Source organism: Pseudomonas sp. 2FE (assembly GCF_005503735.1).
In the GTDB taxonomy this organism is placed as follows: domain Bacteria; phylum Pseudomonadota; class Gammaproteobacteria; order Pseudomonadales; family Pseudomonadaceae; genus Aquipseudomonas.
Window position 1 is genome coordinate 1 of the sequence record NZ_SCMO01000010.1, and the last position, 111,080, is coordinate 111,080.

Consider the following 111,080-nt stretch of genomic DNA (forward strand, 5'->3'; position numbering starts at 1 on the left):
TGCTCCAGCGCATCGAGCACAAAGTCGGTACGGGCTGAGCTGGACACGCGCCAGCCAACGATACGCCGGACGAATACGTCGATGACAAAGGCCACATAGACGAAGCCCTGCCAAGTGCTGACGTAGGTGAAATCCGAAACCCAGAGCGCGTTTGGCCGCTCGGCGCGGAACTGGCGGTTGACCTTATCCAGCGGGCACGCTTTGGCCTTGTCGCTGATCGTAGTCTTGACCGGCTTGCCGCGTACGACACCTTGCAGACCCAGTCGCCGCATCAGCCGCTCCACCGTGCAGCGGGCCGCCACTACGCCTTCGCGCTTGAGCTGCCGCCAGACCTTGCGCACGCCATAGACCTGGAAGTTCTCCTCCCAGACCCGCTGGATATGCCCGCTCAGCACCTCGTCACGCTGTGCTCGCGGGGAACGCCGCTCCGGGGCAGCCCGGCACAGAGCATGGGTGTAGTAGGTCGATGGAGCGATCGGCAGTACCCGGCAGATCGGCTCGACTCCATAAACCGCACGATGCTCGTCGATGAACGCCTTCATGGCTTGAAGCGGCGGTCGAGCTCCGCCTGGGCAAAATACGCGGACGCCTTGCGCAAGATTTCGTTGGCCTGGCGCAGCTCACGCACCTCACGTTCCAGTGCCTTGATCCGCTCGCGTTCGCTGCTGGTCTGACCTTCGCGCTTGCCACTGTCGCGTTCGGCCTGGCGCACCCAGCGGCGCAGCGTTTCGGCTGTACAACCAATCTTGGCGGCAATTGAGCAGATCGCCGCCCACTCCGAGTCATGCCCGTCTTGATGCTCCAGCACCAAACGAACCGCTCGCTCGCGGACTTCCGGGGAATACTTCGTTGCTGTCTTCATGGCTCCATCCTCTCAAGAGTTGGAGCCTCCGGGAAAGCCGGGGCGGTTCAGAGGGTAAGTGCCCTGGCTATCGGAGTTGAAATGCCTCAGATGATCGCGTAAGCGAAGCTCGCCAATTATGTCCTGCCAGGTGAAGCCTGAAAGGCAACGGCAGCGAGGAATCATCTCCGCCGAGTCGGAAAACACAACCCCAGGCATCGGGCCGGGAGAGTCACAAGTCCGATGACCTCAACTGCTCCAACCGCCCGGTGCGGACCCGCATGCCGGGTGGTGTGGGAGGGGCGCAGCTTCGGCTGCCCCCTATCCCGATTTTCGCTCGGGTTTAGTTCTGCGCGAGCTTCTGTTCGTATTGCTGCAACAGTTGCTTGGCGTGCGCCACTTCCAGCGCTTCCATGGCATTGATCGGTTTGATCGTCACGGCGCGCTTGAGATGCTCGACGGCCTTCTGCTCCTCATTCTCGCCATACAGGTAACTCAACGCATTGGCGTATTCGTAGTGACCGATCGGCAGGTTGTCGGACTCTTTGAAGGAGCGGGCGAAGTAGGTTTCCATTTTGTCCGCGCTGACTCCGTAGGTCATGTTCCCCACCAGTTTGCCGACCTTGCGGATCACCCCGGCTTCATAGCCGCCATACAGGGCGAGGGCGAAGGGTTGTTGCGGCTGCTTGGCCAGCAGGGCATCCAGCTCCTTGGGGATCTGACTGGTGTAGCCGCGTTTCAGCACCACCGCAACCGACAACTCTTCGCCCAGGCGCGCCTTGGCATAGACGCGGCCGAACAGGGCAACAGTGTCGGCCTGGACCAGGCTGCCGGCCTGGTCGGTGTAGTCGATCACTTCTTCCAGCAGGCGGTGTTTTTCCTCCTGGTTCGCTACCAGGAACATGGCGTACACCACCTGGGCGAACATCGCCGGGATTTGTCCGCCGCCGCCGAGCGCCAGGCCCTGTTTTTTGGCTTCGGCAAAATCGCCGCGAAACATCAGGCGCCAAACCTCTTGCAGCTTGCTGGCATAAAGCTCGGCCTCTTCCGGTTTGCCGGTGAAGCCGGTGTTGCCAGTTGCGCTCAGCTCCAGTGCTTGCGGATAGGTGGCGGCCATGCTCGCCACCCAGGCGGCGTCCGGGAACGGATAGTCGGCCCCAAAACCACGGGTCAGCTGTGGCCAGGCTTGGCGCAGTTTGTCGCCCGAGTAGTCGAAGGCGCTTTGCTCGTAGGGGAAGGGTTGCCAGTTGTCGTCCGCCACAGCGCTGAGGCTGCAGACGGCGAGGAGGGCAAGTAGATAGCGGCGCATGGCGATGACCTGTTTTTGTTAGAGGTTCCCGCAAGGGGTGCGCCGATCATAGGTCGCAGCGGCTGGCGACCCACCCCATCCTAGGAATGGCTGTCCTTGTGCTGGAACTGCCGGCGGTATTGGTTGGGCGACAGTTCCGTGTGCTGGCGGAACAGCCGGGCAAAGAAGCTGGCGTCGTCGTAGCCGACCTCGTAACTGATGGTCTTGATGCTCTTGCGGGTGGCGCTCAGCAGGCCCTTGGCTGTTTCGATCCGTAACCGTTGCAGGTAATGCAGGGGTTTGTCGCCCGTGGCGGCCTGGAAGCGCCGCATAAAGTTGCGAATGCTCATGCCGTGCTCGCGCGCGACATCCTCGAAGCGAAACTTGGCGGCGAAGTGTTCTTCCAGCCACTGCTGGATGTGCAGGATGGTCACGTCCTGGTGCAGCTTCTGGCCGCCGAAGCCGATCCGCCCAGGCGTGTAGTTGCGTTGCACTTCATACAGGATGTCGCGGGCTACGGCCTGGGCGACGCTGGCGCCGCAGAAGCGCTCGATCAAATAGATGTACAGGTCGCAGGCGGAGGTGGTGCCGCCGGCGCAGTACAGGTTGTCGGCATCGGACAGGTGCTTTTCCTGATTCAGCAGCACCTTGGGGAAGCGCTCGGCGAATTCGCGGAAGAAGCGCCAGTAGGTGGTCGCTTCCTTGCCGTCGAGCAAGCCGGCCTGGGCGATCCAGAATACGCCCATGGCTTCGCCGCAGAGCACGCTGCCGGCGGCGTGTTGACTGCGTAGCCAGCTCAGGACTTGCGGATGGCGGCTGCAGAGCGCATCAAAGTCGCCCCAGTAGGCGGGGAGGATGATCACATCGGCCGGCTCCAGCGCGCCATCCACGGGCAGGATGACATCGCTGAAGCTGCGTACCGGCTGGCCGTCGGGGCTGACCAGTTGAATCTCGAACGCAGGTGTCAGGCCCTGCCCCTGTTGCCTGCCGTAGCGCAGGCTGGCCATGTGGAAGAAGTCTTTAGCCTGCATCAAGGTGGAGGCGAACACGCCTTCAGTGGCGAGAATGCTGACTCGTTTCAGGGGGGCGGACTGCGCGGTAAGCATGGGTTGTTGTTCTTATCAGGGGAAAGTGGTCAATGGCTGGCTGGATCGTCTTATTTTTTGTCGCATGTGTCCAGTGCGTCCGGGCGTTTGACTGTCCTACAGTCTGGACCTGCCAATCCTGGCGTTAGACGTCTCCTCGCAGGTGCAATCATGATCCCAAGAACCCTGTTCAGCTCTGACCATGAGCTCTTTCGCGACAGCGTGCGTAAGTTCCTTGAGCAGGAGGCGGTGCCTTTCCATCATCAGTGGGAAAAGGATGGGCATATCGACCGTCAGCTGTGGAATAAGGCCGGTGAGGCCGGAATGCTCTGCTCGCATATTCCCGAGGAGTACGGCGGCATAGGCGCGGATTTTCTCTATAGCGCGGTGGTGATCGAAGAAATCAGTCGTCTGGGGCTGAGCGGCATCGGTTTCTCCCTGCACTCGGACATCGTCGCGCCGTACATCCTGCATTACGGCTCCGAAGAGCTGAAGCATAAGTACCTGCCGAAGCTGGTTTCCGGCGAGATGGTCACGGCCATCGCCATGACCGAGCCGGGGGCGGGCTCTGACCTGCAAGGCGTGAAGACCACTGCCGTACTGGATGGTGATGAGTATGTGATCAATGGCTCGAAGACCTTTATCACCAATGGCTATCTGGCCGATCTGGTGATTGTGGTCGCCAAGACCGATCCCAAGGCCGGCGCCAAGGGCACCAGTCTGTTCCTGGTGGAGGCGGGGACTCCGGGCTTCGCCAAGGGCAAGCGCTTGGAAAAGGTCGGCATGAAGGCGCAGGACACCTCCGAGTTGTTCTTCCAGGATGTGCGGGTGCCGAAGGCGAATCTGTTGGGTCAGGCGGGCATGGGCTTCGCTTATCTGATGCAGGAGCTGCCGCAGGAACGTTTGACCGTGGCGCTCGGCGCCCTGGCCTCGGCCGAGGCCGCGTTGCAGTGGACGCTGGACTACACCCGTGAGCGTAAAGCCTTCGGCAAGGCCATCGGTGACTTCCAGAATACCCGTTTCAAGCTGGCGGAGATCGCCACCGAGGTGCAGATCGGGCGGGTTTTCGTCGATCGCTGCCTCGAGCAGCACCTGCAAGCTAAGCTCGACGTACCGACCGCTGCGATGTGCAAATACTGGACAACCGATCTGCAGTGCAAGGTCTTGGATGAGTGTGTGCAGTTGCACGGTGGCTACGGCTATATGTGGGAATATCCGGTGGCGCGAGCCTGGGCGGATGCGCGGGTGCAGCGGATCTATGCCGGCACTAACGAGATCATGAAGGAAATCATCGCGCGCTCGTTGTAAGGCGCGCATAGGAAAAAGCCAGGCTTCGGCCTGGCTGTTTTACTCACCCCAGGTCTTGCTGCTCAGGCACAAAGCGCTAACTTTCAGGTCGGTACGACCGAGCTTACGAAACTCCATAAATATCGCCTCGCGCAAAAATGGCATCGAATCAGGTTGAAATTTTCCGCGCAATCGGCATAATTCCGCAGCTGTTTTCGGCGGGGGATGCCTAGCCTGCCGAACTGGCCGTACGGACGTGATGACCCGAGCCCCCGATAGCGTCCGTCTCTGGCTGTCTTTGACTTGTCAAAGCACGCACTATTAAGTAAGATCCGCCGTCTCATTTCAGGGCGGCCCCTGAGGCTATTAAAGAATGAAAACTTTTACTGCTAAACCGGAAACTGTTAAGCGCGACTGGTTTGTCGTCGACGCTGCAGGTCAGACTCTGGGTCGTCTGGCCACAGAAATCGCTAGCCGTCTGCGTGGCAAGCATAAAGCCGAATACACCCCGCACGTTGATACCGGCGACTACATCGTCGTTATCAATGCCGAGCAGGTGCGTGTGACCGGTGCTAAGACCACTGACAAAATGTACTACTCTCACTCCGGTTTCCCGGGTGGCATCAAGTCGATCAACTTCGAAAAGCTGATCGCCAAGGCGCCTGAGCGTGTGCTCGAGACCGCGGTCAAGGGCATGCTGCCGAAGAACCCGCTGGGTCGCGACATGTACCGTAAGTTGAAAGTGTACAAGGGTGCCGTGCACCCACACACTGCTCAGCAGCCCCAAGAACTGAAGTTTTAACGGAATAGTTCATTATGTCGGCGACTCAAAATTACGGCACTGGCCGTCGCAAGACTGCAACCGCTCGCGTTTTCCTGCGTGCAGGTACTGGCAAGATCTCGATCAACAACCGCACCCTGGAAAACTTCTTCGGTCGCGAAACTGCCCGCATGGTAGTTCGCCAGCCGCTGGAGCTGACTGAGACTGTCGAGAAGTTCGACATCTACGTCACCGTTCTCGGTGGTGGTGTTAGCGGTCAAGCTGGTGCAATCCGCCACGGCATCACTCGTGCCCTGATGGACTACGACGAAGCTCTGCGTCCTGCTCTGCGTAAGGCTGGCTTCGTGACTCGCGATGCCCGTGAAGTTGAGCGTAAGAAAGTCGGTCTGCGTAAAGCGCGTAAGCGTCCGCAGTACTCGAAGCGTTAATTCGCTCCTGCGTTCAAAAGCGCCCAGTTTCCTTTCGGAGCTGGGCGTTTTTTATGGGCGCTGGTTAGCGTTGCGACAACTTGCCGCACCGGTAAATGCCGCGCCCGACAAGGCTTTCAGCCATTTTGTATCCAGTAATTGCCTTGTCAGAAATGGGGCTTTTCTTTACCATTTGGCAAATTTTTTGCGCGGCTTGATTTTTACTTAGTAGATGCCTGAATAACAGGCCACAAAGCTGATGGGAGACGACTGAATGAGCAATGACGGCGTGAATGCAGGCCGACGTCGCTTCCTGGTAGCGGCCACTTCCGTGGTGGGTGCTGCAGGAGCGGTGGGTGCTGCGGTCCCGTTCGTGGGGTCATGGTTCCCGAGTGCCAAGGCCAAGGCCGCAGGGGCGGCGGTGAAGGTGAATGTCGGCAAGATTGAGCCTGGCCAGCAGATGATTGCTGAGTGGCGTGGTCAGCCGGTGTTTATCGTGCGCCGTACCGAGGAAATCCTCGGTAACCTGGTCAAGATCGAGGGGACCCTGGCCGATCCGGAATCCAAGGCATCGACTCAGCCCACCTACGTGGACCCTGAGGTGCGCTCGATCAAGCCGGAAATCTTGGTGCTGGTTGGTATCTGCACGCACTTGGGCTGCTCCCCATCCTTCCGCCCGGAAGTGGCGCCAGTCGATCTCGGCGCTGAGTGGGTGGGTGGTTATTTCTGCCCTTGCCACGGTTCGCGTTACGATCTCGCCGGTCGCGTCTACAAGTCGCAGCCTGCCCCCTTGAATCTGCCAGTGCCGCCGCACTCATATGAGTCGGACGAGGTCATTGTCATCGGTGTGGACCAGGAGAAAGCCTGATGAGCAAATTCATGGAGTGGGTTGATGCGCGCTTTCCCGCCACCAAGATGTGGGAAGACCATCTAAGCAAGTACTACGCACCGAAGAACTTTAACTTCTTTTACTTCTTTGGTTCCTTGGCTCTGTTGGTGCTGGTCAATCAGATCGTCACAGGCATCTGGCTGACCATGAGCTACACCCCCTCGGCGGAAGAGGCGTTTGCCTCCGTCGAATACATCATGCGTGATGTGGAGTACGGTTGGATCCTGCGTCTGCTGCACTCGACCGGCGCTTCGGCGTTCTTCATCGTGGTTTATCTGCACATGTTCCGTGGTCTGCTCTACGGTTCCTATCAGAAGCCGCGTGAGCTGGTCTGGATCTTCGGCATGCTGATCTACCTGGCGTTGATGGCTGAAGCCTTCATGGGTTATCTGCTGCCTTGGGGGCAGATGTCCTACTGGGGTGCCCAGGTAATCATCTCTCTGTTCGGTGCGATCCCGGTGATCGGTGCTGATCTGACTCAGTGGATCCGTGGTGACTACCTGATTTCGGGGATCACGCTGAACCGCTTCTTTGCGCTGCATGTGATAGCGCTGCCGATCGTGGTGCTTGGTCTGGTGGTATTGCACATCCTGGCGCTGCACGAAGTGGGTTCGAACAACCCCGATGGTGTGGATATCAAGAAGCACAAGGATGCCAATGGTGTGCCGCTGGACGGTATTGCGTTCCATCCGTACTACACCGTGAAAGATATCGTCGGCGTGGTGGTATTCCTGTTCATCTTCTGCGCGATCGTGTTCTTCTTCCCGGAAATGGGCGGTTATTTCCTCGAGAAGCCCAACTTTGAAGTGGCTAACGCCTTCAAGACTCCTGAACATATCGCGCCGGTTTGGTACTTCACGCCGTTCTACGCAATTCTGCGGGCGATCCCGGACAAGCTGATGGGTGTAATTGCCATGGGCGCCGCTATCGCAGTGCTGTTCGTGTTGCCGTGGCTCGACCGTAGTCCGGTCAAGTCCATGCGTTACAAGGGCTGGCTGAGCAAGATCTGGTTGCTGGTGTTCTGTGTCTCCTTCGTGATTCTCGGTGTGCTGGGTGTTCTGGCGCCGACTCCGGGGCGGACGCTGCTGTCGCAGGTGTGTACGTTCCTGTACTTCGCGTATTTCATCCTGATGCCGTTCTACACCAAGCTTGAGAAGACCAAACCGGTTCCGGAAAGGGTGACTGGCTGATGAAAAAGCTATTTGCTGCACTGATTTTCGCTGTATTGCCGGCCATTGCCTTTGCCAACACTGGTGGTGGTCACGCGCTGGATGAGGTCGATATCGACCTGACCGATAAGGCTGCCCTGCAGGATGGTGCGCGGACTTTCGCCAACTACTGCATGGGTTGCCATAGCGCCAAGTTTCAGCGTTACGAGCGGGTCGCCGATGATCTGGGGATTCCGCACGAGCTGATGCTGAGCAACCTGGTGTTCACCGGCGCCAAGATCGGCGACCTGATGAAGATCGGCATGCAGCCGGCCGATGCCAAGAGCTGGTTCGGCGCTGCGCCGCCCGACCTGACCCTGGTGGCTCGTGTGCGTGGTACCGACTGGCTGTACACTTATCTGCGCAACTTCTATGAAGACCCGGCGCGGCCCTGGGGTGTGAACAACAAGGTGTTCCCCAACGTTGGCATGCCTAACGTGTTGGTTGGCCTGCAGGGTCGCCAGGTGGTTGGTTGCAAGCAAGTGCAAGTGATCGATGAGGGTAAGAAACAGTACGACCCGTTGACCGGTACGCCGATTACTCATGAAGCCTGCGATCAACTGACTGTACTGCCGAAGACCGGCAAGCTGAATGAGGCCGAGTTCGACGAGAAGGTTAAGAACCTGGTGACCTTTCTGGAATACTCGGCCAATCCGGTGAAGCTGCAAAGCCAGCGCATCGGTACCTATGTGCTGCTCTATCTGGCCTTCTTCTTCGTGTTTGCCTATCTGCTCAAGCGCGAATTCTGGAAGGACGTGCATTAATAAGCTGTATTCCCGCTGTTGACGTGCGCGCCCGCTTTGGGCGCGCACGTCTTTCTGCTTCTGATAACTTTAACAAGCGAGGAGGACCGCCATGGGCGTGACCAATCGGTTGGCCTGTTACTCCGACCCCGCCGACCACTATTCCCATCGCGTACGTATCGTGCTCGCCGAGAAGGGTGTAAGCGCCGAGATCATCAATGTCGAGCAGGGCCGCACACCGGCCAAGCTGATAGAGGTGAACCCCTACGGCAGCGTACCAACCCTGGTCGATCGTGATCTGGCGTTGTATGAATCGACTGTGGTGATGGAATATCTGGACGAACGCTATCCGCACCCACCCTTGTTGCCGGTCTATCCGGTGGCGCGGGCGAATAGCCGGCTGCTGATTCATCGTATCCAGCGTGACTGGTGTGCGCTGGTGGACCTGATTCTTGATCCGCGCAGCAAGGAGCCGGCCCGGGTTCAGGCGCGCAAGGAGTTGCGCGAAAGCCTGACAGGGGTATCGCCGCTGTTCGCCGACAAGGCATTCTTCCTCAGTGATGAGCTGAGTTTGGTAGATTGCTGCCTGTTGCCGATCCTCTGGCGTTTACCGAAATTGGGGATCGAGTTGCCGAAGCCGGCCAAGCCGCTACTGGATTACATGGAGCGTCAGTTTGCCCGCGAGGCCTTCCAGGTCAGTCTGTCTGGTGCCGAGCGCGATATGCGCTAAAGCTGAAGGAGCTTTCGATGAACTCCAGTCGTCCTTATCTGATTCGTGCGCTTTACGAATGGATTGTTGATAACGATTGCACGCCGCATCTGTTGGTCAATGCCGAGTATCCCAACGTGCAGGTGCCGCAGGGCTTTGCCAGCGACGGCCAGATAGTGCTGAACGTCTCGCCGGGTGCCGTGCGCCATCTGCATATGGATAACGAAGCGGTGAGCTTCGAGGGGCGTTTCGGTGGGGTGGCGCATACCTTGTATATCCCCGCAGCGGCTGTGCTGGCGATCTATGCTCGCGAAAACGGCCAAGGCATGGTCTTCGACCTGGAGCCGCCGGTGGTGGATGAAGAACCTGACTCCGGGCCGGACGATGAGGGGCCGTCCGGTGGCGAGCCGCCCAGACCGAGTGGGCGACCCAGTCTGAAAGTGGTCAAGTGAAATAAAAAAGGCGATCCAGTGGATCGCCTTTTTGCGGCTTGCGGGTTGCTCAGTTGGTGTACTCGAACAGTTTCACGACCTTCTGCACGCCAGACACGCTCTGCACCACGCTGGTGGCACTGGCGGCTTCCATGCGGGTCACCAGGCCGAGCAGGTAGACGATGCCATTTTCGGTGATCACCTTGATGCGTGAGCTGGGCACGGCGTTGTCGGCGAGCATCTGCGCCTTGATCTTGGTGGTCAGCAGGCTGTCGTTGCTGCGCGCTAGAACCGACGTCGGTGGCAGAACCTGCAGCTCATTGTGCACCTTGCGCACGCCTTGTACCGCACGTGCGGCCTGTTCGGCGCGATCCTTCAGCTCACTGCGCGGCGTCTGACCGGCGAGCAGGATGATGCCGTTATAGCTGCTGACCACGATGTGCGAGCTCGGGCTGCTGAGATCGGCGTGGGCGCGGGAAATGCTGTTGCTGACATCAGGGCCGACGAATTGGTCGTCGATCTTGTTGCCTACGCTGCGGCTACCGCAGCCGCCGAGGGCGAGGCTCAATGCCAGGGCGATTAGGATCAGCGGGGAACGGGTCATTCTTCACTCCCAAACAGTTGGCTATCAATCAGGTCGCAGAGGCAGTGAATGGCCAGCAGGTGGACTTCCTGAATGCGTGCGGTGACTTTCGACGGTACGCGGATTTCCACGTCTTCTGGCAGCAGCAGCGAGGCCATGCCGCCGCCGTCGCGGCCGGTAAGGGCGACCACGACCATCTCGCGGTCGTGGGCCGCCTGGATGGCCTGGATCACGTTGGCCGAGTTGCCGCTGGTGGAGATCGCCAGCAGCACATCGCCCGGTTGACCGAGGGCGCGGATTTGCTTGGAGAACACCTCGTTGTAGCTGTAGTCGTTGGCGATCGAGGTGATGGTCGAGCTGTCGGTGGTCAGGGCTATCGCCGGCAGGCTCGGGCGCTCGCGCTCAAAGCGATTGAGCAGTTCGGAGGAGAAGTGTTGGGCGTCGCCGGCCGAGCCGCCGTTGCCGCAGGAAAGGATCTTGCCCTCGTTGAGCAGGGCGTGGACCATCGCCAGGCTGCCTTGCTCAATGAATGGTACTAGCACTTCCATGGCGTGCTGTTTGGTCTCGATACTGGCCTGGAAAAGCTGGCGGATACGGGATTGCATGTCCATCAGGTATGACCTTCAGTGTGGCTGCTGATCAGGTGGCTTCAGGCTTGTATCCGAGGCCACCGGCTGCAAGGGTGTATCGCTCGGCAAGCGCAGACCGGGGTCTGGGGTTTCGCCGAAGCTGAGTTCGGGTTTTGCTCTGCGCGGATCGGGCGTCTGTGCTGACCGGGCCTGCAGTTCTCTTATCGTGTCAGGCTGAATTGCGCTGGGCTTGCTCAGGTGTCAAAGGCGTTCTGGATCCAGTTCAGTCGTGCCGCTGGGTTGCCGTCGACACCGATGGCTACGACATCAAAACGGCAGGGATGTTTAGCCCAGCGCGACTCTTGTTGCAGAAAGTGTTCTGCGGCGGCGGCGAGTTTCCCGCGCTTGCGCGCATCGACGCTCTCCAGTGCGCCGCCCCAGGCGGCATGCCGCCGGTAGCGGACTTCGACGAATACTACTGTATCGCCGTCGAGCATGACCAGATCGAGCTCGCCGCGCCGGCACAGCCAATTCTGCGCCAGCAGGCGCAGTCCGTGTTGCTCCAGGTGCTGGCGGGCCAGGACTTCGGCCGCCCGGCCGCTGGTTTGACGACTGCTGTTATCGATCAATTGACGCTGTCGGGGAGGCGCTGGACCTGGCCGTCGCGGAACTCGGCCCAAGGGAGCTGGCGTTCGATGCGTTGTGTCGGGTTCAGGCTGAGGCTACCGGAGAGACCGTCGACACGGCTGTCTGGCAGGGCTTTGAGCTGGCTCAGGCGAGGTGCCAGGCGATAGGCGTCGACGCCCATGGCATAGAGCCGACCCAGGCTGCCGGCAGCCTGTGGCCATTGAGCGCTGACTTGTTGGCGCAGCGGATCATTGGCGTCGAGTAGCCAGGGCGTTTCGCAAAAGCGAATGCCGTTGAGGTCGAGGTACTGCGTCGGATTGCTGCCGCCGGTAAACAGGTGAGAGGTGGCATAGACCGGCACATCACCGGCGTATTGGAAGGCTAGGGTTGGTTTGATCTGCTGCGCTTGCTGCGGCGTGGCGGCGAGGAAGATGAAATCGACGTCTTGACGGCGTGCCGGTTGCGCGGCAATCGCTACGCCGAGAGTGCTTTGCAGGCGTTTGGCGCGGGCTTCGCTTTGGCGTAGCTGGAACAGATCGGCAATCTGCTGGGCCAGCTCGACGGGCTGATCGACGTGCTCCGCGGCGATCAGGCTGCCACCGGCGGATTGCCAGCTTTGGCGGAAGGCGCCGAGTACGCGGTCGCCCCATTCACCGCGCGGTACTAGCGCCACTGCGCGGCGCATGCCATCGGCCCAGGCGCGGCGGGCTGCTTCGCGAGCCTCGTCTTCGGCCGCGAGACCGAACTGGAACAATTGCGCTGGGCCTTCCTGGCCGGCTTCGCTGTAGTTCAGGGCGAGGGTGGTCATTGGCAGTTGCTCGCGCTCGCTGAGCTGTTTGACCAGCGGCTTCTCCAGCGGGCCGACCACCAGTTGCACGCCGGAGGCTTGGGCTTGGCGGTAGAAGTCGTCCAGCGAAGTCAGCTGCGAGCTGTCGTACAGTTCGATGGCGGGAGGGTTTTGGCCGGCTTGCTGGGCTTGGTAGTGGGCGGCGAGGAAGCCGTCGCGGAGGGCGCGAGCGACCGAGGCCAGTTGGCCTTCCTGTGGCAGCAGCAGGGCGATCTTGGTTAGCGGCTGGCTGGCCAGCTCTTTAAGTTTGCTCAGGGGTAGCGGCAGTTGCTGGGCTGCTGGGTGTTGCGGATTCTGTTGGCGCCAGGTGTCGATGGCGGCCTGCTGCTGTTCCAGGGTGCCTGCGCTCTTCGAGATCCGCGCCAGTTGCAGCCAGCCAGTCAGGTCGGCATCGCCGCTGTCTTGCAATTGCTCGAGTGGCAGTGCCGCGACCAGTGCCCAGATGGCTTCATGGTTGGCATTGGCGGCTTCGCCGCTGAGCAGTGGTGCGATATAGATCCGTTCGCGAGCTGCCGCCAGCGTCTGGCCATCGGCCTCAAGGGCGCGGGCGCGAACCAGCTGGGTGCGCGCCTGCTGTTCCACTGGTAGCTCGCTCAGACGCCCCAGGCTCGGGTGGTTGAGCGCTTGCAGTGCGGACTTGGGCTTGTTGCGTGCGAGTGCCAGTTCGGCGGCCAAGGTGTTGGCGAAAATCTGTTGGGCAGGTTTCAAGCTATCCAACGGCACCTGTTCAAGGATGCGCGCGGCGTGCCCCAGATCCTTCTGGTTATAGGCCAGGTCGGCTGCGGCTAAACGCAGCAGAGCGGCTTGCTCTGGCTGGCTTTCAGTGGCCTGTTGCAGCAACTGCTCAATACTGGCTTCAGGGGTGCGTGGCAGTTCGCCAAGGCTGGACGAGGGCGAGCTGGCACAGGCAGCCAGCAGGCCGGCGAGGCAGAGGGCGGAGAGCGGTCGCAGGCAGGCGATCATGTAAGCGTTCCTGATACTTGATCAAATGAAGGGCGAATTGTACCCAAGCCCCGCCGGGGGCGCGATGTTGATGGTGTGAATCGGGCTACAATGCGCGCTTTATGTGATTCTTGAGGTGTGCGTTGTGACCGCTCCTGGTGCTCTGAATTCCGCTACTGGCATTCTTTATGTGGTGGCCACGCCCATAGGCAATCTGGATGACATCAGTGCACGGGCGCTCAAGGTGCTGCGGGGCGTGGCGCTGATTGCCGCCGAGGACACGCGTCACTCGATCCGTTTGCTCCAGCATTTCGGCATTGCCACGCCGCTGGCGGCCTGTCATGAGCATAACGAGCGCGACGAAGGTGGGCGCTTCCTGGCTCGCTTGCAGGCGGGTGAGGATGTTGCGCTGATTTCCGATGCCGGTACGCCGCTGATTTCCGATCCTGGCTACCATCTGGTTCGCCAAGTGCGGGCGGCGGGCATTGCCATTGTGCCAGTGCCGGGGCCTTGTGCGCTCATCGCGGCGCTGTCGGCGGCAGGTTTGCCATCGGATCGTTTTATCTTCGAAGGTTTTTTGCCGGCGAAGGCGGTGGGGCGGCGCGCCCGGCTCGAGTTGCTGAAAGAGGAGTCGCGCACGCTGATTTTCTACGAGGCGCCGCATCGAATACTGGAGTGCCTGGAAGATCTGCAGGCGGTCTTTGGTGGTGAGCGCATGGCCGTGTTGGCGCGCGAGCTGACCAAGACCTTCGAGACCTTGAAGGGCCTGCCGTTGGCACAGTTGCACGCCTGGGTGGCGGCCGACAGCAATCAGCAGCGTGGCGAGTGCGTGGTGCTGGTGGCGGGCTGGCAGGCACCGGAAGGTGACGAGGCCTTGAGTGCGGAGTCCTTGCGAGTGCTCGAGCTATTGCTCCAGGAGATGCCGCTGAAACGTGCGGCGGCACTGGCGGCGGAGATCACCGGGGTGCGCAAAAATCTGCTCTATCAGGTGGCACTGGAACGGCAAAAAACCTCTGAGTAGGTTCGGATTTTCGCAATATGGGAATGTGATTTGCTTCTCAAAAGACGTTTGAGCTTGTTCTCATGCCTGCCTGCCGCTACCCTAGGCGGCGGAGAGTCGATCGGACAGTCGCTGTCCCATTTCGTTCCGCGTTCTTTATGTGCGCTGCTCGAAGTGGGAGGGAGGAAAGTCCGGGCTCCATAGGGCGGAGTGCCAGGTAACGCCTGGGAGGCGTGAGCCTACGGAAAGTGCCACAGAAAATAACCGCCTAAGCGCTTCGGCGCCGGTAAGGGTGAAAAGGTGCGGTAAGAGCGCACCGCACGTCTGGTAACAGTGCGTGGCTAGGTAAACCCCACTCGGAGCAAGACCAAATAGGGATCCATTGGCGTGGCCCGCGCTGGATCCGGGTAGGTTGCTAAAGGCGTCCAGTGATGGCCGTCGTAGAGGAATGACTGTCCTCGACAGAACCCGGCTTACAGATCGACTCTCCACCTTTTCTTCTCTCCGCTTTACCTCCCGCAGCGCATTTCTAATACCGAAAAAATCTTACTCTTAACAAACTACTTTAAGTTTGAAGTTCAGCTTCTTGAGTTGGTTAAGTTTCGTCCTCAAAAAGGTCTCGCAAAGCCTCGCTAAACCCCCTCCTGAGTTCGCTAAATTGCCGTCCTATAAGGATTTTTCCCGCTTGGCGCGCCTTGACGGTGGGGTGGCCGCATTCCTATAGTGTGCAATAAGTGGCATGAAGTGGCATGAAGTGGGTTTTTTAGGCATGGACAGCCGATCAAAGTGGGGGAGCGCAACCTTGTTTCGCGGAGCTAACGCCATATCTCTCGACGCCAAAGGGCGACTCGCGATGCCAAGTCGGTATCGGGACGAGCTCGTTTCGCGTTCGAATGGCCAGCTCATCGTCACCATCGATGCTATCGATCCTTGCTTGTGCGTTTACCCGCTGTCCGAGTGGGAGCTGATTGAAGCGAAGCTCCGTGAACTGCCCTCTCTGCGTGAAGAAACCCGTCGCCTGCAACGCCTGCTGATCGGCAATGCCGTGGATCTGGAGTTGGACGCTAGTGGTCGCTTCCTGGTGCCGCCGCGCCTGCGTGAATACGCCAAGCTGGACAAGCGTGCGATGCTGGTCGGCCAACTGAATAAATTCCAATTGTGGGACGAGGACGCCTGGAACGCTGTTGCTGATGCGGATCTGGCGGCCATTAAACAACCCGGCGGTCTGCCGGACGAACTGCGTGATTTGATCCTATGACTAGCGGCTTCCGCCACATCACCGTATTGCTTGACGAAGCCGTTGAGGCTCTGGCCGTGCGCGCGGATGGCTGCTACCTGGACGGCACCTTCGGGCGCGGCGGGCACAGTCGGTTGATCCTCGAAAAACTTGGCCCGGATGGGCATCTACTCGGTTTCGATAAAGATCCACAGGCGATCGCGACTGGGGAAGCACTGGCGGCCGAAGACGGCCGCTTTGTCGTTGTGCAGCGCAGTTTTGCCGAGCTGGGCGAGGAGGTTGCGGCGCGTAATATGCTCGGCCGAGTGGCGGGGGTGCTGCTGGATTTAGGCGTCTCCTCGCCGCAGTTGGATGATGCTGAGCGCGGCTTTAGTTTCCTCAATGACGGCCCGCTGGATATGCGCATGGATCCGACTCGCGGCATTAGTGCGGCTGACTTTATCGCCAGCGCTTCCGCGGAAGAGATCGCCCGGGTCTTCAAGGAATATGGCGAAGAGCGTTTTGCCAAGCGCATGGCTCGCGCCGTCGTGGAGCGTCGGGAAGTTCAGCGTTTCGAGCGCACGGCCGACCTGGCCGAGGTGCTCAAGGTCGCTAATCCGGCTTGGGAAAAGGGCAAGAATCCGGCGACCCGTGCTTTCCAGGGCCTGCGCATCCATGTGAATAATGAGCTGGGCGACCTCGAGCGTGGTCTGGATGCCGCGTTGGAGGCCCTGGAGGTCGGTGGGCGGCTGGTAGTGATCAGCTTCCATTCACTGGAAGACCGCATCGTTAAGCTGTTTATGCGGCGTCATGTTAAAGGCGAGGCGGACAATCTACCGCGTGATCTGCCGGTTCGTTTCGCTGCCTTCGAGCCGCGGATCAAGGTGCTTGGCAAGCCGCAATTCGCTTCTGAGGCCGAGTTGAAGGCCAACCCGCGTGCGCGCAGTGCGGTCATGCGTGTGGCGGAGAAGCTGCGGTGAGTCGCGCCTTCGCCAAGCCCTTGCCGGGCGGCAGCCTGCTGATGCTGGCGCTGTTTGTCGGCGTGCTGGTTTCGGCGATTGCCGTGTCCTACAGCGCGCACTGGAATCGCCAACTGCTCAATGCGCTCTATGCCGAGCTCAGCGTGCGCGATAAGGCGCAGGCTGAGTGGGGCCGCCTGATTCTCGAGCAAAGTACCTGGACTGCGCATAGCCGCATCGAGACCCTGGCCAGCGAGCAGCTGGAAATGCGCATTCCTGAGCCGGCCGAAGTGCGCATGGTGGCGCCATGATGAAGCTCGAAGGCGCGCTTTATCCCTGGCGGTTTCGCGTGGTGCTGGCCTTGCTCGCGGCGATGGTGGGGGCGATCGCCTGGCGGATCATTGATCTGCATGTGGTCGATCATGACTTTCTTAAGGGCCAGGGTGATGCGCGTAGCGTGCGGCATGTGCCGATTCCGGCGCACCGCGGCTTGATTACCGATCGCAACGGTGAGCCTCTGGCGGTCAGCACTCCGGTCACCACCTTGTGGGCAAATGGCAAAGAACTGCAAGCCGCGCGTGATCGTTGGCCGGCCTTGGCGGCGGCGCTTGGCCAGGAGCCGAAAGCCTTCGCTCAGCGTCTGGAGCAGAGCACCGGGCGCGAGTTCATGTATCTGGTGCGCGGCTTGACGCCCGAGCAAGGTCAGGTCGTGCTCGACCTCAAGGTGCCGGGTGTCTACGCCATCGAAGAGTTCCGCCGTTTCTACCCGGCCGGTGAAGTGGCCGCGCATGTGGTGGGCTTTACCGACGTGGATGACAAGGGCCGCGAAGGCGTCGAGCTGGCTTTCGAAGACTGGCTGGCAGGTGTGCCGGGTAAGCGGCAGGTGTTGAAAGACCGTCGCGGCCGGCTGATCAAGGATGTGCAGGTCACGCAGAACGCCAAGGCGGGCAAGGCGCTGGCGCTGTCGATTGACCTGCGCTTGCAGTATCTGGCACACCGTGAACTGCGCAACGCCATGATCGAGTTCGGTTCCAAGGCGGCCAGCTTGGTGATGGTCGATGTGAAGACCGGCGAAGTGTTGGCCATGGTGAATCAGCCGGCTTACAACCCGAATAACCGCCGCAACCTGCAACCGGCGGCGATGCGAAATCGGGCGCTGATCGATGTGTTCGAGCCCGGTTCGACGGTCAAACCGTTTACCGTGGCGATGGGTCTGGCCTCGGGTAAATACCGGCCGGATACCGTGATGGATACCCGGCCCGGCTATATGCAGGTTGGCCGCAAAACCATTCGCGACACGCATAACTACGGCGTGCTGGATGTGACCGGGGTGATCAAGAAGTCCAGCAACGTCGGGGTCGCGCGAATCGCCCTGGATGTCGGTGGCGAAAGTCTTTACGCGACCTTGCAGCAGGTCGGCCTGGGGCAGGACACGGGCCTCGGTTTTCCCGGTGAGCGGGTCGGTAACCTGCCGAACTTCCGCGTCTGGAAGCCACTGGAAACCTCGATCATGGCCTTCGGCTATGGCCTGTCCGTGACTGCCGGGCAGTTGGCGCATGCCTACACCGTGCTCGGTAACTATGGTGGCAGCATTCCACTGTCGCTGGTCCGTCAAGACCGTGCGCCGCAGCCGGTGCAGGTGATTGACCAGACCATCAGCCGCGAAGTGCTGCAAATGCTGCGTACCGTGGTCGACGAAGACGGCGGTACGGCTTCGCGTGCACGGGTTCCTGGGTATCAGGTCGGCGGCAAGACCGGCACCGTGCACAAAACGTTGCCCGGCGGCGGCTATGCGCCTAACCAGTACCGCTCGGTTTTCGCCGGCTTGGCGCCGATCTCCAACCCACGGATTGCCATGGTGGTGGTGATCGACGAGCCGAGTAAAGTCGGTTACTACGGCGGTCTGGTCGCCGCGCCGGTGTTTGCCAAAGTCATGGCCGGCGCCCTGCGTCTGATGAACGTCGTTCCCGATAATTTGCCGCCGCCGGTCGTACCTCAGACGGCTGTGGCAAGCGCTGGTAAAGGAGGGCGGATCTGATGCCCATGCCGCTCAATCAGTTGTTGCCCGAGGCGGAAAGCTCGGTGCTGATCCGCGAACTGACCCTGGATAGCCGCAAGGTGCGTCCGGGCGATCTGTTCCTCGCCGTGCCGGGTGGCCAGCAGGATGGCCGTGTGCATATCGGCGACGCCATCGCGCGTGGCGCCGCCGCCGTGGCCTATGAAGCCGAAGGCGCAGCGGTGATGACGGCCAGCAGTGCGCAGTTGATTCCATTGAAGAACCTGGCGGGGCAGTTGTCGGCCATTGCCGGGCGTTTCTACGGTGAACCGAGCCGCGCCCTGCATCTGGTCGGCGTCACCGGTACCAACGGCAAGACCAGTGTCAGCCAGTTGCTCGCCCAGGCGCTGGATCACTTCGGCGAGCGCTGCGGGATTGTCGGCACCCTCGGGACGGGCTTTCACAATGCCCTGGAACAGGGTCGCCATACCACGCCGGACCCGATAGGCGTGCAGGCGGTGCTGGCCAACCTGAAGCAGGCCGGCGCACGAGCGGTGGCGATGGAAGTGTCCTCCCACGGGATGGATCAAGGCCGCGTCGCGGCCCTGGCGTTCGATGTGGCGGTGTTCACCAATTTGTCGCGCGACCACCTGGATTACCACGGTTCGATGGCGGCCTATGGTGCGGCCAAGGCCGAGCTGTTCGGTTGGCCAGGTCTGCGTTGCCGGGTGCTGAACCTGGATGATGCCTTTGGCCGCCAACTGGCTGCCGAGCTGCAGGAATCCCGGTTGATCACCTACAGCCTGGAAGACGCCAGCGCTTACCTGTATTGCAGTGAAGCGCACTTCGATGATCACGGCGTACGCGCCAAGCTGGTCACGCCTAAAGGTGAGGGCAGCCTGCGCAGCTCACTGCTCGGGCGTTTCAACTTGAGCAATCTGTTGGCGGTAGTCGGCGCCTTGCTTGGGATGGATTACCCGCTGGACGAAATTCTCAAAGTCCTGCCAGCGCTGCAAGGCCCTGCTGGGCGTATGCAGCGTCTAGGTGGCGGCAAGCAGCCGTTGGTCGTGGTCGATTACGCGCACACCCCTGATGCGCTGGAGAAAGTCCTCGAAGCCCTGCGCCCACATACTCAGGGCCGTCTGCTCTGCCTGTTCGGCTGCGGCGGCGACCGTGACCGCGGCAAGCGTCCACTGATGGCTGAGGTGGTCGAACGTTTGGCCGACGCTGTGTTGGTCACCGATGACAACCCGCGCGGTGAGGCTCCTGAGCAGATCTTCGCCGATATCCGTGCGGGCCTGACGGCACCGGAGAAGGTCCGTTTCGTCTACGGTCGCGGCCAGGCCATCGCCCAGTTGATCGCCAGTGCCGAGGCTGCGGACGTGGTCGTCCTGGCCGGCAAAGGGCATGAGGACTATCAAGAAATCCAGGGTGAGCGGCAGCCGTTCTCCGATCTGGACGAGGCCGGCAAAGCCTTGGCGGCGTGGGAGGTGGCGCATGCTTAAAGCTCTGCGTTTGAGTGAAATCGCTGCCCCCTTGAGGGGGCGCCTGGTCGGTGCGGACGGGCTGTTCAATGCGGTGAACACCGATAGCCGCGCGATTCAACCGGGTCAGCTGTTTATTGCCTTGACCGGCCCGCGTTTCGACGGCCACTCGTATTTGCATGAAGTGGCGGAGAAAGGCGCCGTGGCGGCTCTGGTCGAGCGTGAAGTCGCCGGTGCGCCGTTGCCGCAACTGGTCGTGCACGACAGCCGTCAGGCGCTGGGGCAACTCGCCGCCTTGAATCGCCAGGCCTACCTCGGCCCGCTGGCCGCAATCACCGGTTCCAGCGGCAAAACTACGGTCAAGGAAATGCTCGCCAGTATCCTGCGTGCGGGCATCGCCGGGCACGGTGGCCCGGTACTGGCGACCCGTGGCAACCTGAACAACGACCTTGGCGTGCCGCTGACCTTGCTGGAATTGGCGCCGGAGCATGTCGGCGCAGTGATTGAACTGGGGGCTTCGCGCATCGGTGAGATCGCCTACACCGTCAACCTGGCTCGGCCGCAAGTGGCAGTCATCACCAACGCCGGCACCGCCCATGTCGGCGAGTTTGGCGGACCGGAGAAGATCGTTCAGGCCAAGGGTGAGATCCTCGAAGGGCTCCCTGCAACAGGGGTCGCGGTACTCAATCTGGACGATAAAGCCTTCGCGACCTGGCAGTCGCGCGCCAAGGCCCGCAAGGTGCTGAGTTTCGCGCTGGATAACCCCAAGGCGGATTTCCGTGCCGGCGAGCTGAGCCGTGACGCCCGCGGTTGCCAGGCGTTTAGCCTGCATAGCCCAGCCGGTAGCGCGCGGATTCAACTCAATCTGCTCGGCGTGCATAACGTCGCCAATGCACTGGCCGCCGCCGGCGCGGCTTTCGCCCTGGGCGTGCCGCTGGTCGGTATAGTCGCCGGGCTGGAAAGCGTGCAACCGGTCAAAGGCCGCGCCGTAGCGCAGCTGGCGACGAACGGCGTGCGCGTCATCGATGACAGCTACAACGCCAACCCGACCTCCATGTGTGCGGCCGTTGATATACTCGCCGGCTTTTCCGGGCGCACCGTTCTGGTCCTCGGGGATATCGGTGAGCTGGGCGACTGGGCCGAGCAGGGGCACCGCGACGTTGGCGCCTATGCCGCCGACAAGGTTAGCGCCCTGTATGCCGTGGGCCCGCTGATGGCGCATGCCGTCGCGGCGTTCGGCGCCGGCGGTCGCCATTTCGCCGATCAGGCCAGCCTGATCGCGGCGCTGGGGGCCGAACAGGGCACCACCACCATTCTAATTAAGGGTTCGCGCAGCGCGGCGATGGAAAAAGTCGTCGCAGCCTTGTGCGGTACCAGCGAGGGGAGTCACTAAATGCTGCTGCTGCTGGCGGAGTATCTGCAACAGTTCTACAAGGGCTTCGCGGTCTTTCAATACCTGACCCTGCGCGGGATCTTGGGCGTGCTCACCGCGCTGTCGCTGTCGCTGTGGCTGGGGCCGTGGATGATTCGCACCCTGCAGATTCGCCAGATCGGTCAGTCGGTTCGTAACGACGGCCCGCAATCGCACCTGTCGAAATCCGGTACGCCGACCATGGGCGGCGCGCTGATTCTCTCGGCCATCGCCATCAGCACTTTGCTCTGGGCGGATCTGTCCAATCGGTATGTCTGGGTTGTGCTGATCGTTACGCTGCTGTTCGGTGGCATCGGCTGGGTCGACGATTACCGCAAGGTGATCGAGAAGAACTCGAAAGGTCTGCCAAGCCGCTGGAAATACTTTTGGCAGTCGGTGTTCGGTCTGGGCGCTGCGCTCTTCCTTTATATGACTGCGCCGAGCACGGTGGAAACCACCTTGATCCTGCCGGTCCTGAAGGATGTCAGCATTCCGCTGGGCATTGGCTTCGTGGTCCTGACCTACTTCGTCATCGTCGGCTCGAGCAACGCGGTCAACCTGACCGACGGTCTCGACGGCCTGGCCATCATGCCCACGGTGATGGTCGGCGGCGCGCTGGGGATCTTCTGCTACCTGTCGGGTAACGTGAAGTTCGCCGAATACCTGTTGATTCCCTACGTGCCGGGCTCTGGCGAGCTGATCGTGTTCTGCGCCGCGCTGGTCGGTGCCGGCCTTGGTTTCCTCTGGTTCAACACCTACCCGGCCCAAGTCTTTATGGGCGACGTCGGCGCCTTGGCCCTTGGCGCCGCGCTGGGCACCATCGCGGTGATCGTCCGTCAGGAAATCGTGCTGTTCATCATGGGCGGGGTGTTCGTGATGGAAACCCTCTCGGTGGTGATCCAGGTCGCCTCCTTCAAGTTGACCGGCAAGCGGGTGTTTCGCATGGCGCCGATTCATCACCACTTTGAACTGAAAGGCTGGCCGGAGCCGCGCGTCATCGTGCGCTTCTGGATCATCACCGTGATTCTGGTGTTGATCGGTCTAGCCACGCTGAAACTGCGTTAAGGACGAGGAGCCCATGACCCTGATCGCTTCTGACCACTTCCGCATCGTTGTCGGCCTCGGCAAGAGCGGCATGTCGCTGGTGCGCTTCCTCGCGCGTCAGGGCGTCCGCTTTGCTGTCGCCGACACGCGCGAGAACCCGCCGGAGCTGGCCACGATTCGTGCGCAGTTTCCGCAGGTTGAAGTGCGTTGTGGCGAGCTGGATGTGGACTTCCTCTGCCGTGCCGACGAACTCTACGTCAGCCCTGGCCTGGCGCTGGCCACCCCGGCGCTGCAACAGGCGGCTGTGCGCGGCGTGAAGTTGTTGGGCGATATCGAACTGTTCGCCCGCCACGCCAAGGCGCCGATCATTGCCATCACCGGCTCCAACGCCAAGAGCACGGTGACCACCCTGGTCGGTGAGATGGCGGCAGCCGCCGGTAAGAAGGTCGCCGTCGGCGGCAACCTCGGCACCCCGGCGCTGGAGCTGTTACAGGATGACGTCGAGCTGTACGTGCTCGAGCTGTCGAGCTTCCAGCTGGAAACCACCGAGCAACTGAATGCCGAAGTGGCCACCGTGCTGAATATCAGCGAAGACCATATGGATCGTTACAGCGGTCTGCCGGCCTATCACCAGGCCAAGCACCGGATCTTCCGCGGCGCCCGGCAAGTGGTGGTGAACCGTCAGGACGGCCTGTCGCGGCCGTTGATCGGTGAGCAAGTGCCGTGCTGGACTTTTGGCCTGAACAAGCCGGACTTCAAGGGTTTCGGCCTGCTCGAGGAGGGCGGTGAGAAGCATCTGGCCTTCCAATTCGAGACGCTAATGCCGGTACGCGAACTGAAAGTCCGTGGCGCACATAACCAGGCCAACGCTTTGGCCGCCTTGGCGCTGGGTCATGCGGTCGGCCTGCCGTTCGCGCCGATGCTGCAGGCACTGCGCGCCTTCAGCGGCCTGGCGCACCGCTGCCAATGGCTGCGTGAGCGGGCCGGGGTGAGCTATTACGACGACTCCAAGGCCACCAACGTCGGCGCCGCGCTGGCGGCCATCGAAGGTCTGGGGGCGGATATCGCCGGCAAACTGGTGCTGGTGGCCGGTGGCGACGGCAAGGGTGCCGACTTCTCGGCCCTGCGTGCGCCGGTCGGCAAGCATTGCCGCGCGGTCTTGCTGCTCGGGCGGGATGCGCAGTTGCTCGCACAGGCCCTGGGTGGTGAAGACGGGCACGATGGCGTGCCGCTGATTCACGTGAAAACCCTCGAGGAGGCGGTGCGCAAAGCCGCCGAGCTGGCTCAGGACGGCGATGCCGTGCTGTTGTCACCAGCCTGCGCCAGCCTGGATATGTTCAAGAATTTCGAAGAGCGCGGGCGCCTGTTTGCCCAAGCGGTGGAGGCGCTCTCCTGATGCTTACGACACTGCTAGGCATCCTGCGTCCTTACCCATCGCCGCTGTTTAGCCGGCGCGGCATCGACCTGGACTTTCCGCTGCTGGCGGGCTGCCTGGCACTGCTCGGCCTGGGGTTGGTGATGATCACCTCGGCGTCCTCGGAAGTAGCGGCCGTGCAATCCGGCAATCCGCTGTACCACATGATCCGCCACCTGATTTATATCCTGATCGGCATTGGCGCGGCGGGCGTGATGCTGATAATTCCGCTGTCCACCTGGCAGCGCATGGGTTGGTTGTTGTTGGTCGCTGCCTTCGGCTTGCTGGTGCTGGTGCTGGTGCCGGGCATCGGCCGCGAAGTGAACGGCTCGATGCGCTGGATCGGTTTCGGCGCCTTTAACGTGCAGCCTTCGGAAATCGCCAAGGTCTTCGTGGTGCTCTACCTGGCCGGCTATCTGGTGCGCCGACAGGAGGAAGTCCGCGAGAGCTGGGCCGGCTTCTTCAAGCCCTTCGTCGTGCTGCTGCCGATGGCCGGCCTGCTGCTGCTGGAGCCGGACTTCGGTGCCACCGTGGTGATGATGGGGGCCGCCGCCGCCATGCTGTTCCTCGGTGGTGTCGGCCTGTTCCGTTTTGCCTTGATGGTCGGGCTGGCGGTCGGCGCCGTGGTGGTGTTGGTGCAGACTCAGGAGTACCGCCTGCAACGCCTGATCACCTTCACCGACCCCTGGGCCGACCAGTTTGGTTCCGGTTATCAGTTGACTCAGGCGCTGATCGCCTTCGGCCGCGGCGAATGGCTGGGGGTGGGGCTGGGCAATAGCATCCAGAAGCAGTTCTACCTGCCGGAAGCCCACACCGACTTCGTGTTCGCGGTGCTGGCGGAAGAACTGGGCCTGGTCGGCGCACTGGCCACCGTTGGCCTGTTCGTCTTCGTCAGCGTGCGGGCCTTGTATATCGGGCTGTGGGCGGAGAAGGCCAAGCAGTTCTTCGCCGCCTATGTCGCCTACGGTCTGGCGTTCCTCTGGATTGGTCAGTTCTTGATCAATATCGGGGTGAACGTCGGCCTGTTGCCGACCAAGGGCCTGACCTTGCCGTTCCTCAGTTATGGCGGTAGCTCGTTGGTGATCTGTTGTGCCTGTCTTGGCTTGCTGCTGCGCATCGAGTGGGAGCGGCGCACGGTGCTGGGCAGTGAGGATATCGACTTCGTCGAGAGTGACTTCGCCGAAGACCTCCCCAAGAAAAAGAGCCAGCTCGAGGAGGTCGTCCATGGCCGCTAATATTCTGATCATGGCCGGTGGCACCGGTGGGCACGTGTTCCCGGCGCTGGCCTGCGCCCGTGAGTTTCAGGCGCGCGGCTACAACGTGCATTGGCTGGGCACTCCACGGGGTATCGAAAACGAGCTGGTGCCGCAGGCCGGCCTGCCGCTGCATCTGATCAACGTCGCTGGGCTGCGTGGCAAAGGCCTGCTGGCGCTGCTGAAAGCGCCGTTCAGTCTGGTCCTGGCCTTGTTCCAGGCGCGCAGGATCGTGCGTAAGTTGCGCCCGGTGTGCGTGCTTGGGATGGGCGGTTACGTCACCGGCCCGGGCGGGCTGGCGGCGAAACTGGCCGGCGTGCCGTTGATCATCCACGAGCAGAACGCGGTGGCCGGGACGGCCAACCGCAGCCTGGTGCGTTTCGCGACCCGCGTCTGCGAGGCCTTCCCGAATACGTTTGGCGCCTCGGCCAAACGCCGTACCACCGGCAACCCGGTGCGCGAAGAGCTGTTCCTGGAAACTCCACGGCCCGCTTTGCACAACCGCAAGCTGCGCCTGCTGATCCTCGGCGGCAGCCTCGGCGCCGAGCCGCTGAACAAGCTGCTGCCGGAGGCCTTGGGTGAAGTGCCGGCCGAGTTGCGTCCGGAGGTGGTCCATCAGGCCGGCAAGCAACACGCCGAGGTGACGGCCGATCGTTACCGCGCCGAAGGCGTGCAGGCTCACGTCGCCCCCTTTATCCAAGACATGGCCGGCGCTTATGCCTGGGCCGACCTGGTGGTATGCCGCGCCGGCGCGCTGACCATCAGTGAACTGGCTGCTGCCGGGCTGCCGTCGATATTGGTGCCATTGCCGCACGCCATCGACGATCACCAGACCCGCAATGCCGACTATCTGGCGCGGGAAGGCGCTGCCTTCCTGCTGCCGCAAGCGACGACCGGTGCCGCCGATTTGGCCGAGCGCCTGACCGAGGTTTTGATGCATCCCGAACGACTGATCTATATGGCGAGCACCGCCCGCCGCCTGTCCAAACCCGACGCCACCCGTACGGTGGTGGAGATTTGCCTGGAGGTGGCCCGTGGTTGAGAGCCAAAAAGCCTTCCCGCAACCGGAAATGCGCCGTATCCGCCGTATTCACTTCGTCGGCATCGGTGGCGCCGGCATGTGCGGCATTGCCGAGGTGTTGCTGAACCTCGGTTATCAAGTCTCCGGTTCCGACCTCAAGAACTCGGCGGTGACCGAGCGCCTGGAGAATTTCGGCGCGCAAATCTTCATCGGCCACCGTGCCGAGAACGCCGAGCAGGCCGATGTGCTGGTGGTGTCCAGCGCGGTGAATACCTCCAACCCGGAAGTCGCGACTGCCCTGGAGCGCCGTATCCCGGTGGTGCCGCGGGCGGAAATGCTGGCCGAGCTGATGCGCTATCGCCACGGCATCGCCGTTGCCGGTACTCACGGCAAGACCACCACCACCAGTCTGATCGCCTCGGTGTTCGCCGCCGCTGGTCTGGATCCGACTTTCGTGATCGGCGGGCGTCTGAATGCCGCGGGCACCAACGCTCAGCTTGGCACCAGCCGCTATCTGGTGGCGGAGGCCGATGAGAGCGACGCGAGCTTCCTGCACCTGCAGCCGATGGTCGCCGTGGTCACCAACATCGACATGGACCACATGAGCACCTACGAAGGGGACTTCAACAAACTGAAGAAAACCTTCGTCGAGTTCCTCCATAACCTGCCGTTCTACGGCTTAGCCGTGGTCTGTGTGGATGATCCGGTGGTGCGTGAAATTCTGCCGCTGATCGGCCGCCCAACTATGACCTATGGCACCAGCGAAGACGCCGACGTGCGTGCCATCAATATCCGCCAGGACGGCATGCTCACCTACTTCACCGTGCTGCGTGCCGGGCGCGAACCGTTGGCTGTCTCGGTGAACATGCCGGGCAACCACAACGTCCTGAACGCCCTGGCCACCATCGCCATCGCCACCGATGAAGGCATTGCCGACGACGCCATAGTCCAGGGCCTGTCGGGTTTCCAAGGGGTCGGTCGGCGCTTCCAGGTCTACGGCGAACTGTCGGTCGACGGCGGCAGCGTGATGTTGGTCGACGATTACGGCCATCACCCGCGCGAAGTCGCCGCGGTGATCAAGGCGGTGCGTGGCGGTTGGCCGGAGCGGCGTCTGGTGATGGTGTACCAGCCCCACCGTTTCAGCCGCACCCGTGACCTGTATGAGGATTTCGTCCAGGTGTTGGCCGATGCCAACGTCCTGCTGCTGATGGAGGTCTACCCGGCCGGCGAAGAGCCGATCCCCGGGGCGGACAGCCGGCACCTGTGCCACAGCATTCGCCAGCGGGGCCAGCTCGACCCGATCTATATCGAGCGCGGCACCGAGCTGGCGCCGCTGGTTAAACCGCTGCTGCGCGCTGGCGACATCCTGCTGTGCCAGGGCGCGGGTGATATCGGCGGTTTGGCCCCGCAACTGTTGCAAAGCCCGTTGTTTGCGGGTGGTGAATTCGGTGGTGCCGGTGCGTCGGCCGCCGCGAGGACGTCCAAATGAGCCGCGAATTGAAATCCAACCTAGCCCCACAGGCCTTTGGCCGCGTCGCCGTGCTGTTCGGCGGCAAGAGCGCCGAGCGTGCGGTGTCGCTGAAGTCCGGCAATGCCGTGCTGGACGCGCTGTTGAGTGCCGGTGTGGATGCCTTCGGGATCGACGTTGGGGATGATTTCCTGCACCGCCTGGTCGGCGAGAAGATCGACCGTGCCTTTATCGTGCTGCATGGCCGGGGCGGCGAAGACGGCAGCATGCAGGGCCTGCTCGAATGCCTGGAAATTCCCTACACCGGTAGCGGCGTGCTGGCTTCGGCGCTGGCGATGGACAAGCTGCGGACCAAGCAGGTCTGGCAAAGCCTCGGGCTGTCGACGCCGCGGCATGCGGTGTTGGCGAGCGCGGATGACTGCCGGTCGGCGGCTATGGAGCTGGGCTTCCCCTTGATCGTCAAACCGGCCCATGAAGGTTCCAGCATCGGCATGGCCAAGGTGAACAGCGTCGACGAATTGATTGTCGCCTGGCAGGCCGCCAGCACTTACGACTCCCAGGTCTTGGTCGAACAGTGGATTCAGGGCCCCGAGTACACCATCGCCGTGCTGCGCGGCGAAGTGCTGCCGCCGATTGGCCTGGGCACGCCGCACAGCTTTTACGACTACGAGGCCAAGTACCTGGCCTCGGATACCCAGTACCGCATTCCCTGCGGCCTGGATGCGGCGAAAGAACAGGAGCTGAAAAAGCTGACCGCGCGCGCCTGTGAAGCCGTGGGTGTCCAGGGCTGGGCGCGTGCGGACGTGATGCAGGACGCCGCCGGCAAGTTCTGGCTGCTGGAAGTGAACACCGTACCGGGCATGACCGATCACAGCCTGGTGCCTATGGCCGCTCGCGCCGCCGGCCTGGATTTCCAGCAGTTGGTGCTGGCGATTCTGGCCGACAGCGTTGAGGCGCGAGGTTAAGACCATGCACGGCGCCACGCTCCGTCATCAGCAACCCGTTACCGGCCGCGTCTCACCGCGCAAGCCGGCGCCGCGGGGTGCCAGCCGGATGGTGGCCAAGGAGCCGCTGTCGGTGCGCCTGCCGAAGCCGAACTTTGCCCTGCTCAAGCGTGTGTTCTGGCCGCTGCTGCTGTTGGTGCTGGGCTTCGCTACTTACCAGTTGGCGCAGCGTTTGTTGCCCTATGCCGACCGGCCGATCACCAAGATCAATGTCGACGGCGAGCTCAGCTACATCAGCCAGCAAGCCGTGCAGCAACGTATCGCCCCCTATGTGGCGGCGAGTTTCTTTACCGTCGACCTCGCCGGCATGCGTGCGGAGCTGGAGCAAATGCCCTGGATCGCCCATGCCGAAGTGCGTCGGGTCTGGCCGGATCGCGTGTCCATCCGCCTGGAAGAACAACTGCCGGTGGCCCGTTGGGGCGACGCGGCCTTGCTGAACAACCAGGGCCAGGCGTTTACCCCGCGCGAGCTGGCGAATTACGAAAATCTGCCGCAGCTGGTGGGTCCACAGCGTGCCCAGGAACAGGTGATGCAGCAATACCAAGTGCTGAGCCAGATGCTGCGGCCGCTGGGTTTCTCCGTGGCCCGCCTGGAGTTGCGTGAGCGTGGCAGTTGGTTCCTTTCCACCGGCGTGAACAGCACCGGACAAAGCCTTGAGCTGCTGCTGGGGCGTGATCATTTGCTCGAGAAGATGCGCCGTTTCGTCGCCATCTACGAAAAGAACTTGAAAGAACAGATCGCCAATATTTCGCGCGTCGACCTGCGTTACGCCAACGGCTTGGCCGTGGCGTGGCGTGAGCCGGTAGCGCCCGCGACGGGCAAAACCGTCGCCGTGCAGTGAATCAGGAGAAGGCAAGCAACATGGCAAACGTGCAGAGCGGCAAGATGATCGTCGGCCTCGATATCGGCACCTCCAAGGTGGTGGCGCTGGTGGGCGAGGTTACGGCTGACGGCCAGCTGGAAATCGTTGGCATCGGTACCCACCCCTCGCGCGGCCTGAAGAAGGGCGTGGTGGTGAACATCGAGTCCACCGTGCAATCCATTCAGCGCGCGGTAGAAGAAGCGCAAATGATGGCCGGTTGCCGGATTCACTCGGCCTTCGTCGGCGTGGCCGGTAATCACATCCGCAGCCTGAACTCCCACGGCATAGTCGCCATCCGTGACCGCGAAGTCAGCCAGGCGGACCTTGAGCGCGTGCTGGACGCCGCTCAAGCCGTGGCGATTCCGGCGGATCAGCGGGTGCTGCACACCCTGGCGCAGGATTACGTGATCGATAACCAGGAAGGCGTGCGTGAGCCGCTAGGCATGTCGGGCGTGCGCCTGGAAGCCAAGGTGCACGTGGTCACTTGTGCGGTGAATGCGGCGCAGAACATCGAGAAGTGTGTGCGTCGCTGTGGCCTGGAAATCGACGACATCATCCTCGAGCAGCTGGCATCCGCCTATGCGGTGTTGACCGATGACGAGAAGGAGCTGGGTGTCTGCCTGGTGGATATCGGCGGCGGGACCACCGACATCGCGATCTTCACTGAAGGCGCCATCCGTCACACGGCGGTGATTCCGATCGCCGGTGATCAGGTCACCAACGATATCGCCATGGCCCTGCGCACGCCGACCCAATATGCCGAAGAGATCAAGATTCGGTATGCTTGCGCCCTAGCCAAGCTGGCCGGCGCAGGCGAGACCATCAAGGTCCCCAGCGTCGGCGATCGTCCGCCGCGGGACCTGTCCCGCCAGTCGCTGGCCGAGGTGGTGGAGCCGCGTTATGACGAGCTCTTCACCCTGGTGCAAGCTGAGCTGCGGCGCAGTGGCTACGAGGACCTGATCCCGGCCGGGATCGTCCTCACCGGCGGCACAGCGAAGATGGAGGGAGCCGTCGAGCTGGCCGAAGAGATCTTTCATATGCCGGTGCGCTTAGGCGTACCGAACAGCGTCAAGGGACTGGCCGATGTCGTACGTAACCCCATCTATTCCACAGGCGTGGGCCTGCTGCTGTATGGGCTGCAAAAGCAGTCCGACGGCATCTCCCTGTCTGGCATTAGCGGCAGTTATAGCGATGAACCCAAGACACCTGTACTGGAACGGTTGAAGCGCTGGGTTCAGGGCAATTTTTGATGTTAAACCGCGTGTGCAGTAGGCGTTACAACTAGAAAGCAAAGGAGAGGGGACCATGTTTGAGCTCGTAGACAACATCCCGCAGAGTGCAGTTATCAAAGTAATAGGCGTGGGTGGCGGTGGGGGTAATGCCGTCAACCACATGGCCAAAAACAACATTGAAGGCGTTGAGTTCATCTGCGCCAACACCGATGCACAGGCATTGAAAAATGTCGGTGCGCGTACCGTCCTGCAACTGGGCACGGGCGTGACCAAGGGCTTGGGCGCCGGCGCCAACCCGGAAGTCGGCCGTCAGGCGGCGCTGGAAGACCGTGAGCGCATCGCCGAAGTGCTGCAAGGCTGCGACATGGTCTTCATCACCACCGGCATGGGCGGCGGTACCGGTACCGGCGCGGCGCCGATCATCGCCGAAGTAGCCAAGGAAATGGGCATCCTCACCGTCGCGGTGGTGACCCGTCCATTCCCGTTCGAAGGCCGCAAGCGCATGCTGATCGCCGAAGAAGGCATCCGGGCGCTGTCCTTGAGCGTCGACTCGTTGATCACCATTCCCAACGAGAAGCTGCTGACCATCCTCGGTAAAGACGCCAGCCTGCTGTCTGCCTTCGCCAAGGCTGACGATGTACTGGCTGGAGCCGTGCGCGGCATCTCCGACATCATCAAACGTCCCGGCATGATCAACGTCGACTTCGCCGACGTGAAAACCGTGATGAGCGAAATGGGCATGGCGATGATGGGCACAGGCTGCGCCAGTGGCCCGAACCGGGCTCGTGAAGCGACTGAAGCGGCCATCCGCAACCCGCTGCTGGAAGATGTGAATCTGCAGGGCGCGCGTGGCATCTTGGTCAATATCACCGCCGGTCCTGACCTGTCCCTGGGTGAGTACTCCGACGTCGGTAACATCATCGAGCAGTTCGCCTCCGAGCACGCCACCGTGAAAGTGGGGACCGTGATCGATCCGGACATGCGCGATGAGCTGCACGTGACCGTAGTCGCCACAGGTCTGGGCGCGAAAATCGAGAAGCCGGTCAAGGTCATCGATAACACCGTGCAACCGGCGGCTGTCGCGGCGGCTGCATCGCGTCAGGAGCAGCCTGCGGTCAACTACCGTGATCTGGATCGCCCGACCGTGATGCGCAATCAGGCTCACGCTGGTGCGGCCACCGCGGCCAAGCTGAACCCGCAAGACGACCTGGATTATTTGGACATCCCGGCCTTCCTGCGTCGTCAGGCTGATTAATGAAATGTATCAGGAGTATTGGGGTGATTGGTGTTCAGCAAAGGCCGGTTCTGCTATCATCGCCGGCCATTGTTGAAAACAATTCGCAACTAGTGCTATAGCGGCCAAAGCCATGATCAGACAACGCACCCTGAAGAACATCATCCGCGCCACTGGCGTCGGCCTGCATTCCGGGGAAAAGGTTTACCTGACCCTGAAGCCGGCACCGGTGGATGCCGGTATCGTGTTTCGTCGTACCGACTTGGATCCTGTCGTAGAAATTCGCGCGCGGGCTGAAAATGTCGGTGAAACCACCATGTCGACCACGTTGATCAATGGTGATGTCAAGGTGGACACCGTGGAGCACCTGCTTTCGGCCATGGCTGGCCTGGGCATCGATAACGCCTACGTCGAGCTCTCCGCGTCCGAAGTGCCGATCATGGATGGCAGTGCTGGGCCCTTCGTATTTCTGATTCAATCCGCAGGCCTGCAGGAGCAGGAATCGGCCAAGAAGTTCATCCGCATCAAGCGCGAAGTGACAGTGGAAGAGGGCGACAAGCGCGCCACCTTCCTGCCCTTCGACGGCTTCAAGGTGAGCTTCGAGATCGATTTCGATCATCCGGTTTTCCGCAATCGCACCCAGAGTGCCACGGTGGACTTCTCCAGCACCTCCTTCGTCAAAGAAGTGAGCCGTGCGCGGACCTTCGGCTTCATGAGTGACATCGAGCACCTGCGTTCGCAGAACCTGGCGCTCGGCGGCAGCGTAGAAAACGCCATCGTGGTCGATGAGTTTCGCGTGCTTAACGAAGACGGCCTGCGTTACGAGGACGAGTTCGTTAAACACAAAATCCTCGATGCCATCGGTGATCTCTATCTGCTGGGTAACAGCCTGATTGGCGAGTTCCGAGGCTTCAAGTCGGGCCATGCGCTGAACAATCGTCTACTGCGCACCTTGATCGAGCAGCAGGATGCTTGGGAAGTGGTGACCTTCGACGACGTGAAGAGTGCGCCGATCTCGTACATGCGGCCGGTTGCGGCCGGCTAAGCAAGACTCTCTCTTTTGCTGTTTTTAGAGGCCACCCCAGGGTGGCCTTTTTCTGTCTGTGATTTCTGCGCGGTAGCGCCCTTTAGCGCGGCGCTACTTGCGGTCTTTGGCGTGGCTGGCCAGGCGCTCCAGGGCCGCGCGCAAGTTCGGGTCGCTGATGCCGTCGGCGGTAGCCTGGAGGCTGGCGGCGGCGCTTTGCGATAACTCAATAATGTGACCGCTACTGTGCCTTGCGGCGGTGGGCGGTTGCACCTTAAAGAGGATCTTCGTTAAGTTCGTGAACTCGGCGAAGGCTTGTAGTTGGCGTTGCAGACGGCGTTGTTGATAGCGCAAACGGGTGGCCCAGTGGCCATCGGTGACTATCAATAGTAGGCAGCCCTCGCGCCATGATGCCACGTGGCAGTGTTCGCGGGCGGCGGGTTGCAGTTGGCTGTCGAGTAAGCGCTGTAGCTGAGCGAGGCGTTGGGCCTGGTTGAAAAGTGCTTGCAGGGGCTTCGCCTCACGCAGCAGCGCGGCGGGAGCTCGGGCCGGTAAAGGACGAAAAGCCATGGCGGGACGCCTGAGGTTGCAAAGTCGCCATGGTAGCAGAAAGGTCGCTGCCCCCAGCGTTCTGTGAATGACGCCTGTTGGCGTGGCGGATTCGGCTCGGTCACACGCCAGGGCTTGATTTTGGCGGTGCGGGCTCCATATAGAAAAGCGGGGGAAAGCTCAGCCGTTGCCGCTACAGGCCGAGGCGGGCGTCAGTTGACCTACACGCTCCAGCGTGTGTCAGCGCTGCTCTGCGGTCGGCGAGTCGACTGTGCAGTCAGTCTAAAGCCACAATGTCGCGGGTGCTGGCACACTGAAATAACGCTACTTTCCTCGCCAACGTTTCCGGGTAGAATGCCCGCTTCGCAAGCAGCCATGAGGGCTGCGCGGGCGACTCACGGGGCCGCCCTCCATCCATACGTGTGGAAGATCCTGTCGATATGTTTGCGCCTTTGTTGAAAAAGCTCTTTGGAAGCAAGAACGAGCGCGAGGTGAAGCGCATGCTCAAGACGGTGCAAGCCGTTAGTGCGTTTGAGGAGCAGATGCTGGCTCTCTCGGATGAGCAGCTGCGCGCCAAGACCGAAGAGTTCAAGGCCCGTCTGGGCAAAGGCGAAGCCCTCGATCAACTGCTGCCGGAAGCCTTCGCTGTGGCCCGTGAGGCCGGTAAGCGGGTGATGGGCATGCGTCACTTCGATGTGCAGCTGATCGGTGGCGCGACCTTGCACGAAGGCCAAATCGCCGAGATGCGCACCGGTGAGGGTAAGACCCTGGTGGCGACCCTGGCGGTCTACCTGAATGCGCTGTCCGGCAAGGGCGTGCACGTGGTCACGGTGAACGACTACCTGGCCCGCCGCGACGCCAACTGGATGCGTCCGCTGTATGAATTCCTCGGGCTCTCCGTGGGGATTGTCAGCCCGTTCCAGCCGCCGGAGGAGAAGCGTGCGGCCTACGCCGCCGACATCACCTACGGCACCAACAACGAATATGGTTTCGACTACCTGCGCGACAACATGGCGTTCAGCCTGGACGAGAAATTCCAGCGCGGACTGAACTTCGCCGTGATCGACGAAGTTGACTCCATCTTGATCGACGAAGCCCGTACGCCGCTGATCATTTCCGGGCAGGCGGAAGACAGCTCCAAGCTCTACATGCAGATGAACCAACTGATTCCTCGCCTCAAGCAGCACATCGAGGAAGAAGAAGGTGTAGTCACTCAGGAAGGCCATTACACGGTCGATGAGAAGACCCGCCAGGTCGAGCTGAACGAGCAGGGTCACCAGTTCATCGAGGACATGCTGACCCAGACGGGGCTGCTGGCCGAAGGTGAGAGCCTGTATTCCGCGCACAACCTGGGTCTGCTGACCCACGTTTATGCCGGCCTGCGCGCGCACAAGCTGTTCCATCGCAATGTCGAATACATAGTGCAGAACGATCAGGTCTTGCTGGTCGACGAGCACACTGGCCGGACTATGCCGGGTCGCCGTCTCTCCGAGGGGCTGCACCAGGCGATCGAAGCCAAAGAAGGTCTGAATATTCAGGCGGAGAGCCAGACGCTGGCCTCGACCACCTTCCAGAACTACTTCCGCCTCTACAACAAGCTGTCCGGCATGACCGGTACGGCCGATACCGAGGCGTTCGAGTTCCAGCAGATCTACGGCCTGCCCGTGGTGGTGATTCCGCCGAACAAGCCGTTGGCGCGTAAGGACTTCAACGACCTGGTCTACCTGACCCAGGACGAGAAGTACGCGGCGATCATCGCCGATATCAAAGAGAGCCAGGCGATAGGGCGTCCGGTGTTGGTGGGCACGGCCTCGATCGAAACCTCGGAGTACGTCTCCCAGTTGCTGGCCAAGGAAGGCATCGAGCACAAGGTGCTCAACGCCAAATTCCACGAGAAAGAAGCCGAGATCATCGCCCAGGCCGGTCGCCCAGGCGGGCTGACCATCGCCACCAACATGGCCGGTCGCGGTACCGACATCCTCCTGGGCGGCAACTGGGAAGTCGAAGTGGCGGCTCTGGACAATCCGACGCCTGAGCAGGTCGCGCAAATCAAGGCCGACTGGCACAAGCGTCACCAGCTGGTGGTCGAATCCGGTGGCCTGCATGTGATCGCGTCCGAGCGGCATGAGTCGCGGCGTATCGACAACCAGTTGCGTGGTCGTTCCGGTCGTCAAGGCGACCCGGGCTCCAGTCGCTTCTACTTGTCGCTGGAAGACAACTTGATGCGCATCTTCGCCTCGGACCGGGTGAAGAACTTCATGAAGGCCCTGGGCATGCAGGCCGGTGAGGCGATCGAGCACCGCATGGTGAGCAACGCCATCGAGAAGGCGCAGCGCAAAGTCGAAGGGCGCAACTTCGACATGCGTAAGCAACTGCTCGAGTTCGACGACGTGGCGAACGAGCAGCGTAAAGTGATCTATCACATGCGCAACAGCTTGCTGGCCGCCGACGACATTGGCGAAACCATCGCCGACTTCCGTCTGGAAGTGCTGGATAACACCATCAGTCAGTACATTGCGCCGCAATCGCTGCCGGAGCAGTGGAACGTGGCCGGCTTGGAAGCCGCGCTGTTCAGCGATTTCAGCAGCAAACTGCCGATTCAGCAGTGGCTCGACGACGATGCCCACCTGTACGAAGAGCCGCTGCGCGAGAAGATCCTCGCCGCCCTGCTCGCGGCCTACCATGAGAAGGAAGACCTGGCTAGCGCCGAAGCGCTGCGCACCTTCGAGAAGCAGATTCTGTTGCGGGTAGTGGACGACCTGTGGAAAGACCACCTGTCGACCATGGATCACCTGCGTTACGGTATTCACCTGCGCGGTTATGCGCAGAAGAATCCGAAGCAGGAGTACAAGCGCGAGTCCTTCACCCTGTTCCAGCAACTGCTCGATTCGATCAAGCGCGACACCATTCGCGTGCTGTCCCACGTGCAGGTGCGGCGCGAAGATCCGGCCGAAGAAGAGGCGCGCCTGCGTCACGAAGCGGAGCAACTGGCGCAGCGTATGCAGTTCCAGCACGCCGAAGTCTCAGGCTTGGCGCAGCCGCTGGAGCGGGCCGAAGCCGAAGGCGAAATGGCCGTGGCAACGCTGGCGCCGGTGCGCAATGAACAGAAAATCGGGCGCAACGAGCTGTGCTACTGCGGCTCGGGCAAGAAGTACAAGCATTGCCATGGGCAAATCAGCTAATCGATGTAGGCTGGGTAGAACGTAGTGAAACCCAGCTCGTCAGTGGTAATGCGCTGGGTTTCGCGGTGCTCTACCCAGCCTACCGACGCCGCGACCGGCCTAGCCGCTCGCGGCGTTTTTGGCTAAATGTGCACTGTACCGCTGCGGTGCAGTTTTAAACCCTACTGCTTATGACAAGGAGCTCACTCCATGCCTGTTGGTCTTGGCCCTCTGCCTACCCTGCACCCGGTTCCCGGTTTTGAACTCGGCATCGCCTCTGCCGGCATCAAGCGCGCAGGGCGCAAGGATGTGGTGGTCATGCGCTGTGCCGAAGGCTCTAGCGTGGCTGGCGTGTTCACCCTTAACGCGTTTTGTGCGGCGCCGGTGATTCTGGCCAAGAAGCGCGTGCTCGGCCCGGTCCGTTACCTGCTGACCAACACCGGCAACGCCAATGCCGGCACCGGCGAGCCAGGCCTGCTCGCCGCGACGCGTACCTGCGCCAAGCTGGCGGCGTTGGCGGGCGTGACTGAGAGCGCGGTACTGCCGTTCTCGACCGGGGTTATCGGCGAGCCGCTGCCGGTGGAGAAGATCGAGGGCGCGCTGGCGGCGGCCTTGGCCGACCTGTCGGCAGACAACTGGGCGGCGGCCGCCAGTGGCATAATGACCACCGACACCCTGCCCAAAGGCGCCAGCCGCCAGTTCATGCACGATGGCGTCACCGTCACCGTCACCGGCATCAGCAAAGGCGCCGGGATGATCAAGCCGAATATGGCGACCATGCTCGGCTACATCGCCACCGACGCCAAGGTCGCCCAGGGCGTGCTGCAGGATCTGCTGCGCGATGCGGCGAATAAATCCTTCAACCGCATCACCATCGACGGCGATACCTCGACCAACGATTGCTGCATCCTGGTCGCTACCGGCCAAGCGCAGCTGCCGGAAGTGACGCAAGCCAGCGGCGCGTTGTTCGCCGAACTGAAGCAGGCGGTGCTGGAGGTGTCCATGGAGCTGGCCCAGGCCATAGTGCGTGATGGCGAGGGCGCGACCAAGTTCGTCACCGTGCAGGCGAATGGCGGCGCGACCCATCAAGAGTGCCTGGACGTCGCCTATGCCGTGGCCCACTCGCCGCTGATCAAGACCGCGCTGTTCGCCTCCGACCCGAACTGGGGGCGGATCCTCGCGGCGGTTGGCCGCGCCGGTGTGGCGCAGCTGGATGTGAGCAAGATCGACGTGTTTCTCGGCGAGGTCTGCATCGCCAGCCGCGGTTGCCGCGCCGCCAGCTACACCGAAGAACAGGGCGCGGCGGTGATGGCCGAGGCGGAAATTGGTATCCGCATCGAGCTGGGACGTGGCACGTGCAGCGAGACGATCTGGACCACCGACTTGTCCCACGAATATGTGAGAATCAACGCGGAGTACCGTTCCTGAGCCCGCCTATTCCCGCTTTTCATCCCAGGATAAAAAATAGGAATTTGCCTTTTGCCTTCGGCGCCTCTTATGGTCCCCTCCAGGTTGTTTGGAATCTGACGAACTAAGGAGAGGCGTATGTCTTTGACTCTGGTAATTGGCGACAAAACCTATTCCTCCTGGTCGCTGCGCGCCGCCCTGGCACTGGAGCTGACCGGCGCGCCCTATGACGAGGTGCTGGTGCACCTCGACCGCCCGGATACCCGTGCGCGCATTCTCGAACACTCGCCGACCGGCAAGGTGCCGCTACTGAAGACCGAAGAAGGCCCGATCTGGGACTCCTTGGCGATTGGCGAGTACCTCTCTGAGCGCTTTCCCGAGGCCCACCTGTGGCCACGTGGGCAGTACGCGCGGGCGGTGGCGCGGGCCGTGTGCGCGGAGATGCACAGTGGCTTCGGCGCCCTGCGCACGCACATGCCGATGAACCTCAAGCGCGCTCGCCCGCTGGAGCCGCTGCCGGCCGAGGTGCAGGCGGATATCGAGCGGGTCTGTACGTTGTGGGCCCAGTGCCGTGCCGATTTCGGTCAGGACGGGCCTTTCCTGTTTGGTCACGCCAGCTTGGCGGATGCCTTCTTCGCGCCGGTGGCCACGCGCTTGCGCAGTTATCAGGTCGCCCTACCGGCTACGGCGGCGGCTTATGTGGAAACCATTTACCAGTGGTCGGCCTTCCAGGGCTGGTACCAGGCAGCACTTAAGGAAAGCGCGGCGTGAAACGAGTACAGGTAGCGGCGGCAGTGATCCGTGGCGTGGATGGGCGGGTACTGCTGGCCCGCCGCCCGGAGGATAAGCACCAGGGCGGTCTGTGGGAGTTTCCCGGCGGCAAGGTGGAAGAGGGCGAGTCGGTGTCGGCGGCGCTGCAGCGCGAATTGGCCGAGGAGCTGGGTATCCAGGTAAGCGCCGCGCGGCCGCTGATTCAGGTGCAGCACGACTATGCGGATAAGCATGTGTTGCTGGACGTCTGGGAGGTCTCGGCCTTCAGCGGCGAGCCCCATGGCGCCGAGGGCCAGCCGCTGGCTTGGGTCAGCGCTAAACAGTTGGCGGACTATGAGTTTCCGGCGGCTAACCGGCCGATAGTGGCCGCCGCGCGCCTGCCCGAGCACTACCTGATCACCCCGGAGAACCTGGAGCCACAGGCACTGCTGCGGGGGCTGAAAGCCGCTCTGGACAGCGGGATTCGGCTGGTGCAGCTGCGCGCGCCGACTATGTACGACCCGCAGTACCGCGATCTGGCGGTGGACGTCGTGGGACTGTGTGCCGGGCGCGCGCAACTGATGCTGAAAGGGCCGTTGGAGTGGTTGGGGGATTTCCCCGCGGCCGGCTGGCACCTGACCGCGACCCAGCTGCGCCAGCTGGTCAGCGGTGGTCGGCCGTTCCCGTCGGAGCGCTGGCTCGCGGCGTCCTGCCACAACGCCGAAGAGTTGGCGCTGGCGGCGCAGATGGGCGTGGATTTCGTCACCCTGTCACCCGTGCAAGCTACCCAGACCCATCCCGAGGCGCAGCCGCTGGGGTGGGACAAGGCCGCCGAGCTGATCGCCGGTTTCAATCAGCCGGTCTACCTGCTCGGCGGTGTCGGTGCGACCGAGACTGAGCGTGCCTGGCAGATCGGCGCGCAAGGGGTGGCGGGCATCCGCGCGTTCTGGCCGCAAGTCGAATAAGCCGGTGATTGGCCGGGCAGCTACTGCCGGCCAAACCAGTCGCAGTCAGGTGTTTTCCGGCTTCGGCGCGGCCTGCCAGAGCACTTCCTTGATCTGCATGCGCTTGGCAATCAGGCGGGCGGCGACGAACAGCAGGTCGGACAGACGGTTGATGTAAGCCAGCTCGACTCCAGTCAGGGGTTCCACCGCGTTCAGCCGCTGGCAGCGGCGCTCGGCGCTGCGCGCCAGGCTGCGGCAGACATGGGCCTGCGCGACCAACTGCGAGCCGCCCGGCAGGATGAAGTTTTCCAGCGGCCCCAGCTCCTCGTTCCAGCGGTCGATGGCCGCTTCCAGGCGCTGCACCTCGGCCGAGTCCAGGGCCTGATAGACCGGCATCGCCAGCTCGCCGCCAAGGTCGAACAGGCGGTGCTGGCAGGGCGCCAAGACCTCGATCAGCTCGCTGAGTCCTGGCCATATGCCTTCCTGCTCGGCCAAGCCTGCGAGTAGCAGGCCCAGGTGGCTATTGAGCGTATCCACCTCGCCCATGGCCTCCACCCGTGGGTGATCCTTGGGTACCCGGCGGCCGTCGGCCAGGCCGGTTTCACCGGCATCGCCGGTGCGGGTGTAAATCTTCGAGAGTCGGTGACCCATGATTAAAAGTTGTCCTGGGTAGGTGGCAGCGGCAGGCGCAAGGTGAAGCAGGTGCCCTGGCCGAACGTGGAGTGCACTTCCATCTGCCCTTTGTGGTTGTTGGTGATGATGAAGTAGGAGACCGACAGCCCCAACCCCGTGCCCTGGCCAATCTCCTTGGTGGTGAAGAACGGCTCGAAGATGCGCTTGCGCACCTGCTCGGGCATGCCGATGCCGTTGTCTTCGACCTGAATTTCCACCCAGGGGGGCGTCAGGCGGGTGCGCAAGGTGATGCGTCCGGGTTCCAGGGGCTCTGCGCCTGGCTTGGCTTCGCGTTGATGGATCGCCTGGGCGGCATTTTTCAACAGGTTGAGCAGCACTTGTTCCAGTTCGTTGGCGATGCCGGGCACCGGGCCGATCTGCGGATCGAACTCACGCAGGATGCTCAGGCCCTTGAAGTCGAAGCCTTCGGTCAGGTCGAAGTCATTGCCGGCGATGTCCACCGCCTGGTCGAGCAGTGCCGGCAACTGGCAGGGGGCGAGTTGGCGATTGCTCATGCGGCTGAAGCTGAGCATGTGGCTGACGATTTTTGCCGCCCGCGAGCCGGCTTGCTGGATTCCATCCAGTAGTTGTGGCACTTCACGGCCTTGCAGGTAGCGATTGACCGTCTCCAGTGAGACGCCCACGGCCTCGGCTTGTTCGAGATTCTTCGCTAGCTCGGCAGACAAGCGCCGGCGAATGTTCTGCACGTTGTGCAAGATGGCGCCCAGCGGGTTGTTGATCTCGTGGGCCATGCCGGCGGCCAAGCCGCCGACCGAGAGCATCTTCTCGGACTGCACCATCATCTCTTCCAGCGAAAGGCGCTGGGTGATGTCGTCGATGCGGATCACCACGCCGCGGCCGGCGCCGCCCATCAGCGGATAAAAAGTCAGGGCGTAATGCCGTGGCGCGTCATCCTTGAGCCAGGTCACGCGCTCGATTTTCTCCACCTTGTGCCGTTCGGCGGTCTGTTTGAGCTGTTGCAGGAACGGCTTGAGGGGTGGAAAAGCCAGGAATACCGGCTGGTTCAGGGCCGCCTCCAGCCGGGTGCCGGAAAGCGCGCTGGCTTCCTGGTTCCATTGGGTGACGTAGAGCTGTTCGTCGAGGGCGATCAGGGCCGAGGGCATCGAGTCGATGATGCTGTTCAGGTAGTTCTGAAAGCCCGTGAGCTTCTTTTCGATCTTGCTGCGCACCTGCACCTCCAGCTCCAGCTTGCGGTTGGAGTGGCGGGTTTCCTCGGCCAGGCTCTGGGCTTGGTCGGAGGCCATTTGCGCATCGTCGCGGGCGCGCTTGAGCTGCTGCTCGCGCGCCTCGATGCGTGACAGCATGGTGTTGAAGGCCTCTGCCAGTCGGCCAATTTCGTCCTGATTGCCGCGGGCGGCGCGCAGGGCGTAGTTCTCTTCGCGGGTGACCTGGCGCGACAACTCTTCCAGTTTGCGAATCGGCCGAGTCACCATGCGGCGGATTTGCCGGGCCACCAAGGTCCAGAGCAACACGCTGAAGGCGAGAATCACCAGGCTGGCGGTCAAGGTGCCGGTGTAGAAGGCGCCGGGCAACTCGCTGGAGGCGACCAGCAGCAGGTGGCCAGGCGCTTTGCCGGGCTGGGGCAGTGCGATCAGTTGGTTGGCGCGAAACTCACCGTAGCGCCAGCTGTCCAGCTGTTCGAGGCTCTGCGGCAGCTGCAGTTTCTCGCCGCGTTCCAGCTGTGCCAGGCGCTGTCCGGTGCTGTCGTAGAGCACGGCCGCGCGTAGCGGCGCGTAGCCGTTCAGGCGTTGTAGCAGGGCCTCGGCGGCGGTTGGCGAGCTGAGCGCTTCATGGCTCAGGGTTGGGCTGGCGATCAGGCGGCCGAGGGTCTGCAGGGCTTGCGGCGCCATGTTTTCCTGGGAGATCCAGTAGGCGGCGCTGATAAAGGCCAGGTTGGCCACCAGCAGGACGGTGGTCAACAACGCCAGCAGCGCGGCCAGGAGTTTGCGGCCAACCGGGAGGTTTTCAAGGCGCTTGCGCAGGGTCATGAGCAGGTTGATCGCGGCTGACGGAGGAGCTGGCAGGGTAGCGCGGGCTTTACTGGGTGGGCAATCCGCGTGCGTTTAGATGACTGACCAGGCGCTGATGCAGGGCATTCAGGTGCGGCAGCTCGCGTTGATGCCGGCGGGCCACGGCGCAGGCGTGCCCGAGTAGGAAACTGATCTCGGTGCGCCGGCCTTGGGCGACGTCCTGGTGCATCGACGAGTAGTTGGCGGCGGTGGCCTTGATCACCCGCTCGACTTCTTCCGCTAGCTGCTCGGCGGCCGCGGGCTGACCGCAGAGGCTCAGCAGCTCGCCCAGTTCGGCGCAGAGGGTCGCAACTTCCGCCGGGTGCTCGAGCAGGCCGCCGTTGCGGCAGTCGTAGAGCACCGTCAGCGGGTTGATCGCGCAGTTCAGCGCCAGCTTGCGCCACAGGCGGGTGAGGATGTCGGCGGTCCATTGGTGAGGAATGCCAGTGTTGCCGAGCTGGGCGAGCCAGGCCGGGGGGCTGGGGTCGAGCGGGTCGCCGAGCCAGGTGTAGCCATGGCCGGCAAACACCACGCGGAAATCGTCCTCACGAAACGCCCCCTCGGTGCTGGAGGCGAGGATGCAGCGCGTGTGCGGTAGGCGGGCGGCCACCGCGTCCTGGCTGCCCAGGCCGTTCTGCAGGAGGATCAGTTCGGCATCGGCAGTCAGGCGGTGGGCCAGGCTGGCGACCGCGGCTTCGGCGTCGTAAGCCTTGCAGGCCAGCAACAGCCGGCGGATCGGGCTTGAGTCCGCCGGGGTTTGCGCGGCGATGGGATAGAGGTTGCTCTGGCCGTGCTCCACCAGGGTCAAGCCGCCGGCGGCGCGGTAGGCGGCCAGGCGCGCGCGGTCGCGCAGGAGCAAACGCACGGGCAGGCCGGCGCGGGCCAGTCGAGCGGCCCAGAGGCTGCCCAGGCTGCCGGCGCCCAGCACGTGCCAGGTCATGGTTACTTGTGCAGCGGCAGACGCATCGCCGCCACCCGGCCGCTCGCGTAGGACTCGGGCAGCAGCGTGGCGGCGTGCCGGATCAAGCTATCCGGATCGATGGGCAGTGCCTTGGCGTCCATGCCGACCAGGCTGATGCCGGCCTTGAGGGTGATGAAGCCTTCGCTGGTCTTGAAGGCTTTCAGGTTCAGGCCCTCATGCAGGCGTTTGAAGCTACTCGGGGCACACTCTTGCAGGTCTTCGAGCAGGGTGAGCAAGCCGAAGTGGTTATCGTCCAGCCGCGTCAGCACATCGAGTGGGCGCACCAGCTGTTGCAGGCGGCGGGCGACGCCGTGCAGCAGTTCGTTGTAGAAGCTGTGGCCATATTGCAGACGTAATTGCGAGGCCTCCTGCAAACCGATCAACAGGTAACACACGGCACCGCCGCGGGACTCGATCTTGCGCAGGCTGTCGACCAGCATCTGCTGCAGGTAGCGCGGGTTGCCCAGGCCGGTCAGGGAGTCGACCAGGTTGCGTTGTTCCAGGCAGGCGATGTTCTGCGTCAGCAGGCGGTTTTCCTGCAGCAGGCGTTGCAGGGTGTTGCACAGGCGGTCGGCGGCGTAGATCCGTGGCACCAGTTGCTCGCTCATCGCCGCCTTGTTGATGAAGTCATCGACGCCGCGGTCGAAGGCCTCGTTGAGCACGTTGTCGCCGTCCTTGCCGGTGAGCAGGATGATGTAGGTGTAGTGGTCGGTCATCTCGTCGAACTGGCGCACGCGGCCGGTCAGCTCCAGGCCGTCGATTTCCGGCATCAGCCAATCGGCCAGCAGCACACTGGCCGGGCGCTGTTCGAGCAACTTGAGCGCCTCGACGGCGCTGCTGGCGAAGCGCACGTCGAGGTAGCCAGCCTGGCTCAAGGCGCGGCCGATCATGGTGCTGGAGAACTTGGCGTCGTCCACCACCAGGATGCTGAGATGGGGGTTGGGCATTGGCAGACTCGCAGGAAGTGGTGAAGGTGCCGGTACATGGCCGGGCAGTGAATGTATCTGCAGTTATATAATGACCTGGCATTTTAACCGTCAAGCCTGGCGCATCCTGTCCGTGATGCGGATCGCGCCGTCTATCTGGAGAAACCCCATGCCCTCGTTCGACGTGGTGTCCGAGCTGGACAAACACGAAGTCACCAACGCCGTCGATAACGCGATGAAAGAGCTGGAGCGTCGTTACGATCTACGCGGCAAAGGCACTTTCGAGTTCAAGGAACTGACCATCAACCTGACCGCCGATGCGGATTTCCAGCTGGAACAGATGGTGGAGATTCTCAAGCTCAGCCTGGTTAAGCGCAAGATCGATGTGCAATGCCTGGAATTGAAGGAGGCCTACCCTTCGGGCAAAAGCGTGAAGCAGGAAGCCGTGCTGCGTGAAGGTATCGATAAAGAGCTGGCGAAGAAGATCGTCGCGCATATCAAAGACAGCAAACTCAAGGTGCAGGCCGCTATTCAGGGCGAGCAGGTACGGATCACCGGCAAGAAGCGTGACGACCTGCAGGAGGCCATCGCCGCCCTGCGCGCCAAAGACTTCGGCATGCCGCTGCAGTACAACAACTTCCGCGATTAATTCGCCGTCAACGCACCCTCTGCGCCGCAGTGGCGGCGCAGAGGGTGCCCGATGTGTGTGACCGCCATGGCGGTTTCGTTTTGGGGATCGATTACAGCAGCGATATCCAGTTGGCTCGCGCAGTGCTGTTGGAGATCGCCGCCGATGCGCGGGTGCTCGAGGACACGCCGCCGGTGGTGTTCGTCACCGCGCTGGGCGACAGTGCGATCAGTCTGTCGTTGCGGGTTTGGGTGGCCACGGGCGACTACTGGCCGGTGACGTTCGACTTTATCGAGCAGGCCAAGGAGCGCCTGACGGCAGCGGGGATCAATATCCCCTTCCCGCATCGGGTGGTGCATCTGTTGCAGAGCAACTGATGCTGCGCAGGGCAAAAGGCCGGTTTTTTATGGCCGATCCGTGGAGGGCTGTTCGCTGGTGGGAGTTGGCGTCGAGCCATTTGTCTGCGGACCCTCGCGGCGCCACTGCCAGATGATGAGGATTAACGTCGGCATGCCGAGTAACGCGGTAATCAGGAAAAAATCGCTATAGCCGAACTTCTCCACCATCACCCCGGAGTAGCCACCGATCAGCCGCGGCAGCAGCAGCATGATCGAGCTGAGCAGCGCGTATTGGGTGGCGGAGAACTTCAGGTTGGTCAGGCTCGACAGGTAGGCGACGAAGGCCGCGGTGGCCAACCCGGCGCTGAAGTTGTCGCAGGAGATGGTGAGCACCAGCATCTGCAGGTGCGGGCCCATCCCGGCGAGCAGCAGGAACAGCAGGTTGGTCGCCGCCGACGCCGCACCGCCGATCAGCAGAATCGGGAAGATCCCGAAGCGCACGATCAGCAAACCTCCGAGGCCGGCACCGAGCAGGGTCATGACCAGGCCGAACAGCTTGCTGACGCTGGCGATCTGATCCTTGCTGAAACCTTGGTCGATGTAGAACACGTTGGCCATCACGCCCATCACAGTGTCCGACAGGCGATAAGTGGCGATCAGGCCGAGCAGCAGCAGGGCTTGCCAGCGGTAGCGCAGGATAAAGTCGTTGATCGGCGTGAGCACCGGCGCCAAGCCGCGGCGGCCCATGGACGACAGGCACAGCGCGGTCAGGATGAGGTAGAGCAGGGCGCGCAGAAAGGCCCGATCGTGCAGCAGCAGATCGAGGAGACTGCGGCCGTGGAACAGCACGCTCTCGAAGTTCGTCCGGTACAGCTGGGTGAACAGCGCCGGCACCGAGACCAGCAACACGATCAACACCAGCACCGAGATCATCTGATGACTGAAACCATAGCGGGCGGCCGACAGTTGGGTGCGCAGCGGCACCGGCGGTTCGCGCATCCACAGGCTGGTGAGTAGCCCCGGCACCATCAACAGCGCAAACAGCAGGTAAGTGCCGGCCCAGGCCGCGTGCTTGTACAGCCCCCCGGTGGAGCCGAACCACTCGGCGAAATACAGTGCACCGGCAGTCGCCAACAGCGCGGCGACCCGGTAGCCGGCCATGTAACTGGCGGCCAGCGCGGCCTGGCGGCTGTCTTCGGCGATTTCCAGGCGGTAGGCATCGATGGCGATGTCTTGGGTGGCCGAGGCAAAGGCCACCAACACGGCCAGGGCGATCAACCAGGCCAGGTGTTGCTGGGGATCGCACAGCGCCATGCCGGCCAGCCCAACGGCCACCAACACTTGCGAGAGCACCAGCCAGGAGCGGCGCCGGCCCAGTTTGCCCAGCAGCGGCAGGCGCCATTGGTCGAGGAGTGGCGACCAGACCCATTTGAAGGCGTATGCGAGGCCGATCAAGCTGGCGAAACCTATGGTCTCACGCGCCACACCGGCCTCGCGCAGCCAGACCGAGAGGGTGGAGAACACCAGCATATAAGGTAGGCCGGCGGCGAACCCCAGCAGGAGCAGAGCCAAGCTGGCGGGGGTGGCATAGGCGGCGAGGGCGGCGCGCCAGGTTTTACGGGGCATGGGGCTGTGATCTGCCTGGGGAGTACGGAGCTTGGAGAACAAAGTCGGATTAGCAAAACAGGATTATAAAAACAGCGCGCACTCTAACCGCTGTGCTCCACTGGGCGCCAGCCATGCCGCTGCATATCCACCCGTTCGTTATGGATGCGCACGCCCTCGGCGCGTAAACGCGCCCGTTGCTCATCGCCGGCGGGGCTGCCTGACATCAAGCTGAGCCGACCGCCGGCGGCGACTACCCGATGCCAGGGCAGCGTACTGCCTTGCGGCAGTTGGCTGAGGCTGCGCCCGACCCAGCGCGCCGCTCGGCCAAGACCTGCCAGTTCGGCCAACTGGCCATAGCTGACCACCTTGCCTGCCGGCACTTGCGCCAGGGTCAGATACAGCGCCGCCCGCCGCGCCTCGGCGCTTGCCGCTGGCCCGAGGGCCCAGGCATGCTCTGCCGCCTTCTCCTCACCCTCTGCCTGTCGATGGATCATGTTGCTACGCATCCTGCTTTCGAGTGTTGTGTTTTTAACTGCTCTATTGGGCCTCGTCACCTCGGCCTGGGCGGACACCGTCTGGCTGAATAATGGCGATCGCCTGAGTGGTGAGATCTTACTGCTGGATGGCGGCAAGCTGGCGCTGAACACCCGGTACGCCGGCCAGGTGCTGATCGATTGGAAGGATATCGACACCCTGCGCTCGGACAAACCCTTGTTGCTGCGCCGCGCAGGCCTCGACAGCGAGCATAGCAAGCGCTTGGAGGCGGCCGGCAAGGGCATGGTGCGGGTGCTCAACTCAAGCACCGAGACCGTGCCCTTGGCCAGTATCACCCGCCTGGTGCCGCCGCGTCTGTTGCTGCAGGACCGAGTCTGGGAAGGCAACCTGGATGCCAAGCTGGACATGCAGCGCAATGAAGACAATACCGATGAGTGGCAGCTCAAGGGCAACACCCGGGTCGAGCATGGCCGCTGGCGTCATGTGCTGACCGGTGAGTTGGAGCGTGAGACCAAGAACGGCGAGCAAACCGACAACAATTGGCAGTATGAATACGACCTCGACCGCTTTTTCAGCGAACACTGGTTCTGGCGTGCCGGCATCGAGCAGCAGCGCGATGAGTTCGACAGCATCCAGCGCCAGCGCATTCTCGGCAGCGGTCCCGGTTATCGTTTCTGGGACAACGAACTGGGGCGTTTCGATCTGATCAGCCAGTTCAACCGGGCCACCTTCGAGTCTGCGGCGGGTGATCTGGAGTTCAATACTTACTCGTTGGAGTGGGATTACAAGCGCCTACTCTGGGGCACGCGGCTGGAGTTCTATAGCAACGCGGAGCTACAGATTCCGCAGATCAGCGCGGTCGACTATGCGCTCGACAGCGAGTTCGGCTTGCGTTATCGCCTCAACAGTTGGGCGCGCCTGTCGCTGCTCTATGAGTTGAATCAGACCGGCGGCGTGGCGGCGGTGAGCGGCTCGGATCGGCGCTACTCGCTGGGCGTCGGGGTCGGCTGGTAAGCGCTCTCGGTTCAGGCTTCGATGAAAAAAGCCCCGCGGTTGCGGGGCTTCTTCTTGGTGCAACAGCTGCGATCAGAGACGCAGACCGCCGTCCAGTTCGAGGATGCGACCGGTGTAGTAGTCGTTTTCCAGGATGTAGGCGACCGAATGGGCGATCTCCGCCGGTTTGCCCATACGCCTGAGCGGGATGCCCGACGTCATCTTCTCCAGCGCTTCCGGCTTCATGCCGAGGGTCATTTCGGTCTCGATAAAGCCTGGTGCGACGCCGGCGACCCGGATGCCGTAACGCGCCAGCTCCTTGGCCCAGACCACGGTGTCGGCGGCTACGCCGGCCTTGGCGGCGGAGTAGTTGGCCTGGCCCATGTTGCCGGCACGGGAGATCGAGGAGATGTTGACGATTGCGCCGTGGTTGCCCAACTCGATCATCTTCGCCGCCACTTCGCGGGTGCAGAGGAATACGCCGGTCAGGTTGACGTCGATCACCGACTGCCACTGCGCCAGGCTCATCTTGGTCATTTCGCCGTCTTTGATCTTGATGGTCAGGCCGTCGCGCAGAATGCCGGCGTTGTTGACCAGGCCATTGATGGCGCCGAAGTCTTCGGCGATCTGCGCCACGCAGTGGGTCACCTGCTCTTCATCGGCGACGTTGCACAGGTAAGCCCGGGCGTCACCACCGGCGGCCTTGCAGGCGGCCACGGCTTCGTCGAGTTTTTCCTGATTGAGGTCGACCAGGGCCAGCTTGGCGCCTTTAGCCGCCAGATACTCGCCCATCGCGCGACCTAGACCCTGGCAGCCGCCAGTGATGATGATGACTTTGTCTTGCAGTTGCATGCCAAATCCCCTCGAAGGTGTATCGGTTGTTAGCCCCGCTGGCGCTGCGAATCGTTATGCTGAGTGCCTGTCCGTTTTCGACGAATTCTGTGCGAGGAGTCATAAGGTGAGCGTGAAAGCCGGCAAGCATGCCCGAGAATTGCTACTCAAGGAATACCGTGGGGTGCTCTCCACCCAGTCCAAAGCCATGCCGGGCTACCCTTTCGGATCGGTGGTGCCGTACTGCCTGGACGAACAGGGCCGGCCGCTGATCCTGATCAGCCGCATCGCCCAGCACACCCACAATCTGCAGCTCGAGCCCAAGTGTTCGCTGCTGGTCGGCGAGCGTGGCGCGGAGGATGTGCAGGCCGTTGGCCGCCTGACCTTGCTGGCGCAAGCCCGCCAGTTGAGCGATGAGGTGGCCATCGCCGCGGCGGCTGAGCGCTATTACCGCTATTTCCCCAGCTCACAGGGCTATCACCAGGCGCATGACTTCGATTTCTGGGTCTTGGAGCCGGTGCGCGCTCGCTATATCGGCGGTTTCGGTGCCATCCACTGGATCGATAGCGTCACCTTGGCCAATCCCTTCGCCGCTCAGGTCGAGGCGGGGATGGTCGAACATATGAACAGTGATCATGCCAGCGCCATCGCCCATTACGTCGAGCTGGCCGGCTTGCCGCGTGAACCGGCGGCGCAACTGGCCGGGATCGACAGCGAGGGCTTTCACCTGCGCATCGGTCAGGCGCTGTATTGGCTGGCATTTCCCGAGCTTTGCCGTAATCCCGGTGCCGTGCGCCAGGCCTTGGTGGCACTGGCGCGGGCCGAGGTTTGGCCGACCGGCGGAGCGCTGCAGGCTTGAATTTGCCCTGTTGCGCCATTACTTAACCAGCATTGGAAGTCCTTACTTCCGTCCAGGGATTGTGTTGATGCGCGCTTTTTTGTTGCTTCTTCTACTGTTTCCGCTGATCGAGCTGGCCGTGCTGATCCAGGTCGGCAGTGCTATCGGCGTGTTGCCGACCTTGTTGCTGATTATCGGCAGTGCCGTGCTCGGCAGCGTGCTGCTGCGGGTGGCCGGGGTCGCCACCGCTTGGCGCGCCCGTCAGCGCCTGGCACGGGGCGAGTTGCCCGAGCAGGAAATGCTCGAAGGTCTGCTGATCGCGGTCGGTGGCGGTCTGCTGCTGTTGCCGGGGTTTATCAGCGACATCTTCGGCTTGCTCTGCTTGCTGCCGTTTACCCGTCGCCTGCTGGTGAATAAAGTGCGCCAGCGTGTGGCCGCTCAGGCCATGCGCCAGCGGGCCTTTGCCGATGACCTGCAAGCGCGCTCCGGGCCGGCGCGGCCGAACGTCATCGAAGGCGAGTTTGAACACCGCGATTCCTAAGAGTCTGTTTAAGATCGTCGCGAGCGCAGGTCAGGCAAGGCGAAAAAAGGCGAGGAAGCGGAGTTGACTGCAGTCAATGAGCATTCCGAGGCTGTTTTCAACGCAGCATGGCCAAGCGCAGCAGATATTAGGCCGGCTCTAAAGATTTTTCGCGGCCACCCTTGAAATACCCTTGTCAGCCCTTATGTAGTGGTCACCGCAAGGTCTCTGTCGGTGACGACAGGCAGTCTTCTGCGGTCCGCCCTGCGGGCCGCAACCGGCAACGCCGGATGTGTCAACCAGCCGGTGCATAAACCGGCGGCTTTAAATCACCTTACTTGGGAGAGATCGACAATGAAGCTTCGTCCTCTGCATGACCGCGTCGTCATCCGTCGCAGTGAAGAAGAATCGAAAACCGCTGGTGGCATCGTTCTGCCGGGTTCCGCTGCTGAAAAGCCGAACCGTGGCGAGATCCTCGCCGTGGGTAGCGGCCGCGTGCTGGACAACGGTGAAGTGCGTGCGCTGGCCGTGAAAGTGGGTGACAAGGTGGTATTCGGTCCTTACTCCGGCAGCAACACCATCAAGGTTGACGGTGAAGACCTGCTGGTAATGAGCGAGAACGAAATCCTGGCCGTTGTTGAAGACTGATTTCAGCGCATCGTCGCTACGAATTCCGTTCCACCGAAACGAATTGAGGAATAACGATCATGGCTGCTAAAGAAGTTAAATTCGGCGACTCCGCCCGTAAGAAGATGCTGGCTGGTGTTAACGTCCTGGCCGACGCGGTAAAAGCGACCCTCGGCCCGAAAGGCCGTAACGTGATCATCGAGAAGAGCTACGGCGCTCCGACCATCACCAAAGACGGCGTTTCTGTTGCCAAAGAAATCGAGCTGAAAGATCGCTTCGAGAACATGGGCGCCCAGCTGGTTAAAGACGTGGCTTCCCGTGCCAACGACGACGCTGGCGACGGCACCACCACCGCTACCGTTCTGGCGCAGTCGATCGTCAGCGAAGGCCTGAAAGCCGTCGCTGCCGGCATGAATCCGATGGACCTGAAGCGCGGCATCGACAAGGCGACCATCGCCATCGTTGCTCAGCTGAAAGCCCAGGCCAAGCCGTGCACCGACACCAAAGCCATCGCTCAGGTCGGCACCATTTCCGCCAACTCCGACACCTCCATCGGCGACATCATTGCCCAGGCCATGGAAAAAGTCGGTAAGGAAGGCGTGATCACCGTTGAAGAAGGCACGGGCCTGGAAAACGAACTGTCGGTCGTCGAAGGCATGCAGTTCGACCGTGGCTATCTGTCCCCGTACTTCATCAACAAGCCGGACACCATGGTCGCCGAGCTGGAAAGCCCGCTGATCCTGCTGGTCGACAAGAAGATCTCGAATATCCGCGAAATGCTGCCAGTGCTGGAAGCCGTGGCCAAAGCCGGCCGTCCGCTGCTGATCGTTGCCGAAGACGTCGAAGGCGAAGCCCTGGCGACTCTGGTGGTGAACAACATGCGTGGCATCGTTAAAGTCGCCGCGGTCAAAGCCCCAGGCTTTGGCGACCGTCGCAAGGCCATGCTGCAGGACATCGCCGTCCTGACTGGCGGTACCGTGATCTCCGAAGAAATCGGCCTGAGCCTGGAAGGCGCTACCCTGGAACACCTGGGTAATGCCAAGCGCGTGATCCTCAGCAAAGAAAACACCACCCTCATCGACGGTGCTGGCGTTCAAGCCGATATCGAAGGTCGCGTGCTGCAGATCCGCAAGCAGGTTGAAGACACTTCTTCCGACTACGACCGTGAAAAACTGCAAGAGCGTCTGGCCAAACTGGCTGGCGGTGTTGCCGTGATCAAGGTCGGCGCTGGTTCCGAAGTTGAAATGAAAGAGAAGAAAGCCCGCGTAGAAGACGCCCTGCACGCGACCCGCGCTGCCGTCGAAGAAGGCGTGGTGCCTGGCGGCGGCGTCGCCCTGGTGCGTGCCCTGCAAGCCATCGAAGGTCTGAAAGGCGAGAACGCCGATCAGAACGTCGGTATTGCCCTGCTGCGTCGCGCCGCTGAAGCGCCGCTGCGCCAGATCGTGGCCAACTCCGGTGACGAGCCGAGCGTGGTCATCGACAAGGTCAAGCAAGGCACTGGCAACTACGGCTACAACGCTGCGACCAGCGAGTACGGCGACATGATCGAAATGGGTATCCTCGACCCGGCTAAAGTGACCCGTTCTGCTCTGCAGGCCGCGGCCTCCATCGCCAGCTTGATGATCACCACCGAAGCGATGATCGCCGAAATCGTGGAAGACAAGCCTGCGGCTGGCGGTATGCCGGACATGGGCGGCATGGGTGGCATGGGCGGCATGATGTAAGCCGACCAGCCCTTATGGTCTGATCCAAGTGGTAGAAAAAGCCCCGCCTAGTGCGGGGCTTTTTTATGGTCGTGAATTTGTCGGGGATTCAGTAACTCGGCGAAAGGGCGGGGACGCTATTAAAGGACAATCTACGGGTTACTCAACGCTTTGAGAGTCCGATTCAGGCTAGTTGGCTGGGTTCACTCAAGGCTTGAACGGCTTGCCCCTGCCGAGCGGGGCAGTACAGCACGGCGTAGTAAGAGCCCAGGCAGATCAGCCAGCAGAACAGCGCCGTCCACAGGTTATGCGAGAAAAAGTGCGCGCCTTGCAGCATCCGGCCGAGGGAAAACACGCTGCCCAGGGTGAGTGCGAAGATCAGCCCTGCGCGTGCCAGGCGCGGCCGGCGGTCACGCCAGACAAAGAACAGCACGAACAGCGTGAAACCTGCCGCGGCGTGGCCGCCCGGCCAGCAGCGGCCTGGCTTGTCGGTGGGCGGGCGCGGGCTGAGCAGTGCGCTGTAGCTTTCCGTACCGCCAAACTGGCTAAGGCTCCACGGGCATTGCACGGCCGTCACGGCTTTCATCGGGGTGACGAAGCTGGTGGACAGCGCCATGGCCAGCACCACATAGCTGAGCTGCCGCCGCATAGGCTTGACGCACTCGAGGAACAGGCTCGTCAGCAAACCGAGGAGTGACAGTGCGGCGAACGCGATCACCGCCTGTTTGGCGCGGTCATGCAGGACATCTTCGAGGAAGGCGCTATGCCGGCCGATAAAACCCACGCCAGGCTCATAGGCCAGATTGGCGAGGGCGAAGTCCAGGCGGGTGGGTTCGACGATCAGCAGCAGGGCCATGCTGGTCAGTGGCAGACCCAGGCAGAGCCAAAGATTCAGGGGCGCTGAGTGACTGCGAGCAGGAATCGACGGCATGCGGAGTCCAGACTGTGAATGAAGAGGCCCCCGACGCTGTGCGGGTATTCGGCCGTGTTGAGCGGTTTATGCTTTTCAACGAGTCGCTGCAAGCCGCGGGTGCCCAGGAAACCGCGCAGTCACGCCGCTAACAGTAGCCACAGCTCGCGTAGCGAGGTAGTGCGCAGCAGTGACGGCGCGCGACTCCAGAACACAATGGGCGGCAGTCTGCCGGTCGGCCTGTCGTCACGGCGTGATTCAAGTGTGAAAAAAGTGTCAAACGGGCTTGGTTCGAGGGGGCTTCGAGTTAAGGTTGGCCCATGCTGCGCGGGAAGTTAGCGCGCCACGAGGAAAGTGCTGATGCGAATTTTGTTAGTCGAAGATAACCGCGACATTCTGGCCAACCTGGCCGACTACCTGGGCATGAAAGGTTATAGCGTGGACTGCGCGCAGGACGGTTTGTCCGGCCTGCACCTGGCGGCGACCGAGCATTACGACCTGATCGTGCTCGATATCATGTTGCCCGGGATGGACGGCTACACCCTCTGCAAGCGCCTGCGCGAGGATGCGCGCCGCGAGACCCCGGTAATTATGCTTACCGCCCGTGACCAGTTGGATGACCGCCTGCAGGGCTTTCGCTCCGGCGCCGACGATTACCTGCTGAAGCCCTTCGCCCTCTCCGAATTGGCGGCGCGCATCGAGGCGGTCTTGCGCCGCACCCAAGGCGGCGGGCGGCGCAGCCTGCAGGTGGCGGATCTGACTTACGATCTCGATACGCTGCAGGTCAGCCGCGGCGGACGGACGCTCAAGCTCAACCCGATCGGCCTCAAGCTGCTCGCCGCGCTGATGCAGAAGAGTCCTCATGTGTTGCGCCGCGAGGTATTGGAAGAGGCGTTGTGGGGAGATGACTGCCCGGACAGCGATAGCCTGCGCAGCCACGTCCATCAGCTGCGTCAGGTGATCGACAAACCCTTCGCCACGGCGCTGCTGCAGACCGTGCATGGTGTGGGTTATCGCCTGGCGGAGGCGAACGATGGAGTTTAAGCACAGCCTGTCACGCCGGATCGTGATTGCCTTTGTGCTGATGACCTCTCTGGTGGCGGGCGCCTTTGCCTTGGGGATAGTCGAGACCGTGCATCTGGTGGAGGAGAGACTACTGTCCAGCGAGCTGGGCGGCGATCTCGATCGCTTGCTGCAGATGGACAGCATGGACGAATGGCGGCATATCCCGGAGCCGGGGCAGCTGTTCTACTTCTCTGGTGGTCGTGAAGAGTTCGCCTTGCCGGACGATCTCAAAGAGCTGGCGCCGGGCTTTCATGAGGTGTTTCGTGGCGAGCTGTCCTATCACGCTTTCGTGCGTGTCGTCGACGGTCGCCACTATATGCTGCTGCAGGATCAGAGCGACTTCGAGGCGCGTGAGCGGGTGCTCTTCGCCGTGGTGCTGGTGGGCTTTCTGCTGAGCGTCGGTCTTTCCGCCGTGCTCGGCTGGCTGCTGGCACGCAAGGTGATCGAACCGGTGGTACGCCTCTCCCGCCAGGTTCGCCATCGTGATCAGCTGCTGGATCTGGCGCCGCTTTTGGCGCCGGACTATGCCGCCGACGAGGTGGGGCAACTGGCCAGGGCCTTCGATGACACCCTCGGCCTGCTGCGCCATGCCCTGACCCGTGAACGCCTGTTCACCAGCGATGTCAGCCACGAGCTGCGCACGCCCTTGATGGTGCTGGCCAGCTCCTGCGAGTTGCTGCTGGAAAACCCGACCCTCGACCTGCGCGCCCGCACCCAGGTGCAGCGCATTGCGCGGGCCTGTGACGAGATGCGTGAGCTGGTGCAAACCTTTCTGTTGCTCGCCCGCGCCCAGCAGGGGGACAGCAACCTGTTGGTGGCGGTCAGCCTGTCCACTGTGGCGGATGAATTGGTGGCGCAGTGGCGCGAACCGATTGAGAGCAAGGGCTTGCAGCTGGATTACCGGAGCGGCGAGCCCTGCCACGAACTCTTCAACCCGACATTGTTGCGCGCGGTGATGGGCAATTTGCTGCGCAACGCCTGGCATTACACCGAGCAGGGGCGGATCAGCCTGGGCTTGCTGAACAATGGTTTTGTCATCGAAGACACCGGTGTCGGCATTCCCGAGAACGAGCGCGAGGCCATGTTCCAGCCCTTTGTGCGTGGCGGCGAGCAGCATGGCGATGGTCTGGGGTTGGGGCTTTCCCTGGTGCAGCGGATCTGCGAGGACCAGGGCTGGAAGGTTCAGCTCACGGCGGCGCAACCCAGCGGCTGTCGCTTTCGGGTCGAACTGAACTGAACTGAGTGCCACGGCCACTTCGGTGTCCCTATCGGGGCCTGGGCCTATGACCCGCAAACTTCCTTGAGCCTTGCGGGTCATAGGCTCGCGTAGTGGATCGGCGGGCGCGTTTTCACGGAATTTTCACCTGGGCTTGACCTGCTGTTGACGGGCGCCTGCATAAGGTTGGGCGATGATCCGCAGGAGATGGCCCATGATTGACCCCGTCAAGCTCGAGTTTTCCAACAAATACGATCAGCAACATGCCCGGCAATACCTGGAGAAGCATCAGGAGGGTGGCTGGCGCAAGTTGTCCCATTGGCGTGATCAGCAGTTGGCGCGGCGTGCCCTGGCGCTGGCGGGTGAGCCGGGTCTGGTGCTCGACTTGCCCTGTGGGGCCGGGCGTTTCTGGCCGTTGCTGGCAGAAAAGTCTAACCGCGTGATCATCGGTGCGGACAACTCGGCGAATATGCTGCAAGTGGCTTGTGCCGCTCAGCCGGCAGAAGTGGTGAAACGGGTACGGCCTTTGCAGACCTCTGCCTTCGCCATCGATCTGCCGGACAATGCCGTGGACAGCATCTTCTGCATGCGTCTGCTGCATCACGTCGGTGATGCCGAACACCGCATGACGCTATTGCGTGAATGCAAGCGGGTGACTCGCGATAGCTTGATTGTTTCGCTGTGGGTCGATGGCAATTTCAAGGCCTGGAAACGTAAGCGTCTGGAGAGAAAGCGCCAGGGCCAGGCGGGGCAGGAAAGTTACCAGAATCGGTTTGTGTTACCGGTGGCTACTGTTGAAGACGAGTTCCGCCAGGCGGGCTTCCGGGTGCAGGAGCATTTGGACTTCTTGCCGCTGTATGCCATGTGGCGGGTTTATGTATTGCGTAAAGGGTAATCAAGCATGAGTGAAGCGCTGTATTCGACTCCGACATTTGCGCCACCTGAGCAGTTTGAACACTGCTGGCAACAGCACGGCGAATGGGTTGAAGAGCCGAATCAACGGCGTGGCGGCGAGAGTGGCGTACAGCGAGTCCGTGCGGACGGGCAGTTGTTGTATGCCAAGCGCCAAGTAGGGCATCTCTATCGCAGCCTGCGGCATCCTTTTGGGCGGCCGACGGTGCTGCGCGAGCGTGATGCCTTGGAAGGTTTTCGCCGGCTCGGGGTGTGGGTCCCCGAGGTGGTGTATTGCGCTGCGTTGTGCAGCGCAGATAAAAGCTGGCGCGGACTGCTGGTGACGGCGGCGTTGGACGGCTTTCAGGAAGTCGACAACTGGTACGCCAGCGGTGGCCGTGAGCACTATGGCGAGCAGTTGCATCAACAGTTACTGCACGCGCTGGGCGCCATGCTGGCGCGCTTGCATCTGGGGCGTTGGCAGCACGGTTGCCTGTACGCCAAACATATCTTTGTGCGGGTCACGGGTGAGGGCGCGGCGGCCCGGGCGGACGTGGCGCTGCTGGATCTGGAGAAGGCTCGACGGCGCTTGAGCAAACAACGTGCGGCCCGTCACGACTTGCGCCAGCTAAGGCGCCATTCGTCGTGGAATGAAGCGGATTGGCAACAACTGATCTACGGTTACCAAACAGCGTTTGGCAGCGCTATCAAGGGGTTGCAATCATGAAGCTAGAAATCGCACGAGGTTTGTTCCTCGTAGGAGCCCTAGGAGTGGCTTCCCTTGCTGTCGCGGCCTGGCATGAGCCTGGCCCGGAGGTGCTGAGTGCAGCGAACGGCCTAGGTCTTTGTCCCGTGCCGGCTAACGCCAAAGCCAAGGTGCAGCTGCGCCCGGATCAGGACCTGCTGTTGCTGATGTTCGGCCTGTCCCAAGGCGGGACGCGGTAGAGCTGAGTTGTCCTTGCGCGCTGAAACAAGTCGCGTTTAAACCAAAAGCCCCGCATTGCAGGGCTTTTTGCTGGGCTCGGTTAGTGGGCCGATACCGGTTTGGGTTGCTGTTCTTCTGTTGCCGGCGCATCCGGCTTGGCCAGCAGGCTGTAGACGCAGGGCAGCACGAACAGGGTGAACAGGGTGCCGACCGACATGCCGGTGGCGATCACCAGGCCAATATCGAAACGGCTGACCGCCCCCGCGCCGCTGGCGAGGATCAGCGGCACCATGCCGAAGACCATCGCCGCGGTGGTCATCAGCACCGGCCGCAGGCGGATCGCCGCGGCTTCCTCCACCGCTGCGCGGCGGGATAAGCCCTTCTCGCGGCGCAGCTGATTGGCGAACTCGACGATCAGGATGCCGTGCTTGGTGATCAAGCCGATCAGGGTCACCAGGCCCACCTGGGTGTAGATGTTCATGCTGGAGAAGCCGAGGAACAACGGGATCAGCGCCCCGCAGATCGACAGCGGCACCGTCACCAGAATCACCAGCGGATCACGGAAACTCTCGAACTGCGCGGCCAGCACCAGGAAGATCAGCGCCAGCGCCAGGCCGAAGGTGACGTACAGCGCGCTGCCTTCTTGCACGTATTGCCGCGAAGCGCCGGCATAATCGAAGGCGAAGCCGCGCGGCGCTTCCTCTTCGGCGATCTGCCGGACGGTCTCGATGGCCTCGCCCATGCTGACCATGGGCACGCCCTGGATGATCGCCGAGTTGAGCTGCTGGAACTGGTTCAGCTGGGTGGGCCGCGCCTGGTCATGCACCTGGATCAGGGTCGACAGTGGCAGCATCTCGCCGCTGGCGTTCTTCACGTAGTAATTGCTCAGCCAGCCCGGGTTGTCGCGGTAGGCGCGTTCGACCTGGGCGATCACCTTGTAGCTGCGGCCGTCGATGGTGAAACGGTTGATCTCGCCTTCGCCGAGCAGGGTGGCCAGGGTCATCCCCAGATCCTCCATGGATACGCCCATCTGGGCGGCTTTGGCGCGGTCGATGTCGACCACCACCTCGGGCTTGTCGAAGGCCAGGTCGACATCGAGGAAGGCGAACTTGCCGGACGCCTCGGCGCGTTGCTTGATCTTCTCGGTCACCTGCAGCAGCGACTCGTAGTCGTTGGGGGTGTTGACCACGAACTGGAACGGCGGGCCCTCGCCGGTACCGGGGAGCGACGGCAGGTTGAAGCCGAAGATCTGCAGGCCGGGGATCGCGCTGAGCTTGCCTTGCACCTCCTGAAGCAGCTCCATCTGCGTGCGTTCCCGTTCGCTCCAGGGCTTGAGCAGGAAGCCACCGATCCCCGATTGCACGCCGTTGAAACCGTTGATCTGGAAGGACGAGTAGTACTCCGGGAACTCCTTGAAGATCTTCACGAACTCGGCGGTATAGGCATTCAGGTAATTGAGGTTGGTCGGCTGCGGCGCCGTGGCCATCAAGAACACTATGCCCTGGTCCTCGTCCGGCGCCAGCTCGCTCTTGGTGAAGTGCAGGAGGGCGGGGATCAGGCACATGACGATCAGCGCGAACACCAGCACCACCGGGCGGGTGTTGAGGGTGCCGTGCAGCGTGCGCTGATAGCGTTTTTTCAGGCGCTCGAACACCAGATCCAGCCTGTGCGCCAGGCCTGTGGGGTTCTCATCGTGGCGCAGCAGCTTGGCGCACATCATCGGCGACAGGGTCAGCGCGACTATGCCGGAGATGATCACCGCGCCGGCCAGGGTCAGGGCGAACTCCTTGAACAGCGCCCCGGTGAGCCCTTCGAGGAAGCCGATAGGGGCATACACCGCCGCCAGGGTGATGGTCATCGACACCACCGGCACGGCGATCTCGCGGGCGCCCTCGATGGCCGCAGCGAAGGGGCTCTTGCCTTCCTCGATATGCCGGTGGATGTTCTCCACCACGACGATCGCATCGTCCACCACCAGGCCGATCGCCAGCACCATGGCCAGCAGCGTCAGCAGGTTGATCGAGTAGCCCATCAACTGCATGAAAAACAGCACGCCGATCATCGACAAGGGAATGGTGATGACCGGGATCAGCACCGAGCGCAACGCGCCGAGGAACAGGAAGACCACGACTATGACGATCAGCACCGCTTCGAACAGGGTCTTCACCACCTCGTCGATGGACGCCTGGATAAACAGCGTGGCGTCGTAGGCGATGGAGACTTTCAGGTTCGGCGGCAGCTGCGCCTCCAGCTCCGGCAAGAGCTTGCGCACTTCCTTGATCACCTCCAGCGGGTTGGCGCTGGGGGTGCCCTTGATGGCGATATACACGGAGGGGATGCCGTCGAAGGAGCTGATCGAGTCGTAGTTCTCGGCGCCCATCTCCACCCGCGCGACATCGCCGATCAGCACGCGGCTGTCGCCGACTGTCTTCAGCGGAATGGCGGCGAAGGCCTCGGCGGACTTCAGGTCGGTGCTGGCATTGATGCTGGTGACCACGTACTGACCCTTCACCTCGCCGGCGGCGGAGAGGAAGTTGTTCTGGCGTACCGCGTCGTTGACGTCACTGGCGGTGATGCCGTAGGCCGCGAGCTTCAGCGGATCGAGCCAGAGGCGCATGGCGAAGACTTGGTTGCCGAGAATTTCCGCCTCGGCCATCCCCGGCAGGGTGGCCAGCTTGGGCTGGATCACCCGTGACAGGTAGTCGGTGATCTGCGGGTTACTCAGCTCATCGCTGTAGAAGCTGATGTACATCAGCGCCGAGGCGTCGGCCGCTTCCTTGCTCAGCACCGGGTCTTCGGCGGCCTGCGGCAGCTGGTTCTTCACCTCGTTGGCCTTGGCCAGCAGCTCGGTGAATAGGCGGTCGCTGTCGGCGCCGATCCGCGCATAGATCGAGACGATCGAGACATTCTGCCGGCTCACCGAGGTCATGTAGTCGATGCCCTCGGCGCTCGCCAGGCTCTGTTGCAGCGGCTGGGTGATATAGCCCTGGATGGTCTCGGCGTTGGCGCCGGGATAGGCGGTGGTTACCCTGATCAGGGCGTTCTCCATCTGCGGGTACTGGCGGATGGTCAGTTTGCCGAAGGCCTGGAAACCCAGCAGGATGATCAGCAGGCTGACCACGCTAGCCAGCACCGGGCGACGGATAAAGGGATCGGTAAAAGCCATGAGGTGATTCCTTGGCGCCAGCGGCGGCTCAGTTGCTGCTGGGCTGACTGTTCGAGGTGGCGGGTTGCGCCTGGTCGGCGGCGATGCTCACGTGGGAGCCGCTATCCAGTTTGAGTTGGCCGGCGGTCACCACCTGTTCACCGCTCGCGAGCCCCTTGAGGATCACCACCCGGCCATCACGGCGCTCGCCGGTTGCCACGAAACGCCGCTCGACCACTAGCTGGGTTTGACCCTTGGCATCTTTCTGCGGCTGGCCGTCCTCCGCTTTCTGCTCGGCGATCACGTACACCGAGTTGCCGTAGAGGGTGTAGGTGAGGGCAGTTTCCGGCACCACCACCCGTGCTTGCTCGCCCGGCAGCAGCACCTCCAGGTTGGCGAACATCCCCGGCAGCAGCTTGCCGTCCGGGTTATTCAGCCTGGCGCGCACCTGCACATTGCGCGTGGTGTCTTCCACCTTCGGGTTGATCGCGCCGATGTCACCCTCGAACACTTCACCCGGATAGGCGGCGACACTGAAGCGTACGCGCTGGCCAAGGCTCAGCTGGGGCACGGACTGCTCGGGCAAGAAGAAGTCGACGAACAAGGTGCTGACGTCTTGCAGGGTGGCGATGATGGTGCCGCTGGCGACGAAGTCGCCGACATCGACCTGACGGATGCCGATGGTGCCGGCAAACGGCGCGAGGATGCGCTTCTTGGCCAGAATGGCCTTCAATTGCGCGACTCGGGTGATGGCCTTTTGCAGCTCGGCGGAGAGGCGATCGAACTCGCTTTTGGACAGCGCCTGACGGCTGAGCAGGCTGCGCGCCCGCTCGAATTCGACCCGCGCCAAGCCCAGCTCGGCCTCCGAGGTGGCCAGGGTGGCCTGTTCGACATCGCTGTCCAGCTGCACTATGGGCTGATGCAGGGTGACCTTTTCGCCGGAGAGAAACAGCACATCCTGCACCGTGCCGCTGGCTTCGACGGTCAGATCCACGCCCTGGAACGCCTTGAGCGTACCTATGGCCGGCAGTCGGCTCTGCCAGGGTATTTCCACGGCCCGGGCGGCGGATACGCTGATCGGCGGCGGCGGGGCGGAGAAGGACTTGCCCATTTGAATGAACGAATTGATCTTGAAGGCGGCGAGGGCGAGCACCACGAGGGCGACAACGCCCAGCATGATCAGCATGCGGCGGAGCAACATATTCCGGTTCCTTGGCAGGACAAAGGGGGGCCTGGGAATAGGCAAGCTCAGTACCTTAGTCCCGCTGCTTCGGGCAAGTCAAAACCAGGCGTTTGCAAAAAATTGCAGCGCGGCGGGTACGCCACTCACTGTCGCGCAAGTTACCAACCTAACCCGCAGATGCCGGCATCTCGCTGGGTGGCGTTGTGCCGCCACCGGGCTGTGCGGCGCGCTGATAGCGGGGGAGAGAAGGTTGTAGGCTGGGTAGAGCCGTTTTTTGGCGAAACCCAGGCTACGAGCTGGAACAGCTCGGCAGGTTCTTAGGCGAGTCGCAGGTGGTTGTCCCAGAGTCCGGCGGGCAGTTCGAGCGGCTGGGCGACGATGCGTTCGCCGCGGCAGTCATACAGCCGGCAACGGCCCTGGCCGGAACTGACGACAAAGCCAGCGGCTACCGCGCCGACACCGGCGCAGTCCGGCAGCGGCGCGTCGAGACGCAACTGCGCGCTGTCCAGGTCCCAGACCAGGAAGCGATTGCCCCGCGGCGCAGTCAGCGCCAGCAGGCGCAGCTCGCTGTGAATGGCCAGGCTGGCGGTGTACTGGTTCAGCATCTGGCGCTGCGCGTCCGCGATCGGGAAGGGCTGGAACGTCTGGCCCGGGCGCTTGATCGCGAGCATGGGGGCGTGATCGCCGGGGTCACCTTGGTATTGCTGGCCGGAGACGATAGTGCCGTCGCCGGCCACCGCCAGATGGCGCACGCTGTTCATCCGCTCGGGCAGTTGTTCCTTGCTCAGCAGCGTGCCGTCACGCTTGAGCAGGACCAGGCTGGATTCCATGGCGTCGAGGTTCATCGCCACGCGGCTGTCCGCCTCGGTGCGGATGCCGCCATTGGCGACGACTATGGTTTCGCCGTCGGGCATCCACAGCAACTGGTGCGGGCCGACGCCATGGCTGGACAGTTCATGGCTACGCAGCAACCGCCGGCCGTCCAGGCGATAGACGCCGAGTACGCCACGACCGGGTTCGGCGGTGTCGTTTTCGCTACTGTAGAACCATTCACCGCTCTGGTGGAAGATGCCGTGCCCGTAGAAGTGCCGATCTGTCGGCGAGTTCAGGGTTTGCAGCAGGCGCCCGTCACGCAGGTCGAGCAGATAGCTCTCGGTGCTCGGCCGGCGCCCGACGAACACTGCCAGTGGCAGGCTGGGGTGCGGTACCACATCGTGACAGCGCTGGTTGACCTCGGTGGCAAACACTTTGCTACCGTCCAGGCGGTAGCCGACGGCGTAGTGCCGGCCGTCGGCGTCATCCCGCGCGGAGAGCAACAGCGGCTGTCGAGCATGCCGGACCAGGGTCCAGCCGCCGAAGGCGGAGGCGGCGAGCAGGGCGCCGCCGAGGCCGAGAAAAGCACGGCGTTGCATGTCTGGCTCCTCTGGCTCAGTCGCCGTCGTTGGCGTTGAAGCCCAGCTGGATGCTGAGGGTTTTCGCCAGTTCGCCACTGTGCAGGCGGTGCAGCTTATCCAGGCTGTCATACAGCGCATTCAGTTGGTTGCGCCCGGCCTCGTCGGCGAGCAGTTCGCTCAGCGGTTGTTGCAGTGCGGCGAGGCGCTGACGGGTATCGGCGTAAGCCGCGTCGAGGCGTTTGCCCAGGTCGGCCTGTTCCGGGCTGAGCAGGGCGCGGATGCCATCCTGCTTGGCGCCCTGCCAGACGCGTTCGGCGCTGGCCAGCGTGGCGGCGATGTTGTTCAGGCTGGAGTTGCTGCGCCAGCCTTCCGCCTGATACGGCTGCGGCAGACCCTTGCTCTGCCGCCCCAGCGGGGTGCCGAGTTTCTTCTTCAGGCTGTCGATGCCGGTGACCTGGGTGCGCAGCAGGTCGGCGATGGCCTCGGTCCCTTCGGCATAGCGGGCGTTGGGGATGCTTTGCAACTGCGCGCCGATACCGTCCTGGCTTTGCCATTGGCTCAATACGCTGGTCGAGAGCCTTTGCTGATGGTCGCCGATGGCCGTCAGCAGCGGGCAGTAGCGATTCTTCTGGGTGGCGTCGTTGAGGTCGAGCGCCGGATCGAACAAGACATATTCATAGGCGGTCAGGCCCTGAACCACCACGCTGGATTTATCCAGGTCGGCCGGCGTCAGCTGCGGCTTGCTCTTCACCAGAGTCTCCACTTGGCGCGCGACCAGGTTCTTCTTGTCCGGCCAGAACTGGATTTGCCAGGCCCGATTGCCTTCCGTCAACGGGCCGAGCAGCAGCGGTTGCAGCCCGGCCCAGGCACTCTGCGCGGTGAAGAAGGCCTGGCGTGCGGCAGTCAGGTCCTGACTGCCGGCGCAGAAGGCCTTGGCGCTGGTCGCGAGCTGGCGGTCGGCTTCGACCCAGGCACTGTAGGTCGGCAGCAGCACGCCCTCGGTGAGGGCGGCGCTGGTCTTGCTCTGCGGGTCGGATGGGGCACAGGCACTCAGGGCCAGGCCGCTGAGGACGGCGGCGAAGACGGCGGTAAGTCGGTGGGGGCGCAGCATGCTCGGCTCCTTACAGGGAGTTCAGGAAAGCCAAGAGCGCGGCGCGCTGCTCGGCATCGAAGGTCAGGACGTGTTGCTTGGCCGCTTCGGCCTCGCCACCGTGCCAGAGGATAGCCTCCAGCAGGTTGCGGGCGCGGCCGTCATGCAGAAACTGGGTGTGGCCGTTGACCGTCTCGGTCAGGCCGATGCCCCACAGCGGCGGGGTACGCCATTCGCTGCCGCTGGCTTGAAACTCCGGGCGATTGTCGGCCAGACCGGCGCCCATGTCATGCAACAACAGGTCGCTGTAGGGGCGAATCAACTGAGTGGCCAGCTCGGGTTCGGCGGCGTCCGCCGCGGTGGTGAATTGCGGGGTATGGCACTGCTGGCAGCCGGCCTGGTGGAACAGCCCCTTGCCGTTCAGCACCTGCGGGTCATCGACCCGACGGCGGGCCGGCACACCGAGGTTGCGGCTGTAGAACAGCACCTGAGCGAGGATAGGCTCGCTGACCTCCGGCACGCCGCCATTGCCTGCGGCCCGGCAGGCGGTCTGGGTGGCGCTGCAATCATCCTTCGGCAGCAGGCTGGTGGTCAGGCCCATATCACCGGCGAAGGCGTGGACGTTCTGCTGGTTCAGCGTCGGCTGCCCGGCTTTCCAGCCGAAACGGCCGAGTACGGTCTGCGCCTGGGCGTCGTCCCAGACGTAGTTGGGTCGCCCGGAAACGCCTTGCGCCTTGGCGTTTTGTGCCGCGGCGTTGGCGAGGATCGCGGCTTCGGGAATCGCCTCGAGCAGGCCGAGGCCAATCATCGGCGGGGCGATGCGGGCGGAGAGTTGGGTGTCCGGATGCAGCTCGCCGTAGCCGAGCTGGCTGATCTGCAGTCGGGGTTGGCGCAGCTCCACGCTGCTGCCGTCGCTGAAGCGTACGGGGACGCTCCGGTAGTCCACCCGCACCTTGCCTTCCGGGGCCACGCCGGGGATGGCCATGTCCTGCAGTTGGCCGCCGTAGACCGGCTCGGGCAGCACGCCTTGGCGCTGCAGGATCTGCGCCTGCTCGGCGCCGGCGGGAATCGACAGGCGCACCAGCATCGACACCGCATTGACGGCCGCGGCGCTCGGCGGGTGGCCGCGGCCGTCCTTGATATGGCAACCCTGGCAGGCGTTGGTGTTGAACAGCGGGCCGAGACCATCGCGGGCAATGGTGGTCGACGGGGCTATGACCCAGGGGTTGCGGAAGAAGCTGTTGCCGACGCTGAAGTCCAGGCGGCGCAGCGGCGAGAGGTTCGCGGCGGGCTGGGAGAAGGCGTTGTGATCGCTCTTGCGCACTGTGGCGCTGCCGGCGGACAGGGCTTCGCCGGGCTCGGCTTGGCTAAAACGCGGCGCGTCATCGCACGCGGCCAGGCCAAGCGCCAGCAGCAGTAAGGGCAGGAGAGAGAACAAACGGGGCATTGGCAACGATCCAGGCCGCGGAATCAGGCGCGCCAGCTTATCAGGCTAAGGTAATTCGAATAAGAGGGATTAGCGTTTACGAGGAGGGCGAAATGTCGCGCCTGGTTTGCTGGCTGCTTGGCATGCAGGCGAAAAAAAACGGATGCGCCTTGTGGGCGCATCCGTTGCCAGTGCCGAGGTATCAGAACTGGTGGTCGGCGGTATCCGGGTTCAGGTCGCCGATGCCCAGTTTGCCCGCGGCCTGTTCGATCGCAGCGGTCTGTTTGACCAGGGCGGCGATGGCATCCCGCACGACCAGCTGGCCGGCGCTGTTGTCGGCGGCGATCAGTTGATCGAAGTGCTGGCCATTATTGGTGGCACTGTCCACTAGTGTTCGGAGTTTGGCCTCGGTCGCTTCTAGATCGGCCTTCAGGGTGGCGTCGCTGGCCGGGTCGATTTTAGCCACCAGGGACGCCAGGCTCGGGCCGCTCAGGGTCGTGCCGTCGGCCTTCTTGTACTCGCCGAGGTAGACGTTGCGGATGCCCTTGGCGTTGTAGAAGTGCGAGTTGTGGGTGTTGTCGCTGAAGCAGTCGTGCTCGTCTTCCGTGGAGTTGGCTTCCAGGGCGACCTTCATGCGCTCGCCAGCCAGTTCGCCGAGCGACAGGCTGCCCATGCCGAAGAGCATTTTGCGCAGGCCGTTCTCGGCCGAATCGGCGACCAGGGTCGCGCGGTAGTTGTCGGCAACGCCGGCTTGCCACTGCACCACCATCCCATTCAGGTCGCTGACCAGCAGGTCGGTGGCGGCTTTCAGGTAGGCGCCGCGGCGATCGCAGTGGCCGTTGCCGCAGTCATTGCCGGTGGCGTAGTCGGTTGCAGGGCGTTCGCCCGCGCCCGCGCCGGTGCCATGCAGGTCTTGGCCCCAGAGCAGAAATTCGATGGCGTGGTAGCCGGTGGCGACGTTGGCTTCGGAACCGCCCAGCTCGTTCAGGCTGGCCAGTTTTTCGCCGGTGATTTCGGTCACGTCGAGCTTGTCTTCGCCGACCTGGACCTGGGTGTTGGCGATGATGTTGGCGGTGGCGCCCGGGTTGCCCTGCGCGTGCGGGGTGTCGGCGGCGACGTAGTCGATCAGGCCTTCGTCCAGCGGCCAGGCGTTCAGTTGGCCTTCCCAATCATCCACCACCGGGTTGCCGAAGCGAAATACTTCGCTCTGCATGTAGGCCACGCGGGCGGCCAGCCAGGCTGCGCGGGCGGCTTTCAGCGTCTCGTCATTCGGGTTGGCGAGCAGGGCGTCCACCGCAGTCTGCAGCGCTTTGCCGGTGCTGGCAGCGTCGCTGAACACGGCCAGGGCGACATCGGCGTAATGGTTGACCACCGCTTTGGCGGCCGCTTCATCGAGCTTGCCGGCGCTCGCGGCTGGAGTGCTGGTGCTGCTGGCAGCCGGGGCCGCCGCTTGGGTTGCTGGGGCTTTGTCTTCGCCACAACCGGCGAGAGAAATAGCAATGGCCAGCAGGCTGGCAGTGGCCAGAGGCATACGAATCATGGCGAAGTCCTTTGCGTCTAAAGATGAGAACGGTACGCGTTGCGCGTGTGAAACCGCGACATAATGCGAAAGATTTGCATTTTGTGCAAAGGGCCAGCGCGGCTATTTGTTCTTATAGGGCGTGCGCCAGTTCTGCTCTGCACGACGCGGTGCCGCTAGAATGCCGGCATCCTCAGTCTTTATGGAGAAGCCTGCATGAGCCTGACCAGCGTCGCGGTCTTGGTTGTTTTGTTCCTTCTCGCCGCTTATGCGGTGATTCTCTACAACGGCTTGGTGCGTCTGAAGCATGGGCTGAGCAAGGCCTGGGCGAACATCGAGGTACTGCTCAAGCAGCGCCACGATGAGCTGCCCAAGCTGGTGGAGACCTGCAAGCACTACATGCAGCACGAACGCGGCACCCTGGAGCAGGTGATCCGTGCCCGTAACGCGGTGGCCAGCGCTCGTGAGAAGGGCGATGTGGGCGCACTGGGGCTGGCGGAAAGCGGCCTGCGGGCGGGGCTCGGGCAGTTGTTCGCCTTGGCCGAGAACTATCCGCAACTGAAAGCCAACGAGAGCTTCCAGTTTCTCCAGCAGCGCATCAGTGGCCTGGAGAACGGCATCGCCGACCGGCGCGAGCTGTACAACGAAGCGGTCAACCTGAACAACGTGCGTATCGAGCAGTTTCCCGACCTGATCATCGCCGGCCTGTTCGGCTTCAAGGCGGCCGAGTTGCTGGAGTTCGGCGAGGCCCAAAAGGCCGACGTCGACCTCAAAGCCTTGTTCGGTTAAGTCGTGGAGCTTCAAGAACTGGCGTTAAGCCTGGCGTTCAGCGTCGGCGCCTGTGCGGGCGGCGCCTGGTGGTGTTTGCGGCGCTTGGCCGAAGCCCGCCATTTGCTGGATACCCCGACCTCGAAGATCCGTTCGGCGGCGCAAGGTTATGTCGAGCTTTACGGTGTGCTGCAGCCGCTGCCGGAGACGCCGATCCTTGGCCCGCTAACGGGTAAAGCTTGCCTGTGGTGGCGCTTCAAGATCGAGGAATACAGCAGCAACGGCAAGGGCCGCTCGTGGCGTCAGGTCGAGAGCGGGAGCAGCGAAGCTTGGCTGCGGCTGGCCGACGCGACGGGCGACTGCCTGATCGATCCGCAAGGGGCGCAGGTGAGCCCGGCGACGCGTGAGGTCTGGAAGGGCAACCTGCGGCACCCCCGTGGCCCGACCCAAAGTGGGATATTCGGCTGGTTGGCCAGCGACAAAGATTACCGTTACACCGAGGAGCGCCTGCACCTGGGCGAGCCGTTGTATGCCATCGGCGATTTCCGCACCTCCGGCGGCGGCCGTCAGGGCCTCGATCCGAGTGCGGCGCAGAGCAGCGTGATCCGTGAATGGAAGGGCGACTTCGCCGGCCTCTTGCAGCGCTTCGATAGCGACCGCAACGGTCAGTTGGATGAGCGGGAATGGAATCGCGTGCGCCTGGCCGCGCAGTTGGAAGCCGAGGATCGGCATCGGCAGATGAGCGTGCAGCCGGCACAGAATCATCTGGCCCGGCCGCGGGAAGCACAGCCGTTTATCCTGTCCAGCCATGGCGAGGACGATCTGGCCCGGCGTTTCTATTGGCAGGCCGCCGCGGCGGCTGTGCTGTGCCTGCTCGGCGCGCTGGCGACGGCCTGGCTGCTGGGGATCACGGTTGTCTAGGCGCGAGCTCGGCTGGCGTGAAGGGCGCACAGATTAGTAGGGTGGAATCCCCTGAGGGGCTTCCACCGCCTGCGGCTAATCCACCCTACCTGCTTTTTTATCGCGAGCAGGGCTCAGAGTGTCGCGGGGTTAGTGCTGGCGTTGCTGACACGGCGGGATTGTTTCAGGAACAGCGTCAGTTCGCGGGCCGGTAGCGGTTTGCTGTACAGATAACCCTGCCCCTCATGGCAGCCCTGGGCAATGATGTAGGCCTCCTGCTCGAGGTTTTCCACGCATTCGGCGATGACCTGCATGCCCAGGCTTTTACCCAGCTGGATGATGGCGCGCACGATGGTCGCGTCGTCCTCGTCGTCCAGCAGATCCTGCACAAAGCTCTTGTCGATCTTGATCTTGTCCAGCGGCAGACTCTTCAGGTAACTCAGCGACGAGTAGCCGGTGCCGAAGTCATCGATCGCGATCAGCGCGCCGGAGCGGCGCAGGCTGAGCAGGTGCTGGGCGGCGGTGGTGATGTCTTCCATCAGGCCGGTTTCGGTGACTTCCAGTTCCAGGCTGTGTGGCGGCAGGCGGTAGACCTGCATCAGGTTGTTCACCATCCGCGGCAGCTCGGCGTGGTGCAGCTGCACGGTGGAGAGGTTGACCGCCATGCGCAGGTCGACGAAGCCCTGATCGTGCCATTCGCGCAGTTGTCGGCAGCTCTGGTCGAGCACCCATTCGCCGATGGCGATGATGCTGCCGTTCTGTTCGGCCAGCGGAATAAACAGGTCCGGCGACACCAGGCCGTGTTGCGGATGCTGCCAGCGCAGCAGCGCCTCGACGCCGACCACGCGATGATCGCGGTAGTCCACCTGGGGCTGGTAGACCAGATACAGCTGGCCTTGGGCGAGGGCGTCGCGCAGATCCTTCTCCAACTCGCGGCGGCGGCGCATTTCGCTGTCGACGCTGGCGATATAGAACTGATAGCGGTTGCGCGAGCGGCTCTTGGCCAGGGTCATGGTTTGTTCGGCTTTCTGCAGCAGCTTCTCGGTGCTGTCGCCATCTTCCGGAAACAGGGTGATGCCGATGGTGGCGCGCAGGTGCACTTCCTGCTGTTCCAGGGCGAAGGGCGCTTCCAGGTCATCCAGCACGCTTTGCGCCAGCTCGGCGGCGTCATAGGGCTGTTCGATATCCGCTTGCACCAGGGCGAACTGATCGCCACCCAGGCGCGCCAGGGCGCCGAGGCGACCGCTGTGGCTGCGCAGGCGGTCGGAGAGGGCGAGCAGCAACTGGTCGCCGGTCTGGTAGCTGAACTGTTCGTTGATCCCCTTGAAATCGTCCAGGCCGACGCAGAGCACCGCCACCCGCCGCTGCAGGCGGCCGGCATCGGCGAGAATCTGATTGAGCTGCTGCTGCAGCTGTTGGCGATTGGGCAGGCCGGTGAGGAAGTCGTATTGGGCCATGCGCAGCAGGCGGTCTTCTGCCTTACGGCGTAAATGGGTGTTGCGTTCGATGGAGGCGAGCAACTGATTGGCGGTATTGATCCACAGACCCAGTTCGTTCTTCTCGTTGCCCTTGAGCATCGGCAGCTTGTGCTCACTGGGGCGGTCCGGGTTGATGTTGGTCAGGTACTCGATGATCTTCGACAGCGGTTTGGTCAGCAGCCAGTGGTAGACCAGATAGAGCACCAAGCTCATGGCCAGCGCGCGCAGCATCCCGGAGATGAAGATGATCACCGAGCTGGTGACGAAGTCCTCGCCGTAGGGCGCGGTGTCGAGGGTGATGGTCAGGTCGCCGTAGTACTCGCTGTACGGGCTGCGGCCCACCAGTTGGGTGGTGAAGCTGGCTTCATCGCCGAGAATCGGGTCGGTCAGCCAGCGCGTGGGCCGCTTCATCAGGTCGCGGGACTTTTCCGCGAGCATCGGCTCATTCGGATGGCCGATCGCGGCGAAGCGCATGGATTCGTTCTGGAACAGGCCTTCGATGACCTGCATGCCCATCTCCCGATCCAGGCTGTAGACCGCCTGAGTCGAGGGGTCGCGGAACATGTTGAGGATGCGTTGCGCATCGTTGGCCACCGCTTGGCGCGTCTTGTAGGCGTCGAAGAGGATTTGCCCACAGCTCAGCACCACCCCGACTACCAGTGCTGAGAGCAGCACCACGCGCAGCAGCTTCAGCGACAAGCTGTGTTTGAGTTCCAGCTTCAAATGAGCATTCCTTGTTCGAGGCCAGAGGCATCAGACTGCTGTGAGTATTGGCAACCGCGCGGAAGTCGTCAAAGAACCATCACCGTGAAGACAGTCGTGCCATACCTGTGTGGCCGCAGCCTTACGCCCGGCTACTGGGACTGCGTCGGTGCGGCGGCGCTTGGACTTGAGGGCATTCGGCAGTTTTCTCTCGGGCCTTTCTGGCATCGCGCGTCGTACGGGATCGTGCATCAAACCCGCTTGGGTAACAGGAACTGCCGGGCAGAAACGAAAAAACCCGGCGGATGCCGGGTTTTTCTGGGCCTGGAGGCCGGTCTTAGGCGGCGTAGTTTTTCGCTACGAAGTCCCAGTTGACCAGGTTCCAGAACGCCTCGACATACTTCGGACGTAGGTTGCGATAGTCGATGTAGTAGGCGTGTTCCCATACGTCGCAGGTCAGCAGCGGGGTGTCGCCGCTGGTCAGCGGGCAGCCGGCGCCGATGGTGCTGGCCAGGGCCAGGGAGCCGTCGGCTTTCTTCACCAGCCAGCCCCAGCCGGAGCCGAAGGTGCCGATGGAGGTCTTGCTGAACTCTTCCTTGAACTTGTCGAAGGAGCCGAATGCCGCGTTGATGGCTTCGGCCAGTGCGCCAGTCGGTTGGCCGCCGGCGTTTGGCGCCATGCAGTTCCAGTAGAAGGTGTGGTTCCACACCTGTGCGGCGTTATTGAAGATGCCGCCTGAAGAAGTCTTGACGATTTCTTCCAGGGTTTTGCCTTCGAACTCGGTGCCCGGCACCAGGTTGTTCAGGTTCACGACGTAGGTGTTGTGGTGCTTGTCGTGGTGGTATTCGAGGGTTTCAGCAGAAATGTGCGGCTCGAGGGCGTTTTTCGCGTACGGCAGCGGTGGCAATTCGAAAGCCATGGTCTATCTCCTACTCAGGTCAGGTCAGGTCAGGTGCGGTCAGGTCAGGTCAGGTGCGGTGAGCGCGAGGCCGTTCACGGGCGGCCAGATATACGGCGGGGAGTTTGTACTCTTTGCGCCGTGGACTCGGGATCATAGCACTGGGTCTGTGGCATAACCACGCAACAACTGTGTGGGAAAGGCCGTGCAGGCCGAGTGCAGAGGCCGATGCCAGGGCCCTCGCCGTAGCGCAAGGCCCTAGAGTGCCGGCTTGAGCTGACCTCTCAGTCAGTGATCAGTTGCCCGGCCACGGCAAACATCATCAGCGCGACGCTCAGATCGAGCAGGCGCCAGGTCGTGGGGCGGGCCAGCCAGGGCGCGAGCCAGGCTGCGCCGAGGGCCAGGCTGAAAAACCACAGCAGGGAGGCACTGGCGGCGCCCAGGGCATAGGCGCCGGGGACGCTTTGCTGGGCGCCGAGCGAGCCGATCAGGAGCACGGTGTCCAGGTACACATGCGGATTGAGCAGGGTCACCGCCAGGGCGGTCAGCAGCACCGCACGGCGCGAACGCGGGCCGGCTCCGGCGGCTTCACTCAAGGCCTGTGGGTTGAGGGCACGGCGCAAGGCTTTGACCCCATACCAGAGCAGGAAGGCCGCCCCGCCCCAGCGGGCGATCCCCAGCAGCACGGGATTTTGCGCGAGCAGGGTGGCCAGGCCGAATACCCCGGCGGCGACCAGCAGCGCATCGCAGAGTACGCAGAGCGCCGCCACCGGCAGGTGATGCTCGCGTCGCAGGCTCTGGGCCAGCACGAAAGCATTTTGCGCGCCGAGGGCGACGATCAGCCCGGCGGCCACCAGTAACCCGTTTAGATAGCTTTGCCACATGAGTCATCTCCTCTCCAATGCTGGCGAGTCTGGGATGACTGGCTGTATAAGGAAAACGAATCCTGCTGATCACTCATTAGGAGAATTGATTTTGTTCGATTACAAACTGCTGGCCGCCTTGGCCGCCGTGGTGGAACAGGCGGGGTTTGAACGGGCCGCGCAGGTGCTGGGCTTGTCGCAGTCGGCGGTGTCGCAGCGGATCAAGTTGCTCGAAGCGCGCGTCGGCCAGCCGGTGCTGGTGCGGGCCACGCCGCCGGCACCGACGGAAATCGGTCGGCGGCTGCTCAACCACGTGCAGCAGGTGCGGCTGCTCGAGCGCGACTTGCAGGGCCAGGTGCCGGCGCTGGACGAAGGCGGTCTGCCGGAGCGCCTGCGCATCGCCTTGAATGCCGACAGCCTGGCGACCTGGTGGGCGCAGGCGGTCGCTGAGTTTTGCGCGAACCATCGGGTGCTGCTGGATCTGGTGGTGGAGGACCAGGACGTCGGCCTCAAGCGCATGCGCGCCGGCGAGGTGGCCGCCTGCGTCTGCGCCAGTGACCGCCCGGTCTCCGGGGCGCGCAGCCTGGCGTTGGGGGCGATGCGTTATCGCGCCTTGGCCAGCCCGGGGTTTCTCGCCCGGCATTTTCCTACCGGGGTGACGCCGGCGGCCCTGGCGCGGGCGCCGGCCATCGTCTTCGGCCCGGACGATCTGTTGCAGCATCGCTATCTGGCGGCGCTCGGTGTCGAGGGCGGTTTTATCCACCACCTCTGCCCCTCCTCGGAGGGGTTTATCCGCCTGGCCGAAGCCGGGCTGGGCTGGGGGCTGGTGCCAGAGCTACAGGTGCAGCGGGAACTGGCGCGGGGCGAGTTGGTTGAGCTGTTGCCGCAGCAGCCGATCGATGTGCCGCTGTATTGGCACCACTGGCGTAATGGCGGTGAATTGCTCGGCGAACTCACCGCCCATCTGCTCCGCACGGCCGCCCGGACTCTGGTGCCGGCCGCTGTGTAGGCTGGGTAGAGCCTGCGCAAGCCAGCTCCTGTCGCTGCTGGGTTTCGCCTAAAAACGGCTCTACCCAGCCTACGAAGTCAGGCTCTTGCCCGAGCCCTGCATACTCCAGCAGATGCCGCACGGCCAGCAGCGGCGCCAAGTCGAATGCACAAGGCTGCTGCCTCCGTAGGTCAGAGGCTTGGCTCGCGACGCCACGGCACAAGGCTGCGGGTCCTTGCTACAGTCGTGGGCCTAACCATAATCACCACGACAACCACGGGGGCGGGCAATGAAGATTCTGGTGACCGGCGCGAGCGGCTTTATCGGTGGGCGCTTCGCCCGTTTCGCCCTGGAGCAGGGACTGACGGTGCGGATCAACGGCCGGCGGCCGGCGGCGGTGGAGCATCTGGTCAAGCGGGGTGCCGAGTTTGTCCAGGGCGATCTGGCCGACCCTCTGTTGGTCCAGCGGCTCTGTCAGGGTGTCGAGGCCGTGGTGCATTGCGCCGGTGCCGTGGGCGTCTGGGGTGACTACCAGCACTTCTATCAGGCGAATGTCGCGGTCACCGAAAACGTCGTCGAGGGCTGCCTGAAACAGCAGGTGCAGCGGTTGCTGCATCTGTCCTCGCCGTCGATCTATTTCGATGGCCAGGCGCATGTCGGGATCAAGGAAGAGCAGGTACCCAAGCGCTTTTCCGATCATTACGGCGCGACCAAGTATCTGGCTGAGCAAAAGGTCTTCGGCGCCGAGGAGTTCGGCCTGGAGGTGATTGCCTATCGCCCGCGCTTCGTCACCGGCGCCGGCGACACCAGCATCTTCCCGCGGCTGATCGAGATGCAGCGCAAGGGGCGGCTGTCGATCATCGGCAACGGCCTGAATCGGGTCGACTTCACCAGCATGCAGAACCTCAACCATGCGCTGTTCAGTGGCCTGCTGGCCGCCGGGCCGGCGCTGGGCAAGGTCTACAACATCAGCAACGGCGCGCCGGTGCCACTCTGGGATGTGGTCAATTACGTGCTGCGCCAACTCGAGCTGCCGCCCGTCACCCGGCATCTACCCTATGGCGTGGCTTACGCGGCGGCGACGCTGAACGAAGCGTTCTGCAAGGTGTTGCCGGGGCGTCCGGAACCCAGCCTGTTCCGCCTCGGGGTGGCGGTGATGGCCAAGGACTTCTCGCTGGATATCGGCCGCGCGCAACAGTACTTGGACTATGACCCGCAGGTCAGTGTATGGGCCGCGTTGGACGAGTTCTGCCAATGGTGGAAAGCGCTGCAGCAACCCTGAGTGAGCCCGCGAGTCAGCCGCGCAGCGGGCCGGCGTACTGGGTGTATTTGGCGATCAACTCCGCTTCGCTCAGCACCGGCGGCGGCGGTGGCGCCAAGCGCAGGCCGCTGAGTTGGCTCAGGCGCGCGCCCAGCTCCCGGGTTTCATCGACTGTCGAGTCGGCGCAGGCCGTCAGCATGCTGATTATTGCGCCAGGCTGGCTCAGGCGGATATCCAGCGCCTGTTCCTGGCGTATGCGGCGGCGCAGCAGTTGCATGCAGTCGAGTACAGCCTTGGTCAGTTCCATGCGATCTCTCCCCCAATGACGTGAGCTCCAGCGAGCTCGAAGCCGGCTGACTCGGTGACCGGCAGCTCTTTGGCCGGTAACGCCTGGCCCGGCAAAGAGGCGGCGTAGACACTTCGTCAGCTCCCCTACGGGATTTAGCAAATGCTGTACCAGTTCACCGAATGAGGAACTGCGCGGCCTGGAGATGGTCACTGGACAGGTTCGCGCGCCTCGTCGGTGCGCCGCGCACTGGCTTGGCGCGCCGCTGAAGCGCTGCGCGCGAACCGGTATACTGCGCGTCATCCCGCCCTCTTTGTGTGCCCCTGAAGGTTTACCCATGCGTAACGATGCCCTCGACGAACTGGATAGCGTGCCCAGCCTGACCACCGATGCTCGCGATCGAGACTTCGCTCATGAGCCTGAGCCGGCCGAGCGCAATCCCTCCTATGGCCGCGGCAATGGGCCGGTGGTGGTGAAAAGCGCCAGTACCGGACCGTTATGGGCGCTGGTGGGGGCTCTGGTGATAGCCCTGGGCGGCCTCGGTTGGTGGAGCCACCAGCAGATCGAGCTGATGAGCCAGCAACTGGTGGCCACCCAGGAAAGCTTCGCGCGGATCAGTGAGGAAGCGGCTGGGCGAATTCAGGACATCTCCGGCAAGGTGGTGGCCACCGAGTCCAGCGTGACCAGCGGCAGCGAAGCGCTCCGGCTCAAGGTCAAGCAGTTGGAGAACAAAGTGGCTGAGCTGAGCAAGCAGCAGCAAAGCGTCAGCACCCAGCAAAACGGGCAAGGCAAGCGTGTCGAGCAACTGGCCGTCGACCTGAAGGCTCAGCAGGACTCCGCCAGCCAGTTGGACGGCAAGCTGAAAAGTCTGGCCGGCGAGCAGATTGCGCTGAAAGCCGCGCAAGACGAGCAAGCCAAGCTGGACAGCCAGCTCAAGAGCCTGGGCAGCGAGGTTGCGGCGTTGAAAAAGCTCGGTAACCCGAACCCGGCCATCAGCCGCCTGGAGCAGGATCTGCTGGTACTCAAGAGCGAGCAGGAAAACCGCTCGGCAGCCAACAATACCAGCGAGTTCGATGCCTTCCGCGCGCAGATGACGCGCAACATCAGCACCCTGCAGAGCCAGGTGCTGAACCTGCAGCAGCAGCTCAACGCCCGGTAGGTTGGTGCTGAGCACCGCGATGCCCAACCTGTAGGAGCGGATTTATCCGCGAACAGGAGCGACTCGGTGCTGCCCCCATCGCGAATAAATTCGCTCCTACAGTCGCGGGTAGTCGAGGTAGCCGACCGGGCCTGCGCCGTAGAAGCTTTCCGGGCGCGGCTCGTTCAGTGGCGCGTCCTGCGCCAGGCGCGCCGGCAGGTCCGGGTTGGCGATAAAGGCAACGCCGAAGGCCACGGCATCTGCCGCGCCGCTGGCCAGCAGGGCATTGGCGCTGTCCTTGGTGAAGCGTTCGTTGGCGATAAACACGCCGCCAAAGGCTTCTTTCAGTTCGGCGCTGATGCTGTCTTCGCCTTGCTTCTCGCGGGTGCAGATAAAGGCGATGCCGCGTTTGCCCAGCTCGCGCGCCACGTAGCCGAAGGTCGCCGCGCGATTGGAGTCGCCCATATCGTGACTATCGGCGCGCGGCGCCAGGTGCATGCCCACGCGGCCGGCGTCCCACACCGAGAGCACGGCGTCGGTCACTTCCAGCAGCAAGCGGGCACGGTTCTCCACCGAACCGCCGTACTGGTCGCTGCGCCGGTTGGTGCTGTCCTGCAGGAACTGGTCGAGCAGGTAGCCGTTGGCGCCGTGGATTTCCACGCCGTCGAACCCGGCGGCCTTGGCATTCTCGGCAGCGTGGCGGTAGGCCTCGACTATGTCGGCGATTTCCTCGGTCTCCAGGGCGCGCGGGGTGGGGTACTCGCGCAGTGGACGCAGCAGGCTGACATGGCCTTTGGCGGCGATGGCGCTGGGCGCGACCGGGGCTTCACCGTCGAGGAACGACGGGTCGGAGATCCGCCCGACGTGCCACAGCTGCAGGAAGATCCGCCCGCCGTTGGCATGCACGGCCTTGGTGATGTTGCTCCAGCCGCGCACCTGCGCAGCGGACCAGATGCCGGGGGTGTTGGGGTAGCCGACACCCATCGGCGTCACCGAGGTGGCTTCGCTGAGAATCAGCCCGGCCGATGCGCGTTGGGCGTAGTACTCGGCCATCAAGGCATTCGGCACGCGGCCTTCGTCGGCACGGCAGCGGGTCAGCGGCGCCATGATGATGCGGTTTTTCAGTTGCAGATCGCCAATAGTTATGGGGTCGAAAAGGCTAGCCATGGGGTGGATCCTCCGGTCGGGGTACTGCATGAAGTCATAGGTCGAGTAGCGGTTCGAGGTCGGTTCTTTGCCCGACCGCGAAGCTCAGTAGGCTGGCGCTCAGGGCCAGTACGGCCGGCGCTGCGGCGGCCACCTCGGGCAACAGGCCCATAATCACGAATGCCGTGGTGCCGATGGCCAGCGCGGACACAGCGCGGACGAGAAGCGCAGTAGGCATGTGCCTGCTCCTTGAAATCGGTGGTTATGGCGGGAGGCCGTGAGTTACAGCTCTTCGCTCATCTGGCGAAGGAATTCGGTGATGACCGCTTCATTGCGTTTGAAGAAGTGCCATTGGCCGACTTTGTGGCTAGTCACCAGCCCGGCGCGCTGCAAGGTCGCCAGATGCGCCGAAACGGTGGACTGCGAGAGGCCGGTACGCTGGTCGAGCTTGCCGGCGCAAACGCCGATCTCGAACGGGTGATCCTGCTCGTCGAAATATTTTTCCGGGTCCTTCAGCCAGTGCAGCATGTCGCGGCGCACCGGGTGTGCCAGGGCTTTGATGATTTCGTCGAGGTCGATGGCCATGTTCGGGCACCTGGGCGGCTGTACCGCTAAATCGCAATGGAGTGGACTGTATATCGTCATCTCGCGATATACAGATTGTTTGCGCCGATACTGACTATCGATGGCTTCGATGCCGGGCAACCTGGGACTCACCGGCCATGGCCGGCCGCCGATACCCAGGATGGCTGTCCGGCAGTAAGCTGGATGCCATGAACTATCTCGCACACCTTCATCTGGGCGGCCAACAGCCGGCACAATTGCTCGGCAGCCTGTACGGCGACTTCGTCAAAGGCCCCTTGGTTGGGCGCTATCCGGCGGATATCGAGGCGGCGATCCGTCTGCATCGGCGCATCGACGTGTTCACCGACAGTCATCCGCGTGTGTTGCAGGCCAAGGCGCGCTTTCCCGCTGAGCGGCGGCGTACGGCGGGGATTCTGCTCGACCTGTTCTTCGATCATTGCCTGGCGCTGAATTGGCAGGATTATGCCGACGAGCCGTTGGCGCATTTCACCTCACGGGTCTATCAGGTGCTGCTAAGAGAGCCCGAGCTGCCAGAGCGCCTTGCCTTTATCGCCCCACGCATGGCGGCGCAGGACTGGCTGGGCAGCTATCAGGAGTTTGCGGTGCTCGAACAGGTGCTGCAGGGGATGCGTCGGCGGCTGTCACGGCCGCAGCTGCTGGATGGCGCGCTGGATGAGCTGGCAGCCTTGTACCAGCCGCTCAGCGAGGACTTCCGGCAGTTTTACCCGGATGTGCAGGCGTTTGCGCGCAGGCAAATCGATGCGCCATGATGCGCCGCATCGACCCCTTTCCAAGCGCAATTCAAGCGGCGTTACGCAACGGTTCGGCTTCACCGTAGAGCGCGTTGCCGACGGCCAGATGCGCCTGTTTGGCCAGCTCGCTGCGCGACAGTCCGGCTGTCGCGATGGGTGTCAGCAACTGCACCTGGACGGCGGCCAAGTCGCTGGAAAGCAGGCGAATCAGGTGCGAGAGCAGGTCATCCTCGCCGATAAAGGGCGCAATCGCGCAATCCAGTTGGCCTTCGCGCAGGTAACGAATCGCCACCGGTTGCAAGGGCACGCCGGCCTCGATGGCACTGTTCAATAACCGCCCGTGAAAGTTGCGCAACGCGCGGCCATCGGTGGTGGTGCCTTCCGGGAAGATCAGCAGGTCGCGGCCTTGCTGCAGATGTTCCGTCAGTTGCCGGTTGAGCAGGCCGCTATCGCCCGAGCCGCGGCGGATGAACAAGGTGCCGGCCTTCTTCGCCAGCCAGCCTGCCACCGGCCAGCTACGCACTTCGGCCTTGGACAGGAAGGACAGCGGCGCCAACATCCCCAGCAGCGGGATATCGGTCCAGGACACATGGTTGCTGAGCCACAGCATCGGCTGGCGCGGCAGTTCGCCCTGGACCTCGATCTGGAAGGGCAGCGCCGCGCTCAGCCGCAGCAGATACCAGCGGGTCATGCGCTGCCGGATGTGGCGCAGATCGCGCAGTTTCAGGCGCTCCAGCAGGCTCATCCAACTGGCCAGCAGCAGGCCCAGCCCGATCACCGTCAGCAGACGGGCGATGCGCAGCCACAGCCGCAGCTTGCCCATCACACGGCGGCCTTGAAGTGGCGGGCGTAGCGTGGGCACAGCTCGTCGCGCTTGAGCAGGATGAACACGTCGGCGACCTGGAAGTCCGGGTCCCAGCAGGGCTCGCCGCAGATCTTCGCGCCCAGGCGCATATAGGCCTTGAGCAGCGGCGGCATTTCGGCGATGACGTTGCCCGGCAGATCCAGCGCCGGCAGCGGGGTTTTCGGCTCGGCACGCAGGTGTTCGGTGCACAGGTAACGCTCGCGCAGGCGCTGCATGATCGCCTGGGCCTGGATGCCGCCGTCCTGCATGGAGATGCTGGCGCAGCCCATCAGGTAGCTGTAGCCGCCTTCATTCAAGACTTCGGCCAGCTCACCCCAGAGCACGGCGATGGTGCCGCCGTTGCGGTAAGCCGGGTCGACACAGGTGCGGCCGATCTCCAGCACCGGGCCTTGCAGATGGGCGAGGCCGTGCAGGCTGAACTCCTCTTCGCTGTAGAAGCGGCCGAGGCTGTGGGCAGCCTGGTGGTCGAGCAGGCGGGTGGTGGCGACCAGGCGCCCGCTGTTCAGGTCGCGCACGCCGATGTGCGCGCAGTGGCTGTCGTAGTCATCCATGTCCAGGCCGAGTTCGGCGCCTTTCAGTTTGGCGTCGAACTCGGCGCTGAATACGCTGAAGCGCAGTGCCTGGGCTTCCCGTAGTGCGCGCGGGCCAATCAGGCGTTCGGCCTGTAGGCGGCGTTCCTGGGTATTGTGGTCACGAGTACGGGCAATATGGGTCATCTATGAGCCTCCGTTACAGGCCGTGTGAAAACTGCTGCGGGCTTCGCGCGTTATACGGCGTTGAAATCAGGCTCAGACTGCTCATTTACAGCTCGTAAACTCCGCGTCTTCGCCTGATTTCGCCTTGTCTAACCTTCGCTCGCTACGTTTTCACACGGCCTGGTTAGCCAGCCTTATGCGGGTTGCGGCCAAGCGACTTTGTTGTGCAAGCTCACCTTAGATAACCCCGGTGTCACCTCCATTAAGCTTTGGTGATGCTTGCATGACAGTGAACAAGGAGCCCCCCATGTACTGGCAACGACTGCTCGAAACCCGCGAGCGCCTGCCTGCAATGCCCGCCCTGGACGATTGGTACGCCGCGCTGCTGGCGCAGCTCGAGGAGGGCGTCAGCCCGTTCGAGTTGGCGCTGCTCGGCGGGCGCTTGGCGGCAACGCCGGGCTTGGCCTTTCTCGCGGGCTATCAGGGCGCGCTGCGGGCGTTGTGGCCGTCGGCGCCTTGGTCCCTCGGCGCGCTGTGCGTGACCGAGAACAAAACCCTGCGCCCGGCGGATATGCACACGCGCCTGGACGAGCTGACGCTGCACGGGCGCAAGGATTTCGTCACCGCCGCCGAGGCCGCCGACTGGTTGCTGGTGGCCGCGCGCAGCGAGGTGGAGGGGGCCGCGCCGCAGTTGGCCTTATGCGTGACCTACAGCGGCGCGCCGGGCGTGCGCATCGAGCCCTTGCCGGCGCTGCCCTTGATGCCGGATATCGGCCACGCCCGCTTGCATCTGGACGGCGCCCAGTGCGAACGCCTGGCGGGCGATGGCTGGGATGCTTACGTGAAACCTTTTCGCACCCTCGAAGACCTGCACGTGCTCAGCGCCATCGGCGCCTGGCTGTATGGCATCGGTCAGGATCAGGGTTGGCCGCTGGAACTCAGATTGCGCTTGCTCGGTGTGCTCGGTGGTTGTGCCGAAGTGGCGCGGCAGGGCGCCACGGCGCCGGCCAGCCATCTGTTGTTGGCCGGTGTATTCGCTCAGTTCGGCGCGCTGAAAGCCGAACTGACGGCGGCATTTGCCGCTGGCCCGGCGGAGTTGGCGGCACTCTGGCAGCGCGATTGCACTCTGTTGGAAATCGCCCGGGGGCCAAGGGTCAAGCGCTTGGAAAACGCGCTGGCGGCGTTGGCGCTGGCTTGAGTCCCTGGCCTGTCTGAGCACTGGTGCGTGCGGCTGAGCATTTAGGCTGCTGAGGGGGCGCTTTGGGCGCTGTTTTCCGTCATCTGGCCCGTGCTAGGGTTTGCTTCTTCTGCCAACCAGAGGCTGCACAATGCCCGCTCACCTGTTTCGCTGCCTATGCCTCGCCAGCTGCCTGAGTGCCACGGCCAGCTTGGCTTGCGCCGAAACCTGGCCCGCCGCCGATTGGGCGAGCGCACCCAGCGCGCCCAGCCCGGCCATCGAGGCCCTGGAGGCTTACGCCTTTCCCGCCCGCGATGACGCGACCCGCAAGGGCATCCGCACCGATGCGCTGCTGGTGATCCGCGATGGTGCAATCGTCTACGAACGCTACGCCGGCCCGACCAAAGCCGAAACTCCGCACCTGACCTGGTCGGTGAGCAAGAGCCTGATGGCCGCCACCCTGGGTACGGCCTATGGCAACGGGCGCTTCAAGCTGGATGATCCGGTGGCCAAGTTCTACCCGCCGTTCGCCGGGCATCCAGAGGTTAAGCTCGGCCATCTGCTGAACTGGGCCTCCGGTCTGGCCTGGGAGGAGGGGTACGAATATGCGCCGCTGAAATCCACCGTGGTGGCGATGCTCTACACCCGTGGCCGCGCCGATATGGCGGCGTATGCGGCGAGCATCGATCAGGAAGTCGCGCCCGGCACCCGCTTTCGCTACTCCAGTGGCGACAGCAACCTGCTCTCGGCCGCCTTGAAGGGTGCGGTCGGCGAGCCGGCGTACAAGACTTACCCGTGGACCGCGCTGTTCGAGCCGCTTGGAATCACCAGTGCGGTATGGGAAACCGATGCCAGCGGCACCTTCGTCGCGTCCTCCTACGCGTATATGACCGCCCGCGATCTGGCCCGGGTCGGCCTGCTGATGCAGCGCGACGGGCGTTGGGGCAAGCGCCAGCTGTTGCCGAAGGCCTGGATTGCCTTCAACCGCACGCCGTTCGCCAACTACCAGCCGTCTGCCGAGACTGCCGGCGAGGCGGTGCCGGGCGGGCAGTGGTGGCTGAACGCGGCGGTGGCCGGTGCCGCCAAGCCCTGGCCCGATGTGCCGGAGGATGGCTTCGCCGCGCTTGGCCACTGGGGGCAGGCGCTGTATGTGGTGCCGAGCGAGAAACTGGTGATCGTCCGCTATGGCGATGATCGCGACAAAAGCTACCAACACAACCAATTGCTGAAACTCGCGAAGGCGGCTTTCGCTGCGCAGGTCAACCCATGAGCGCCTTTATCAGACGTCGCCCGTTCACCAGCCTGTTGCTGCTGATCTTCGTTGCGTTGGCCTTGCTCGGCTGGCAGAACCGCGTTCATCTCGCGGCGTTCCCCGGCATCATCGGTGCTTACTCGGCCAAGGAATACTGCTCCTGCCGCTATGTGATGGATAACTCGGCGGACTACTGTCTGGGCTACGTCAAGCAGTACGTGCCCACCAGCGGCTTCTTCGATGATGCGGCCAATAAACGGGTCACCGCACGTGGCCTCGGCAGCAGCCAAACGGCCGCCTGGCTCGGCCCGCGGCAGGGTTGCCAGTTGCTGCCAGAAGCGGCGGCGCTGCCGGAGTCCTGAGAACCTGCTCATGATCTGCTGCGCGTCGGCCATGCCGCGTTGAAATCGGGCTCAAAATGCTCATTTACAACTCGTAAACTGCGCTTCTTCGCCTGTTTTTGCCTTGCCTGATCTTCGCTCGGCGACTTTCCGCACAAAACCTCGCAACATTGCTGGTGTAGGCCAGGGAATAGGGAGAAATGTTTGGCCAGTGCAAATGAGCAACCACTAGTGCCGCAATGCGCCGCCTTCTTGCGCGGGAAGTCCGCCTGATGCCCGGTGCGGTCTTCCCCTGGCGCGGTGCTAATCGCTTCGACTTATTGATCGACGGCCCGGCGTTTTTTCCGCGCATGTTCGAGGTGATTGCGCGGGCCGAGCGGCAGGTCGAGTTGGAGCTGTATTTGCTCGAGGCGGGTGCCTGTGTCGAGGCGCTGGTGCAGGTGCTCTGCGCGGCCGCCGAGCGCGGCGTGCAGGTGCGCTGCCTGTTCGATGACTATGGCAGCCTGGGTCTTCTCGCGCGTGAGCGTGAGCGCCTGCTCAAGTCAGGGGTTCAACTGCGTTTCTACAACCCGATCAGCCTGCGCCGGGGCCTGCGCAATCTTTACCGGGATCATCGCAAGCTGCTGTTGGTGGATGGTCAGCGGGCTTTTGTCGGCGGCACCGGAGTCACCGACGCGTTTTGGATGCCAGGCCAAGACAGCAGCGCCTGGCATGAGGTCATGGTGGAAATGGCCGGGCCGCTGGTGGCCGACTGGCAGCGCTTGTTTGACCGGCAATGGCAGGCCTGTCTGACCCGTCTCGCCTGGAAATCACCCCTGGAGGCCGGGTTGGCGCGTTTGCCGCCGTGCCCGCCCGCGGGCGAAGGCCTGGGCCGTGTGGCTTATGCCAATGCCCGACAGCATCGGGACATCGTGCAGTCGCTGGTGCGTGCGCTACATGGCGCGCGACAACGGATCTGGCTGGCGACGCCGTATTTCCTGCCGACCTGGAAAGTCCGCCGCGCGCTGCGCAAGGCCGCCGCGCGCGGCGTGCAGGTGCACTTGTTGCTGACCGGGCGGCGCACCGATCATCCCCCGGTGCGTTTCGCCGGTCAGCGTTACTACCCGCGCTTGCTCAAGGCCGGGGTGCGGATCTTCGAGTACCAGCCGTGTTTCCTGCATCTGAAGATGGTGTTGGTCGACGATTGGGTCAGCCTGGGTTCCTGCAACTTCGATCACTGGAACCTGCGGTTTAACCTCGAGGCCAATCTCGAGGCGCTGGACCCGGCGCTGGCCGAGGCGGTCGCCGCCAGCTTTGCCACGGACTTCGCCCATAGCCGTGAAATCACCCTGGAGCGCTGGAAGGCGCGGCCCTGGTGGCGGCGGGTGCAGCAGCGGGTATGGGGCTGGTTGGATCGGCTGGTGGTGAATCTGCTCGATAAGCGCCGCTAAGAACCTGCTCACGATCCGCTGCGGGCTACGCGCGTGATGCTGCAAAACAGGCTCAGCAAGCAGCTTGCTGCTAACGCGCTTTAGCGCGGCCCCGAAGGGGCGAGCGAAGCGAGTCATGCTCATTTACAGGGCGTAAACTGCGCTTCTTCGCCTGTTTTTGCCTTGCCTGACCTTCGCTCGCTTGGGTCGTGAACAGGCTCTAAGCCACAGGGCCGGTGCTGCCCAGCCTTTTGTCGGGTGCTGCGTGCCAGCCAGCTGGCTATGCTCGGCCAATAACCACCAGAGGGATGCGCCCATGCGCCGCCACCAACACCTGTTCGTCCTGTTGCTGCTGGCGGTCCTGGCCGGTTGTTCCACGCCTGGCGCGTTCTTCGGCGCCAGCGCTGGCGCGGCGTTCAGCAAACACGCGGCGAGCGACGAGAACCACGCCCTGGTCTACCTCTACCGTCCGCAAAGCGACTGGGCCGATCAGGAGTTGGAGGCGCCGGGCCTGTTCCTCAACCATCAACTGATCGGCAGCCTGCCGAGTAACGGTTATCTGCTGCTGGAGTTCGAGACGGCCAGTTATCAGCTGGAAATGCGCCGGCCGCTATTGGGCAGCTACTGGACGCTATTGGCCGACGGGCCGTTGGACTTCACCCGCATCGCCAGCTTCGCCCTGGATGCGCAGGCCGGCGGCGTTTACTACCTGCGTTACGACGAATTGAATCCCCCACCCACCAGCAAGGGCGCCCCGAGCACGGGGGACGGGCCGTTGCAGCTGGTCGCGGACGGCCTGGCGCAAGAGGAAATCGGTGTCACCCACGAAGTGCAGCCGTTCGCGCAGATTGCCGCGAGTGGCGAGCGCGTCCGAGCCCAGCGGGGCTTCTGGCGCAGCGTCGGCAAGGCACTGGATAAGATCGGCATCTAGGCCCAAGCGCCCTCCGCTTTTCGTCGACCGGACAGAGGCATTGGTAAGCAGATTTGCAGCAGCCCGCAGAGCCGCCTGCTAAAGTCACCCGCTAATCAAACAGGGGAAGGGAGTCTCTATGCGGCTACTACTGATGGCATTAATGCTAATGCCGATGCTGGGAAATGCAGCGGTCTACAAATGCCCTGAGGCGAATGGGCGGGTTGCGTTCTCCGATAAACCCTGCGGTGGCAGCGCTGCTTCGCCCGATCGGCAACTCGATCTGAAGACCATGGAGGTTGGCATAAACGAGGTTCAGCTCAAAGAGCAGCGAAGGCAAGAACAGCTTGCGCCTGCAGATTACATTTCGGTCCCAGTGCAGGAGACCTATTGCCGCGCCCTCAGCAGTGCCGAGAGGCAGTCAAATGTCGAGACTCACCAGATAGTTCTCGGGATGAAGGAAGCCGACGTGCGTCGGGCCTGGGGTGGTCCGGCGGTGGTAAGTGGCGAAAGGCCGGTGCGGCTGACGTATCCCTGGCGCGATAGCACTTCCTACGTCTACATCGTGGATGGATGCGTGTGGCGGATTGACGGTGGATACGGCGGGTGATGAGGCGCCATCGTTATACGAGCCACCCGTATCGGTAAATACAGGCTAAAACTACCTCACCCTTTCGCGCCCGCTGCTGACCTGTAGCGGTCCGCTCTTGAGCGGCAGGCGCCCCGCCGTCTGTAACGTAATATTAGGCTGTTACCTGTTCGGGCGGGCGCGGCGGAATAATCCGCTAGTTCCCCCCTCTTACTGCCAGGAGACAGATGATGGCCGCGAAAAAGATTCTGATGCTGGTCGGCGACTACGTCGAAGATTACGAAGCCATGGTGCCTTTCCAGGCTCTGCAGATGGTTGGTCATACCGTGCATGCGGTCTGCCCGGACAAGATCGCCGGGCAGACGGTGCGCACCGCGATCCATGATTTCGAAGGCGACCAGACCTACAGCGAAAAACCGGGGCATAACTTCGCCCTGAATTTCGACTTCGCCAAGGTCAAGGCGAAAGACTATGACGGCCTGGTCGTCCCCGGTGGCCGCTCGCCGGAATACCTGCGCTTGAACAAGCAAGTGCTGGAGCTGGTAAAAGCCTTCGATAAGGCCAAGAAGCCGATTGCCTCGGTCTGCCATGGTGCGCAATTGCTGGCGGCGGCGGGCGTGCTCAAGGGGCGTGAGTGCAGCGCCTATCCGGCCTGCGCGCCGGAAGTGCGGCTGGCCGGTGGCGAGTATGTCGATATCGAAGTCAGCCACGCGCATGTCGAGGGTAATCTGGTTAGCGCCCCGGCCTGGCCGGCGCACCCAACTTGGCTGGCGGGTTTCCTGGCGCTGCTGGGCACCACGATCAGCCTCTAGGTTGCCCTGTAAACACCGCATCACACAGGACTCCAGCATGTGCGAGCTCTACGTCAAAGCCGACCCGATTCTCTACGAGTCCCGTTCGCGTTCGCTGCGCATCTGTGGCGTGGTCACCACCCTGAGGTTGGAAAACCAGTTCTGGGACCTCCTCGCGGAAATCGCCGCAGTCGACGGCATGACCACCAACCAGCTGATCGGCAAGCTGTACGAGGAGGTCATGGACTACCGCGGCGAGGTGGTCAACTTCGCCTCCTTCCTGCGGGTCAGCTGCACCCGCTTTCTCAGTCAACGGCCGAGCAATGTGCGCGAGCTGGCAGTGGCGCAGCGCGCGCAATAGCACGCGCGCTACGTCCTTGGTCGGTAAGCGCTAGCGCTTAGGCGAATGCCAGCACCTCCTGCAAAGGCCTGCGCAGTTTTTGCGGCCAGTTGCCGGCGGCCGGATAGCCTGCGGTGACCAGCATGACCGGCAACTCATTGGCCGCCAGGCCGAACTCCCGCGCCACGCCCTCTGCATCGAAGCCGCTCATGGCCCCGCTGGCCAGGCCCATACCTTGCGCCGCCAGCATCAGCGTCATGGCGGTCAGGGAGGCCGAACGCAGCGCTTCGTCACGTTGCAGCTGAAGATTGCCCGCGTGCGACTCGCTGGCCATGGCCACCCAGCCATCGAGGGTGGCGGGCGGCAGAATGCCGGCGTCGACCGACGGCTGCAGTGCCTGAGCGAGGCCTTCGTGGGCCGCCAGGGTGCCGCAGATGATAAAGGTCACGGGTGCATCCAGTACCTGGCGTTGCTGGTAGGCCACGGCATGCAAGCGGGCCTTGGCGGCGTCCGAGCGCACCGCGATAAATTTCCAGTTCTGCAGGTTGTAGGCTGAGGGCGCGCGGGTGGCCAGTTGCACCAGCTCGCGGATCACCGTCTCGGGCAGATCGCGACCTGCTTGGTAACGCGTGGTGGAGACCCGGGATTCGATAAGGTCCTTGATGGCAGTGTTCATAGCATGCTCCGTTGCACAGGGGGTTCTAGAGTGGGTAAATCAGTTGTTTTTTGGCTGGCCGGTGTGGCTGTGGTCGAGCTCCATTGCACCGCCAGAATGCTGCCCAGCACGGTGATCAGCCCCAGCAGCGCCAGGCCGGTGATGCTCTGTCCCAGCAGTGCCCAGCCCAGCCGCACGCCCAACCCCAGTGACGCGCGCAGCCTGCTGGTGCATTTGACCCCGGCCGGGCTGGAGCTGATCGACCGCGCGGTGACCGCCCATGTCGCCAACGAAGCGCGGATTCTCGCGCCTATAGCAGCGGCACAGCTGGCGCAGCTGGATGCACGGCTATCGGAGCTGTTGGCGATTTTGGAACCGGCGGCCGAGTGATTTTCCAGCAAACCCAGGCCGGGCAGCCGGGCTGGCGACTAGATGAGGTTGAGTAATGAGCAACGAGTTGCGGATCGAAGATATTCATCTGGGTGAGGGCAAGGCGGTGGTCAAAGGCGCCTTGATCACCACCCAGTACAACGGCTTTCTCGAAGACGGCACCCAGTTCGATTCGTCCTATGATCGCGGCAAAGCCTTCCAATGCGTGATCGGCACCGGCCGGGTGATCAAAGGCTGGGACCAGGGCCTGATGGGCATGAAGGTCGGCGGCAAACGCAAACTCTTCGTCCCGGCCCACCTCGGCTATGGCGAACGCCAGTTCGGCGCCCATATCAAGCCCAACTCCAATCTGATCTTCGAGATCGAGTTGCTGGAAGTGCTAACGCGGGATGATTAAGGAGGGCAGGTTTCGGCCAGGAGCTGCCGTTGGGGAGAGGGAAATAAATTTGTCCCTTTTTTCCACTTAGATGAAAGCCGAGCTCACTCTATAAAGTATCTTCGATTGAAAAAATAAGCCGTTATCTTCCTGCTTCCCATTAGATTCGAGCCAGATATCCCCCATCCCTGCGGCTTCTCTCGCGCGGCTTAGCAGCAGTCTTGATGATTGGGTGGTACTCCTTAATTTCCCCCTCGATACTCTGGACAGCGTGATGGCAGAACAGTAGCCTCGATTAAATCGACTGTCGCTCTCACCTGCCGTCAAGGATTGATATTCATGAGCATTTCCGAAAAATTTATAAATTTTTTAGATAATTTGAAACTTACAAATGAAGACCAGATCAGCCTTCGCTATGGTGAAATTACGGCCGCACTCAACAAGGAGTTCAGAGACACAGAATCGAAAACAAATAACAACTTGCAGGTCGGTTCATACGGACGCTGGACAGCAATCAAAGGCATATCAGATTTGGACATGCTTTACATTATGCCTGCGTCCAAATGGGATGAGTACAACAAAACAGGAGGGCAATCAAACCTTCTCACCGACACAAAGAATGCTATAAAAAATCGCTACCCCAAGACTGAAATATACGTCGATAGTCCTGTAGTCCGGGTTCTCTATACGGATTTTCATGTTGAGGTTCAGCCGGTATTTGAGCAGGATGATGGAAGCTTCAAATATCCAGATACTCGGAATGGTGGAAGCTGGAAGGCAACAAAGCCTCGGGAAGAGATAAAAGAGATCTCCAAAATTGACGGAGAAAAAAATAAAAATCTTCGCCGACTTTGTAAAATGGCGAGAGCTTGGAAGAACAAACATGGCGTGGCTATGGGAGGACTTCTTATTGACACTCTTGCCAATAATTTTCTCAAATCAACAAACTATTACAACGACAAGAGCTTTTTGTATTACGACTACATGAGTCGTGACTTTTTCGAATACTTGGCGAACGAACCGGATAAAGAACACTATGCCGCGCTTGGCAGTGGCCAGCGGGTAAAGGTAAAAAGCAAATTCCAAAAAGCAGCCAAGAATGCCCATGATCTCTGCCTCAAGGCTATTGAAGCAGCCGATACAGAATCCGAAAACAAGAAATGGCAAAAAATTTATGGCAGGCCTTTCCCTGCAGCAGCGATCGTTACAAAAGCCGAGGCAGTCACAGTCGCTAGGGCTGACAATACTGAGCAATTTATTGAGGAGATGTTTCCGGTAGATATACGACATCCGCTTCAAATTGACTGCTCTGTCTCTCAGAATGGCTTTCGTGAAACCATGCTACGAGAATTTCTCCAGCAAAAACTACGCCTTAAGCTAAGTAAGTCGCTAAACTTCCATGTGGTCGGCCACAGCGTTCCTGGGAACTACAGTATTTACTGGAAGGTTCTTAACCGCGGAAGCGAGGCAATCAGAAGAAATTGTATTCGAGGGCAAATTCGAAAGGATCAAGGTCATCTACAAATCGAAGAGCACACAAATTTTCACGGCAACCATGTCGTGGAGTGCTATTTTGTTGTGAACGATGTAGTTGTCGCAAAAGATAGACTTGAAGTCCCCGTCGAGTGAGATCAAGATGAATAATCAAGAGCAAGATACGGCGAAAACGAAAGCTCTTAATATAAATGAGCGCACTCATCTAGAAGACCAAATTCGCGAGTGTTTTGGCCGGGTCGTTTACACCCATAAGACCCATGAAAAAATGGCGGACAAATGCTCTAAAACTCTTGCGCGATTCAAGATCGCACAGATTGTTGTTTCTGCCCTTACCGCTTCTAGCGCCGTAATCGTGGTTTTCTTCGACCCCGTATGGGTAAAGGTTGCAACTGCCTTTCTATCTCTTCTTACTCTTCTGGTTTCGGGATATATGAAGGGATTTGACCCTGGTGGAACTGCACAAAAACATCGAGATGCTGCAGCAGGCCTGTGGCCCATTCGGGAGTCTTATCTATCACTCATTACCGATTGGAGAATGGAACAAATAACTTTTGAAGAAGCAACGAAGCGTCGGGATGAGCTTCAAGCAAAGCTAGCTGCGATCTACAAAGGTGCCCCTCAGACCGATGGCAAAGCTTATGCCGCAGCCCAGAAGGCGCTTAAGAATAATGAAGAGTATACGTTCTCGCATTCTGAGATCGACTGCTTTCTCCCCTCTTCGTTACGCAAAGAGCACGGAGTTAAGTAGGAGCCAAAAAAGGGGACGGTGCGCTCAACCGGTCGACTGCTGCCCGACCGTGATAGGCCGGAGCGTCCGCTTCTGGCCGGCTCCTGTCCTTTGCAACCGGCAGCTTTGGGCGTTCTGAACCGGCCGTGACCGGCTCAGTTCGGCCAGAAGCAGACGGCGAGAGACTCGAATTACTTAGGATGGCTTTGAGCGCAACGATACCTATCACGGGTGATAGCTTGGCTAGAGCAAATGCAGCGAACAACATGCACCGACGCTCTGCTTCAGGGGAACCGCTGGATTATGCAGTGGTATGCAGACCGCCCCGATAGCTTCGGACAAATAAACGTTGTTCGGGTTGCCTTATAAAGCAATGTAAAAAACAAGAGATAAAGTTTAGGATGGAATTTAACAACAGAGAAATCGCAGCGGTTATTTGGATCGCGACTGTAATTGTTGCAGCATCATTCAAGTCTGAGATCAGAAACTCCTTAACCAGCCTGGCAGGAGCATTCTTTAAAAAACCCATAGTCATTTCAGTAGCGCTTGCAGCTCTTTGGATATCGTTCTGCGTCTGGTTCTTAAGCGATATCGGACTTTGGGATTTTAGCAACCTCAAAACCACTCTTGTATGGGGGGTGGCTTTTGCTTTCGTTACAATGATGGATATCAGTAGAATCAGTGACGACAGCACGTATTTCAAAGAGACGATACGCGACACCATTAACATGACAGCCGTAGTCACCTTCATAGCAGAAGCATATAGCTTCAGTTTATTAGTCGAGTTAATTATCCTTCCGCTAATAAGTATTGTAGCCATGATGCAGGCGATTGCGAGCAGATCAGAAGAGCATGTTAAAGTACAAAAGTTCTGCACGGGAATTTTGACATCCGCGGGGATAATCTATCTAGGGTATGGGCTATCTAGTGCGATGACTGATTTTGGAGGTTTTGCAACCACTGAAAACCTCCTGGAGTTCACAGCCCCCATAATGCTATCACTTCTTTTTTTACCTTTTATATACCTAATGAGTGCCTTTGTAACCTATGAAAACAGGTTCCTTGGACTGCGTTACTCAATCAAAGACAAATCACTCATTAGGTACTCCAAGCTAAAGGCCATTTTTAGCTTTGGTTTCAATTTAGAGTCACTGAGGCGCTGGGTACGTGAAATTCAGTTACGGCACCCAACTAATCGCGCAGAAATAAACAAAACAATTTCCGAAATAAAGCACAGAAGAAAAATAGAGAAAAGTCCTCCTGAGGTCGACCTAAACGAAGGCTGGTCACCTTATGCAGCAAAAGACTTTCTGAGCGATATTGGGCTTAAAACTCGAGACTACCACCACTCCTACAATAATGAGTGGACAGCCAGCTCTAACATGCTGGAGCTTAGCAATGGCCTTTTACCAGATAATATTGCATATTACGTTGAAGGAAACGAAAAATCGGCAAAATTATTAAAGCTAAAACTAAACATAAACAACTCTGCGAGCGCCGCTGACTCAGATAGTCTTTTCAAAGACACATGTTACATTTTGCTAAACAAAGCACTCGGAGAGGTACCAGTTAACATGATTGAATCGATCGAAAATCTCGAGAGTTGCCTCGCCATCTTCGAACAGTACAAGTTAAGTATTTCCTTCGACGAGTTTGCAGGAGGGGCAAAGAAAGGGTATTCACGCAAGCTAGTTATTGCGCACCTTGGAGCGGATAATCCCTCGCTGGGAGAAAATGGGCCAGACTTATTTCCCACAGCCTGACCGTCAGCTTTGGGTCGAAAGCCGCCGCTCACCATACCGCTGCTTTCTCCATCACTAAAAACAACAAACCCGGCACGAGGCCGGGTTTGTTGTTTTTGCAGCAGTGCTTACTTGATCTCGACCGCCAGGCTGTCGGCGATCTTCTTGTTCCAGATCGCCGGGCCGGTGATATGCACCGACTCGCCCTTGGCATCGACCGCCACGGTGACCGGCATGTCCTTCACCTCGAACTCGTAGATGGCTTCCATACCCAGTTCGGCGAAGGCCAGCACCTTGGACTTCTTGATCGCCTGGGCCACCAGGTAGGCGGCGCCGCCGACGGCCATCAGGTAGACGGCCTTGTTGTCCTTGATCGCCTCGATGGCGATCGGCCCGCGTTCGGACTTGCCGATCATGCCCAGCAGGCCGGTCTGCTCGAGGATCTGCCGGGTGAACTTGTCCATCCGCGTCGCGGTGGTCGGGCCAGCCGGGCCAACCACCTCGTCGCCTACCGGGTCGACCGGGCCAACGTAATAGATGAAGCGACCCTTGAGGTCGACCGGCAAGCTTTCGCCCTGGTTCAGCATCTCGACCATGCGCTTGTGCGCGGCGTCGCGGCCGGTGAGCATCTTGCCGTTGAGCAGGATGGTTTCGCCGGGCTGCCAGCTCTGCACGTCTTCCGGGGTGATGCTATCCAGATCGACGCGGCGGGCCGAGGGGCCGGCTTCCCAGACGATCTCCGGGTAGGCATCCAACGGCGGCGCTTCCAGGCTGGCCGGGCCAGTACCGTCGAGCACGAAGTGGGCGTGACGGGTGGCGGCGCAGTTGGGGATCATGCACACCGGCAGGGAGGCGGCGTGGGTCGGGTAGTCCATGATCTTGACGTCGAGCACGGTGGTCAGGCCGCCCAGGCCCTGGGCGCCGATGCCCAGCTGGTTGACCTTGTCGAACAGCTCGAGGCGCATTTCCTCGATCTTGTTTTGCGGGCCGCGGGCTTTCAGCTCGTGGATGTCGATGGACTCCATCAGCACTTCCTTGGCCATCACCGCGGCTTTCTCGGCGGTGCCGCCGATGCCGATGCCGAGCATGCCCGGTGGGCACCAGCCGGCGCCCATTTCCGGCACGGTCTTGAGCACCCAGTCGACGATCGAGTCGGACGGGTTGAGCATGGCCATCTTCGATTTGTTCTCGGAGCCGCCGCCCTTGGCCGCGACGTCCACTTCCACTTTGTCGCCGGGGACGATGCTGTAGTGGATCACCGCCGGGGTGTTGTCCTTGGTGTTCTTACGGGCGCCGGCCGGGTCGGCCAGGATCGAGGCGCGCAGGACGTTTTCCGGCAGGTTGTAGGCGCGCCGCACGCCTTCGTTGATCATGTCGTCGACGCTCATGGTGGCGCCATCCCAGCGCACGTCCATGCCGACCCGGATGAATACCGTGACTATGCCGGTGTCCTGGCAGATCGGCCGGTGGCCGGTGGCGCACATGCGCGAGTTGATCAGGATCTGCGCCATGGAGTCGCGCGCGGCCGGCGACTCTTCACGCAGGTAGGCTTCATGCATGGCTTGGATAAAATCTACCGGGTGGTAGTAGGAAATGAACTGTAAGGCGTCGGCGACGCTCTGAATCAGGTCGTCTTGCTTGATCACGGTCATGCGGCGCGCTCCTCTATAAACACGGGAACATCAAGGCGCGCCGGACCACGACCCGGCGCAGGCTCTCAAGGTAAAAAGGCAAGGCAAAAAAGGCGCGGCAGTATAACGCGGCGTTTGCCCTCGGCGCACCCGCCGGCAATAGACCTTGGTCGGTTAACGCACCAGTCAGCGTACTAGGCATTTTGTGAGCTCAGCGGTAGAGTGGCAGCAAGATGCCAGTACGGGACGGAGCCCATGAGCACCGCGAGTGAAAGGGTCACACATAGAGCCCTGCAAAGCCTGTTGCTGAAGCGTTTCGGCATGGCGGTAGCGACCTACGGCCTCAGTTTGTTGTTGTTTTGGATCACGCTGCTCAGCGATCTGTACCGTGCGCCGTTGTCCACCGCGCTGATTGGCTGCGCGCTGGTGGTACTCAGCCAGGTCGTGCTGTTTGTCGTGTTTATCAGTGGCTACAACCTGCGCTTCCGCGACCCCAGCCTGACCGAGCCGCAGGTGCTGTTAGCCCTGGTTTGGCAGACCTACCTGCTTTCCCACCTCGATAGCGCCCGTGGCACCTTGCTGGTGATCTACGTGCTGATTCTGCTGTTTGGCGTATTTCAGCTGCAGCCCCGGGTCTTTGCCCGTTGCGCGGCTGTGGCTTTTTTCGGCTTCGCCGGCATCAACCTCTGGGATGCCTACCAGCTGCGCCTGGCCGAGCCAGGGCTGGCATTGTTGCAAGTCTGTGCATTGTTGTTTGTGCTGGTTTGGTTGAGCCTGTTTGCCGGTTATATGCAGGCGCTGCGCCAGCGCATGCGTCAGCGGCGCTTCGCGTTGCAGGCGCACCAGGACACCCTGCGCGGCATGATGCGCCAACTGGAAGATCTGGTCGCAACCGATGAACTGACCGGACTGTTCAATCGCCGGCATTTCCTCCGGCTTGCCGCGCGGGAGCTGGATAGCCTTCGACCAGGGCGTCAGCATGGCCTGGCGCTGATCGACCTGGATCACTTCAAGCGGATCAATGATGTTTACGGCCATGCGGTCGGCGATCGCGTGCTGCAGACCTTAGCCGCGGTGGCGCGCGCCTGTCTGCGCGATGGCGATGTGTTGGCGCGCTATGGCGGCGAGGAATTTGTGTTGTTGCTACCCAATACCGATGCCGATCAGTTCACCGCCTGCTGTGAGCGCCTGCGTGAAGCCTTTGCCTGTGCCGAGCCGGTCGGGGTGCAGGTGGATAGCATCAGTTTGTCGGCCGGCATGACCTTGCTGGCCATGGGCGACGATCTCGACGAGGCGCTGCAACGGGCCGACCAGGCACTCTACCGGGCCAAACGTGGCGGGCGTAACCGCTGCGATGCGGCGTGGGAGGGCAGCGGTGCCTGAGCTCTGTGTCGCCGGCCGGCGTTGCACTGTGGCTCCGGCCAGTAATCTATTGGATGCCCTGCACGGCGCGGGTATCGCGGTGCCCTACAGCTGCCGCGCGGGTAGTTGTCATGCCTGCCTGGTGCGCTGTGTGCGTGGCGAGCCGCAGGATGCCAAACCCGAGGCGCTGGCGGCGCAGCGGCGTGAGCAGGGCTGGCGCCTGGCTTGCCAATGCCGAGTGGTCGAAGACCTGAGTGTCGAGGTGTTCGACCCCGTGCGCGATGGCTTGCCGGCACGGGTCGACAGCTGTACCTGGCTCAGCCCCAGCGTGCTGCGTCTGCGTTTGCTGCCCGAGCGGCCGTTGCGCTATCGCGCGGGTCAGCACCTGGTGTTATGGAGCGCGACGGGCGTGGCGCGGCCGTATTCCCTGGCCAGCCTGCCGGATGAAGAGCCCTGGCTGGAGTTTCATCTGGATTGCCGCCACAGCGGCGCCTTTAGCGATGCGGCGCGCCAACTCAAAGCCGGGGATGGGCTGCGTTTAGGCGAGTTGCTTAGCGGCGCCCTGCATTACGACCCGGACTGGCAGGCGCGACCGCTCTGGCTGCTGGCCGCCGGCATCGGCTTGGCGCCACTGTACGGGGTGCTGCGCGAAGCCTTGCGCCAGGATCATCAGGGCGCTATTCGGCTGATCCATCTGGCTCACGACGCGTCCGAGCATTACCTCGCCGCCGAGCTCGGCGCGTTGGCCCACCGCTACCCGCAGTTGCAGGTCGAACTGCTCGGCGCGGCCGAGTTGCCAGCGGCTTTGGCCGAACTGCGCCTTGTTTCAAGGCAAACCCTCGCCTTACTCTGCGGCCACCCGGCCAGCGTCGAAACTTTCGCCCGCCGGCTGTATTTGGCCGGTCTGCCGCGCAACCAGATGCTCGCTGACCTGTTTTTGCCCCACGCGTAGGCTGGGTAGAGCGCAGCGAAACCCAGCGGCGGGCCCATGCTGGGTTTCGCCAAAAAGCGGCTCTACCCAGCCTACGAATCCCCGGCCGCGAACCCTGCAAGGAGTTGTATGAGCGAGCATGTAGTCGTTGAGCGCGAAGAGGGCCTGCTGACCCTGCGCCTGAATCGCCTGGATAAGAAGAATGCGCTGACCCGCGCGATGTACAGCCGCCTGGCCGAGGTGCTGGAAGCCGCCGATGCCGACCCGAGCGTGCGCGCGGTGCTGATCAGCGGCAGCAGCGAGTGTTTCACCAGTGGCAACGATGTCGCCGACTTCCTCCAGGCGCCGCCAACGAACCTGGATAGCCCGGTGTTCTGCTTTATGCGCGCCTTGTTCGAGATGAACAAGCCGGTAGTCGCGGCCGTCGCTGGCGCCGCAGTCGGCATCGGCACCACGCTGCTGCTGCATTGCGACCTGGTCTATGTCAGCCGCGATGCCCGGCTGAAAATGCCTTTCGTCAGCCTCGGCTTGTGCCCGGAGTTCGGCTCCAGCCTGATCCTGCCGCAGCTGCTCGGCCAGGCCAAAGCGGCCGAGCTGCTGCTGCTGGGTGAGTCCTTCAGCGGTGAACAAGCCGCTGCCTGGGGCATCGCCACTGCGGCCTTGGCGGATGGCGCGGCCACCTTGGCCAAAGCCCGTGAGATGGCGCTGCGCTTCCAGCAATTGCCGCCCTCGGCAGTTGCGGTCAGCAAGCGCTTGATGAAGGCCCCGGGCCGCGAAGCGCTGCGGCGGGTGATTGCCGAAGAGGCCGAGTTGTTCGGTCAACGCCTGCGGTCGCCGGAGGCCATCGAGGCGTTGTCGGCTTTTATGCAGCGGCGCAAACCGGTTTTCTCGTAGGGTGGATTAGCGCAGCGTAATCCACCAATGCCGCCATAGGCGGCACCTTGCGGTGTCGATGGTGGGTTTCACCCAGCCTACAAAAGCAAAAGGCCGCTCACTGAGCGGCCTTTGTCATTAACGGCTGCGCTTAAACCAGCGGATCACCGACATGCAGGATCTTCATGGTGTTGGTGCCACCGGTGGTGTGATAGCTGTCGCCCTTGGTCAGGATCACCCAGTCGCCTTTCTGCACCACGCCACGCTTGAGCAGTTCGTCGACCGCCGCCTGGCTGACTTTGTCCGCCGGCAGTGCCGCGGGGTCGAAGGGCACGGTGTAGACGCCGCGGAACAAGGCCACACGGGCCTGGGTTTCGCGGTGCGGGGAGAAGGCGAAAATCGGGATCTCGGAACGGATGCGCGACATGATCAGCGGGCTGTAGCCGCTTTCGGTCAGGCTGATGATCGCCTTCACGCCGGGGAAGTGGTTGGCGGTGTACATCGCCGCCAGGGCGACGCTTTCATCGCAGCGCTCGAAGGTCTGGCCGAGGCGATGGCTGGAGCGTTTGTTGGTCGGGTGCTTTTCGGCACCGACACAAATGCGTGCCATGGCGGTCACCGCTTCGACCGGGTACAGGCCGGCGGCACTTTCGGCCGAGAGCATCACCGCATCGGTGAAGTCCAGCGCGGCGTTGGCGACGTCGGAGACTTCCGCGCGAGTCGGCATCGGGCTACTGATCATCGACTCCATCATCTGCGTCGCGGTGATCACCGCTTTGTTGTAGCGGCGCGCGTGGAGGATGATTTTCTTCTGGATGCCGACCAACTCGGCGTCGCCAATTTCCACGCCGAGATCGCCGCGGGCGACCATCACCGCGTCACTGGCACGGATCAGCCCGTCCAGGGTTTCATCGTCGGCCACCGCCTCGGCGCGTTCGATCTTCGCCACCAGCCAGGCAGTACCACCGGCTTCGTCGCGCAGGCGGCGGGCCAGTTGCATATCGGCGGCATCGCGCGGAAAGGACACCGCCAGGTAGTCCAGCTCCATCTCCGCGGCGAGCTTGATGTCGGCCTTGTCTTTGGCGGTCAGCGCTGGCGCCGTGAGGCCACCGCCACGGCGGTTGATGCCCTTATGGTCGGACAGCGGCCCGCCGATCAGGACCTTGCAGTGCAGTTCGTCGGCAGTCGTCGACTCGACGCGCATCACCACGCGGCCATCATCGAGCAACAGTTCGTCGCCGGTTTTGCAGTCCTTGATCAGGTCCGGGTAGTCGATACCGACCACTTCCTGGGTGCCGGCATCGCGCGGGTGAGTGACGGAGAAACGGAAGCTGTCGCCTTCCTTCAGCTCGATGCGTTTATCGGCAAATTTGGCGATGCGAATCTTCGGTCCTTGCAGGTCGCCGAGCAGCGCGACGAAGCGGCCATGCTTGGCGGCTATCTCGCGAACCAGGCGCGCACGCGCCTTGTGTTCGTCCGGGGAGCCGTGGGAGAAGTTCAGGCGGGCCACGTCCAGGCCGGCGAGGATCAACTGTTCCAGCACTTCGGGGGAGTTGCTGGACGGGCCGAGGGTGGCGACGATTTTAGTGCGACGGAAGGTCATGCGAGGGACTCCAGGGTTCGAGCAGAATGCGAGGCTACTATGCGGCGGCGCTGTAGTCATTGTTGCGCTGCACTACCTAAAACAACGGTTTGCAGTTCCGGCAGGACGTCGCATTTCGCCGCAAAAGTGCGTCGCGAGCTTGCCGATTGGTTTTCTGCAAAGGCTTGAGTTCGCTTGCCTCGGTGCGCAAGAAGGTGACGGCTTAGGGGGTCGCCTGGTTTAGCGCCTGATCCAAATGGCGCGCCGCTTGGCTGGCCTGCGCGCTGCTCGGGAACTGCGCCAGTAACTGCCGCAGGTAAGCGATGGCCTTGTCGCGGTTGGCGTGGGGGTTGTCGGCGGCGAGGTACATCAGGGCTAACTGGTAGAGCGCTTTTGCCTTGATGTCCGCCTGTACGCCGCTATCGCTGAGGGCCAGTTGGTAGAACTCTTCGGCTTCGGCAACCCGATCCTTGAGCACCGCGCGGCGTGACAGCAGGGTCATGTCCGGGTCGAGACTGGCTTGGTAGAGGTCGAGGTTTTGGCTGGGGTGCCAATGGACCAGCAGCTCGCGGGAGGTTTTCTGCACCGGCTCCTGGGCGCGCTGGCGGATCAACTGGATGCGAGCAGTGCTGCGTGTTGCTGCACGCGTCCCCGGAAATTCGTTCTGCACCCGATAGAAGTCGTTGAGCGCCTTGGCGTCGTTGCGCTCGTCGTTGTAGCGGCTCATATAGATCAGGCCGATCTGGTACAGCGCAATGGCGCGTACTTCTGGGCTGAGCTTTTTGTCGTGGTAGCCGGTCAGGTAGGTTTGCTCGGCGTGGGCACTTTTCGCATCGCGGATGGCCATGGCACTGTAAGTCAGCAGATCGCCTTCCTCTTCTACCGCCGCCGTCATGCGGTTGCTCTTCAGCGTCTTGTACTCGACCACCTCTTGGGTGGTGACCTGGGCAATAAACAGGGGCGTGGTGGGCGAGCAGGCGACCAGTAAGGCCGAGCAGACCAACATAGCGAGGCGAGTGGGCATGAGGTTTCCTTGGCTCTTGGGCCGGGCGCGGCCAGTCTAGTCAGCGCCAGCGCTGCGAGCCAAGTGCTGCGGTGCAGTTCCAATCGGAGGATATGCTGCAGTCTGGAATCTGCAGTTTTTGCCGTGACAGTCGATAAACTGCACCGCGGAGGATACGCCCAGGCGAATTTTACTGGTGCCGGCCTTGGCCCTGAGTGCCGCCGGCTGCACCCGGTGGTCGCTCGATTAGCATCTGAATAACGCCTAAACTCAAGTTTCATTTCAGGGAGGAAAGCCATGCGTTATCTGTTGTGCTGTGTGCTGTTGTGGCCGGGATTGGCCGCCGCGGAGATCTACCGTTGGACCGATGCCCAGGGGCAGGTGCACTTCGATCAGCGTCCGGCTGCGGGTGCCGAACAGATCGAGGTCAAGCCGCAGGTGGTCGAGCGCGATGCCGCCACCCGCGAGCGGGAGACGCGCACCGAGAAGTTTTATCAGGCGCGCCGGCAGGAGCAGGAACAGGCTTCGACCCAGGCGGCAGAACGCCAGGGCAAGCGTGAGCAAGAATGTCGTGAGCTACGCAATAGGCTGGCGCAGCTAGCCGATGGTGGGCGTTATTACTCAACCGATGCACAGGGCCAGCGGGTCTATTACAGCGATACCCAGATAGACACCGCTCGTCGCCAACTGACCGAGCGCGTGGCCGAACACTGTGGTTGAGGCTGGCTTGGTGGTGAGAGTGCGACCATACTCAGTCGTCATTTGTAGCGATTTGCCATCATGCGAATTGAACGCCGAATCGAACGCCATCAGTTGCCTTACTACCTGAAGGTCTTCAACCGCATCACCGATAAGCCGATGGGTTACCTCGGCAACGTCTCGTTGGATGGTTTGCTGCTGATCAGCCAACTGCCGATGCTGGTGGGCGCGCGTTTCGAGATGTGTTTGAAGATTCCCGGGCAGGCTGGCCAACGCCTCATCGACTTCTCGGCCACCTGCCAGTGGTGCCGCGAAGATGTCACCCCGGGCGGTTTCGACTCCGGTTTCGCCTTGGTCGCGCCGCCGGCGGACTATGTCGAGATGGTCGAGGCCTTACGCCAGTATTTCAGCTTCCGCCCCTTGGGTGCGTCGGTGTAACGCCGCAGATTTCTACTGCAGATCAAATCTAGTGGCTTGAGCGGTTGATTCGTTTCCCAATGTAGGCTGAGTTTCGCCAAGCTCTACCCAGCCTACGAGCTTCTATCCCCGATCAAAACACCCCGGCCTTCTTCCACGCGAGATAGCGCCCGACCAGCTCCGGGCCGAGTTCGCTTGGCCGTGCATCCAGTATCGGTACCCCGTGGGCGGCCAGGCGTTCGTGCAGGCCGGCGCGGGCATTTAGGTAATCCACCGTGCCGCAGTAGGCCAAGGCCTCTTCGTAGCCTTGCACCGGTGTCTGGCGCAGCTTGTCGAGGACTTCTTCGCGCAGGCTGGTGAGCAGGACGCGATGCTGGCGCCCCAGGCGTTTGAGCGCACCGAGCAACTCCTCGTCGTCTTCGTCGCGCAGGTTACTCACCAGTACGACGAGTGCGCGGCGGCGTTGGCGGGCGAGTAGGGCGTCCACGGCAGCGGCGAAGTCGGCCGGGCGCTGGCTGCTGTCCAGGTCGTAGACGGCGTTGAGCAAGACGCTGAGCTGCGCCGGGCCTTTGACCGGCGGCAGGAAGCGCTGCTGCTCGCCGGCAAAGGTCGCCAGCCCCACCGCATCGCCCTGGCGCAGCGCCACATAGCTGAGCAGCAGGCAGGCGTTGAGGGCGTGGTCGAAGTGCGAGAGATCGCCATCTTGGCTGCGCATCCGGCGACCGCAATCGAGCAGGAAGATGATCTGCTGGTCGCGTTCGTCCTGGTATTCACGGGCAATCGGGGTGCGTTTGCGGGCGGTGGCTTTCCAGTCGATCTGCCGCAGCGTGTCGCCGTCGCGGAACTCGCGCAGTTGATGGAATTCCAGACCCAGGCCGCGGCGTGGGCGCTGGCGCACCCCGAGCCGGCTGAGCCAGTCGTCCACCGCCAGCAACTGGGCGCCATAGAGGCGGGCGAAGTCTGGATAGACGCGGGTCTCAGCGGCGAGTTCGAGGTAGCGTCGGCCTTGCCACAGGCGTAGCGGGCTGGGCAGGCTGAGCTCGCAGCGGGGAAAGCTGAAGTGCCCACGCACCAGCGGGCGCACGCGGTAGCTAAAGTGAGTCTGCTCGCCGGGGTGCAGCTCGATGCGTTGCGGCAGGTGTTCGAACTCCATGCCGGCGGGCACGTGGTCGAACACCTCCAGCCTTTGCACCTGGCTGAAGCGGTGGTGAGCCGTCAGCTGTACCTCGCCCCAACGGCCGAGCGACAGCTTGCCCGGCAACTGGCGTTCCAGGCGCGGCGAAGGCAGGCGGCGCAGCCAGACCGCATCGACCAGCGCGAGCAGCGTGAGGGCGAGCAACAGCCCCCACCAGAGTGGCGGCAAAGTCGCGGGCAGCTTGATCCCCAGCGCCGCTAAAGCGCCGAGCAGGATGGCTGCGCCGAGCAGGCCGCCGAGCAGCGCTAACAGCGTGCGGGACGGTTTCATGCGGGGCGCTTCATAGGCGTGGCGCCGCGACCTGCTCGAGCAACTGCTGGAGCACCTGATCGACCGACAGTCCTTCGATATCCAGTTCCGGCGATAGCCGCACGCGGTGGCGCAACACGGCCAGGGCGCAGCCCTTGATATCGTCCGGGAGCACGAAGTCGCCACCGCGCAACAGCGCCCGCGCGCGGCCGCCGCGCACCAGGGCGATCGAGGCGCGCGGCCCGGCGCCGATGGCCAGGCCCGGCCAGCTACGGGTAGCGCGGGCCAGACGGACGGCATAGTCGAGCACCTGCTCGTCCAGCGGCAGCTCGCTGGCGATCCTCTGCAGGGCCTGCACATCCTTGGCTTGCAGCAGGGTGCGGAGCGCCGTGACCTCCAGCATGTCGGCCTTGGATGAGCGGCTCACCTGGCGAACCATGCTCAGTTCCTCATCGACCGACGGGTAGTCCATGCGCAGCTTGAGCATGAAACGGTCGAGCTCGGCTTCCGGCAGTGGATAGGTGCCCTCCTGCTCGATGGGGTTCTGCGTGGCCAGCACCATGAAGGGTTGCGGCACCGGCAGCGGGCGACCCTCCAGGGTCACCTGGCGCTCCTGCATGACTTCCAGTAGCGCCGCCTGGGTCTTTGCCGGGGCACGGTTGATTTCATCGGCCAGCAGCAGGTTGGTGAACACCGGGCCCTTGCGCAGCTTGAACTGCTCGGACTGCAGGTCGTACACGGCATGGCCGGTGACGTCGCTGGGCATCAGATCCGGGGTGAACTGGATACGTGAGAACTCGCCGCCGAAGCAGCGCGCGAGGGCGCGTACCAGCAGGGTTTTGCCGAGCCCGGGCACGCCCTCGACCAGCACGTGGCCGCCGGCGATCAGGGCAGTCAGCACGTCGTCGATCACCGCACTCTGGCCGATCACGGCCTTTTGCAGTTCATGGCGCAGGGCCTGGGCCAGCTGGCTGGCGCGTTGCCGTTGCACTGCCGGGTTGGCGGTGGGGGCAGCGGCTGGGCTGGCCGCCGCGCTTGCAGTGGTTTCGGTTATTGGCTGTTCGGGCGTCTGTTCGCTCATAGGGCATTCCTAAGGGTTTGCAGGTGGGCGACCTGGCGGGTGAAGTCGGCGGCGGAAAGGCGCTGCGGGGGCAGCGGGCGCATGGCTAGGCTGATGGCGCTGGGTGGCAGGCGGGTCAGGCGCCCGAGAGTCTGCCACTGCGCCGCGACATCGAGGCGTTCGAAACCGGGGTGATGGCGGCGTGCCTGCCGCAGGATGTCGCGTTGCAGCGCGTGCAGCAGGCTGTGCTGGCCGCTGCAACGGCGGAGGAAATCGGCACTGCCGCGCAGGTGCTCTTGCAACTGCCGGCGTGCGCGGCTGGCCGGGGCTTGCAGCGGCCCTTGGCGTAGGCCGACCGCCCAGAGCGCCAGGGCGATGAGCAGTGCCAGCGCCACCAGCGCTTCGGGGAAGTTGCGCAGTAGCAGGCTGGCCAGGTCGTCGCGTTCGGCGCGGTAGAGCAAGGTGACGGCGCTGTCTTGGGTCAGATACCAGAGCAGCCAGGCGTTGTCGTAGTTGCCAATGTCGCGGTTCTGCCAGATCCAGTTGTCCGACAGTACGGTGATCAACCCGTCGCCGTGGTTGAGCTGCAGCATGTGGGTGGAGTCGCTGCTGTTGGCCCAGGCCTGGGCCTGGTTCTTGGCATCGTAGAGGTGGAAGTCGGTATCGAAGCTGATGTACGCCGGGGCGTTCTCGTTCTCCAGGTACAGCTTGGTCAGCTCCGGGTAGCGGTCTTCATCGGCGCTCTGCTCGGCTGCTGGGCTCGACTCTTCTGCATCAGGCGCTTGCTCGTTGCTGGGGGCCGAGGCTGCGCTGTCCTCTTCACTCGTAGCGTTTTGCTCTGCCGGCGCTTGGGCACTGTCTGCGTTAGCCTCGCCATCTTCTTCATCCTCTGCGTTTTCGTCGTCGAGGTCTTCTGTCAGGTATTGCTGGATTTCCAGGCGATCGAGCAGCAGGTCGCCACTCTTACCCGAGTCTTTGTCCCACACGCGTTCGGCGACGAACAGCAGGTGACCGCCTTTGGCGGCCCACGTCAGTACGCGTTCGGCTTGCCGCGGAGTCATATGCTTACGGTCACCGAGCAGCAGTAGGGTCTGCCCCTGGCTCGGCAAAGAGGGCAATACCTCCAGGCCGTCGGCCCGTTGCACGCTCAGGCCGCGGCTGTGGAGAAAGTGCTCGGCGGCCAGATAGGGATTGGCGGCGACTTCCGGCGCGGGCCCGTGTTCGATGGTGGTTTGGTAGGGCGACAGGCGACTGAGCAGATAGATGCCCAGCAGACCTAGAGCCAGGAACAGGCCGGCGCCAAGGTAGAAAGAGGTGCGCCGGCTCATGCGTGGGCACCCGGATGAAACAGCCGGCGCCAACCTTCACAGAGGCCGCGCTTGAGGTTTTCCGGCGGCAGTTGGTGGCCGTAGGCGAGGTTCTGCCAGTGGCGTGTCAGCACCTGGGTGAAGCGACTGAGGTCGGCCTGCTCCAGGCTCTGCACCAGTTGCTGGACTTCGCCTTCGGTGTGCGAGCCCTTCAGCGGCAGGCGGAAGTCGTGCAGCAGGCGACTGAGTAACGCGCGATAGAGCAAACCGAGCGCTTCACGCGGCTGTTCGGCCCAGAGTCGTTCGGCCTCGCCGGCGACATCCTCGGGCAGGCTTTCCGGCGCGATTTCCAGGCCAAACAGCATGGCCGGCATGGCCCGCTGGCGCCGCTGCGGCAGGGTAAAACGGCCGGAGAAGGCGCTCAGCCAGTCGCGGTAGCGCCACCCCAGCAGTACCAACAGGCTGATGAGCGCGCCCCAGAGCAACACCTCGAAGAACAGCGCGACCTTGTCCAGGCTGCTCCAGAACCCGAGCAGGTCGAGGACGTGCTTGAGCAGTTTGACCAGGCCTTCGCCGTCAGCCTCGCTCGGCTCTTGCGCTTGGCTTTCTTCAGTAAAGCGCCAGCGCGTCACGGTTTCGCGATGCTCAAAGGGCGGCTGGTCGAGCAGGGCGCCGATGCTGGCCTGCGCGGCTTTGCTGGTCAGTGGCTGGTGCTGCAGGCGTTCGGCCTTTGGCCCCAGCGGGTCTTCGCTGGGCAGCGGACAACTACTGATAGTGGCCGGGCTAATACTGGCCGGTGCGGCCCAGGCGGGGCCGGGTGTTTGCACTAATAGCAGGCCGGCGCCGAGCAGCAGGGCGTAGGCCACACCCGTGAGGCGCTGGCGCAGGCGGCGGAAGGCCAGTTCGATATCCCAGGCTTCCAGGGCGGTGCGGCGGTTCAGGTAGAGGGTGAAACCGCAGGCGACGTAGACAGGTTCCCAGATGATCAGTAGCAGCGCATAGAGCAGGTTGGACAGGTGCTCCAGCCAGCGCCACTCGCCGGAGGCGGCGTCGATCAGGCTCTGCCAGCTCCAGTCCAGTTCGATCTGCTGCGGCAACAGCAGGTAGAACAGGGTGATCAGGCCTAGCCATAGGGCGCCCTCGAGGTGCATGCCGGCGAGGGTCAGCCAGGTTGCCGCACCGGCATCACGCTGGCCGAGGACGATCAGCCGCTGGCTGCGGGCTTGGCCAGACAGGCCTTCGAGCTGTAGCACCGGCAAATCGAAGCTGCGGGTCAGGCTCAGGCGGCGCCAGGTCAGGCTGGCCAGCAGTTGCGGCCTGAGCAAGCGCGGCCAGGCTTTGAGCGCTTGCTTGAGTGTCGGCGTAGCGCCAAACAGGGCATGCGAGAGAATGTGCAGCGGCAGGCGTTCGTAGGCCGGTTTCAGCAGCCAGAACAAGAACAGGGCCCAGCTCGGGTAGTTCCATAGCAGCAGGCTGAGCAGCGCGAAGATCGGCAAGGTGATCAGCGCCCAACTGGCCATCAGCAGGCCGGCATGCCGGCGTGCCAGGAGCACACCCAGGTCCAGGGCTTCCCAGGCGCTGCGCGGGCGGATCACCACGCTGGCGTCAGTCAGGCGCATGGGCTGTCCGTCCGGCGCAGATGAAATAGGCCAGTACCAGCAGCCACAGGCCGGCACCGACCAGGTATTTGATCTGCGGCGTGGTGTAGGTCATGGATGACCAGTACGCCTCGATAAAGGCGGCGATCAGCAGGAACAGGATCACCCCGGCGACCAGCTGAACGCTGCGCCCCGCCGCTAACCGTAGCGCTTCGGCACGGGTCAACCGGCCCGGTGCCAGTAAGGCCCAACCGAGTTTGAGACCGGCTGCACCGGACAAGGCGATGCCGGTCAACTCGAAGGCGCCATGGCCGATGACGAAGGACCAGAAGGTCTGGTTGTAGCCGATCTCGGTCAAGTGACCGGCCACGGCACCGATCATCAGGCCGTTGAACAGCAGGAAGAACAGGCTGCCGAGGCCAAACAGCAGGCCGCTGGCGAAGGTCTGAAAGGAAATGCCGATGTTGTTCAGGATGTAGAAGCCGAACATCATCCAGTCGTCGCCGGAGTCGCGCTCGCCGAAACGGCCAATGCGCGTGGTGTCGGGGTCGTACATGGACTCCATCGAGGCCACCTGGTCGGGGGCGATCACGCTGTAGACCAGATCGGGGAACAGGTAAACCAGCAATCCCATGCCGATCAGGCTACCGAAGAACAACAGGCTGGCGACCAGCACGCTACGCCATTCGGCGCGCACCAGGCGGGGGAAACCACCGAGGACGAAGCCAATCAGCTGTGCACCGAGGTGGCTGCGATGCCGGTAAAACTGCTGATGGCCGCGCATGGCCAGCAGTTGCAGCTGCTCGATCAGGTGGCTGCTGTAGCCCCGCTCCTGGGCCAATGCCAACTGCTGGCAAAGGTGTCGGTAATCGGCGGCGAAGCCTTGGCAGGTCTTGCTCTCGGCCTTGCCGCGCTCCAGCGCATCGAGTAACTGGCCGAAGCGTTGCCAATCGGCCTGATGACGGCTTTCGAACAGGCTCTGCTTCATGCCGGCCCCACCAAACCGCGGGCGATGCGGTTGATCTGCGTTTCAGCCTGCTCTGCGGATACGGCCAAGGGTTCGGCGAGAATCGCCGCCAACTCGGCACGGCGGGCGCTGGAGAGTTCCGCCTGGCGCTCGGCAAAGCCCAGCAGCGCACGCTGTTCGTTGAGGCTCAACGGGAAGGGCGGGCGCAAGGGCTCGACGGTCAGGAGTGGCGGGCGCTTGAGCGGCATATCGCGGTAGATCACCAGGGTGCCGGCGGCCAAGTCGCCCAGGCGCTTGAAGGCCGGGTGATTGAGGCAACTGAGTAGGCCCAGGGTGTAACCGAACGGTAGGATATCGACGAAGCGCAGCAGGTTGCGGGTTAGTGAAGCGGCCCAGCCGACCGGCGTGCCGTCATCGTGAACGACGCGTAGGCCCAGCAACTGTTTGCCCGGTGAGCGCCCCTGGTTGAGCACCTCGAACAGCACCATGTACCACCAGGTGACAAGAAACAGCAGGATGGTTCCGAGCCCCATGCCGAGTTGGCCCAGCAAGGCGAGGGTGACGAACATCAGCAACAGCACCAGGCCGCGGATCGCCAGGTCAATGGCGAAGGCCAGAGCGCGCGGCACCAGGCCGGCGGGACGCAGGATGAGGTCGATACCTTCCGGGGTTTCCACCTGAAAGCGGGTGTCCAACGTCACGCCGGTAGGCGTGCCAAGGTGGAAGTTGGCGGTGGGCGTGAGAGGCATCGGCGAACTGCGTCGAGGAAAACCCGATGCTAGCGAGCAGCAGGCGGGGAAGCAACCAACCGGGCCGTATTAACGGCCCGGAGCCTATGCGTGGCTTATTGGGCGGCTGGTAGCACACCGAAGAGGGTGCGATAGAGCGCGCCCATGCTGATCACGAACAGCGGGATGCTCCAGATCAGGCCGATACCTAGCGGGATCATGCTCAGCACGGTGATCAGGCCGAGCAGCAGGAACAGGCCGAAAACCTTGAACCAGTGCTGGCTGATGGCTTTGCGCGAGGCTTCCAGCGCCTGCCAGGGCGATAGGCCGCGCTCCACCACTAGCGGAATGGCGAGCATATAGGCCACGCTTAGGTAAAGGCCTGGAATGACCAGAAGCAGCATGCCGACATACACCAGCACCATCATGATGAGGGCGGTGACGATCAGGGGCAGCGTTAGACCGAAGTGGCTGAACATCTCGTTGAAGGTCACCGGCTGATCGGCGGCCCGGCGAATGCCGGTCATCATGATACCGGCCAGGAAGGGGTAGGTGAGGGCCGAGCCGATGATGCCAATCAGCAGTTGACCGACCACTAGGGCGGCGACGCCGCCTTCTTCAGCGCCGAGGCCGACGAAGCCGAAGACCAGCCCGAGGACTGTGGTGATCGCCAAGATGGCCACGTAATAGATGATAAAGCCGCCGAGGATGATGCCCTTGGTGCCTTTGGTGCGCTGCCAGGCTTCGCTGATCAGGTCGCCGATGTTGAAGTCGTAACCACGGCTTAGGGCTTCGGCGATGGTCGGCACCTGGCTGCTTACGGTTGGCTCTTGCAGGTTGCTGGTGGGAACTGCATAGGGATTTGGGGCGAGGGAGTCGCTCATGGTGATCCGTCCTTGTGATGGGGGTGAACTTCCAGTCTTGACCATGCTAGCGGTACTGGCGAGTTAGCGGCAAGGCGCGTGACTAAAGGCTGTCTGCCGCTGTGCGGGGTATCAAACTTTGCGCTGCTGAAAGCCTGCCCGGCAGCCAACTCGACGGTGGATGCTAGACTGCCGCAGGCCTCCGTTTTAGGAATCGACTGTGACTTCGAGCATCTTCTGGTACGACTACGAAACTACCGGTATCGACCCGCGCAGCGATCGCCCGTTGCAGGTTGCCGGGATTCGCACGGATGAGTCGCTGAACGAAATCGGCGAGCCGCTCAACCTCTATTGCCGGCCGAGCGACGACATCCTGCCGCACCCGGCGGCTTGCCTGATCACGGGGATCACCCCCAGTCGGCTCGCCGAGCAGGGCTTGGGCGAGGCCGAGTTCATGACGCGGGTACATGCCGAACTGTCCGCTCCGGGAACCTGCGGGGCGGGCTATAACAGCCTGCGCTTCGACGATGAAGTGACGCGTTACAGCCTCTATCGCAACTTCTTCGAGCCGTACGCGCGTGAGTGGCAGGGCGGCAATAGCCGTTGGGACCTGCTCGATGTGGTGCGTACCGCCTATGCGTTGCGGCCGGAGGGTATCGAGTGGCCGCAAGAGGACGACCGGGTCACGCTCAAGCTGGAGCGTTTGACCGCCGCGAACGGGATTGACCACGGTCAGGCCCACGATGCGTTGTCCGATGTGCGCGCCACCATCGGGCTGGCGCGCCTGATCCGCGCCAAGCAACCGAAACTCTATGATTATCTCTATCGACTGCGCAGCAAGCAGCGGGTGCTCGAGCAGATCCGCCTGCTGCAACCGCTGGTGCATATTTCCGGGCGCTTTGCTGCTGCCCGGCATTACCTGGCGGTGGTACTGCCGCTGGCCTGGCATCCGCGCAATCGCAATGCTCTGATCGTTTGCGATCTACAGGCCGATCCGGCGCCATTGCTGGAACAGGATGCCGATAGCCTGCGGCGGCTGCTGTACACCCGGCGGGAGCAGTTGGCGGAAGGTGAGTTGCCGGTGCCGCTGAAGTTGCTGCACGTTAATCGCTGCCCGGTTCTGGCGCCGTTGAGTGTGCTGCGCGCTGCTGATCGGCAGCGGTTACAGGTTGATATGGGGGAGTGTGAGGCCCGCGCTGCATTGCTGCGCGAGGCGCAGGCGGTTTGGCAGGATAAGTTGGTAGCACTCTATAACGCCGATCAGTTTGCGCCGAGCCAAGATCCCGAGCAGCAGTTATATGACGGCTTTCTGGGGGATCGCGATCGCCGTCTGTGCGAGCAAGTGCGCTGCGCCGAGCCGCAACGGTTAGCCCGAGAAGACTGGCCATTCGATGATGGGCGTTTGCCTGAGTTGTTGTTTCGCTACCGGGCGCGCAACTTTCCAGAAACTTTGTCGGAGCCTGAGCAAAAACGCTGGCGAGAATTCTGTC

105 protein-coding genes, 1 other RNA gene, 4 pseudogenes and 1 other annotated feature (1 of these 111 running past the window's edge) are annotated in these 111,080 nt (G+C 62.4%); of the genes and pseudogenes, 67 read left to right on the plus strand and 43 right to left on the minus strand.

Translation table 11 applies throughout. The features are described from left to right. The 3 genes and pseudogenes from FFS12_RS14770 to FFS12_RS14780 form a co-directional block, all read right to left on the minus strand. Positions 1 to 862, minus strand: a pseudogene (locus tag FFS12_RS14770) (IS3 family transposase); the annotation flags it as partial. Beyond that, positions 468 to 584 (minus strand) — a sequence feature (AL1L pseudoknot). It overlaps the preceding pseudogene by 117 nt. A gap of 322 nt (positions 863 to 1,184) precedes the next feature. Then, a complete protein-coding gene (locus FFS12_RS14775) occupies positions 1,185 to 2,150 on the minus strand; it encodes a hypothetical protein (RefSeq protein WP_137887752.1) in 966 nt (321 codons plus the stop codon). Positions 2,151 to 2,230: 80 nt separating this feature from the next. After that, on the minus strand, positions 2,231 to 3,136 hold the full coding sequence (locus FFS12_RS14780) for a GlxA family transcriptional regulator (RefSeq protein WP_171011890.1): 906 nt from the start codon (positions 3,134 to 3,136) through the stop codon (positions 2,231 to 2,233). Between the two features lie 249 nt (positions 3,137 to 3,385). Between FFS12_RS14780 and FFS12_RS14785 the strand changes: the two genes are divergently transcribed. After that, complete coding sequence (locus tag FFS12_RS14785) at positions 3,386 to 4,522, plus strand: acyl-CoA dehydrogenase family protein (protein WP_137818140.1); 1,137 nt, start codon at positions 3,386 to 3,388, stop codon at positions 4,520 to 4,522. A gap of 42 nt (positions 4,523 to 4,564) precedes the next feature. Here the strand turns inward: FFS12_RS14785 and FFS12_RS20050 are convergent. Further along, a pseudogene (locus FFS12_RS20050) lies at positions 4,565 to 4,639 on the minus strand (aldo/keto reductase); the annotation flags it as partial. Positions 4,640 to 4,874: 235 nt separating this feature from the next. Here FFS12_RS20050 and rplM point away from each other — a divergent pair. The 7 genes from rplM to FFS12_RS14820 all read left to right on the plus strand — a co-directional run bounded on the left by rplM (position 4,875) and on the right by FFS12_RS14820 (position 9,690). Further along, a complete protein-coding gene (gene rplM, locus FFS12_RS14790; RefSeq protein ID WP_119952216.1) occupies positions 4,875 to 5,303 on the plus strand; it encodes a 50S ribosomal protein L13 in 429 nt (142 codons plus the stop codon). Positions 5,304 to 5,317: 14 nt separating this feature from the next. Further along, positions 5,318 to 5,710 (plus strand): 30S ribosomal protein S9, encoded by a 393-nt coding sequence (gene rpsI, locus FFS12_RS14795; protein ID WP_122452435.1) that lies wholly within the window; start codon positions 5,318 to 5,320, stop codon positions 5,708 to 5,710. Positions 5,711 to 5,963: 253 nt separating this feature from the next. Next, complete coding sequence (gene petA, locus FFS12_RS14800; RefSeq protein WP_137887756.1) at positions 5,964 to 6,557, plus strand: ubiquinol-cytochrome c reductase iron-sulfur subunit; 594 nt, start codon at positions 5,964 to 5,966, stop codon at positions 6,555 to 6,557. After that, positions 6,557 to 7,768 (plus strand): cytochrome bc complex cytochrome b subunit, encoded by a 1,212-nt coding sequence (locus tag FFS12_RS14805; protein WP_137887758.1) that lies wholly within the window; start codon positions 6,557 to 6,559, stop codon positions 7,766 to 7,768. Before petA ends, FFS12_RS14805 begins: the two co-directional genes overlap by 1 nt. Then, positions 7,768 to 8,550, plus strand: coding sequence for a cytochrome c1 (locus tag FFS12_RS14810; protein WP_137887760.1), 783 nt, complete (start codon positions 7,768 to 7,770; stop codon positions 8,548 to 8,550). Before FFS12_RS14805 ends, FFS12_RS14810 begins: the two co-directional genes overlap by 1 nt. 91 nt (positions 8,551 to 8,641) lie before the next feature. Next, a complete protein-coding gene (locus FFS12_RS14815) occupies positions 8,642 to 9,259 on the plus strand; it encodes a glutathione S-transferase N-terminal domain-containing protein (RefSeq protein ID WP_137887762.1) in 618 nt (205 codons plus the stop codon). A gap of 17 nt (positions 9,260 to 9,276) precedes the next feature. Continuing rightward, positions 9,277 to 9,690 carry a ClpXP protease specificity-enhancing factor gene (locus tag FFS12_RS14820; RefSeq protein ID WP_137818135.1) on the plus strand — a complete coding sequence of 138 codons (414 nt, stop codon included), beginning with the start codon at positions 9,277 to 9,279 and terminating at the stop codon, positions 9,688 to 9,690. A gap of 49 nt (positions 9,691 to 9,739) precedes the next feature. On the opposite strand, the gene FFS12_RS14825 is transcribed toward FFS12_RS14820, so the two are convergent. From FFS12_RS14825 to FFS12_RS14840, 4 genes are all read right to left on the minus strand, one after another. After that, the gene (locus FFS12_RS14825) at positions 9,740 to 10,273 is read right to left on the minus strand and encodes a BON domain-containing protein (protein ID WP_137887764.1); all 534 of its coding nucleotides are present in this window, start codon (positions 10,271 to 10,273) and stop codon (positions 9,740 to 9,742) included. Then, positions 10,270 to 10,863 (minus strand): phosphoheptose isomerase, encoded by a 594-nt coding sequence (locus FFS12_RS14830; protein ID WP_137887766.1) that lies wholly within the window; start codon positions 10,861 to 10,863, stop codon positions 10,270 to 10,272. Before FFS12_RS14830 ends, FFS12_RS14825 begins: the two co-directional genes overlap by 4 nt. A 212-nt stretch (positions 10,864 to 11,075) precedes the next feature. Further along, positions 11,076 to 11,450: a YraN family protein gene (locus tag FFS12_RS14835; RefSeq protein ID WP_137887768.1), complete on the minus strand. Its 375-nt coding sequence runs from the start codon at positions 11,448 to 11,450 to the stop codon at positions 11,076 to 11,078. Further along, positions 11,447 to 13,258 (minus strand): penicillin-binding protein activator, encoded by a 1,812-nt coding sequence (locus FFS12_RS14840; protein WP_137887770.1) that lies wholly within the window; start codon positions 13,256 to 13,258, stop codon positions 11,447 to 11,449. Before FFS12_RS14840 ends, FFS12_RS14835 begins: the two co-directional genes overlap by 4 nt. A gap of 142 nt (positions 13,259 to 13,400) precedes the next feature. Here FFS12_RS14840 and rsmI point away from each other — a divergent pair, with 142 nt between their 5' ends. From rsmI to lpxC, 18 genes are all read left to right on the plus strand, one after another. Continuing rightward, the gene (gene rsmI / locus FFS12_RS14845) at positions 13,401 to 14,258 is read left to right on the plus strand and encodes a 16S rRNA (cytidine(1402)-2'-O)-methyltransferase (protein WP_372239470.1); all 858 of its coding nucleotides are present in this window, start codon (positions 13,401 to 13,403) and stop codon (positions 14,256 to 14,258) included. A gap of 92 nt (positions 14,259 to 14,350) precedes the next feature. Next, positions 14,351 to 14,729, plus strand: an RNA gene (rnpB, locus tag FFS12_RS14850) — RNase P RNA component class A. Positions 14,730 to 15,039: 310 nt separating this feature from the next. Continuing rightward, positions 15,040 to 15,495, plus strand: a complete 456-nt coding sequence (gene mraZ / locus FFS12_RS14855) for a division/cell wall cluster transcriptional repressor MraZ (protein ID WP_137887990.1) — start codon at positions 15,040 to 15,042, stop codon at positions 15,493 to 15,495. Further along, complete coding sequence (gene rsmH, locus FFS12_RS14860; protein WP_137887774.1) at positions 15,492 to 16,433, plus strand: 16S rRNA (cytosine(1402)-N(4))-methyltransferase RsmH; 942 nt, start codon at positions 15,492 to 15,494, stop codon at positions 16,431 to 16,433. The genes mraZ and rsmH overlap by 4 nt, the downstream gene beginning before the upstream one ends. Continuing rightward, on the plus strand, positions 16,430 to 16,723 hold the full coding sequence (gene ftsL, locus FFS12_RS14865; protein WP_137887775.1) for a cell division protein FtsL: 294 nt from the start codon (positions 16,430 to 16,432) through the stop codon (positions 16,721 to 16,723). Before rsmH ends, ftsL begins: the two co-directional genes overlap by 4 nt. Continuing rightward, complete coding sequence (locus tag FFS12_RS14870) at positions 16,723 to 18,450, plus strand: penicillin-binding protein 2 (RefSeq protein WP_137887992.1); 1,728 nt, start codon at positions 16,723 to 16,725, stop codon at positions 18,448 to 18,450. The genes ftsL and FFS12_RS14870 overlap by 1 nt, the downstream gene beginning before the upstream one ends. Continuing rightward, positions 18,450 to 19,913 (plus strand): UDP-N-acetylmuramoyl-L-alanyl-D-glutamate--2,6-diaminopimelate ligase, encoded by a 1,464-nt coding sequence (locus tag FFS12_RS14875; RefSeq protein WP_137887777.1) that lies wholly within the window; start codon positions 18,450 to 18,452, stop codon positions 19,911 to 19,913. Before FFS12_RS14870 ends, FFS12_RS14875 begins: the two co-directional genes overlap by 1 nt. Beyond that, positions 19,906 to 21,285: a UDP-N-acetylmuramoyl-tripeptide--D-alanyl-D-alanine ligase gene (gene murF / locus FFS12_RS14880; RefSeq protein WP_137887779.1), complete on the plus strand. Its 1,380-nt coding sequence runs from the start codon at positions 19,906 to 19,908 to the stop codon at positions 21,283 to 21,285. Before FFS12_RS14875 ends, murF begins: the two co-directional genes overlap by 8 nt. Beyond that, positions 21,286 to 22,368 (plus strand): phospho-N-acetylmuramoyl-pentapeptide-transferase, encoded by a 1,083-nt coding sequence (gene mraY, locus FFS12_RS14885; RefSeq protein WP_137887781.1) that lies wholly within the window; start codon positions 21,286 to 21,288, stop codon positions 22,366 to 22,368. A gap of 13 nt (positions 22,369 to 22,381) precedes the next feature. Beyond that, positions 22,382 to 23,743 carry a UDP-N-acetylmuramoyl-L-alanine--D-glutamate ligase gene (gene murD / locus FFS12_RS14890; protein ID WP_137887783.1) on the plus strand — a complete coding sequence of 454 codons (1,362 nt, stop codon included), beginning with the start codon at positions 22,382 to 22,384 and terminating at the stop codon, positions 23,741 to 23,743. An 11-nt stretch (positions 23,744 to 23,754) separates the two neighbouring features. Continuing rightward, a complete protein-coding gene (ftsW, locus tag FFS12_RS14895) occupies positions 23,755 to 24,996 on the plus strand; it encodes a putative lipid II flippase FtsW (protein WP_171011892.1) in 1,242 nt (413 codons plus the stop codon). After that, positions 24,986 to 26,056 carry an undecaprenyldiphospho-muramoylpentapeptide beta-N-acetylglucosaminyltransferase gene (gene murG / locus FFS12_RS14900; RefSeq protein ID WP_137887787.1) on the plus strand — a complete coding sequence of 357 codons (1,071 nt, stop codon included), beginning with the start codon at positions 24,986 to 24,988 and terminating at the stop codon, positions 26,054 to 26,056. The genes ftsW and murG overlap by 11 nt, the downstream gene beginning before the upstream one ends. Before the next feature lie 28 nt (positions 26,057 to 26,084). After that, complete coding sequence (gene murC, locus FFS12_RS14905) at positions 26,085 to 27,524, plus strand: UDP-N-acetylmuramate--L-alanine ligase (RefSeq protein WP_171011893.1); 1,440 nt, start codon at positions 26,085 to 26,087, stop codon at positions 27,522 to 27,524. Then, positions 27,521 to 28,468, plus strand: coding sequence for a D-alanine--D-alanine ligase (locus FFS12_RS14910; protein ID WP_137887791.1), 948 nt, complete (start codon positions 27,521 to 27,523; stop codon positions 28,466 to 28,468). Before murC ends, FFS12_RS14910 begins: the two co-directional genes overlap by 4 nt. A 4-nt stretch (positions 28,469 to 28,472) precedes the next feature. Continuing rightward, positions 28,473 to 29,348 (plus strand): cell division protein FtsQ/DivIB, encoded by an 876-nt coding sequence (locus FFS12_RS14915; RefSeq protein WP_137887793.1) that lies wholly within the window; start codon positions 28,473 to 28,475, stop codon positions 29,346 to 29,348. A 20-nt stretch (positions 29,349 to 29,368) separates the two neighbouring features. After that, positions 29,369 to 30,619, plus strand: a complete 1,251-nt coding sequence (gene ftsA / locus FFS12_RS14920) for a cell division protein FtsA (protein ID WP_137818118.1) — start codon at positions 29,369 to 29,371, stop codon at positions 30,617 to 30,619. Positions 30,620 to 30,674: 55 nt separating this feature from the next. Continuing rightward, a complete protein-coding gene (gene ftsZ / locus FFS12_RS14925; protein ID WP_137887795.1) occupies positions 30,675 to 31,856 on the plus strand; it encodes a cell division protein FtsZ in 1,182 nt (393 codons plus the stop codon). A gap of 112 nt (positions 31,857 to 31,968) precedes the next feature. Continuing rightward, entirely contained in the window at positions 31,969 to 32,880 is a 912-nt protein-coding gene (gene lpxC / locus FFS12_RS14930) for a UDP-3-O-acyl-N-acetylglucosamine deacetylase (RefSeq protein ID WP_137887797.1), read from the plus strand. A 93-nt stretch (positions 32,881 to 32,973) separates the two neighbouring features. On the opposite strand, the gene FFS12_RS14935 is transcribed toward lpxC, so the two are convergent. Continuing rightward, a complete protein-coding gene (locus FFS12_RS14935; RefSeq protein WP_137887799.1) occupies positions 32,974 to 33,429 on the minus strand; it encodes a DciA family protein in 456 nt (151 codons plus the stop codon). A gap of 419 nt (positions 33,430 to 33,848) precedes the next feature. On the opposite strand from FFS12_RS14935, the gene secA reads away from it, so the two are divergent. The 4 genes from secA to FFS12_RS14955 all read left to right on the plus strand — a co-directional run bounded on the left by secA (position 33,849) and on the right by FFS12_RS14955 (position 39,691). Beyond that, positions 33,849 to 36,590, plus strand: coding sequence for a preprotein translocase subunit SecA (gene secA / locus FFS12_RS14940; protein WP_137887801.1), 2,742 nt, complete (start codon positions 33,849 to 33,851; stop codon positions 36,588 to 36,590). A gap of 189 nt (positions 36,591 to 36,779) precedes the next feature. Beyond that, positions 36,780 to 37,997, plus strand: a complete 1,218-nt coding sequence (argJ, locus tag FFS12_RS14945; protein ID WP_137887803.1) for a bifunctional glutamate N-acetyltransferase/amino-acid acetyltransferase ArgJ — start codon at positions 36,780 to 36,782, stop codon at positions 37,995 to 37,997. A 117-nt stretch (positions 37,998 to 38,114) separates the two neighbouring features. Continuing rightward, positions 38,115 to 38,747, plus strand: coding sequence for a glutathione S-transferase family protein (locus FFS12_RS14950; protein ID WP_137887805.1), 633 nt, complete (start codon positions 38,115 to 38,117; stop codon positions 38,745 to 38,747). Further along, a complete protein-coding gene (locus FFS12_RS14955; protein ID WP_137887807.1) occupies positions 38,744 to 39,691 on the plus strand; it encodes a Nudix family hydrolase in 948 nt (315 codons plus the stop codon). The genes FFS12_RS14950 and FFS12_RS14955 overlap by 4 nt, the downstream gene beginning before the upstream one ends. A 45-nt stretch (positions 39,692 to 39,736) precedes the next feature. Here the strand turns inward: FFS12_RS14955 and FFS12_RS14960 are convergent, their stop codons facing one another. From FFS12_RS14960 to FFS12_RS14975, 4 genes are read right to left on the minus strand one after another with little or no spacing between them, the layout of a single operon-like run. Next, the gene (locus FFS12_RS14960) at positions 39,737 to 40,321 is read right to left on the minus strand and encodes a cob(I)yrinic acid a,c-diamide adenosyltransferase (protein ID WP_137887810.1); all 585 of its coding nucleotides are present in this window, start codon (positions 40,319 to 40,321) and stop codon (positions 39,737 to 39,739) included. A 2-nt stretch (positions 40,322 to 40,323) separates the two neighbouring features. After that, positions 40,324 to 42,351 (minus strand): ATP-binding protein, encoded by a 2,028-nt coding sequence (locus FFS12_RS14965; RefSeq protein WP_137887812.1) that lies wholly within the window; start codon positions 42,349 to 42,351, stop codon positions 40,324 to 40,326. A gap of 49 nt (positions 42,352 to 42,400) precedes the next feature. Further along, positions 42,401 to 43,312 carry a putative 2-dehydropantoate 2-reductase gene (locus FFS12_RS14970; protein WP_137887814.1) on the minus strand — a complete coding sequence of 304 codons (912 nt, stop codon included), beginning with the start codon at positions 43,310 to 43,312 and terminating at the stop codon, positions 42,401 to 42,403. Positions 43,313 to 43,314: 2 nt separating this feature from the next. Further along, a complete protein-coding gene (locus FFS12_RS14975) occupies positions 43,315 to 44,280 on the minus strand; it encodes a response regulator (protein WP_137887816.1) in 966 nt (321 codons plus the stop codon). A 148-nt stretch (positions 44,281 to 44,428) separates the two neighbouring features. Between FFS12_RS14975 and FFS12_RS14980 the strand changes: the two genes are divergently transcribed. Continuing rightward, a complete protein-coding gene (locus tag FFS12_RS14980) occupies positions 44,429 to 44,908 on the plus strand; it encodes a YajQ family cyclic di-GMP-binding protein (RefSeq protein ID WP_119952179.1) in 480 nt (159 codons plus the stop codon). A gap of 80 nt (positions 44,909 to 44,988) precedes the next feature. Beyond that, positions 44,989 to 45,264: pseudogene (locus FFS12_RS14985) on the plus strand (mechanosensitive ion channel family protein); the annotation flags it as partial. A gap of 27 nt (positions 45,265 to 45,291) precedes the next feature. Here the strand turns inward: FFS12_RS14985 and FFS12_RS14990 are convergent. Next, positions 45,292 to 46,851, minus strand: coding sequence for an AmpG family muropeptide MFS transporter (locus FFS12_RS14990; RefSeq protein ID WP_137887820.1), 1,560 nt, complete (start codon positions 46,849 to 46,851; stop codon positions 45,292 to 45,294). Between the two features lie 83 nt (positions 46,852 to 46,934). Beyond that, positions 46,935 to 47,327, minus strand: a complete 393-nt coding sequence (locus tag FFS12_RS14995) for an MGMT family protein (protein WP_137887822.1) — start codon at positions 47,325 to 47,327, stop codon at positions 46,935 to 46,937. Between FFS12_RS14995 and FFS12_RS15000 the strand changes: the two genes are divergently transcribed. Further along, a complete protein-coding gene (locus FFS12_RS15000; protein WP_137887824.1) occupies positions 47,326 to 48,342 on the plus strand; it encodes a DUF481 domain-containing protein in 1,017 nt (338 codons plus the stop codon). The genes FFS12_RS14995 and FFS12_RS15000 overlap by 2 nt on opposite strands. 72 nt (positions 48,343 to 48,414) lie before the next feature. Here the strand turns inward: FFS12_RS15000 and FFS12_RS15005 are convergent, their stop codons facing one another. Next, the gene (locus tag FFS12_RS15005) at positions 48,415 to 49,173 is read right to left on the minus strand and encodes an SDR family oxidoreductase (protein WP_137887826.1); all 759 of its coding nucleotides are present in this window, start codon (positions 49,171 to 49,173) and stop codon (positions 48,415 to 48,417) included. Between the two features lie 106 nt (positions 49,174 to 49,279). On the opposite strand from FFS12_RS15005, the gene FFS12_RS15010 reads away from it, so the two are divergent. The 4 genes from FFS12_RS15010 (at position 49,280) to groL (ending at position 52,861) form a co-directional block, all read left to right on the plus strand. Then, the gene (locus tag FFS12_RS15010; protein ID WP_137887828.1) at positions 49,280 to 50,011 is read left to right on the plus strand and encodes a HugZ family protein; all 732 of its coding nucleotides are present in this window, start codon (positions 49,280 to 49,282) and stop codon (positions 50,009 to 50,011) included. 67 nt (positions 50,012 to 50,078) lie between these two features. Continuing rightward, the gene (locus FFS12_RS15015) at positions 50,079 to 50,531 is read left to right on the plus strand and encodes an FxsA family protein (RefSeq protein ID WP_137887830.1); all 453 of its coding nucleotides are present in this window, start codon (positions 50,079 to 50,081) and stop codon (positions 50,529 to 50,531) included. Between the two features lie 333 nt (positions 50,532 to 50,864). Then, complete coding sequence (locus FFS12_RS15020; protein WP_137887832.1) at positions 50,865 to 51,158, plus strand: co-chaperone GroES; 294 nt, start codon at positions 50,865 to 50,867, stop codon at positions 51,156 to 51,158. 59 nt (positions 51,159 to 51,217) lie between these two features. Next, on the plus strand, positions 51,218 to 52,861 hold the full coding sequence (gene groL, locus FFS12_RS15025; RefSeq protein ID WP_137887834.1) for a chaperonin GroEL: 1,644 nt from the start codon (positions 51,218 to 51,220) through the stop codon (positions 52,859 to 52,861). 163 nt (positions 52,862 to 53,024) lie between these two features. On the opposite strand, the gene FFS12_RS15030 is transcribed toward groL, so the two are convergent. Next, entirely contained in the window at positions 53,025 to 53,771 is a 747-nt protein-coding gene (locus tag FFS12_RS15030; protein ID WP_137887836.1) for a phosphatase PAP2 family protein, read from the minus strand. A gap of 339 nt (positions 53,772 to 54,110) precedes the next feature. On the opposite strand from FFS12_RS15030, the gene FFS12_RS15035 reads away from it, so the two are divergent. The 5 genes from FFS12_RS15035 to FFS12_RS15055 all read left to right on the plus strand — a co-directional run bounded on the left by FFS12_RS15035 (position 54,111) and on the right by FFS12_RS15055 (position 57,867). Next, positions 54,111 to 54,794: a response regulator transcription factor gene (locus FFS12_RS15035; protein ID WP_137887838.1), complete on the plus strand. Its 684-nt coding sequence runs from the start codon at positions 54,111 to 54,113 to the stop codon at positions 54,792 to 54,794. Next, positions 54,784 to 56,052 (plus strand): HAMP domain-containing sensor histidine kinase, encoded by a 1,269-nt coding sequence (locus FFS12_RS15040; protein ID WP_137887840.1) that lies wholly within the window; start codon positions 54,784 to 54,786, stop codon positions 56,050 to 56,052. Before FFS12_RS15035 ends, FFS12_RS15040 begins: the two co-directional genes overlap by 11 nt. A gap of 193 nt (positions 56,053 to 56,245) precedes the next feature. Next, on the plus strand, positions 56,246 to 56,926 hold the full coding sequence (locus FFS12_RS15045) for a class I SAM-dependent methyltransferase (protein ID WP_137887842.1): 681 nt from the start codon (positions 56,246 to 56,248) through the stop codon (positions 56,924 to 56,926). A gap of 6 nt (positions 56,927 to 56,932) precedes the next feature. Continuing rightward, positions 56,933 to 57,649, plus strand: coding sequence for a lipopolysaccharide kinase InaA family protein (locus FFS12_RS15050; protein ID WP_137887844.1), 717 nt, complete (start codon positions 56,933 to 56,935; stop codon positions 57,647 to 57,649). Continuing rightward, positions 57,646 to 57,867, plus strand: coding sequence for a hypothetical protein (locus FFS12_RS15055; RefSeq protein ID WP_137887846.1), 222 nt, complete (start codon positions 57,646 to 57,648; stop codon positions 57,865 to 57,867). Before FFS12_RS15050 ends, FFS12_RS15055 begins: the two co-directional genes overlap by 4 nt. A gap of 80 nt (positions 57,868 to 57,947) precedes the next feature. Here the strand turns inward: FFS12_RS15055 and FFS12_RS15060 are convergent, their stop codons facing one another. The 6 genes from FFS12_RS15060 to FFS12_RS15085 form a co-directional block, all read right to left on the minus strand. After that, complete coding sequence (locus tag FFS12_RS15060; protein ID WP_137887848.1) at positions 57,948 to 61,013, minus strand: multidrug efflux RND transporter permease subunit; 3,066 nt, start codon at positions 61,011 to 61,013, stop codon at positions 57,948 to 57,950. Positions 61,014 to 61,041: 28 nt separating this feature from the next. Next, a complete protein-coding gene (locus FFS12_RS15065; protein ID WP_137887850.1) occupies positions 61,042 to 62,193 on the minus strand; it encodes an efflux RND transporter periplasmic adaptor subunit in 1,152 nt (383 codons plus the stop codon). Positions 62,194 to 62,492: 299 nt separating this feature from the next. Next, on the minus strand, positions 62,493 to 63,587 hold the full coding sequence (locus FFS12_RS15070) for a DUF1513 domain-containing protein (protein ID WP_137887852.1): 1,095 nt from the start codon (positions 63,585 to 63,587) through the stop codon (positions 62,493 to 62,495). 16 nt (positions 63,588 to 63,603) lie between these two features. Next, the gene (locus tag FFS12_RS15075) at positions 63,604 to 64,680 is read right to left on the minus strand and encodes an imelysin family protein (protein WP_137887854.1); all 1,077 of its coding nucleotides are present in this window, start codon (positions 64,678 to 64,680) and stop codon (positions 63,604 to 63,606) included. A gap of 10 nt (positions 64,681 to 64,690) precedes the next feature. After that, positions 64,691 to 66,106: a di-heme oxidoredictase family protein gene (locus FFS12_RS15080; RefSeq protein ID WP_137887856.1), complete on the minus strand. Its 1,416-nt coding sequence runs from the start codon at positions 66,104 to 66,106 to the stop codon at positions 64,691 to 64,693. 181 nt (positions 66,107 to 66,287) lie between these two features. Next, the gene (locus tag FFS12_RS15085; RefSeq protein ID WP_137887858.1) at positions 66,288 to 67,625 is read right to left on the minus strand and encodes an imelysin family protein; all 1,338 of its coding nucleotides are present in this window, start codon (positions 67,623 to 67,625) and stop codon (positions 66,288 to 66,290) included. Between the two features lie 195 nt (positions 67,626 to 67,820). Between FFS12_RS15085 and FFS12_RS15090 the strand changes: the two genes are divergently transcribed. Together FFS12_RS15090 and FFS12_RS15095 are read left to right on the plus strand one after the other, a co-directional pair. Further along, complete coding sequence (locus FFS12_RS15090) at positions 67,821 to 68,393, plus strand: LemA family protein (protein ID WP_137887860.1); 573 nt, start codon at positions 67,821 to 67,823, stop codon at positions 68,391 to 68,393. Between the two features lie 3 nt (positions 68,394 to 68,396). Then, positions 68,397 to 69,293 carry a GIDE domain-containing protein gene (locus FFS12_RS15095; protein ID WP_137887862.1) on the plus strand — a complete coding sequence of 299 codons (897 nt, stop codon included), beginning with the start codon at positions 68,397 to 68,399 and terminating at the stop codon, positions 69,291 to 69,293. A 113-nt stretch (positions 69,294 to 69,406) separates the two neighbouring features. Here the strand turns inward: FFS12_RS15095 and FFS12_RS15100 are convergent, their stop codons facing one another. The 3 genes from FFS12_RS15100 to FFS12_RS15110 all read right to left on the minus strand — a co-directional run bounded on the left by FFS12_RS15100 (position 69,407) and on the right by FFS12_RS15110 (position 73,234). Next, positions 69,407 to 71,473: a bifunctional diguanylate cyclase/phosphodiesterase gene (locus FFS12_RS15100; RefSeq protein ID WP_137887864.1), complete on the minus strand. Its 2,067-nt coding sequence runs from the start codon at positions 71,471 to 71,473 to the stop codon at positions 69,407 to 69,409. Between the two features lie 316 nt (positions 71,474 to 71,789). Continuing rightward, entirely contained in the window at positions 71,790 to 72,371 is a 582-nt protein-coding gene (sodB, locus tag FFS12_RS15105; RefSeq protein WP_137887866.1) for a superoxide dismutase [Fe], read from the minus strand. 263 nt (positions 72,372 to 72,634) lie between these two features. Then, a complete protein-coding gene (locus tag FFS12_RS15110; RefSeq protein ID WP_137887868.1) occupies positions 72,635 to 73,234 on the minus strand; it encodes a LysE/ArgO family amino acid transporter in 600 nt (199 codons plus the stop codon). 85 nt (positions 73,235 to 73,319) lie between these two features. On the opposite strand from FFS12_RS15110, the gene FFS12_RS15115 reads away from it, so the two are divergent. Beyond that, a complete protein-coding gene (locus FFS12_RS15115) occupies positions 73,320 to 74,222 on the plus strand; it encodes a LysR family transcriptional regulator ArgP (RefSeq protein WP_171011887.1) in 903 nt (300 codons plus the stop codon). Between the two features lie 268 nt (positions 74,223 to 74,490). Further along, positions 74,491 to 75,483: an NAD(P)-dependent oxidoreductase gene (locus FFS12_RS15120; protein ID WP_137887872.1), complete on the plus strand. Its 993-nt coding sequence runs from the start codon at positions 74,491 to 74,493 to the stop codon at positions 75,481 to 75,483. A 13-nt stretch (positions 75,484 to 75,496) separates the two neighbouring features. On the opposite strand, the gene FFS12_RS15125 is transcribed toward FFS12_RS15120, so the two are convergent. Then, positions 75,497 to 75,769 (minus strand): hypothetical protein, encoded by a 273-nt coding sequence (locus tag FFS12_RS15125; protein WP_137819916.1) that lies wholly within the window; start codon positions 75,767 to 75,769, stop codon positions 75,497 to 75,499. Between the two features lie 316 nt (positions 75,770 to 76,085). On the opposite strand from FFS12_RS15125, the gene FFS12_RS15130 reads away from it, so the two are divergent. After that, positions 76,086 to 76,907 (plus strand): ATPase, encoded by an 822-nt coding sequence (locus tag FFS12_RS15130; protein WP_137887874.1) that lies wholly within the window; start codon positions 76,086 to 76,088, stop codon positions 76,905 to 76,907. Positions 76,908 to 77,003: 96 nt separating this feature from the next. On the opposite strand, the gene FFS12_RS15135 is transcribed toward FFS12_RS15130, so the two are convergent. The 3 genes and pseudogenes from FFS12_RS15135 to FFS12_RS15145 all read right to left on the minus strand — a co-directional run bounded on the left by FFS12_RS15135 (position 77,004) and on the right by FFS12_RS15145 (position 78,617). After that, on the minus strand, positions 77,004 to 78,053 hold the full coding sequence (locus FFS12_RS15135) for an alkene reductase (RefSeq protein ID WP_137887876.1): 1,050 nt from the start codon (positions 78,051 to 78,053) through the stop codon (positions 77,004 to 77,006). Between the two features lie 127 nt (positions 78,054 to 78,180). Then, positions 78,181 to 78,270, minus strand: a pseudogene (locus tag FFS12_RS20270) (hypothetical protein); the annotation flags it as partial. A 44-nt stretch (positions 78,271 to 78,314) separates the two neighbouring features. Continuing rightward, positions 78,315 to 78,617 carry a helix-turn-helix transcriptional regulator gene (locus FFS12_RS15145; protein WP_137887880.1) on the minus strand — a complete coding sequence of 101 codons (303 nt, stop codon included), beginning with the start codon at positions 78,615 to 78,617 and terminating at the stop codon, positions 78,315 to 78,317. 188 nt (positions 78,618 to 78,805) lie between these two features. Here FFS12_RS15145 and FFS12_RS15150 point away from each other — a divergent pair, with 188 nt between their 5' ends. Further along, entirely contained in the window at positions 78,806 to 79,387 is a 582-nt protein-coding gene (locus tag FFS12_RS15150) for an ACP phosphodiesterase (protein ID WP_137887882.1), read from the plus strand. A 31-nt stretch (positions 79,388 to 79,418) separates the two neighbouring features. Here the strand turns inward: FFS12_RS15150 and FFS12_RS15155 are convergent, their stop codons facing one another. After that, on the minus strand, positions 79,419 to 80,192 hold the full coding sequence (locus tag FFS12_RS15155; protein WP_137887884.1) for a 1-acyl-sn-glycerol-3-phosphate acyltransferase: 774 nt from the start codon (positions 80,190 to 80,192) through the stop codon (positions 79,419 to 79,421). Then, the gene (gene olsB, locus FFS12_RS15160; protein ID WP_137887886.1) at positions 80,192 to 80,950 is read right to left on the minus strand and encodes an L-ornithine N(alpha)-acyltransferase; all 759 of its coding nucleotides are present in this window, start codon (positions 80,948 to 80,950) and stop codon (positions 80,192 to 80,194) included. Before olsB ends, FFS12_RS15155 begins: the two co-directional genes overlap by 1 nt. A gap of 286 nt (positions 80,951 to 81,236) precedes the next feature. On the opposite strand from olsB, the gene FFS12_RS15165 reads away from it, so the two are divergent. The 8 genes from FFS12_RS15165 to FFS12_RS15205 all read left to right on the plus strand — a co-directional run bounded on the left by FFS12_RS15165 (position 81,237) and on the right by FFS12_RS15205 (position 87,759). Next, entirely contained in the window at positions 81,237 to 82,127 is an 891-nt protein-coding gene (locus FFS12_RS15165) for an acyl-CoA dehydrogenase family protein (protein ID WP_137887888.1), read from the plus strand. A gap of 130 nt (positions 82,128 to 82,257) precedes the next feature. After that, a complete protein-coding gene (locus FFS12_RS15170) occupies positions 82,258 to 83,376 on the plus strand; it encodes a serine hydrolase (protein ID WP_137887890.1) in 1,119 nt (372 codons plus the stop codon). Further along, positions 83,373 to 83,720: an amidase gene (locus FFS12_RS15175; protein WP_137887892.1), complete on the plus strand. Its 348-nt coding sequence runs from the start codon at positions 83,373 to 83,375 to the stop codon at positions 83,718 to 83,720. Before FFS12_RS15170 ends, FFS12_RS15175 begins: the two co-directional genes overlap by 4 nt. A 251-nt stretch (positions 83,721 to 83,971) precedes the next feature. Next, entirely contained in the window at positions 83,972 to 85,129 is a 1,158-nt protein-coding gene (locus FFS12_RS15185; protein WP_137887994.1) for a phosphatidylserine/phosphatidylglycerophosphate/cardiolipin synthase family protein, read from the plus strand. 295 nt (positions 85,130 to 85,424) lie between these two features. Next, positions 85,425 to 86,039: a DUF2846 domain-containing protein gene (locus tag FFS12_RS15190; protein WP_137887894.1), complete on the plus strand. Its 615-nt coding sequence runs from the start codon at positions 85,425 to 85,427 to the stop codon at positions 86,037 to 86,039. 118 nt (positions 86,040 to 86,157) lie between these two features. Continuing rightward, positions 86,158 to 86,628: a DUF4124 domain-containing protein gene (locus FFS12_RS15195; protein ID WP_137887896.1), complete on the plus strand. Its 471-nt coding sequence runs from the start codon at positions 86,158 to 86,160 to the stop codon at positions 86,626 to 86,628. Positions 86,629 to 86,834: 206 nt separating this feature from the next. Next, positions 86,835 to 87,419, plus strand: a complete 585-nt coding sequence (locus FFS12_RS15200; RefSeq protein ID WP_171011888.1) for a DJ-1/PfpI family protein — start codon at positions 86,835 to 86,837, stop codon at positions 87,417 to 87,419. A gap of 37 nt (positions 87,420 to 87,456) precedes the next feature. Further along, positions 87,457 to 87,759, plus strand: a complete 303-nt coding sequence (locus tag FFS12_RS15205) for a ribbon-helix-helix domain-containing protein (protein WP_137887900.1) — start codon at positions 87,457 to 87,459, stop codon at positions 87,757 to 87,759. Between the two features lie 37 nt (positions 87,760 to 87,796). Here FFS12_RS15205 and FFS12_RS15210 read toward each other — a convergent pair whose 3' ends face one another. Next, a complete protein-coding gene (locus FFS12_RS15210) occupies positions 87,797 to 88,414 on the minus strand; it encodes a nitroreductase family protein (protein WP_137887902.1) in 618 nt (205 codons plus the stop codon). Positions 88,415 to 88,444: 30 nt separating this feature from the next. Here FFS12_RS15210 and FFS12_RS20055 point away from each other — a divergent pair, with 30 nt between their 5' ends. From FFS12_RS20055 to FFS12_RS15240, 5 genes are all read left to right on the plus strand, one after another. Next, entirely contained in the window at positions 88,445 to 88,783 is a 339-nt protein-coding gene (locus tag FFS12_RS20055; RefSeq protein WP_218568985.1) for a hypothetical protein, read from the plus strand. A gap of 55 nt (positions 88,784 to 88,838) precedes the next feature. Continuing rightward, positions 88,839 to 89,180: an FKBP-type peptidyl-prolyl cis-trans isomerase gene (locus FFS12_RS15225; protein ID WP_137887904.1), complete on the plus strand. Its 342-nt coding sequence runs from the start codon at positions 88,839 to 88,841 to the stop codon at positions 89,178 to 89,180. Positions 89,181 to 89,498: 318 nt separating this feature from the next. Continuing rightward, on the plus strand, positions 89,499 to 90,788 hold the full coding sequence (locus tag FFS12_RS15230) for a nucleotidyltransferase (protein ID WP_137887906.1): 1,290 nt from the start codon (positions 89,499 to 89,501) through the stop codon (positions 90,786 to 90,788). A 7-nt stretch (positions 90,789 to 90,795) separates the two neighbouring features. Continuing rightward, positions 90,796 to 91,404 carry an SLATT domain-containing protein gene (locus tag FFS12_RS15235; protein WP_137887908.1) on the plus strand — a complete coding sequence of 203 codons (609 nt, stop codon included), beginning with the start codon at positions 90,796 to 90,798 and terminating at the stop codon, positions 91,402 to 91,404. A 380-nt stretch (positions 91,405 to 91,784) separates the two neighbouring features. After that, positions 91,785 to 93,146 carry a hypothetical protein gene (locus FFS12_RS15240; protein WP_137887910.1) on the plus strand — a complete coding sequence of 454 codons (1,362 nt, stop codon included), beginning with the start codon at positions 91,785 to 91,787 and terminating at the stop codon, positions 93,144 to 93,146. A 107-nt stretch (positions 93,147 to 93,253) separates the two neighbouring features. Here FFS12_RS15240 and FFS12_RS15245 read toward each other — a convergent pair whose 3' ends face one another. Beyond that, positions 93,254 to 94,777, minus strand: coding sequence for a fumarate hydratase (locus tag FFS12_RS15245; RefSeq protein WP_137887912.1), 1,524 nt, complete (start codon positions 94,775 to 94,777; stop codon positions 93,254 to 93,256). A gap of 234 nt (positions 94,778 to 95,011) precedes the next feature. Here FFS12_RS15245 and FFS12_RS15250 point away from each other — a divergent pair, with 234 nt between their 5' ends. From FFS12_RS15250 to FFS12_RS15260, 3 genes are all read left to right on the plus strand, one after another. Continuing rightward, the gene (locus FFS12_RS15250; RefSeq protein WP_137887914.1) at positions 95,012 to 96,139 is read left to right on the plus strand and encodes a diguanylate cyclase; all 1,128 of its coding nucleotides are present in this window, start codon (positions 95,012 to 95,014) and stop codon (positions 96,137 to 96,139) included. Next, entirely contained in the window at positions 96,132 to 97,070 is a 939-nt protein-coding gene (locus tag FFS12_RS15255; RefSeq protein ID WP_137887916.1) for an iron-sulfur-binding ferredoxin reductase, read from the plus strand. The genes FFS12_RS15250 and FFS12_RS15255 overlap by 8 nt, the downstream gene beginning before the upstream one ends. Positions 97,071 to 97,178: 108 nt before the next feature. Further along, a complete protein-coding gene (locus tag FFS12_RS15260) occupies positions 97,179 to 97,943 on the plus strand; it encodes an enoyl-CoA hydratase-related protein (RefSeq protein WP_137887918.1) in 765 nt (254 codons plus the stop codon). Between the two features lie 130 nt (positions 97,944 to 98,073). Here FFS12_RS15260 and pyk read toward each other — a convergent pair whose 3' ends face one another. Further along, positions 98,074 to 99,525 carry a pyruvate kinase gene (gene pyk, locus FFS12_RS15265; RefSeq protein WP_137887920.1) on the minus strand — a complete coding sequence of 484 codons (1,452 nt, stop codon included), beginning with the start codon at positions 99,523 to 99,525 and terminating at the stop codon, positions 98,074 to 98,076. A gap of 202 nt (positions 99,526 to 99,727) precedes the next feature. Next, positions 99,728 to 100,528 carry a tetratricopeptide repeat protein gene (locus tag FFS12_RS15270; RefSeq protein WP_137887922.1) on the minus strand — a complete coding sequence of 267 codons (801 nt, stop codon included), beginning with the start codon at positions 100,526 to 100,528 and terminating at the stop codon, positions 99,728 to 99,730. Positions 100,529 to 100,804: 276 nt separating this feature from the next. Here FFS12_RS15270 and FFS12_RS15275 point away from each other — a divergent pair, with 276 nt between their 5' ends. Both FFS12_RS15275 and FFS12_RS15280 read left to right on the plus strand, forming a co-directional pair. After that, positions 100,805 to 101,227, plus strand: a complete 423-nt coding sequence (locus tag FFS12_RS15275; protein WP_137887924.1) for a DUF4124 domain-containing protein — start codon at positions 100,805 to 100,807, stop codon at positions 101,225 to 101,227. A gap of 60 nt (positions 101,228 to 101,287) precedes the next feature. Then, positions 101,288 to 101,644, plus strand: coding sequence for a PilZ domain-containing protein (locus FFS12_RS15280; RefSeq protein WP_137887926.1), 357 nt, complete (start codon positions 101,288 to 101,290; stop codon positions 101,642 to 101,644). A 112-nt stretch (positions 101,645 to 101,756) separates the two neighbouring features. Here the strand turns inward: FFS12_RS15280 and FFS12_RS15285 are convergent, their stop codons facing one another. From FFS12_RS15285 to FFS12_RS15315, 7 genes are all read right to left on the minus strand, one after another. After that, entirely contained in the window at positions 101,757 to 103,088 is a 1,332-nt protein-coding gene (locus tag FFS12_RS15285) for a DUF58 domain-containing protein (RefSeq protein ID WP_137887928.1), read from the minus strand. Positions 103,089 to 103,098: 10 nt separating this feature from the next. Beyond that, positions 103,099 to 104,148, minus strand: a complete 1,050-nt coding sequence (locus FFS12_RS15290) for a MoxR family ATPase (RefSeq protein ID WP_137887930.1) — start codon at positions 104,146 to 104,148, stop codon at positions 103,099 to 103,101. Continuing rightward, positions 104,145 to 105,455 carry a DUF4350 domain-containing protein gene (locus tag FFS12_RS15295; protein WP_137887932.1) on the minus strand — a complete coding sequence of 437 codons (1,311 nt, stop codon included), beginning with the start codon at positions 105,453 to 105,455 and terminating at the stop codon, positions 104,145 to 104,147. Before FFS12_RS15295 ends, FFS12_RS15290 begins: the two co-directional genes overlap by 4 nt. After that, the gene (locus tag FFS12_RS15300; RefSeq protein ID WP_137887933.1) at positions 105,452 to 107,053 is read right to left on the minus strand and encodes a DUF4129 domain-containing protein; all 1,602 of its coding nucleotides are present in this window, start codon (positions 107,051 to 107,053) and stop codon (positions 105,452 to 105,454) included. Before FFS12_RS15300 ends, FFS12_RS15295 begins: the two co-directional genes overlap by 4 nt. Next, the gene (locus tag FFS12_RS15305; RefSeq protein WP_137887935.1) at positions 107,040 to 108,020 is read right to left on the minus strand and encodes a stage II sporulation protein M; all 981 of its coding nucleotides are present in this window, start codon (positions 108,018 to 108,020) and stop codon (positions 107,040 to 107,042) included. The genes FFS12_RS15300 and FFS12_RS15305 overlap by 14 nt, the downstream gene beginning before the upstream one ends. Further along, entirely contained in the window at positions 108,017 to 108,748 is a 732-nt protein-coding gene (locus FFS12_RS15310; RefSeq protein ID WP_137887937.1) for an RDD family protein, read from the minus strand. The genes FFS12_RS15305 and FFS12_RS15310 overlap by 4 nt, the downstream gene beginning before the upstream one ends. 95 nt (positions 108,749 to 108,843) lie before the next feature. Then, a complete protein-coding gene (locus FFS12_RS15315) occupies positions 108,844 to 109,611 on the minus strand; it encodes a hypothetical protein (protein WP_137887939.1) in 768 nt (255 codons plus the stop codon). 199 nt (positions 109,612 to 109,810) lie between these two features. On the opposite strand from FFS12_RS15315, the gene sbcB reads away from it, so the two are divergent. Further along, positions 109,811 to 111,080 carry the 5' portion of an exodeoxyribonuclease I gene (gene sbcB / locus FFS12_RS15320; protein ID WP_137887941.1) on the plus strand. Its footprint extends 161 nt past the window's final position, so the window shows 1,270 of its 1,431 coding nt (coding positions 1-1,270); the start codon lies at positions 109,811 to 109,813; the stop codon falls past the right edge of the window.

Excerpts from the sequence above, each read along its gene's own strand:
- lpxC (WP_137887797.1), top strand. The coding sequence starts at position 31,969 with ATGATCAGACAACGCACCCTGAAGAACATCATCCGCGCCACTGGCGTC.
- FFS12_RS14875 (WP_137887777.1), top strand. The coding sequence starts at position 18,450 with ATGCCCATGCCGCTCAATCAGTTGTTGCCCGAGGCGGAAAGCTCGGTG.
- FFS12_RS15225 (WP_137887904.1), top strand. The coding sequence starts at position 88,839 with ATGAGCAACGAGTTGCGGATCGAAGATATTCATCTGGGTGAGGGCAAG.
- FFS12_RS14970 (WP_137887814.1), bottom strand. The coding sequence starts at position 43,312 with ATGACCTGGCACGTGCTGGGCGCCGGCAGCCTGGGCAGCCTCTGGGCC.
- FFS12_RS15130 (WP_137887874.1), top strand. The coding sequence starts at position 76,086 with ATGCGTAACGATGCCCTCGACGAACTGGATAGCGTGCCCAGCCTGACC.
- FFS12_RS14910 (WP_137887791.1), top strand. The coding sequence starts at position 27,521 with ATGAGCCGCGAATTGAAATCCAACCTAGCCCCACAGGCCTTTGGCCGC.
- FFS12_RS15190 (WP_137887894.1), top strand. The coding sequence starts at position 85,425 with ATGCGCCGCCACCAACACCTGTTCGTCCTGTTGCTGCTGGCGGTCCTG.
- FFS12_RS15125 (WP_137819916.1), bottom strand. The coding sequence starts at position 75,769 with ATGGAACTGACCAAGGCTGTACTCGACTGCATGCAACTGCTGCGCCGC.
- FFS12_RS15040 (WP_137887840.1), top strand. The coding sequence starts at position 54,784 with ATGGAGTTTAAGCACAGCCTGTCACGCCGGATCGTGATTGCCTTTGTG.
- FFS12_RS15260 (WP_137887918.1), top strand. The coding sequence starts at position 97,179 with ATGAGCGAGCATGTAGTCGTTGAGCGCGAAGAGGGCCTGCTGACCCTG.
- murD (WP_137887783.1), top strand. The coding sequence starts at position 22,382 with ATGACCCTGATCGCTTCTGACCACTTCCGCATCGTTGTCGGCCTCGGC.
- FFS12_RS15085 (WP_137887858.1), bottom strand. The coding sequence starts at position 67,625 with ATGATTCGTATGCCTCTGGCCACTGCCAGCCTGCTGGCCATTGCTATT.
- FFS12_RS15275 (WP_137887924.1), top strand. The coding sequence starts at position 100,805 with ATGCGTTATCTGTTGTGCTGTGTGCTGTTGTGGCCGGGATTGGCCGCC.
- FFS12_RS15300 (WP_137887933.1), bottom strand. The coding sequence starts at position 107,053 with ATGCGCCTGACTGACGCCAGCGTGGTGATCCGCCCGCGCAGCGCCTGG.
- FFS12_RS14990 (WP_137887820.1), bottom strand. The coding sequence starts at position 46,851 with ATGCCCCGTAAAACCTGGCGCGCCGCCCTCGCCGCCTATGCCACCCCC.
- FFS12_RS15310 (WP_137887937.1), bottom strand. The coding sequence starts at position 108,748 with ATGCCTCTCACGCCCACCGCCAACTTCCACCTTGGCACGCCTACCGGC.
- FFS12_RS15285 (WP_137887928.1), bottom strand. The coding sequence starts at position 103,088 with ATGAAACCGTCCCGCACGCTGTTAGCGCTGCTCGGCGGCCTGCTCGGC.
- FFS12_RS15050 (WP_137887844.1), top strand. The coding sequence starts at position 56,933 with ATGAGTGAAGCGCTGTATTCGACTCCGACATTTGCGCCACCTGAGCAG.
- FFS12_RS14775 (WP_137887752.1), bottom strand. The coding sequence starts at position 2,150 with ATGCGCCGCTATCTACTTGCCCTCCTCGCCGTCTGCAGCCTCAGCGCT.
- FFS12_RS15315 (WP_137887939.1), bottom strand. The coding sequence starts at position 109,611 with ATGAGCGACTCCCTCGCCCCAAATCCCTATGCAGTTCCCACCAGCAAC.
- FFS12_RS15230 (WP_137887906.1), top strand. The coding sequence starts at position 89,499 with ATGAGCATTTCCGAAAAATTTATAAATTTTTTAGATAATTTGAAACTT.
- FFS12_RS14830 (WP_137887766.1), bottom strand. The coding sequence starts at position 10,863 with ATGGACATGCAATCCCGTATCCGCCAGCTTTTCCAGGCCAGTATCGAG.
- FFS12_RS15280 (WP_137887926.1), top strand. The coding sequence starts at position 101,288 with ATGCGAATTGAACGCCGAATCGAACGCCATCAGTTGCCTTACTACCTG.
- FFS12_RS15290 (WP_137887930.1), bottom strand. The coding sequence starts at position 104,148 with ATGAGCGAACAGACGCCCGAACAGCCAATAACCGAAACCACTGCAAGC.
- FFS12_RS14915 (WP_137887793.1), top strand. The coding sequence starts at position 28,473 with ATGCACGGCGCCACGCTCCGTCATCAGCAACCCGTTACCGGCCGCGTC.
- FFS12_RS15120 (WP_137887872.1), top strand. The coding sequence starts at position 74,491 with ATGAAGATTCTGGTGACCGGCGCGAGCGGCTTTATCGGTGGGCGCTTC.
- FFS12_RS15035 (WP_137887838.1), top strand. The coding sequence starts at position 54,111 with ATGCGAATTTTGTTAGTCGAAGATAACCGCGACATTCTGGCCAACCTG.
- murF (WP_137887779.1), top strand. The coding sequence starts at position 19,906 with ATGCTTAAAGCTCTGCGTTTGAGTGAAATCGCTGCCCCCTTGAGGGGG.
- FFS12_RS14975 (WP_137887816.1), bottom strand. The coding sequence starts at position 44,280 with ATGCCCAACCCCCATCTCAGCATCCTGGTGGTGGACGACGCCAAGTTC.
- FFS12_RS15080 (WP_137887856.1), bottom strand. The coding sequence starts at position 66,106 with ATGCCCCGTTTGTTCTCTCTCCTGCCCTTACTGCTGCTGGCGCTTGGC.
- FFS12_RS14965 (WP_137887812.1), bottom strand. The coding sequence starts at position 42,351 with ATGACCCTGCGCAAGCGCCTTGAAAACCTCCCGGTTGGCCGCAAACTC.
- FFS12_RS15175 (WP_137887892.1), top strand. The coding sequence starts at position 83,373 with ATGAGCGCCTTTATCAGACGTCGCCCGTTCACCAGCCTGTTGCTGCTG.
- FFS12_RS15135 (WP_137887876.1), bottom strand. The coding sequence starts at position 78,053 with ATGGCTAGCCTTTTCGACCCCATAACTATTGGCGATCTGCAACTGAAA.
- FFS12_RS14870 (WP_137887992.1), top strand. The coding sequence starts at position 16,723 with ATGAAGCTCGAAGGCGCGCTTTATCCCTGGCGGTTTCGCGTGGTGCTG.
- mraY (WP_137887781.1), top strand. The coding sequence starts at position 21,286 with ATGCTGCTGCTGCTGGCGGAGTATCTGCAACAGTTCTACAAGGGCTTC.
- FFS12_RS14810 (WP_137887760.1), top strand. The coding sequence starts at position 7,768 with ATGAAAAAGCTATTTGCTGCACTGATTTTCGCTGTATTGCCGGCCATT.
- FFS12_RS15005 (WP_137887826.1), bottom strand. The coding sequence starts at position 49,173 with ATGCAACTGCAAGACAAAGTCATCATCATCACTGGCGGCTGCCAGGGT.
- FFS12_RS14995 (WP_137887822.1), bottom strand. The coding sequence starts at position 47,327 with ATGATCCATCGACAGGCAGAGGGTGAGGAGAAGGCGGCAGAGCATGCC.
- FFS12_RS15165 (WP_137887888.1), top strand. The coding sequence starts at position 81,237 with ATGTACTGGCAACGACTGCTCGAAACCCGCGAGCGCCTGCCTGCAATG.
- sodB (WP_137887866.1), bottom strand. The coding sequence starts at position 72,371 with ATGGCTTTCGAATTGCCACCGCTGCCGTACGCGAAAAACGCCCTCGAG.
- FFS12_RS15245 (WP_137887912.1), bottom strand. The coding sequence starts at position 94,777 with ATGACCGTGATCAAGCAAGACGACCTGATTCAGAGCGTCGCCGACGCC.
- FFS12_RS14960 (WP_137887810.1), bottom strand. The coding sequence starts at position 40,321 with ATGGGTCACCGACTCTCGAAGATTTACACCCGCACCGGCGATGCCGGT.
- rpsI (WP_122452435.1), top strand. The coding sequence starts at position 5,318 with ATGTCGGCGACTCAAAATTACGGCACTGGCCGTCGCAAGACTGCAACC.
- FFS12_RS15055 (WP_137887846.1), top strand. The coding sequence starts at position 57,646 with ATGAAGCTAGAAATCGCACGAGGTTTGTTCCTCGTAGGAGCCCTAGGA.
- FFS12_RS15145 (WP_137887880.1), bottom strand. The coding sequence starts at position 78,617 with ATGGCCATCGACCTCGACGAAATCATCAAAGCCCTGGCACACCCGGTG.
- FFS12_RS14785 (WP_137818140.1), top strand. The coding sequence starts at position 3,386 with ATGATCCCAAGAACCCTGTTCAGCTCTGACCATGAGCTCTTTCGCGAC.
- FFS12_RS15195 (WP_137887896.1), top strand. The coding sequence starts at position 86,158 with ATGCGGCTACTACTGATGGCATTAATGCTAATGCCGATGCTGGGAAAT.
- FFS12_RS15295 (WP_137887932.1), bottom strand. The coding sequence starts at position 105,455 with ATGAGCCGGCGCACCTCTTTCTACCTTGGCGCCGGCCTGTTCCTGGCT.
- argJ (WP_137887803.1), top strand. The coding sequence starts at position 36,780 with ATGCCTGTTGGTCTTGGCCCTCTGCCTACCCTGCACCCGGTTCCCGGT.
- FFS12_RS15250 (WP_137887914.1), top strand. The coding sequence starts at position 95,012 with ATGAGCACCGCGAGTGAAAGGGTCACACATAGAGCCCTGCAAAGCCTG.
- FFS12_RS15075 (WP_137887854.1), bottom strand. The coding sequence starts at position 64,680 with ATGCTGCGCCCCCACCGACTTACCGCCGTCTTCGCCGCCGTCCTCAGC.
- FFS12_RS15030 (WP_137887836.1), bottom strand. The coding sequence starts at position 53,771 with ATGCCGTCGATTCCTGCTCGCAGTCACTCAGCGCCCCTGAATCTTTGG.
- FFS12_RS14820 (WP_137818135.1), top strand. The coding sequence starts at position 9,277 with ATGAACTCCAGTCGTCCTTATCTGATTCGTGCGCTTTACGAATGGATT.
- rplM (WP_119952216.1), top strand. The coding sequence starts at position 4,875 with ATGAAAACTTTTACTGCTAAACCGGAAACTGTTAAGCGCGACTGGTTT.
- rsmH (WP_137887774.1), top strand. The coding sequence starts at position 15,492 with ATGACTAGCGGCTTCCGCCACATCACCGTATTGCTTGACGAAGCCGTT.
- FFS12_RS15240 (WP_137887910.1), top strand. The coding sequence starts at position 91,785 with ATGGAATTTAACAACAGAGAAATCGCAGCGGTTATTTGGATCGCGACT.
- FFS12_RS14935 (WP_137887799.1), bottom strand. The coding sequence starts at position 33,429 with ATGGCTTTTCGTCCTTTACCGGCCCGAGCTCCCGCCGCGCTGCTGCGT.
- FFS12_RS15170 (WP_137887890.1), top strand. The coding sequence starts at position 82,258 with ATGCCCGCTCACCTGTTTCGCTGCCTATGCCTCGCCAGCTGCCTGAGT.
- FFS12_RS15210 (WP_137887902.1), bottom strand. The coding sequence starts at position 88,414 with ATGAACACTGCCATCAAGGACCTTATCGAATCCCGGGTCTCCACCACG.
- FFS12_RS14950 (WP_137887805.1), top strand. The coding sequence starts at position 38,115 with ATGTCTTTGACTCTGGTAATTGGCGACAAAACCTATTCCTCCTGGTCG.
- FFS12_RS15045 (WP_137887842.1), top strand. The coding sequence starts at position 56,246 with ATGATTGACCCCGTCAAGCTCGAGTTTTCCAACAAATACGATCAGCAA.
- FFS12_RS15000 (WP_137887824.1), top strand. The coding sequence starts at position 47,326 with ATGTTGCTACGCATCCTGCTTTCGAGTGTTGTGTTTTTAACTGCTCTA.
- FFS12_RS15065 (WP_137887850.1), bottom strand. The coding sequence starts at position 62,193 with ATGTTGCTCCGCCGCATGCTGATCATGCTGGGCGTTGTCGCCCTCGTG.
- olsB (WP_137887886.1), bottom strand. The coding sequence starts at position 80,950 with ATGACCCATATTGCCCGTACTCGTGACCACAATACCCAGGAACGCCGC.
- ftsA (WP_137818118.1), top strand. The coding sequence starts at position 29,369 with ATGGCAAACGTGCAGAGCGGCAAGATGATCGTCGGCCTCGATATCGGC.
- FFS12_RS15070 (WP_137887852.1), bottom strand. The coding sequence starts at position 63,587 with ATGCAACGCCGTGCTTTTCTCGGCCTCGGCGGCGCCCTGCTCGCCGCC.
- FFS12_RS14980 (WP_119952179.1), top strand. The coding sequence starts at position 44,429 with ATGCCCTCGTTCGACGTGGTGTCCGAGCTGGACAAACACGAAGTCACC.
- FFS12_RS15150 (WP_137887882.1), top strand. The coding sequence starts at position 78,806 with ATGAACTATCTCGCACACCTTCATCTGGGCGGCCAACAGCCGGCACAA.
- FFS12_RS15270 (WP_137887922.1), bottom strand. The coding sequence starts at position 100,528 with ATGCCCACTCGCCTCGCTATGTTGGTCTGCTCGGCCTTACTGGTCGCC.
- FFS12_RS14805 (WP_137887758.1), top strand. The coding sequence starts at position 6,557 with ATGAGCAAATTCATGGAGTGGGTTGATGCGCGCTTTCCCGCCACCAAG.
- FFS12_RS14825 (WP_137887764.1), bottom strand. The coding sequence starts at position 10,273 with ATGACCCGTTCCCCGCTGATCCTAATCGCCCTGGCATTGAGCCTCGCC.
- FFS12_RS15020 (WP_137887832.1), top strand. The coding sequence starts at position 50,865 with ATGAAGCTTCGTCCTCTGCATGACCGCGTCGTCATCCGTCGCAGTGAA.
- secA (WP_137887801.1), top strand. The coding sequence starts at position 33,849 with ATGTTTGCGCCTTTGTTGAAAAAGCTCTTTGGAAGCAAGAACGAGCGC.
- FFS12_RS15110 (WP_137887868.1), bottom strand. The coding sequence starts at position 73,234 with ATGTGGCAAAGCTATCTAAACGGGTTACTGGTGGCCGCCGGGCTGATC.
- ftsZ (WP_137887795.1), top strand. The coding sequence starts at position 30,675 with ATGTTTGAGCTCGTAGACAACATCCCGCAGAGTGCAGTTATCAAAGTA.
- FFS12_RS14780 (WP_171011890.1), bottom strand. The coding sequence starts at position 3,136 with ATGGCCAGCCTGCGCTACGGCAGGCAACAGGGGCAGGGCCTGACACCT.
- FFS12_RS14840 (WP_137887770.1), bottom strand. The coding sequence starts at position 13,258 with ATGATCGCCTGCCTGCGACCGCTCTCCGCCCTCTGCCTCGCCGGCCTG.
- murC (WP_171011893.1), top strand. The coding sequence starts at position 26,085 with ATGCGCCGTATCCGCCGTATTCACTTCGTCGGCATCGGTGGCGCCGGC.
- petA (WP_137887756.1), top strand. The coding sequence starts at position 5,964 with ATGAGCAATGACGGCGTGAATGCAGGCCGACGTCGCTTCCTGGTAGCG.
- FFS12_RS15185 (WP_137887994.1), top strand. The coding sequence starts at position 83,972 with ATGCCCGGTGCGGTCTTCCCCTGGCGCGGTGCTAATCGCTTCGACTTA.
- FFS12_RS15090 (WP_137887860.1), top strand. The coding sequence starts at position 67,821 with ATGAGCCTGACCAGCGTCGCGGTCTTGGTTGTTTTGTTCCTTCTCGCC.
- FFS12_RS15155 (WP_137887884.1), bottom strand. The coding sequence starts at position 80,192 with ATGGGCAAGCTGCGGCTGTGGCTGCGCATCGCCCGTCTGCTGACGGTG.
- FFS12_RS14815 (WP_137887762.1), top strand. The coding sequence starts at position 8,642 with ATGGGCGTGACCAATCGGTTGGCCTGTTACTCCGACCCCGCCGACCAC.
- murG (WP_137887787.1), top strand. The coding sequence starts at position 24,986 with ATGGCCGCTAATATTCTGATCATGGCCGGTGGCACCGGTGGGCACGTG.
- FFS12_RS15015 (WP_137887830.1), top strand. The coding sequence starts at position 50,079 with ATGCGCGCTTTTTTGTTGCTTCTTCTACTGTTTCCGCTGATCGAGCTG.
- FFS12_RS15235 (WP_137887908.1), top strand. The coding sequence starts at position 90,796 with ATGAATAATCAAGAGCAAGATACGGCGAAAACGAAAGCTCTTAATATA.
- FFS12_RS15205 (WP_137887900.1), top strand. The coding sequence starts at position 87,457 with ATGTGCGAGCTCTACGTCAAAGCCGACCCGATTCTCTACGAGTCCCGT.
- FFS12_RS15060 (WP_137887848.1), bottom strand. The coding sequence starts at position 61,013 with ATGGCTTTTACCGATCCCTTTATCCGTCGCCCGGTGCTGGCTAGCGTG.
- groL (WP_137887834.1), top strand. The coding sequence starts at position 51,218 with ATGGCTGCTAAAGAAGTTAAATTCGGCGACTCCGCCCGTAAGAAGATG.
- FFS12_RS15200 (WP_171011888.1), top strand. The coding sequence starts at position 86,835 with ATGATGGCCGCGAAAAAGATTCTGATGCTGGTCGGCGACTACGTCGAA.
- pyk (WP_137887920.1), bottom strand. The coding sequence starts at position 99,525 with ATGACCTTCCGTCGCACTAAAATCGTCGCCACCCTCGGCCCGTCCAGC.
- FFS12_RS15305 (WP_137887935.1), bottom strand. The coding sequence starts at position 108,020 with ATGAAGCAGAGCCTGTTCGAAAGCCGTCATCAGGCCGATTGGCAACGC.